The organism is Secundilactobacillus kimchicus JCM 15530, from assembly GCF_001433995.1.
In the GTDB taxonomy this organism is placed as follows: domain Bacteria; phylum Bacillota; class Bacilli; order Lactobacillales; family Lactobacillaceae; genus Secundilactobacillus; species Secundilactobacillus kimchicus.
Genome location: NZ_AZCX01000001.1, coordinates 1 through 114,498 on the forward strand (window position 1 = coordinate 1; position 114,498 = coordinate 114,498).

Here is a 114,498-nt window from a genome sequence, read left to right on the forward strand (position 1 = left end):
ACGCGTGGGTTCGAGTCCCACATACCGCCCTTGATGATTGGGTTATAGCCAAGTGGTAAGGCAATGGACTTTGACTCCATCATGCGCTGGTTCGAATCCAGCTAACCCAGTTGGAGCGATCCCATCTCAGTTTATTATGGCGGTATAGCCAAGTGGTAAGGCAGAGGTCTGCAAAACCTTCATCGTCGGTTCGAATCCGATTACCGCCTTTCCCGTTTCGGGATGGACTTCCAACAAATCATCTGTTACTAATTGAATTATGCCGGAGTGGCGGAACTGGCAGACGCGCTGGACTCAAAATCCAGTGTCCGTTGAGGACGTGTGGGTTCGAACCCCACCTCCGGTATCGATTGAAATCTCTCAAGTATTGAGAGATTTTTTTTGCATTAAATACTTGTCTAGACCAATGAAGCGTGGTATACTGCTCGGAGTTGACTGATACTGTTGGCACCCCCATTGGAGGCAAGCATGCAATACCACGACCCAACGATTGATCTGTTAGTAGACTGCTTCATGAAAATTCCAGTCAAAGCAGACCCGTATTTGAAGCCCAAGGGCTACGTTGATATAAGTTTAACGATCCAAAATGCCACTATGCAAGATTCATTAACATTGGTTAATCAAGATATTTCGAAGGCCAAAGGTTACTTGGTTAGAGAGGGCACTTGCGCTTTTAAAGTTGTTTATCACGGCATCGGATTGCAGGCAATCCACGGTTTTAAGATTAACAACGGTCGGTACACCTCGAAGTACACTTACGGGTACGACCATGGCGTCAGGTTAGCGAGTCGTGACGAATTTTTGAGCCATCTCGAATCAGCAATTAAACACACGTTCCCAGTCAGACAGGGTGCATTTGTCTTTCCGGAATTGTTATTTTAAACGGTTTAACTTTTGTTAAACCATCTGAAAAGCGCTTAATCGGTTAGCTAGCGATTAAGCGCTTTTTTAGTCGTTATGAATTTTTCTCGACTGGGTTATCCTATCAGTAGGGTGATTTTCCAAAAAGTCACGAACCTGTTGCAGCACACTGGTGGAATCACCATGAAGCAAATCGGAATGCGGAATCAATAATGTGACTGCGCTCAGTTCAGACGCGAGATTGAGCTGTGGCACTATCTCTTCGTCAATTAAGAGCAATGATCTTGGTTCCAAGGCGGTAGGTCGGAAATGGCGCTCTAAAACGACATCAGCATCGAAATCATTAACTTGCAACCAATTCGTTAACTGTTGGGTGAATCGCTGTAGTAATGCATTATCAACAATTGGATTGCCCGTTAAAGTTGGTTGTAGTTGGCCGCTCTGAATGTCACCGACGACTTTAATTTTTATCACACTTGAGGCCCCCACGAGTTGTTTTGAGTGCCATCTTAAGCTATTCGAAACCCCTGCGGGACAAAAGTCGGCGATGTTTTAAACTTTTTTAACCTTAACGGCTAATGATTAAAACGATGACTGTTAAAACGGTTGATAGTAGCGCTAACTGACTAGGGCGCCGCGCTTGTTTTAGCATGATAAATAACCAACCACCAATAATCAGCAATGTAACACTAGTTGCAATTAATGATCTGTGAGTGCTAATGAGCGTTATCAGACAACCAATTGTGCCGCCGATTTCAAGTTGAATCAGATAAGTGGCTGTAAAAAAGGGGGCCAGAAAGATAAAATACAAGCAGATGGGTAAGGCTAATGACACTAAAAAAATGACCGATACATATTGATGATCAATTAAGAAAAAGTTAGTCGCATTCAGCCCAAGTAAAACGGCAGTTGTTAGCAGGCCCCACTCATTGAAAAACCGACTTTTTAACCAGAACAGAAGAGCTAGATCAAGTAAGGTCAGACCCGTGAGCAGCGTCACGCTCAACGGCATTATAAGTAGCCCAACCAACCAACTAACGCTAGTGGTGAGTAACCAAAGTTGACTAAGGCGGGATTGGGCTAGGACCGGTATTATTAATTGGTATAGTGTTCCGAAAATTAAAAAGTTACAAACAATCAACCACGTTATCTGGCTGATTCGGGGCGAATTGTAGGCGCTAAATTGAGTGCTGCTTGCATACAGTATTAGGCCAAATACCTGAAGGCCAGCAAATAAAGTGGTTTGCCAGGTTCTAACACTGTGAAACAGACGAGATAAAGTCGCTTTAAGCATAGTTTTCCTCACAATTTTTAGATAGTATAATCGTAAACTTAAAACCGAAACTGGTCAACGAAAACAAAATTTGCGTGTGAAAAAAAGCGCCAGTTATGTTAAGCTAGTTAGGTTATAAGTCTATTCCCGATAGGATTCACATTTTTGTGAAGCTGCCTTGTAACCGTCTAATATCAGAATTGGGGGAATTTATTCATGCAAGAAAAACACTTATTCACTTCAGAGTCAGTTTCTGAAGGGCATCCAGATAAGATTGCTGACCAAATCAGTGATGCGATTCTTGATGCCATGCTCGAGCAGGATCCAGATGCTCGGGTGGCCTGTGAAACATCTGTGACCACGGGACTGGTTTTAGTATTTGGCGAAATCTCGACGAGCGCTTATGTCGATATTCAACACGTCGTTCGTGAAACCATCAAAGAAATCGGTTATACCGATGGTAAGTACGGCTTTGATGGTGATAATTGTGCGGTGATGGTTGCGATTGACGAACAATCACCTGATATCGCTCAAGGGGTCGATGACTCACTTGAGACGCGCGAAGGCGACGCCGACCCGTTGGATCAAATTGGGGCCGGCGACCAAGGGTTAATGTTTGGCTATGCAATCGATGAAACGCCAGAGTTGATGCCACTCGCTATTTCCTTGTCTCATCGTTTGATGCGGCGAATTGCGGCGCTTCGAAAAGACCACGTCCTTGATTATTTAGGGCCCGATGCCAAGGCGGAAGTCACGGTTGAATATGATGATGCCGGACATCCAAGTCGAATTGATACGGTTGTTCTCAGTACCCAACACGATGCTGAGGTTTCACTTGAGACGATTCGAAAAGACGTGATTGAGCAAGTCATTAAGGCTGTTATTCCGGCTGAGTTGCTCGATGATGCGACGCGGTATTTGATTAACCCAACCGGCCGTTTCGTCATTGGCGGTCCGCAAGGAGATGCCGGTTTGACCGGCCGTAAGGTCATCGTCGATACTTACGGTGGTTATGCCCACCACGGCGGCGGGGCCTTTTCCGGAAAGGACGCCACAAAGGTGGACCGATCTGCTAGTTATGCGGCCCGGTATATTGCAAAAAACATTGTTGCTGCCGGTTTAGCTCACCAAGTTGAGGTCCAGTTAGCTTATGCTATTGGCGTCGCCGAACCTGTTTCGATTTCGATCAACACTTTCCAGACGAGCACTGTTTCCGAGAGTGATCTTATTAGCGCGGTTCGCAAAATCTTTGATTTGCGGCCTGCCGGGATTATCAAAATGTTGGATCTTAAACGACCAATTTACAAACAGACGGCTGCGTACGGTCACTTTGGTCGGACCGATATTGACTTACCGTGGGAACACACGGATAAGGTTGGTGCGTTAAATGCAGCGTTGAATGTTGCCTCAAAACAAAACTAATTAATAAATGACGGTCGCCTTGGTGATCGTCATTTTTTCGGGCGAGAGTCGTTGTTGTACTCTTAATCCCACTGGGGGGACGGGCCAGTGGACTTATCAGGAGAAAACTCATGTCCAATCGACAAACAAATGTATTACTTGTCACAGTTGCTATCTTTATTGCGACCTTTATGTCGGCAATTGAAGGCACTATCGTTTCAACTGCAATGCCAACAATTGTTGGCGATCTGCAAGGCGTGTCATTAATGAATTGGGTCTTTTCAATCTTTTTGCTGACCAATGCAATTGCGACGCCACTTTACGGCAAGGTTGCAGATATGCTCGGTCGAAAGCGGGTCTTCTTGTTTGGCCTCACCGTTTTTGTCGCTGGGTCAGTTTTGTCTGGGCTCTCCACGAGCATGGCGAGTTTGATACTGTGGCGAGCGGTTCAGGGAATTGGTGCCGGTTCCATTATGCCAATTTCATTTACCATCATTGCGGATATTTACCCGGTTGAAAAGCGGGCAAAAGTAATGGGGTTTAACGGTTCAGCTTGGGGTATTGCCTCCATTGTCGCACCGTTACTTGGCGGTTTCATTGTCGATCACCTCACGTGGCACTGGATTTTTTTCATCAATCTGCCGGTAGGACTGTTAGCCTTTGCGATGATTGCAATCTTTCTGAAGGAGACGCGTGTCCCTGGAAAGTTGGTGATTGACTGGCTGGGGAGCATTTTGCTGACCATTGGACTATTAGCGTTAATGTACGGGTTTCAAGTGTTAGGCGAGGCGACCCCAAATTGGGCTATTTTCGCGCTTTGTTTGATCGTCGCCGTTTTAGCAATGACGGTGTTTATTTGGCATGAAAAACGCACAGCTAACCCGATTATTCCGCTTTTTCTATTTAGCAATCGAACGTTTGTGACGCAGAATTTAGTAGCTGCTGTTGTCAGTGGCTATCTGATGGGATTCGAAGTTTATCTGCCCACTTGGATGCAAGGATTACTCGGTTTACCCGCGTCAATGGCTGGGTTTGTCGTGACACCGAGTTCTATTTTATGGATTTTTGGGTCCTTTTTAGCTGGGCGGCTCATTGCAGAATGGTCGCCCAGGAAAATTATCAATTTTAGCCTGTTATTTATTCTAATTGGGAGCCTGGCGATGGCACTGGTACCAGGCAATACCGCCTATTGGTGGTTCTATCCAATTGCCGCCATTAGCGGGGTCGGATTTGGGATTACCATTACGACGACAACGGTGACAGCGCAAAGCGAAGCGACGCCAGAGACAATCGGCGTCGCCACTTCTATCAACACTCTCGGTCGGACCCTTGGCCAAACGCTCATGATTTCTGTTTTTGGAATTGTGATGAACCAGTCAATGGCCCGCGGCGTTGCTCAAAACGGGCATGTCTCGATGGAAATGATGAATCAGCTCATTAATCCTAAAACGGCCGTTAACTTACCAAATTCTCTTGTACCGCAACTTCGCGATATTTTGTATTCAGGCCTCCACAGTATTTTTATTGGCGGTCTAGCGCTTATTTTAATCGCTTACATGGTCAATGCTTTTGATCGGCGGCACAAGCTAGAAGACTGACGAATGTAACGTCTTGCGGTATACTTAGAAGTAGGAATTTTGAAAGTGGGGCGGTTAAAATATTTGATCAAAATCGGCAGCGTTATGCAAGTTATGGTGTGGTTAATTCACTTCCCGGCGAAATGATTGATCAGGTTTGGTTCATTATTGATAACGATCTGCAAGGCGTTTTTCCTTTAGCCAAAACCCTCACGTTTAAGTTAGTCAATGACAACAACCGGGTACGGTATAACTATTACGAAAACGAGTCGTTAGTGGCTAGTTTCGACACACCGTTTCCGTATTCTTCAGAAATTCCCGAAGATGTGTGGGCCTATGACGACGGTGAATCTCAGCTGATTTTATTACCAGCAGAGTCAATGCAATAAAAAACAATCAGTCTGTGAACGTTTGTCCGCAGGCTGATTGTTTTTTATTTCCGCTCAACTGCTAAGAGAAAAGGCGGCTCGTGAATTTGATTGATAAAAGCATACTGCAAGACGTTGTAGGTTTGCTGATCCAAGGCTTTCACCGCGGTAAGTAGGGCATCTTGCTCTAAGCGACCAGCAGGATGACCCGGGTAAACGACTACGACGACGAGACCGCCCCGGCGAAGTAGGTTGATCGCTTGCTTAACGGCCTCAAGCGTCGTTTTGGATTGAGTTGTGAGTTGTTTGTCTCCGCCTGGTAGGTAGCCTAAATTAAAGATGGCGCCACCAATTTGCTGGTCGGCTGTTAAGTGGTTTTTGAGGTGCTCATGGCCGTCGTTTATAAGAGTGACCTGCCGCGTTTGGCCAGTTAGGACAAGTTGTGTTTCGGTGGCTTTGAGGGCTTCTTTTTGAATATCAAACCCTAAAACCCGGCCAGATGGGCCAACTAGGGTCGCTAAAAAGATTGTATCATGGCCGTTACCGACCGTTGCGTCAACGACGGTTTCACCTGGGCCGACTGCTTGTTTCAATAAGGCGTGTGCGTAGGTTAGTACTGAATTTAAAGCCATTAAATCCCTCCTTCAGTTCTTTCTATTAGTATAACAAATTATAGCAAAGGCATTGGTATCTTGCATTTTGCTGCGAGCTTTGGTAGCATAGAGACACTTGAATCTATTAAAGACTGATGAGGACTATTAGAAGCGATTCTTTGATGCAGAAAGCGAGTGGTTGCTGGAAACTCGCCAAAGGATGATTCGAACTCGTCTCGGAGTTTTCCTAGCCGAATTTGAGTAAGTTAGGGCGTGTGTTTCGCGTTACGAAATAATTGAGGGCCCAGTTAATTGGGAACAATAGGTGGTACCGCGGAATTTCCGTCCTATAAAAAACCAGTGGTTTTTTATAGGTTTTTTTAGTTTTCAGGCAGTTTTTTATTTGAAAGGGAGCGTTTTGTTTGGCCTACAACCACGACGTCATTGAGCGAAAATGGCAACATTATTGGAAAGAAAATAAGACTTTTAAGACCTACGATGATTCATCCAAGCCGAAGTATTATGCCTTGGACATGTTTCCATATCCTTCAGGTCAAGGCTTACACGTAGGTCATCCGGAAGGCTACACAGCCACCGATATTGTTTCCCGGATGAAACGGATGCAGGGCTACAATGTTTTACACCCAATGGGTTGGGACGCTTTCGGCTTGCCGGCCGAACAGTACGCGCTTAAAACCGGCCATAACCCACGGGACTTTACTGCCCAAAACATCAAAAACTTTAAGCGCCAAATTCGGTCGCTTGGATTTTCATACGACTGGGACCGGGAAGTGAATACGACCGACCCAATGTATTACAAGTGGACACAATGGATTTTTGAAAAACTTTACGAAAAAGGGTTGGCCTATGAAGACGAAATTATGGTTAATTGGGCGCCTGATTTCATGGGTGGGACCGTTGTGGCGAACGAAGAAGTCATTGACGGCAAAACCGAACGGGGCGGCTATCCCGTCTACCGGGTTCCAATGCGGCAATGGGTTTTAAAGATCACCGCTTACGCTGACCGTTTGATTGATGACTTAGATGATTTGGATTGGCCGGAAAGTATTAAGGAACAACAACGAAACTGGATTGGCCGGTCTGAAGGCGCTAGCGTCTTCTTCAAGGTTGCGGGGCACGATGACAAACAAATCGAAGTGTTCACGACCCGACCAGATACTTTATTTGGGGCTTCTTACATGGTTTTGGCGCCAGAACATGAGTTGGTTGATGAAATCACAACGCCAGCCCAAAAAGCGGCAATTGACGCTTACAAGAAGGAAATTGAAAGTCGCTCTGACCTTGAACGAACCGACTTAAATAAAGATAAAAGTGGGGTCTTCACGGGCGCTTATGGGATTAACCCAATTAATGGCGAACAAATTCCCATTTGGATTGGTGACTATGTTCTGGCTTCTTACGGGACGGGGGCCATCATGGCCGTTCCAGCCCATGATGATCGAGATTACGAGTTTGCTAAGAAGTTTGAACTGCCAATCAAGCCTGTAATTGAAGGTGGCGATACAACTCAAGAAGCCTACACGGGCGATGGGGTCCACATTAATTCCGACTTTCTGAACGGCATGGACAAGAAGACAGCGATTAAAGCGGCCATTGATTGGTTGGAAGCTCATCACGCCGGCCAAAAGAAGGTTAATTACCGGTTGAGAGACTGGATTTTCTCACGGCAACGGTACTGGGGCGAACCAATTCCTGTTATTCACTGGGAAGACGGAGAAACAACCTTGGTTCCCGAATCAGAATTGCCGCTTCGACTACCAGCTGCTAAGCAACTTGAACCTTCTGGTACCGGTGAAAGCCCATTAGCCAACCTTGATGATTGGGTCAACGTGGTTGATGAAAATGGTCGGAAAGGGAAGCGTGAAACGAACACAATGCCGCAGTGGGCCGGGAGTTCGTGGTACTTCTTACGCTACATCGACCCGCACAACGAAAATGTAGTGGCTGATCCCGAAAAGTTAAAATACTGGATGCCAGTTGACCTTTATATTGGTGGGGCCGAGCATGCCGTATTGCACTTGCTGTACGCCCGTTTCTGGCACAAATTCTTGTATGATATCGGTGTCGTGCCAACGAAGGAACCCTTCCAAAAATTGGTCAACCAAGGGATGATTCTAGGGACTAACCACGAGAAGATGTCGAAGTCGAAGGGCAACGTTATTAACCCGGATGAAATTGTAGAGGCCTACGGGGCGGATACTTTGCGGGTTTACGAAATGTTTATGGGCCCGTTAGATGCTTCAAAACCTTGGAGTACCGAGGGAATTGCCGGTGCCCATCGCTGGTTAGACCGCGTTTGGCGGTTAATGATCGATGATAATAATCACCTACGTGACCGGGTCACGACCTTTAACGATGGTCAGCTCGATTTGATTTATAATCAAACCGTTAAAACCGTGACTGAAGATTTGACAGCTTTGCGGTTTAACGTGGCCATTTCGCAAATGATGGTCTTTGTCAACGAAGCATTTAAAGCAGATAGTTTGCCACTTGTGTACATGGAAGGGCTCGTGAAGATGCTAGCCCCTATCGCGCCGCACATTACTGAAGAACTCTGGTCATTGTTAGGGCATGATTCAACAATTGCTTACGCTCAATGGCCAACCTTTGACGAATCTAAGCTCGTAGTGGACTCAGTTGAATTGGCTGTGCAAGTTAACGGTAAGGTTCGCGCTCACATTAAGGTGGCGACGGACGCCGAAGAGGATGCTATTAAAGAACAAGCCTTGGCTGACGAGGTCATTAAGAGTTATGTTGAGGGTCATGACATTAAAAAAGTGATCGTGGTACCAAAGAAAATTGTTAATATCGTGGCCAAATAACCCACGACAGAGTTTCGAGTACCAGGTAGGAGTCGACTTTAAGTCGGCTCTTTTTTTTATATTATTAAATACGAACATTGATTAGTTGATATAACCAAATAGTTCTGTTTTAAGTTGACAATTGACGCTTAGCTTGGTACCCTCAAGGTAATCTAATGGATGGGAGATAGTCCTTCATGCAAGTAGCAGTTGTCATGGGTTCAAAGTCTGATTGGCCAATAATGCAGGAAACATCAGCGCTGTTAGACCAGCTTGGTGTGACCTACACAGTTCAAGTTATTTCGGCCCACCGAATGCCGCGGGAGTTACAACAGTTCGGCGAAACGGCAAAAGACGAACATTACCAGGTTGTGATTGCTGGTGCTGGCGGTGCCGCTCACTTACCAGGCATGATTGCCGCTAATACGACGTTACCGGTGATTGGCGTGCCAATCCAAACAAAGGCCTTAAACGGCCTAGACTCGCTGTTATCCATTGTTCAAATGCCAGCAGGAGTGCCGGTTGCAACTGTCGCGATTGGCAACGCCGGCGCAAAGAATGCAGCCATTCTAGCTACTGAAATTGTTGCGCTTCGGGATTCAAAAGTGAGTCAACGGTTGGCTGAGTATCGGTCAGCTCAAACGAAGGAGGCCATCGCTAGTAATGCAACCCTCGAATGATGTGATTTTGCCACCAGCCACAATTGGAATTATTGGGGGCGGTCAATTGGGTCAGATGATGGCACTTGTTGCCAAGTCAATGGGTTATAAGGTCGGGGTATTAGATCCAACCCCAGAGGCGCCGGCAGCGCAAGTAGCTGACTTTCAAATTATCGCCGATTATACCGATGTTAAAAGTTTAACCCAATTGGCGCGCGCCTCAGCTGTCTTGACTTATGAATTTGAAAATGTTGATCAACAGGCGCTTCAGCAAGTGACGGCAATCGCGGCAGTCCCTCAGGGAATTGACCTATTAACGATAACCGGTAATCGGTTGAATGAAAAACGATTTTGCGTGGCTCACGGCCTACCAGTCACGCCATTTTCGGAAATTCACACCATCGGTGATTTAGAACGCGCCCGGCAAGAAATTGGGTGCCCAGGGATTTTGAAAACGGTGACCGGTGGCTATGACGGCCATGGTCAAGTGGACATCAATGAAACCACCGATTTGGAAGCCATCGCCCCACAACTCTCCCAGACAACTTGGATTTATGAGCGCCGGCAAACGTTTGACCGTGAGCTGTCGATCATGGTGACCCAAGACGGCCGCGGCCAAACGGTGACCTTTCCGGTTAGCGAGAATCAACACCGCCACCATATTTTAAAAACGAGTATTGTGGCCGACCAACTTTCACAACCAGTGGTTGACCAAGCACAAAAAATTGCTGGTGAAGTTGCGCAAGCCTTGGCATTGAGAGGGGTGTTGGGAATTGAGTTTTTTGAACGTCCCGATGGGCAGTTGATGATTAATGAGTTAGCCCCGCGACCCCATAATTCGGGTCATTACAGTATTGAGGCTTGTAATGTTTCTCAATTTGAGGCTCATATTCGTAGTATTTGTGGTCTCCCGATACCGCCGATTCAGCAAACTCAAAAAGCGGTGATGGTTAATTTGCTGGGAGATGATCTCGTCATTGCTCGCCAGAAATTAGTCCAGCACCCTGAATGGCATTTTCATGATTACGGGAAACAAACCATTCGAACGGGTCGGAAAATGGGGCACATTACGGTAACCGGCTCAGATCTTGACCCCTTATTGGTATCAACTCAGGATTTTCGATAGGAAGGATGACTTTTCTAGTGGCCACGTTAATAACAGAGGGTAAGGCAAAACAACTATATACAACTGAAAATGAGGAAGTCGTCCGTGTCCATTATTTGAACCAGGCAACCGCATTGAATGGTAAACGCAAGGAATCGGTTGCGGAAAAGGGACTAGTCAATAACGAAATTGATAGTCTTATTTTTAATTATTTAAACGAATCTGGAATTAAGACGCATTTCATTGAAAAAATCTCAGCAAGTGATCAACTGGTTTATAAAATGCAGATGGTGCCGTTAGAAGTGGTGATTCGTAATTTTGCGTCCGGTAGTTTTCAAAAAAAGTTTCAAGTGGCCTATCTCAAACCGTTTGATCGACCGGTCCACGAATATTACTTAAAAAGCGACGCCTTAGATGATCCGTTTATCAACGAGTCCCAAATTCAAGCATTAGCTTTGGCAACCCCAGCTGATTTAGCCGTGATTAGTCGGCTGGCAGAGCAAGTCAATATGGCACTGCGACAATTGTTTGCAAAAATTGATATTGATCTAGTCGATTTTAAGTTGGAATTCGGTAAAACCCCGGATGGTGAAATTCGGGTAGCCGATGAGATTTCGCCAGATTCGTGCCGATTAGTCGACCAAGAAACTCACCAGTCACTGGACAAAGACGTTTTTCGGCATCGGAGCGGCGACGTCATGAGCGGTTACCGAACGGTGTTGGATCGATTGTTAGCGGTTTTGAACTAAGGAGGCTAAGTCATGTATCTCGCATCAATTATGATCACTATCAAACCATCTATTTTAGACCCTGAAGCTGTAGCCATAAAAAAAGCGCTGAATCAGTTAAACGTCGCGACAGTTGCACAGGTTAAACGGGGTCAGCACTTCGAATTAACCCTGGCGGCTGATTCATTGACGGAGGCTGAGACAATTGCGCGTCAGTTGTGTGATCAATTATTAGTCAATCCCACAATGGAGACCTACGTCCTTGAAGTCAAAGAGATGGCGGTGAACTCATGAAAGTGGCAGTCGTGACTTTTCCTGGTTCCAACTGTGATCAAGATTTAATCTCAGCTGTCCGCGACGGCCTCGGTGAAGCGGCCGTTTTGGTGCCCCATACTGCGACGTCTCTAGCCGGTGCGGATGCCGTCTTTTTGCCTGGCGGCTTTTCTTACGGGGACTACTTAAGATGTGGGGCAATTGCGAGTCGGACCCCAATTATGGCCGCTGTCAAGGCGTTTGCTCAGGCAGGCGGTCCTGTTCTAGGTATTTGTAATGGTTTTCAGATTCTGACGGAAGCTGGGTTACTACCTGGGACGTTACAACGGAACGCCAAAGGTCAATTTGTTTGCGACTGGACCACACTCGAAGTCCTGAATACGGCCACGCCATTTACCAATCAACTGTCGCAAAATACAACTATTCGACTTCCGATTGCCCACGGCGATGGCAACTTTTACTGTGATGCGACCACGTTTGACCAACTTCAGCAACATCACCAGATTGTTTTCAAATATACTGACAACCCTAATGGTAGTGTCCACAATATCGCAGGAATCACAAATCAAGCCGGGAATGTGCTTGGGATGATGCCGCATCCGGAGCGGGCGATGGATGAGTTACTTGGTGGTGCCGACGGCCGATTATTGCTTCAGTCTCTTCAGACAACCTTACTAAGGATGGTGTAGCATGCAAGCCACGTCAACGACGATTTCACCAGAGGAAATTAAAGCCCAAAAGCCGTATCTCGAGTGGGGATTAAGCGAAGCGGAATACGATTATATTTGTACCAAATTACTGCACCGTTTACCGAATTATACCGAAACTGGCCTGTTTGCGGTGATGTGGAGTGAACATTGTTCATATAAAACATCTAAGCCTGCGTTGAGAAAGTTTTGGAATGCTGGCAGCCGTGTTATTCAAGGGCCTGGCGAGGGGGCCGGAGTACTGGATATTGGTGACAATCAGGCGGTTGTATTCAAGGCTGAAAGCCACAATCATCCAAGTTATGTCGAACCCTTTCAGGGCGCAGCCACGGGGGTTGGCGGCATTATCCGTGATATTTTTTCAATGGGTGCTAAGCCGATTGCCAGTCTAGACAGTTTACGATTTGGCGAGTTAACTGATGTTTCGAATCAACGGTTGCTCAAATCCGTCGTTGAAGGAATTGCCTTCTATGGAAACTGCATCGGTATTCCAACAGTCGGTGGCGAAATTGCATTTGACCAGGTTTATCGGCATAATCCGTTGGTTAACGTTATGAATGTGGGGCTGATGGACCAGTCTGATTTAAAGTTTGGCCGAGCAGTGGGTGCTGGTAACGCCATTATTTATGTCGGGGCTAAAACGGGGCGAGATGGGATTCACGGCGCGACTTTTGCCTCCAGTGACTTTAGCACGGAAAAAGACTCGGATCGATCCGCGGTTCAAGTTGGCGATCCGTTTATGGAAAAATTGCTGACGGATGCCTGTTTAAAGATTATTCACGATCACGCTGACAAACTGCTAGGAATCCAAGATATGGGCGCAGCTGGGTTAGTTTCATCATCAGCTGAGATGGCCGCTAAGGCAGGTAGTGGTGTGACGTTGGACTTAGATCAGGTACCTCAACGGGAAACGGCGATGACACCGTACGAAATCATGCTTTCAGAATCTCAAGAAAGGATGCTACTGTGTGTTAAAAAAGGGGCTGAGGCCACCATTTTAGCTATTTTTAAGTCCTTTGGATTGGATGCCGTTGTGATTGGTCAGGTGACAACGGACAACCAGTACCAGTTACACCATCAAGGCGAACTGGTATGTGATATCCCGGTGGCCGCACTGGTTGACGATGTTGTCGAGGTCCATTCGGAAAAACGGGCACCATTCAGCGCCACCCGAGAGGCGGTGGTGCCTGTTGTTGATAATCCCGGGACCACGCTGCTGACGCTTTTACAACAACCTACAATTGGCTCTAAACGATCGGTTTACCGTCAATATGACACTCAGGTGCAGGCTAACACAATTATTACTCCTGGTAGCGATGCCGCGGTTGTCCGGGTGCCGCATACCCAAAAAGCGCTGGCCATGACCATGGACTGTAACGGGCGGTATTTGGCCGTAGACCCGTATAAAGGCGGGCAAATTGCCGTCAGTGAAGCGGCACGAAACGTTGTAGCGAGCGGCGCAATTCCAATTGGCGTGACCAATTGCTTAAACTTTGGCAACCCGGAAGACCCCGAAGTTTTTTGGGCGCTAGATCAGGCAGTTATGGGAATTAGTGAAGCTTGTCGGCGGTTTGATGCACCGGTTATTTCGGGTAATGTGTCACTATATAACGAAACGGACGGTCGACCCATATACCCAACTCCGGTTATCGGAATGGTCGGACTAATGACGTCAGTAGACTGGTTAACCACGCAGACCGCCAAAAACGTCGGCGATATCGTTTACGTGATTGGCGAAACTCGGGATGATTTTGCCGGTAGTGAGCTGCAAAAATACCAGTCAGGGACACCGCAGGGTCAGCTTCACTTTGATTTAGATCAGGAGGTTGCCAATCAGCAGCTTGTCACTACGGCTATTCACCAGGGCTTACTACAAAGTGCGCATGACCTAAGTGAGGGCGGTCTAGCTGTTGGTCTCGCCGAACTTATCATGGGAACGCAGCTCGGGTTGAAAGTGGCTTTAAAGCTGTCAGCGGCCCAGTTATTCTCAGAAACCCAGTCTCGATTTGTGGTGACGGTAACGGCTGAAAACCAAAAACGATTCGACGCATTGGCCGGTGATCAGGCAACTATAATTGGCCATGTGACGGCTACTCAAGAACTTGAAGTTCAAGTTCAAGACGGTCAGATTTCAGAGGATGTGGCTAAATTAGAGGCAGCATACGGAGGCGCGTTAGCATGGCTTACGAAATAAAAGGGTTGAACGAAGAGTGTGGCCTATTTGGGGTTTGGCATCATTCCAATGCGGCGGCAACCACTTTTGATGGGTTACACAGTCTGCAACACCGGGGGCAAGAAGGGGCCGGCATTTTGACCCATGAAGGTGCGAATTTGCACCGGGTGCGGGGGTTAGGTTTATTGGCGGAAGTTTTTTCCGACCCTGAAAAGATTAAATCATTGCCTGGAAATGGGGCGATTGGTCATGTTCGGTATGCGACTGCTGGTAATCACGGACTCGAAAATATTCAACCAATGCTGTTTAACGATTCCCGGTTTGGTGCGTTTGGATTGGCGCATAACGGCAACCTAACAAATGCGGTGGCCCTTCGCCGATTGTTAGCCACGAAAGGGGTGGCCTTTCAAGCGAGCTCAGATAGTGAACTCTTGGGCGATCTAATTACGAAAGAGCCCACTGATAATTTTATTGAGGCGGTGAAAGCGGCGTTGACCGTTGTTCGTGGCGGATTCGCCTACCTTGTAATGACGCCGAACTGCCTAGTGGCGGCTTTAGATCCAAATGGGTTTCGACCTTTAGTGATGGGGACATTACCCGATGGCGGGACGGTTATTTGCAGTGAAACGTGTGCTCTAGATCAGGTGGGCGCAACCTATCTGAGAGATATTGAACCGGGAGAAATGGTCATTGTTTCTGATGCGGGAATTCGTTTCGAACGCTACACTCAAGCGACCAACCTCACAGTGTGCGCGATGGAATACATCTATTTTGCCCGGCCGGATTCCGTGATTCGCGGGGTGAGCGTGCACGAAGCCCGTCAGCGGATGGGGGCGACGTTAGCGCGTGAACAACCCGTTGAGGCCGACGTTGTTTTGGGGGTGCCCAACTCGTCGCTATCAGCCGCAACCGGTTATGCGAAAGCCAGTGGCCTGCCGTATGATCTGGGGATGATAAAAAATCAGTACGTTGCCCGGACCTTTATTGAGCCGACTCAGGCTAGGCGGGATCGAGGCGTTGCGATGAAGTTAGCGGTTGTTCGCTCAGTAGTTGCTAACAAACGCGTTGTGCTTGTTGATGACTCTATGGTGCGAGGCACCACATGTCGGCACATTGTTCGGCTTCTCAAGCAAGCGGGTGCCAAGGAAGTTCATGTTCGAATCGCCTCGCCCGTGTTAAAGTTTCCTTGCTTTTACGGTATTGATATTCAAACAACGGCTGAGCTCATTGGTGCTAACCATTCTGTCGCCGAAATGACAACGATTATTGGGGCTGATTCTCTGGAGTTTTTAAGTGTGAAGGGGCTAGTTGACGCCATTGGGTTACCTGCCACCAATCAATATCATGGTCTGTGTACCGCCTACTTTGACGGGCACTATCCAACCCCGCTATATGACTATCAGGAGACGTTCGACGCTGAGGCGGAGAAACTCGGCCTATACAAGGGAGTGTGAGCGAGTTTGAAACATGGTTACGAAGAAGCTGGCGTCAACATTGCGGCTGGTGAACAGGCTGTTTCAGAAATTAAAGAAATGGTCAAAACGACCCATGATCATAACGTTTTAGCAGGCATCGGCGGTTTTGGAGCAGAGTATGCGCTCACCGACGTTTTAGCCGGGGTACCAGAGCCAGTATTGGTGTCGGGGACCGACGGCGTTGGAACAAAATTACGGATTGCCATTGAGATGCAAAAACACGACACGATTGGCATCGATTTAGTGGCCATGTGTGCTAATGATATTTTAACGCAGGGCGCTCGGCCACTGTTTTTCCTCGACTACCTTGGCGTTGGTCAACTCAAACCAGCGACGGTTAAACAGATTGTGGCTGGAATTGCGGACGGTTGCCGCCAATCGCATTTATCGTTGATTGGGGGCGAAATGGCGGAAATGCCTGGTATTTATCAGGGAGCGGACTATGACTTGAGTGGGTTTGCTGTTGGTTTAGTGAGTCGGCGTCGCCGGTTAACGGCCGAACGTGTGCAAGCTGACGATGTGGTGGTTGGCTTACCCTCTAATGGCGTTCATTCCAATGGTTTTTCGTTAGTCCGCCACATTGTTGAAACCGCACAGTTAGACCTTCATCAAACCTACCCGGGATTTGACCAACCACTGGGGCTGGAATTACTAACCCCTACGAAGCTCTACTACCAAGCCGTTTACCCACTAATTGAAGCCGGAATTGTCCAGGCCGCCGCGCACATCACTGGTGGGGGATTGGCCGGCAATTTAGCCCGGAGTATTCCGGCGGGGTTAACTGCAGTTATTGACCGTCAGGCTTGGCAGGTGCCTACTATTTTTTCTCTTCTGCAAAGGGCGGGAAAAATTGATGATGATGAGATGCGCCAGGTCTTTAACCTAGGCATTGGTATGGCTTTGATTGTTCGACCGGAAGCGGTGCAGACGGTCCTGAATCGGGTGCCGAACGCCGTTGTCATTGGGAAAATCAAAAAAAGAGGTGAAACCGCCGTTGAACTCAGGTAAACAACCAGTTATTGCTATTTTTGCTTCAGGTAATGGGAGTAATTTTGACGCTCTAATTGCTGCCAAGCTCCCCATGCGAGTCGGTTGCCTGATTTGCGACCAGGCTGATGCGCCCGTAATTCAACGAGCGCAAGGCCACCACATTCCCGTCCAGCTGGTTAACCCGCGCGACTACGACACGAAGGCTGAGATGGAAAAGGCGATTTTAGCCGGACTAAGTGCCCGCCACGTGACGGCTATTTTATTAGCTGGTTATATGCGAATCATTGGTCCCACTTTGCTCGCAGCTTTTCCACGGCGGATTGTTAATATTCATCCTGCGTTGTTGCCTAGTTTCCCAGGGCGGCACGGGATTGAAGATGCCTATCGGGCGGGTGTTACTAAAACTGGTGTCACCATTCACTTTATCGATGCGGGGGTTGATACTGGTCCCGTGATTGCCCAACAGGCGGTGGCCGTATTACCCACGGATACCGTCGAACAGTTGGCCAACAGAATTCATAGCGTTGAACATACATTATATCCTCAAACTATCAGACAACTTATTGAAGAAGGAGTGCTCTAATTGGCTAAAATTGCAGTGTTGAGTGTTTCAGATAAAACAGGAATCGTTGACTTTGCCCGCGACCTCTTAACGTTAGGTTACACCGTTGTTTCAACGGGTGGTACGATGAAAACACTGGTGGCAGCTGGACTTGAAGTAACTGCCGTTGATCAGGTGACCGGGTTTCCAGAAATGTTGGACGGCCGAGTTAAAACATTGCATCCCAGAGTTCACGCTGGAATTTTAGCAAAACGGGAGGTGCCAGCGCACATGACACAATTGGCTGACCATGACATCTCGCCCATTGATCTCGTGTGTGTTAACTTATACCCGTTCAAAGACACGATTGCACGCCCCGACGTTTCAGAACCCGAGGCGATCGAACAAATTGATATTGGCGGCCCATCGATGTTGCGCTCAGCAGCTAAAAATTACCAGAGTGTGCTGGCTGTTTCGATGCCAACTGATTATGATCAGGTGATGACGCGTCTTCAAAATGGGACTGTTGATTTGTCTTTCCGGCGGGAGTTAGCCGCAAAGGTTTTCCGTCAAACGGCGGCCTATGACGCGCTCATTGCTGATTATCTGACTGATGAGCCGTTCCCTGAAAAAGTCACGAAAACCTTCGAAAAAGTTACTGATTTACGATACGGTGAAAATAGTCATCAAACTGCGGCGTACTATAAAGACCCGATTGCGGAACCTTTTTCACTAGCAGGTGCCCATCAGCGCCATGGTAAAAAATTATCGTTTAATAACCTTAGAGATGCAGATGCTGCATTACGGATTATTGCCGAGTTTTCAGCACCTACAGTTGTGGCTCTTAAGCACATGAACCCATGTGGAATTGGAGTTGCCGATACATTATTGGACGCATGGCAACTTGCTTATGATGCAGATCCAATTTCAATTTTTGGTGGGATCATTGTTGTCAACCGTCAAGTCGATTTGGCCACAGCTAAAAAAATGCATGAACTGTTCCTTGAAATTATTATTGCCCCAGGTTTCGATGACGACGCCTACGAAGTTCTGGCCCAGAAAAAAAACTTGCGTTTGCTTCAGCTTGATAGTCTAGCTCTGAAATCGGGTCAAGACTTCGTTTCCGTCCTTGGTGGCGTCTTAATTCAGGATCGAGATACGCAAACGGAACGGGCGGCAGATTTCGAAGTCGTTTCTAAGACCCAACCCACATCCGCTCAGTTGGCCGCTTTACAATTTGGTCAAACCGTGGTTAAGCACGTTAAGAGCAACGCAATTGTTGTGACAACGGCCAATCAAACGCTGGGGGTCGGCGCTGGTCAGATGAATCGGATTGACGCTGTGGAAATTGCGATTGATAAGGCGCAGGATAAACCTGGCTACGAGACCGCGATCCTCGCATCAGATGCGTTCTTCCCGATGGATGATTGCGTGGCCTATGCAGCTGAACACGGGATTAAAGCCATCGTTGAACCAGGTGGCAGTATCAAGGATCAAGCCTCCATTGATAAAGCGGACGAATACGGAATCGCGTTGGTCTTTACCGGCGTTCGGCACTTTAAACATTAGAGGATGGGGGCCATAAAGATGAACCGATGGTTGTTAATTGGAAATGGTGGTCGCGAGTATGTGATTGCCCAAACCCTCGCAAAAAATCCTGAAGTGGAAGTGTTCGTAGCGCCAGGTAATCCGGCAATGGCAGATTTAGAGCGGGTGTCGACCGTCGCTATTTTCCCGGAGGAGGTGCAGCGATTGTTGGCGTTTGCGGTGGACAAACAGGTCCGCTGTACGGTTGTGGGCCCGGAAAAGCCGTTAGCTGATGGACTAGTCGATGCTTTCAGGGCTGCAGGGCTCACCATTTTTGGGCCAACCCGTCAAGCAGCTCAGCTGGAGGCTTCCAAGGTTTTTGCTAAAAAAGTTATGGCAGCGGCGGATGTTAAAACGGCGGATTATCAACAATTTACGGACTTAGAAAAAGCAAAAAGTTACCTTAACCAAATAAAATACCCCCAAGTTCTAAAAGCCAACGGCTTAGCTGGAGGCAAAGGGGTTGTGATCGCACAGTCGTTCAAGGAGGCAGAGACTGCCCTTGAGGAAATTTCACAACTGGCTGGCCCATTTGAATTGCTAGTTGAGACGTTTTTGGAAGGCCAAGAATTTTCGGCTTTTGCGTTGGTCAACGGTCGTCAAGCAGTTTTGATGCCGTTAGCTCAAGATCATAAACGGCTTCGAGATGGGGATGAGGGTCCCAACACCGGTGGTATGGGAGCTTACAGCCCACTACCACAATTCCCATCAGAAACCGCCTCACAGGTCATGACGACAGTGATTCAACCGGTGATTGACCAACTGGCTGCGATGGGGGCGCCGTTTGTGGGTTTCTTGTATGCTGGGTTAATTGCAACAAGTGAGGGTTTGAAAGTCATTGAGTTTAATGTGCGAATGGGGGACCCGGAAACTCAGGTTGTCCTGCCCCAACTGCAAACTGACCTGGGTGCGGCGATTCTAACGCTTTTGGGTGGGCAAAAGCCCCGCCTTGATTGGCAATCTGACAGCATCTATCTGGGAACGGTGATTGCGAGTGCCGGTTATCCCAGAAACGGGAAAGATGGCGTTGCATTACCGGGGATTACGGCTGCGGATGCCATGGTTAGTTATGCCGGGGTAACCACCAAAAATTCAAAATGGGTGAGTCATGGCGGTCGGGTTATGATGGTGACGGTGAAAGCCCCGTCCGTATTAGCCGCCCAGAAACGAGTGAATCAAATTTTGGACCATAATGTCGATCAGCAAGCCTACACTTGGCGTCATGATATCGGACACAGCGCCATTTCATAGATCCTCAAAAAAAGCCTCTGACAAGAAAGTTCGTCAGAGGCTTTTAACTAACGCTGCCAAATCCAATTCAACAGTGCTTTATTGACTTCTAGATTGTGAGCGTGCAACCGACTATGTTGCGCATCTGGTCCGGTAATTTTTTGCGTTTTGTAAGCGGCAACCCGGTTTTCAAGAAGGTAACCGAGCGACAGCGCCGACACATTTGTCACAACGCCATCGGAGTCAGAACCATCGTCTAGATCGCCATAAATATTTAGGACTTTTGCTTGCTTGGGGAACCGGTGAGCTAAGCGCATGAGCAAGCGATATTCTGGATGTAAAATGGCTGGTCGGCCATCGTCATTTAACCGATTTTCGTTGGGATAATCGTCCCATAGGCGACTCAAAGGCGGATATAATGGCTGATTGGACTTGTGATTGTCGATAATACCGTCGTATGGCCCCGCAATTAGGACCGCTCTGTTCAATCTGGGATAGCTAATGTTGTTTCCAACCAGCATATTGTAGTAGGTCCAAGCATACGCGCCCATCGAGTGACCAACAGCGTTATATTGCGTGACGCCGTAACTATCATGAAGCGTTCGCATGACGGTTTTTAACCATTGGGCGTTTCGAAATTCACCGGCCCGGTTATTATCGAAGATGACTTGAATAATTGGGTTGCGCATTCTTGCGTTCAGTCGGCCGCGAATTTTTAACGTCCCATTGTTTCGCACGTGGATGACCATTGTTCGTTTCGCCACGTGAATTTGTTCTGCCGAATCAATTAGTGGAAGTTCAGCTAGTCCGCTACTAGACCAACCATGGACAAAAATGGTCGGGGTGTTTGAGGAGACGAAGTGTTTTTTGACGTAGTCTGCTTGCCGATGCTGGGCAAACAACGTGCCAAGCACCAAACCAATCATCAGACTGATGATAATGGCAATCAGTAGTTTTCGACTTTTCAAGCGTGACTTCCTCCTCTTTTACAACAATAGGCTTATTATAACAGAGAATCAGCGGGAGGTTTTAAAAGGAAAGGTAAAAACTGGTCAGAGACTGATTGATTCGCGTCCGGTTGTTTGACCTGATATACTATTAGTAGAACCACCAAAAAACCGAATGGAGGAATCATTATGACAATTGGGATCATTATTGCGGTTGTTGTCGTCTTATTGGTGATTGTTTATATTAGCCTTTACAACGGCCTGATTAAAGCCCGGACGTACGTACAAGAATCGTGGAGCCAGATTGACGTTCAATTAAAACGGCGTAACGATTTAATCCCTAACTTGATTGAAACAGTTAAGGGATACAGCCACTATGAGCAAAGTACCTTACAAAAGGTGACCGAATTACGAAATCAACTGATTAACACGCCGAGCGGTGATCATCAGCAGGCGATGGCTGTTTCGGATCAATTATCGAATACCTTGAAAAGTATTTTTGCGGTTGGTGAAGCCTATCCAGACTTGAAGGCTGACCAAGAGTACAGTCGCTTGATGGAAGAATTGACCAACACCGAAAATAAAATTGCTTACTCGCGTCAACTTTATAATTCAAGTGTGGCTAGTTTGAACATGAAACTACAATCGTTCCCAAGCAATATCGTGGGTTCGATGCACCATTTCCAACAAGCCGATTACCTTGAAGTACCGGAAGAAGAAAAGACAGCACCAAAAGTTTCCTTCGACAAGTAAGGGGGCGACTTAATTGCTGTTCGATCAAATTGCGCAAAACAAGCGTCGTACCATTTACGTTTTAATTGGTTTTTGTTTGCTCGTGATGGCAGTTGGTGCCGCCGTTGGTTATACGTTTTATAATAGTGCGCCTGGCGGGTTAATCGCCGCCGTTATTTTAGCTGTTGGCTATAGTGCAGTGATGATTGGTAACTCGACCAATGTTGTGATGAAAATGAATCATGCTCACGAAATTTCTGGTACCAATCAATATCTCGATTTACAACATATTGTTGAAGATATGGCTTTGGTGGCTAGGGTGCCAGTACCAAAAGTGTATGTGATTGACGACGAGAGTCCCAACGCCTTTGCGACAGGAAACAACCCTCAGCATGCAGCTGTGGCAGCTACCACAGGCTTGCTGTCGAAACTAAACCGAGAAGAGTTAGAGGGCGTTATGGCTCATGAAATGACGCACGTGCGAAATTACGATATTCGGTTGCAAACGATAGCACTCGCGTTGGCAGCGGTTATTGGGATTTTGGTGAATTTTGCAACGCACTTCTTTTGGTTTGGTAACCGTAAATCCGATTCAAAAAGTGGCCCCTTTGAGGCCATCATGATGGTCGTTTCTTTGATTTTGGTCATTTTAGGACCAATTGCGGCAACAATTGCTCAGCTGGCGCTTTCTCGTAACCGGGAGTACTTGGCAGACGCCGGCGCCGTTGAACTAACTCGGAATCCACAGGGACTCATTGATGCGCTAAACGTTATTTCAGATAGTGCCCCAATGAAAGCAGCTGATGCTAGCAGCGCGGCCTTGTATATTGCTGATCCGTTTAAAAAGAAGCGATCGTGGCAACATTTATTCGATACTCATCCGGCAACGGCTGACCGTATTGCCCGTCTTCAAAAAATGTGAGCGATGGCTTCATGAGTCGGTCAGTAAAAACGACCTGCAATTTTTTGCAGGTCGTTTTTTACATTAAATGGTTATAGTGGCGCTGATTGTGGAAGGCGAATTGGCTGGGTAAAATGCCCCAATTTTCGTCGCAACCAGGATAGGCCAATTGGAATGATTAGGCCAATGATGATTTGCAACGGTAACGCATTGAGGTTGAGTTGGGAACATAGGTCAAATAAGGCTTTGTGAAAAAGCATGATGCTTAGACTGTGGCGGCCCATGATGGTTAAGAGTGGCTTTAACGCCGTCATAGAGCACCATTTAGCTACCCAAAATACAATCAAACAGCTGGTTAATGGCACGGTTAACAGAATTAACGCCGATGGCCAACCACCGGTTTCAATCAAGTGGGATTTCAATGACAGGCTAAAGGGTAATTGGCCGCTTAATTTGAGAATGACCGCGCCGGTTGTTACGCCGGCGGCTCCCAACAGTGGCAAAACGTTGGTCAGCGGTTTAATGTGCGGATGGTGAAACCATTCGTAACCGATTAACGTAAAAAACGTGGTGAGAAGCACGATATCGGCATCCCAGGGCAAGGTTTGTGTGCCTTGAAACCAAACGGAAACTTTATCATAAGTGCAGCCCAAGAGCAGGCCGGCGACCGCGATAATGAGGCGCCATCGTCGCTTTTGAATCGTTGAAATGATAGTGACCACCATCAGTAAAGTGAGCACATAGACGTTGATGAACCACATCGTTGTCGTATAGCCAGTGAGCGTCCGGCCACCAATCAGCAGACTGGCTAGTTGCTGGATTGTGGCCGGACCAGTCGGTTTGATGAACAGCCCGACTCAAAAGGACTAATAAAAGGCCCACTGCAAAGTAGGTCGCCAGCTGCGGTTGGATTCGTCGCTTTATGAAATGACCGATTTGCCGGCGATTGATCGGTTTTAAAAAGAAGCCGCCAATGATGAAAAACATTGGCATGTGCCACCAATAAATCAATTGTGTTGTCAATCCACTAGGCAGAATATGACCAACGACGACCGCAATAATCCCCAGTGCTTTTGCGACGTCGATCCATTCGATTCGTTCGTGCATGAGCATCACCTCGTTTTTATTAAGGTGGCATAGCATTATCGTACGAAAAAAATGTCGCGATTCTGTGAATTTTTTTTAAGAGGTTTATAAAGTTTATCAAGTTTTTCTAAACGAACGGCTTAAGCTTTCATAAATTCAATTGCGTCTTGTGAACTTTCATATTAAAATTGTTTAGGAATTTAAAAAGTAGGAACGAAAGCAGGGGTATCAAACATGACGCGCATGTCGAAAAGTGGCGGCACCATCAGTGATCCAATCAGTGCTCAGGATCAAATGGTGAAAGGGTCAGCCTGGATGACGGCCGGGAGTATTTTGTCTCGAATCTTAGGTGCCATCTACATCATTCCTTGGGGAATTTGGTTTGGTCAATTCTTTCTTCAAGGAAACGCCCTCTATGGAAAGGGTTACAATATTTACAGCTTCTTTTTAATCGTCGCGATTGCAGGGATTCCGTCCGCCATTGCGAAGCAAGTTGCCCATTATAATGCGATGAACGAGTATGGAGTTGGCTTTCGAATTTATAAACACGGCTTCGTTTTAGCTTTTTTAACCGGCGTTATTTGTGCCAGTTTATTATACTTTGGTGCGCCGCTGTTAGATGGGGGCGACGCTCGGGTGATTCCGGTCCTTCATTCTTTAGCTTGGGCCGTCTTGATTATTCCAACGATGAGTTTAACCCGGGGGTTCTTCCAAGGGTATCAACAAATGGCCCCGTCTGCCATTTCTCAATTTGTTGAACAGTTAGCCCGAGTGGCTTACATGCTGATTACGGCGTTTATTATCATGCGAGTGCTCCATGGCAGTTGGATTACAGCGGTCTCACAATCAACGTTTGCAGCGTTTATCGGGGCCGTCGCAGGATTACTGACGCTAGTTTGGTATTATTACCGCAACCGAGCGACCTTTAATACCTTAAGAGCCAATAGTAATAATCAGATTGTGGTTCCTGCTAAGCAGTTGTATCAAGAAATTTTGCAGCAAGCGCTGCCCTTTGTCGTTTTAGGGGCCGGGATCACCATCTTTCAATTAATTGACCAATATACATTTTTTGACATTATGCGCGGCGTTGGTGTGACGTCACAGGTCATCTTAAACGATATGTTTGCGTTATTTAGTGTTAACGCAAACAAGCTAATTATGATTACGGTGTCCCTTGCCTCAGCGCTGGCCATTACGGCGGTACCGCTATTGTCTGAGGCGTTTACCAAAGGCGACTTACGAGATGTTAGCAAGCAAATCACGAATGCTATTTTATTGTTTGAATTTGTCATGATTCCAAGTGCGTTAGGGATGGCTGCCATTGCCCATCCGCTAAATATTTTGTTTTACGGGACGGCTCATAAAGAGCTCGCGGCTGCGGTTTTGGCTTTTTCATCTTTCATGTCAATTGTCTTGGGGCTATTTACGGTCACATCGGCGATCATGCAAGGTATTTCGCAAAATAAGCGCGCCGTTCGATATTTTCTGATTGGAACGGTGGTTAAATTGGTCTTCCAGTGGCCATGTGTGCACTACTTGGGGATCTTTGGCCCATTGGTTGCGACAGCGTTCGGCTTTATTGTCGCTAATGCCTTAATTTTAGGCTGGCTGAACCAAGAATTTGGCGTGAACTACAGCGAGATTGCCAAGAAGACGAATGGTATCTTGGTTTTTTCAATTGGGATGTTTATTGTAACCACGATTCTGGTTAAGTTGTTCAGCTGGGGCCTAGGGTTATTTATGGTCGTAGACTCTCGCGGCGGTAGTGTTCCGGTAGTGGCGCTATCGGTTGCAATTGGTGGTTTCTTGTACGTTTACCTTGTTTTGAAGACCCGGTTGGCTGATACTGTTTTAGGTAGTCGGACCAGTCGGCTGCGAACCATGTTGCATATTCGTTAAATCAGCGACCTCAAAAAGGATGCCTTGAGTTTGAGGTGGGCCGTCATAGTTGGACAAAAGTCTCACTATTTTGGCGCACTTCGTATTCTCTAGGCATCCTTTTTTGTCGCAATAGCAGTTGGACTGATTATCGCTTGCTTTGGTGGTCGTGCATGTACGTCGGCAATTGGTGCATGATTTGGGTGGGGAGGACAACATATTGATGATCAGCTAGGTTGTCAGCAATGTCACTATGGGCATAAACAGCCGCCAAAACGGCATTTTCCCGGTGAGTAAACTGAGCCGTAAACCCGCCAATCATGCCGGCCAGAGTGTCGCCCATGCCACCGGTTGCTTGTGCTGGCGTCCCGGTGGGGTTCATAAAGCTCCCCTCGGAGGTATAAATTCGGGTTCGGTGAGATTTGAGCACGACGATTGCGTCTAACTCTTCGCGGACTTTTTCATTAGCTTCGTTTTCTTGGTTATTGATGGGGATACCAGAGAGCCGTTGCCACTCCATTTGGTGGGGGGTAAAAATCAAGTGAGCGGTAGGCAATGGCAGATCGTTTTCAGCAATCATGGTAATAGCAGAGCCGTCAATGAGGAGCGTTTGACTGGGCCGAATTGCGTCAAAAACGCCCTTTAGAACGGTCAGGCTATCTGATTCGACCCCTAATCCAGGACCAACCACGACCGTATCTGCTGCACTCACCAATTGAGTCAAGGCTTTCTGATTGGTAAATTCAGTTACCATGGCTTCGGGCAAGCGGGCGTGCAGCGGGCCAAAGTTGACCACGTCAGTGAGGGTCGTATTTAGGCCCGCACCACTGTACACGCTAGCTTCTGTCGCCATGATAATTGCGCCGCCAAATTGATAGTTACCGCCAACTAAACAAACGCGACCAAAAGTACCTTTATGACTGTTAGCTGGACGCAGTCGAATCGTATCAGTGAGAATCTTTTCTGTTAGGGTTTTCATTGCCACCACACTCCATTTCCAATTCAGTTGTCCACCTCAGTATAGCACCAACAAAAAAACGAGGAAATGTTGTGAATTGCAGGCAAACTATCCCGCATATGATAAACTGGGACTAGAAAGAATTCAGGAGGGACAAGTATGAGCATTGATTGGAAGAAAGTTGCTGCGGACTATCGCGATGACTACCTTGAAGATTTAAAGCATTTAATTGCGATTCAAAGCGTCCGTGATGACGCTAATAAAACGGAAGATGCGCCGTTAGGACCAGGCCCCGCTAAAGCATTACAGGCCTTTTTGAAGATGGCTGAGCGTGACGGCTTTGAAACGACCAACCTAGATAACTTAGCCGGGTTTGTTGAATACGGCGAAGGGGCTGAAACAATTGCGATTTTAGCGCACGTCGATGTGATGCCGGCTGGCGAAGGATGGGCTACAGATCCCTTCACGTTAACTATCAAAGATGGTAACGCCTACGGTCGGGGTACGTCAGACGACAAGGGACCAGCGTTAGCGGCTTACTATGGATTGAAAATTTTGAAGGACCAAGGCGTTAAGTTAAATAAGAAAGTCCGGTTCATTTTAGGGACTGATGAAGAAAGTAACTGGACGGGAATGAACCATTACTTTGAAACCCAACCTGAACCGACAATGGGTTTCTCACCAGATGCAGAATTCCCGTTAATTAATGGTGAAAAAGGTAACGTCAGTTTTACGCTAGGTGTGAAGGGTGAAAACGCGGGTGACGATTCTTTGAAAGGCTTTGATGCTGGGTTGCGCGAGAACATGGTACCACGTGATGCAACGGCCATTGTCGAAACCGCAGACAACGAAGCATTAGTCGCCGCTTTCACCGAATTTCTCGACCAAATGCCCGTTGTGGGAGATGTCAAAACTGATGGCGACGGCGTTCATTTGCACGTTATTGGAAAAGCGGCTCATGGCATGGAACCTAAAAATGGGATCAACGCCGGCACGTACTTGGCTAAATTTTTAAGTCAATTTAACTTTGGCGGTGATGCTGGCCACTTCCTGGCATTGCTAGGTGGTGCCTTGCACGACGATTCACGGGTCACTAAGCTGGGACTAGCCTTTACTGACGATATCATGGGGGATCTTACCATGAACGTTGGGGTCATGGATTTTCAAGCTGGCCAAGGTGGCAAGATTGTATTGAACTTCCGTTACCCTAAGGGGATTGGGTCAGATGACCTCCAAGGCGCTTTGACAAAAGTTGCCGAGGAAAACCAGTTTGACTTACAAAAGGGTCGTGAAATGGTGCCACACTATGTAGCACCGGATGATCCTATCGTAACGACGTTGATGGCCACTTATCGCGAATTAACGGGTGAACAGGCGGCTGAACCCGAAGTTGTTGGTGGTGGGACGTATGGTCGGCTTATGAAGCGTGGCGTTGCTTTTGGTGCGCTATTCCCACACACCGAAGATACGATGCACCAGGTTGATGAATTCCAGCCGGTCAATGATTTGTTGTTGGCAATGGCGATTTATGGTCGTTCCATTCAGGCTCTTTCAAATGACTTGGCTGACTAAGATGTAGCAGAATTGGTTAAAAGGAGGGGTGGTTATGGCTGATCTCAGTGAATACCATCGAATTCTCGTCGGTGTCGACGGCTCAAGACAGGCGAAAAAAGCCTACGATAAAGCAGTGGCCGTTGCCAAGCGCAACCAGTCGGTTCTAATCATTGTGAGCGTCTTAAGTATCAGTAAACTTGTCGGCTTAGGGGCAACTCAAGCCGGATTTGGCGCTGTTGATCAGACTGTTCTGGATGAAGTAAAAGAAAAGATGGACCGGTTAGTTGCGGACTATCAAAAGCAAGCGATTCAGTCGGGGGTCAGCCAGGTTGAAACCTCGGTAAGCTATGGTAACCCTAAAACTGAGCTGGCCCAAGTACTCCCCGAAACTTTTAATGCGGACCTTATTATCTTGGGAGCCACAGGTCTTAACGCCGTTCAACGAATGGTCATGGGCTCAAATGCCAGTTACGTTGTTGCTAACGCTCAGAGTGATGTTTTGATTGTCCGGACGGCTGTTGCCGGGGATGATTAATAGGGGTAAAAAAGCCAATTGGCTGACAGTTTTCAGATTAATCTCAGACTAAAAAAGGTGGCGGCCGCTTGATGGATTTTCAAGTGGCCGCCACCTTTTTATGTCACTAGAGCTCAAGCACTAGCTTCAACTAAAACGCTAGCATCAGCGGTGTCGTCACTAATCTAAATGAGTGGGCACCGTCGATTCTTAGGGCGTTTTTTGAGGGTTAAATTACTTTAGAAGCTTTTTCATTTGGGTGAATTTCTGCAACTGCGTCGTCAATCATACCTAGCACAGCGTCGACGTTCTTAGGGTCTTCAAGATTGTACTTTTGAAGGTCAATTTTAATTTTGGGACTAACATCATATTCGTCAAACCACTTTTTATAAGCTGACCACATCTTGTAATAGTAAGATTCCAAGTCAGGGTGGGTATCAATCTGCTCGTAATCACGACCCCGCTTTTTAATCCGGTGAAGAATTGTGTCAAAGTCGCTATCGGCATAAACTAATAGGTCAGGGGCCTTCTTGGGTAGCGAATCCAGTTCACTCATCATGTTATCAAGCAACTTCAAGTAGACGGATAATTCGGTATCAGTAATGTTACCTTCCGCATTATTTTCACGAGTAAACAGGGCATCTTCATAGATTGAGCGGTCTAAAACGTTGTTATCATCGGCTAACGCTTTTTTGATCATTGCAAACCGCTTGTTCAAAAAGTAGATTTGTAGCAAAAAACCATATTGTTTTTGGTCTGAGTAATACAATGGCAGTACTGGATTATCACCAACTGGTTCAAAGAATGCTTTCGTTCCTAAGTGGTCCGCGAGCATTCCTGTGAGTGTGGTTTTTCCAACGCCAATCATTCCGGCAGTAATTATCACCATAATAGCCCCTCTTTATCTAAAATATACAAGATATAGTGTAGCACAAAAACTGTTCCTACTACATCTATTTTCTGATTTTTCTAACTGGTAATCACGAAACTTAAGTATAGCAGACTTTTGATGTATAATGAAATTACTAAATAAAGAGTGGGGGACGCTGAAATGTACGAAGCTGTTGTATTTTTTGATCTGGATGGGACGCTTTTTGATGATGATAAGCATGTACCGGCTCAAAGTATCGCCGCAATTAAGGAAATGAGCGCAAACAACATTTTGTCAGTTATTTCTACCGGCCGAAACGTGTTCGAAGTGCAAAATGTTTTGGATGAAACCAATATTACATCCATTGTGAGCGCCAATGGGAGCTATGTGCAATACGAAGGCAAGAAACTCCACCAAGAAGTGATTGACACGGACTTGATCCAAGCGTTTACGGCGTTTGCCAATCAGTTAAATAATCCGGTCGCCTACTACAACAACCGGGCCTTTAGATTAACTGAGGAAAATGCGGATACTATCGAAAATTATAAGTTGCTTCACCTTGAACCGCATGTTGACCCTACTTTTTATCAAAAAGAACCGATTAATTTTATGAACGTTTTTAATCGGGATCAAGAAGATCTATTTTCAAAGAAATTCAATGGTGAATTATCGCTGGTTCGAAATAATCCCCGTTGTTTAGATACCATGAAAGCTGGCGTTTCAAAGCGAACTGGGATTGAAATTTTATTGAGTGCCGCTCACCTAGAAGGTATTCACACTTTTGCGTTTGGCGATCAATTAAACGATCTTCAGATGTTTGACATGGTGGATACTCCCGTTGCGATGGGGAATGGCGTACCGGAGGCTAAGCAAAAAGCGGCCTTTGTGACCACGACGAACATGGATAACGGGATTGTCAATGGGTTGCGACACTTTGATTTAATTAAGTAATGACAGTTGGCGGGAGCAGATCCCGCTATTTTGTTGTCTCAAAGGATGGTTGAATCACCAATGTTGAGTCAAAATAAGCAGCCACAGTGGCACCGTAATATGATGGCATTGTGGGTTGGTAATTTTGCAACGGGGGCGGGGGCTAGCATGAGTCTACCGTTTTTACCGTTGTTTATTAGCACCATGGGTCATTTTCCAAAATGGGAGTTGTCGCTCTATGCAGGAATGGCGTTTGCGGCAACGTTCCTCAGTCAAGCAATTGTGAGTCCGCTTTGGGGAAAGCTGGCTGATCGGACCGGCCGAAAGCCTATGTTGCTTCGTGCAGCTATTGGGATGACGGTGACCAGCTTGATCACGGGGTTATCAACGAATGTTTGGATGTTGATTACTTTAAGATTAATTCAAGGTGGTTTTTCGGGGTATATCAATAACGCTTATGCGTTAGTGGCTAGCGAAGTGCCACGTGAAAAAAGTGGTCAGACGATGGGAACGCTGACGACCGGGGCGGTAGGTGGCCAGCTGGTTGGCCCGATTTTCGGTGGCTTCATTGCGGGTTTTCTGGGGTATCGCGTCCCGTTTTTTATCTTTTCAGCGTTGATGTTGATGGCTGCATTGGTTACCTTTTTCGGTGTGAAGGAAACTTTCACGCCGTTGCCTAAACAAAGTAAGGCGGCACAACAAAGTGCCTTTGCCGGCGTTAAGCACCTCCGCGTCGTTTGGGCCATGATTATTTCTTCGATGCTCATTCAAGCGGCGACCAACTCAGTCAATCCAATTATCAGTTTATTTGTTCGAGAGTTGATGCATAACGAAGGCAACGTCGCGTTTGCCAGTGGCGTGGTCGCGGCGATGCCAGGAATTGCGACTTTGTTAGCGGCGTCGCGACTTGGCGCATTGGGCGATCATATTGGGCCCCGGCGGGTTTTAATTGGTGGCCTGATCCTATCTGGCGGCTTATTTGCCCCGATGACGTTTGTGACAAGCGTTGTGGTTTTGGGTGGTCTGCGGTTTTTCGTTGGCATTGCCGACGCTGCATTGTTACCGGTGACCCAAACGGTCATGACATTGGATACTCCGCCAAGCGCAATCAGTCGGATTTTCAGTTATAACCAGTCCTTCCAGGCGATTGGCTCCGTATTGGGACCAATGCTGGCCTCAGCCGTCGCAGGGTTATGGGACTATCGATTTGTCTTTTTAATGACAGCTTTGCTGGTTGTGATTAACCTGATTGTTGTCATTTGGGCCTACCACACGGATGGCGGAGACGCGACCCACAAACCGACAATTACATCAGCAAAATGAGTGAAATAAGTTGCTCTTATTCAAAGCTTTGGAAATTCATTCCCGTAAAAAAAGATGTCGTAAACTTGAAAATTTTCAGGTTTACGACATCTTTTTTAGGTTAAAAGTGAGTTCGTTTCAAATAAATTAAAGGGCTTGTTTGATAGCATCCAGCGTCATCTCGGCAGTTTCTTTGAAGTTAATATCAGCTTCACTCAAAATCGTCGGATCACCGATTCCAATGGAAGTTTCGTTAGCGGCGTTAATCGCTTGAACGCCAGCAGCGGCGTCTTCAACTCCGATACATTCCTCTGGTTTAAGGTTCAGCAATTCAGCCCCTTTAACATAAATTTCAGGGTCTGGCTTTCCCTTACTTAAAGTTGCTGGATCAACAATCTCTGGAAAGTAGTCGGTAAGAGCTAGTTTATCGAGAACGGTCGGACCATTTTTAGAAGCTGATGCGAGTGAAATTAAGTAACCGTTTGACCGCAGCTCGTCCAAAAAAGGTTTGATACCAGGTAAAATGTTAGCAGGTGTCATTTTCATAATTTCGTTAACATAATTATCATTTTTTTCCGTGGCCAGAGCGACTTTTTCTTCTTGAGTATAATCGTTTTCTTTATTGCCGGCTTTTAAAATCATTTCTAGAGAATCCATTCGAGAAATGCCCTTGAGCCCATCTTCAAGTGTTTTAGTCCAAGTGACCCCCAGTTTATCAGCAAGTTGGTGCCATGCAATGGAGTGGTAAACTGATGTATCCGTAATCACACCGTCTAAATCAAAAACGAATCCTTTAATTTGGTCAAATTTTGCTTTTGCCATCATTTTCAGCTCCTTTAGAATTTAGTAGTCAAGGGTTTGCGTCTTGTTGGCCTTTAACTGGACTGGCTTATCGAAGACGTTCACTGTGACGTCGGCATCGGCTTGAACTTTAATCTGGTGCCGGGTAATCGTGAAGTCGTACCAGTGACCGCGAATGAGTTGTTTGAAGTGAAGACGCCGCCATTCAGTTGGTAGGTGAGGGTGAATTGCAATCGTATTGCCGAGACTATCGACACCACCATAGTTCCGAGTTTCAATCATTAGCGTGGCGCCCATGACACCGAGATGAATCCCCTCGGCCGTGGTGCCTCCTTGAATATCATAGTAGTCCGAAAACAGGGCGGTACTGAACAACGACCACGACTGGTCCATGTTGTCGTCCATTTCATTGAGCACTGAGTAAACAATTCGCGAAAGGGTTGAACCGTGGGTCGTCCGAGCGAGATAATACTGGATGTTTTTAGAGAGGTAGCCCTTTGGTAGGTCGTAGCCCAACTGGTGAAGCAGGTGGTCGATTTCAGGAATGTTCAAGACATAGTACGCCATCAGCGTATCAGCCTGCTTAGCAACTTGATAAGCATCAGGCGTTTTACCCTCAGCTTTTAAGATTCGATCCATTCTTGAGATGTCACCATATTTTTTCCGATAGTTTTCGAAGTTTAATGATGGCAGTTTGAAGTAACCCTCGAACTGGGCAAGAATACCATTTTCGTTAATATCGAGCTTTAGCTTGTGGGAGATGTCCGTCATCTTTTGAAGAAGAGCAGGGTCGAACGCACTTTTTTCATTCACGGTTTTGATTGTTTGACGCGATAACTTTGGCTGAAGTTCGACCAAGTAGTTGAACAGCCAAGCCACCATCAGGTTAGTGTAGGTATTGTTAGTTAATCCGGGTTCTGATGCATTGGGATAATTTTCATGGAATTCATCAGGCCCCATGACATGAGCGATACTATAGCGGTCTTCTTGTTTATCGTAAGTGGTGGTGCTGATCCAAAACTTGGCAATTGAAAGCAGCATTTCTAGCCCGTATTCATCCATAAATGCGTGGTCGCCAGTGACTTGAACGTAATTGATGATATTGTAGGCAATTGCAAGTGAGACGTGACGCTGAAGTCGGCTATTGTCGGGATCCCACTGATGGGTGATAGGGTTCAAATGGGTAAATTGCGATTGTTCATCCCCGTACATCCCAGATTGCCATGGATACATGGCCCCGTCGTAATTTTCGCTTGCTGCATAGTCGCGGGCGGCCTTTAACCGCCGGTAGCGGTAGAGTAGCAATTGCTTGGTCAGTTCTGGATAGTGGAGCGTGTAGAACGGCAAGATGAACATTTCATCCCAGAACACATGACCTCTATACGCTTCACCGTGAAGACCACGCGCACCAACTGAGGCGTCGAGCTCTCCAGACTCGTTGGCCGCTGCTGAAACCATCGTGTGAAATAAGTTGACCCGAGTTAGTTTTTGACTGGTCATATCACGGTCAATTTGAATGTCAAAATTGTTCCAAGTTGTGGCCCAGTATTTAGTGCTCTCTTTAGCTGTTGCCTCAAACGTGGCGTTGGTGACTGCTTCATCGGCGGTGGCATCCAGAGGCTCCTTGGTTTCGAGCGAGGTGTAAATTGCGACGTTTTTTTCAAAGGTATACGTCTGTCCGGCAGTGACCTCGATGGAAGCGACTTGTTGGAGGACCTTATCGTGGTTGGTGACAGTCACGGCTGACGCACCTGTTAAGGCCGGACCCGAAAGCGTTGCACCGATTGCAAATTGAACCTTAGACGTTTTGGTTTCACCGGCCATTATCATGCTGTTTTGCTGGGAGCTCATACCGGTAATGTTGAGATGGTGTTGGTCAAAGTCTTGATAACGGGCCACGTTACCATTGATAACACTACCGTCAATTTCAGAATAAACTTGAATGTTACCCGAGAAATTCGTTGGCGTGATCTTATATTGGATTGCATATTGATGCCAATCGACCATGTTGGCGATTTTGGTCGTCTCAACGGTTAACGCGTGACCTGTCGCAAGTTGAATCCGCATGGTGGTTGTTAAAGCACCGTGTTTTAAGTCCAAGCTTCGGTAGATGTCTTGGATATCGGTTTGATTAATGCTAAAGGGTGCTTCATGATCAACCCCGAAGGTTAAAAATTGGGCGTTTGGCAGGTTGACTAAATCTTCATTCACAACGTCTTTATCGTTGATCTTCGTGGTGAGTTGGTTAAAAAGGCCGGCCACGTAAGTTCCCGGATAGTTATCAGCATCCGCATGAGCTTCAACGTAGGCGCCTCGGAGGCCAAAGTAGCCGTTACCAATGGTTAGCATTGCTTCTTGACCATAATTGCGTTTATCGCTGTATTGACCGTAATAGTCTAGGTGCCATTCGTTATAGTCGCGTTTTTCATCCGATGCTGCTTTCAAACCCATTTCTTCGACTTTTCGTGAGCAAACGACAGGAATGTTTAACATGTTTGTAATGGCCAATCCAATATCAATCCGCTGATGATTGATTCCGATGATCGTGTCTGAAAATTCATATTCCAAAGAATTGAGTAAAATGGCCACGTCAATCGGCAAACCTGCTAGAACGACTTTTATCTTTTCTAGGTTATCTCCGATTGATTGGTCTGGATTATAAGTGATGACAAAACGACGGAACGGCGGTTTGTTATCGGCCGTAGAGTAGGCGATTTCGATTGATTCTTGCATCACTTTTAGTGCGATTGTCTTCATGATCGAACCCCTTTCTATAAGAACCCTTTACAATTTAATCATAATGCGAGAGACGTTAAACCGCAAACTATGTGGTTTCGATTAACGAAATGACGAGTGGCTGGTTGAGCGTCAACCGTTGTGGTTGATGCCTAAAAAAGACGGATAAGTCAGTTCCTGACAATAACGTCAACGTCAGGCTGGTCTGGGTGACCCTCACGGCCAAGAAGCGGTGTTTAAACTTTAACTTAAACGTTAAATTCGTCCATTGATCGGGCAGTTTAGGGTCAAAATTCAGCGTCCCGCGTTCCTGTTCTAAGCCACCGAAGCCGTAGATTAAACTAAGCCACGTCCCGCCCATATTGGCAGCGTGAACGCCCGCGTCAGTGTTACCCTGCGAATTGGTCAAGTCCATCAGGGCTGTGTCCATAAAATACCCATAGGCTTTCCCTGCCAAATGAAGACGGTGAGCCAAAACACCAAAAATGGCCCGAGAGAGGGATGAATCGTGGACGGTGATGGCCTCGTAGTAGTTAAAATCGCGTTTAAGTTGGTCCGTCGACTGGTCGGCCGGAAACAAGAAGTCACTCATCACTGTATCGGCTTGTTTGTTGACTTGATAGTGATACAGGATCATGGGATGAAAATGTAAGAGAAGTGGAAACTGATTATTGGGCGTTTTATCAATGGGCCAGAAGGGCTTGGCCATTGATGAATCATCTTGCATTTTGACCCGTCGATCACGATCGAAAGGCAGGACCATTTGATCAGCTGCGTACTCGAAATCGTTGATCTCAGCGTTATCAACGCCAAGACGTTCCAATAAGTCTTGATGTTGTTGTTTGAGTAATTTTGCGTATTTGGCCGCCATTATCAGGTTGTTTTTGGCCATCCGGTTGGTGTAATAGTTATTGTTCACCATGGTGGTGTATTCGTCGGGGCCCGTGACGTCGTCAATGACAAAGTGCCCCCGGTGTGGTCCGGACTGGGCAAAGTGGCCGTACGATAGCCAAAAGCGGGCGGTTTCCAGAATAATATTAAAGCCCGTTTTGACCAAAAAGTCTTCATCTGCGGTGACCCGAACGTAGGTGTCAACGGCATACGCAATATCAGCGTTGATGTGAACCTGGGCCGTTCCAGCGGGGTAGTAGGCGCTCGATTCTTCACCATTAATGGTCCGCCACGGGAAGAGGACCCCGTTTTGCACATTCAGCTCACGAGCGCGCTGTTGGGCCTGCGGTAGGGTGGCAGCTCGAAATGTTAAGAGTTGCTTGGCGATTTCGGGCTGGGTGTAAGTAAAGAATGGCAGCATAAACATCTCAGCGTCCCAGAAATAATGGCCACCGTACCCAGCACCTGTCAGCCCCTTGGCGGGAATACTCGTGAGTCCATCGCGCCCAGCTGACTGGTAAAGATTAAATAGGTTAAACCGAATGCCGCGAGCGAGAGTTGCATCCCCGCCAACTTCAACGTCGCTGGTTTCCCAAAATGCGTCAAGTTGTCGACATGATGCGTCGTAGAGTGCTCTGAACGTTTGGGACGTCGTTCGATCGAGGGCTTCTTTAGCGTATCGGTCACGGTTGAGCGACATGTCCATTAACGGGTGGGGATCACCCACTGAATAAACGAATCCGAATTGGACGTTTAACCCCGCTGTCAGATCAAACGTACGTCCGTAGCTTGGCAGCTCATCCATGATGCTAAATTTCAACTGGTCTAAGCCATCTAAGGGTTGAAAGGCGATTAGTAGCGATAGCTGACTTTTTCGGGTTGTTAACAACATGGCCGTCGTTTGGTTATCAATAAATGTTCGTTCCAACTGGCCGGTTTGCTGATCCGCACGGACGTCGTTTGAATTGTCGATTTGGCGGTTAGTGTAGCGATGCTGTTTGATAATCGTTACCGCACCATCGAAGTTTGTGGCCGAAACGGAATAGGTCACCACAAACAAGTTGGGTTGGTCGTGGGAGACAAAGGATTGCATGGTCAATCGGATGGTTTTATTTGATGGACTGATCACTTCAAATATTTCCAGCAGACGGCCGGTTTTCATGTCCAAATTTTTATCGACTGATTTGACATCAAACGCGACTTCATCTGACCGTTCTCCGTCGATTTCAAAAATTAAGTAACGCGGATCAGGTAATTCAGCGATTGCCTGCGCGTTTTGGGGGAAGCCGGGATAATTTTCACCGTAAGTAATCTCAGAAAGGTCGAAAAATCCGTTAACGAACATACCGGGTTGCCCATCTTGATTCGATTGGCTACCCTGCAGAGGATTGGAAGCTCGAATACCCATGTGACCGTTTCCTAGACCATAGAGCGTCTCCAAGACTGAACTATCCTTAACGGGTAATTTTTGCATGTGAAGCTGAAAAGAATCGTCAGCTGGCAAATGATCACCTCCTGTTGTTGATAGGTTCATTATAACTTATCTATTTGAAAACGCTTCTTTAACGAATCCAAAAAAACGTTTTGACGGGTTGTCAAAACGTTTAAAATTACCGGTCACGCGCTTTTAAAAGGTCGCGGATTTCGGCGAGGTACTGTTCTGTTGGTGTGGGTCCAGATGTCTCGGTCGGTTTTTTGGGCATTAACTTGTTGATTCCTTTGACCAATACGAAGACAACGAAGGCCACAATAATAAAGTTAATAATGGCGTTCAAAAATGCGCCATATCGAAAGTGGGCAGCGCCGACCGAGAAGACGAGGTTTGAAAGGTCGATTTTCCCCAGAAATAAGCCAATGAACGGATTAAGTAAGTTGGTCGTTAACGACGTCACAATGGCGGTAAAAGCGGAACCAATGATAACCCCAACGGCTAAGTCAATCACGTTACCACGGGCAATGAAGGCCTTGAATTCTTTTAACATGAGTTCACCTCAATTCTGTCTGCTTTCCCTTAGTTTACAAAAGTGATGGGGTAACATCAAGATTTTCGCTAACTGTTAACGGTCAATGGTTGAAATTATGTAAGTTTATTGCTATTTTTAGTGATGGAACCATTTGGATGTAAGGTTAAAGGACAATTAATGGCGTCGACACATGAGGTGCATTGACGGAGGTCAAATGGATGGAAACAATTGAACAACAACTACAACGAGCACAAAAAACAGGGCATTTAGTTGAACTTTATCGGTACGGCGATTCGAAGCATTTTTCAGTTGGTTATGTCGTTGTGAGCGATTCAAAATTTATGTTGTTTAAACAAGTGAGTACGGATGGCGCACTTGATGGTGCAGCTGTCATTCGATTGAACACAATTAGTCAGGTAAAAGACGCTTCAGATTATTTAACCGCATTAACAGCGTTGATTGCCCTGGCGCGTCAGAAAAATTTTTACGATATTTGGCATATTGACGATGTATTGAACCAGTTTGATTTTGATCAACATTCTATTCTCAAAACCGTGTTGAAATGGGCATTTAAGAATGACCGTGTCATTTCACTGGGCATCCATCCAGGAAAGCGAGAAGAGAAGTACACCGGCTTTGTTGGGGCTTTAAAGTCCAAGAAAGTGCATTTTAACTACATCGACCGAAGCGACTTGTCAGCACGTTGGGCAGTTAAATTAGCTTATGCGGATATCAACTACTTAGAATTTGCGAGCTTTGAAACGTATGGCGCAACGGCCATTATGGAACGGTTTATGGCAGCTGATTTTCATTAATTTATTGGAGGGTAACTGTTGAAAATACTCTACGGTGGTTTAGTCACACTTTTAGCTGCCCTGATTATGGGCGGTGCATTGTGGGTGACCAGGGCTGCTAACTTCCATGTCATGGTGTTGGTTTTAATCGGTGCCTGGGTTATAACAACCCTCTCTGTGACAGCCCTATATCTCGTTTTTGCGCCCCATTTTAAGCGGCGACGTCAAAACGATAGCGGCGATGATTCGACCGAATCTGAGACCAAATTATAAATTGGAGGGTGCGTATGGAACCTGAAATCAAGTCATCCCGCTCGCTATTAACCCGTTTGACTTTTTTCGTCGCGGGATTTGTTTTAATTCAGTGTGTTCAATTATGGTTACTAGCCATGCGGGCCATTAAGGCTAATCAAATCGGATTACAACTTACGGTGTCGATTGCCTATCTCGCTAGTTTTGGGTTGTTGATTTGGTTACTGGTCCGGGTTGTCAGCCAAGAACGAAAAGCGGCCATCTGGCACCGAATATCGGGCTTGGATGTGAAACTAGCAGTTGGCGGCTTCGTGGCTTTTTACGTGATTGAAATGGGATTGGGCACGTTAAACCAGCTCTTGTTTAACCAGCAACAAACCCAAAATACGCAGACGATTAATACGCTAATGGGTAGTAGTCCGTGGACGTTTTATCTCCTCGCGTTTTCGGCCACTTTTTTATCCCCGGTGATTGAAGAACTTCTGTTTCGGGGATATCTATTTAACGCCTTCTTCAAAAAAGACCAATTGTGGCTGCCGGTTGTTGTGAGTGGGGTCGTCTTTTCATTAGCCCATGCAAGCAGTAACCCCGTAAGTTTTTTAATTTACGCGTTGTTGGGGGCCATTTTAATGTGGGTTTATCGACAAACCGATAACTTAGCGACATCAATTAGCCTTCATTTTTTAAACAATTTTATTGCGATGGGTTTGACGATCCTGAACCTTAACCATTAAAAAAACGACCTCAGATGTCAAAATCTGAGGTCGCTTTTTTAGTGGTTTTGGATTAGGTGGTTATTTTTAACTCGGTCTAATTCTGTTTGGAGGCGCTCAAGTTGGTCATTCATCGCGTCGTATTCGGATTGTTTCATGCCAATTAAATCAATACAGTTGTTGACGCGACTGTAAACGGCGTCCCGTTGTTCGAGCGCGTAGTCGGTTAAGGTAATATCAACTTGACGCTCATCTTCTTGATTGCGGTTTCGGTTGACCCAACCTAACTTTTCCAGCCGTTTAAGTAGCGGCGTTAGGGTCCCACTGTCGAGATTGAGGCGTTTGCCCAAGTCTCGAACGGTCATGGGAGACTTTTCCCATAGAATTAACATGGTGATGTATTGGGGATAGGTCAGCTTAAATTCGGCCAGCGCGTCCTGGTAAAAGTGGGTGAACTTCTTACTAGCTGAGTAAAGGGCGAAGCAGAGTTGTTCGTCAAGTAAGCGGGGAGTTGGTTCGTTCGCCATTCAGGGGCCTTCTTTCTTTGATTGGGGGTTCGAAATAGATATGTCTATGGTACACAACTGAATTGCATCTGGCAACCTTGCTTTGGGTATTGTATGAAAAAAGCGGGATCTTGTCGACTAATCTGCTCTGGTTTTCAACGCCAAACAAAAAAGCCCGCAGCAGCGGACTCACCCAGGTTGAATCGGTTACTTATAAACGTCACCGTTTGTTGGGTCGTAAGTTAGACCAAGTGCGTTAACAACGTGGACGAAAATGGTGTGTTTCGTTGAGTAGATGGTGTCAATCACCGTTTTGATTGTGTTCATTCTGATTCACCCCCAATAAATCAATCCAACAAATAATCTAACATTCTATTGGTCATCGTGTCAAGAAGTTGATTGTACGTCACGCGTTCATTTCCCATAACGGGCTAAAATACGGTATGATGGGTTTACCCTTTTTAGGGGGGAGAAATAGAAATGTCAATTTTTGCTTTAATCATGGCGGTTATTGTGGCCGTTGAGCACTTGTTTATTTTGTGGTTAGAGATGTTTAATAGTAACAGTGAAATGGCCTCAAGGGCGTTTGCAGTGCCCCGCAAGCTATTGCAAGTCACCGAGGTCCAAACACTGTTTAAAAATCAAGGGCTCTATAACGGTTTCCTAGCAGTGGGCATTATTTTTGCTTGTTTTTTAAGTGATCCAATTCGGAAGGTCATGGTTTTATACCTAGTGGGCTGTGTTGTGATTGCAGCTATCTATGGTGCGATGACAGCTAGCAAACGGATTATTCTGATTCAAGGCTTACCTGCAGTTATCGCTTTTTGTCTTGTTGCCGTCGCTTGGTAGTCAAGACCTTTAATCAAAATAGGACAGCCGGTCGCGGTTTGAGACACTCAAATCGATGACTGGCTGTTCTTATTTTTTGAGGGTTAATCATCAAACGCATCATCTTCAACCCAGTAGCGGGTAGCGCTTCCAGATTTAACAAAGCGAATTCGGTAGTACGTCTCGTGCTCCAAATCACCATCACGTTCGCGCGTTGTGACCCTTGCTTTCCGATCGACATAGACCCGTTTTGAGCGATTTAAGCGGATTTTTTTCCAACTGGTCATTTTCAGCCGATAACCGGATTCAGGCACGTGGTTGAACAGTCGCGATTCACGGTATTCGTCACCAAGTGGCCAAGCAGCAGTGATGCGGCTGTAGTGAACGCTGGTTTTCTGGGCTGCGGTGACGGCCGGATCGATTCCCGAGGCGGCCATAATTCCTAGGGAGGTGCTGGTCATTAAGCCAAGACCAAGTACCACTTTAAGGCCAGTGAGCGTTGTTTTTTTCATTTTAGGGCACCTCCAATGACTGACAGTCTTCTCAACACCTGCATTCTACCAATCCCTCACGCTAGAAGATAGAAAAAAGCACCTTATTTTACGGGAGCTCATCCTTTTGCAATGATTCGTTGAGCCTTTGTTACACCTTTGTAAACCGTTATTAACATCGGCCGAGTAACCTATAACGTAATCAAAGGAGGGAATACAATGAAAACAATCGCTCATTTTATGAGTTTTGCGGCTTTCATGGTCTTAAGCGGTTGCTTGTATTTAACAGCCTTACCACAACAGGCGCAAGCGGCAAGCGATACCTCATCGTTCCAAAAAGGCCGAACCTCACAGTCAACGCGCCGGATTACGGTCAAGAAAGGCGATCGACTACACGTCGTGATTAACGCCAATACATCGGACTTAACACCTAGTCATCGCACGTTTAAATATCGGATTTTTAAAAATGGTGACGCCGTTAAAGCTGCCTACGCAAAAAATGGTCACGTGACAAAAACATTCAGTGTCAAACCAGGTCAATACTCGGTTCGAGCTTACGACGCGCAAAATAAGCTCCTATTTTCCGGGGGCGTTTCCGCTTCGGATCATCCGCATTTTCTATAAACTAAATCACTGGTACTAATAACGGTCTGGCTCGCGCTAGGCTGTTTTTTTCGGTATAATGAAATTCATGATCAAAAGGGGGGCCTGCTGATGTTTATGTCTACGGGGAGTTACAGCCAGTCACACATTGTTAAAGGCGTGGTCACAGCCACGAGCCATACCATGTTGACGTCTGAAAAACCAGATGACTTTGACCGGTTTGACGACTTATTCGAGGAAACCAAGCAAAAGCTTTTCCAAAAAGCGGCCGCAATGGATGGGGATGGTGTCATTGACGTATCATTCAATACAGAAGTAGTTCGGATGAACGTTGCACCCAAGTTCTTAGTTGTCCATGGTTTTGGAACGGTCATCACCATGATTAATGAGTAGGGGCCGTGATTAAATTAGTCAAGACCACACATTACTTGAATTTGGGGCTTTACAAATTAATTCGTCATAGTGTATGATTATTGATGTTGTCAACTGCCCCGATGGCGGAACTGGCAGACGCGCAGCGTTCAGGTCGCTGTTTGGGAAACCAAGTACAGGTTCGAATCCTGCTCGGGGCATATTTAAATTAAATAGGGTGACATGACAAAAATAGGAACGCCGCTAGAGCAATGTCTAGCGGCGTTCCTATTTTTTAATTTCAGGGAGATTCAGGTAGTTTTACAAGCTTATGGGTCCTCTCAGAAACTATGAGCATATCTTATTAACCCTTAATTGAACTTTCCGCGAAGTCTTTAACCCAATTCCGAAAGTAATTAGTAATTACATAGTCTATTATTTTGATTGATAGATAATCCACACAAGTTTAGTGACGAAATTGGCAGTCAGAAATTGTGACCCTTTTTTTAAAGCTCTCAGGCTCAACCGAACTTGCCGGGTTCTCGGCCTAGTAAAATTGCACGTGAAAGCAACCTCTTTAAGAGGGGGTAAGTACATTCCAAACGTTGACAGGTATAAGGTGTTTTTTCCGTCCCTACTTAATCGTTTAAGTGTTGAATGGCGTAATTCGCCTGTTCTTCGGTAAATTGGTCACCGGCTTTCGCAGTGAGTTGCATCTTGAGTCGTGATTCGGAAAGATTTTGTATTTGTTGATAGTCTTTGGCTTTTGCTAAAGCATTTTGATTCCAGTCCACTTTTATATGATTGACTGCGTACTGCGCAAGCTTCGAGTCAATAGCGTCTCCGTAGCTTGTTTTTAATGTCAGCATGTGGTAGATTCTTTTTTTCGAGGCTTTCATGACATCTGAGTAAGATTGTGCCTTTTTTAAAGCCAACCGATATTCAAGCGGTAGTTTTTTTCGACTGCTAGAAGTGGCTGCTTTGTTCTCATTTTTTTGCGTCCCTGATTCAAGGGTAGTAGTTTTCTGAGGACTGGTAGATGCCTGACTTACTTTGCTGGTATTGTCAGACTGCGTAGCTGAGGTGCTACCGCACGCTGTCAGAGTTAGTGTTGCTAAGACTAAGAGCGTCCCTGCAAGCGTTATAGTTTTTCGCATCTTGAAACCTCCAAAAGAGTTTTTTTAATCTGTTTTTTTATAATTTTACATTAAGTGTTCGATAATTAAAATAGTATTTTTTGTAAATTGGTCTATAACCGAGTAAAATATAAAAAAAGAGTCTAAAACTCTAAAAAAGAGTCTAAAACTCTGAAGTGCCATATAAAAGTTAGACAAGTTTAAGTTTAGTTACGCCATGATGGCCTGATTCCTGTATTCAACAGGGGTTAGGCCATTTTTGTTCATTGAGACCCGTTCGTTATTAAACTAATAGACGTGTCGGTTACTGCTGTGACGAGTTCACTAAGGTTTTCAATACGAATCCGATTTAAACACTCTCGCTTCAGGAGATTAAAGAAACTTTCGATTAGCGCATTGTCATGACAGTTGCCTTTGCGCGATATTCATTTCTTCAAGCGCCTTGCGGTAAGCCTTTTGGCGATACTGCCACCCTTGGTCAAAGTGTAATATTATTTCTAAATCTGGTCTTATACGCACTTTAAGCTCTGCCAGGGTATCGTCAATTAGCTGCATGTTTGGCGAGCCACTCACTTTGGCCGTAATGACTTCACAGCTCGCTTCATCGGTCACACAGAACAGATAACCCCAGCTACCATCAATGAGTTTAACTTTCGTCACGTTCGTGTGAAACACGGTTAGGGGCGTTGTGGCGTTAAACTTCGGTTTGATGATATTGGGTGCCGTTTGCCCACGGGCCCCTTGCATGATGAATACTTAGCGCTGTTCCTGTTTTTTGGTTCCGTCTTGCACAGAAAATATCTTTAGAGTGTTCCATCTTGACACTGGATTTGACTTCCCTTTGTTAATTTAACCACGCAACACCGACATTCAAGTAGGTAGCAAACAGGATCCAGAAAAGGTAGGGAACCAGCAACCAAGCTGCAAGGTGGGAAGTTCGATTGAACTTTGCGATGGCCATGATGACGAGGCCATCTAATAGGACGATGATAACGAAACTTATCCAGTAAGCTGCAGCCCCGAAAAAGATGATGCTCCAAAAGAAGTTAACGGTTAATTGACCAAAAAATAAGGTGATATTAAGTGGTCGTTCATGGTTGGTAGATTGGCTGACGGCCAGGTATCCTGCGACCCCGATTAGGGCGTATAGAATTGACCAAACAGGTCCAAAGATGAAATCAGGGGGTGACAGCGGCGGTAGCAGCAAACTGTTATAAATTTGTTTGACGTTGCCCGAAAATAGCGACGATACGATGCCAACCGCTTCAGTCATTATGACAAACAGCAGCAAGTACAACCAGTTAATGTTGCTTTTTTGACTAGTAGTCATCATTATCACTCCTTTAAATTAAGGGTAACATGATGAAAACAAATACTGAAATTTATTAATGAGCTTTTTATTCTGAACCGTTTTGGTGGTGCGTTAAGCCAAACAATTTTGGTTACTTTTCATTGATTGGTTCGACCTGAGGTTTTTCTATCAGCTTCTCAGTCACCATTTCAGGAAACCAGATGGCGATTTCATTAGCTGCGTTTTCACGGCTGTCGGAGGTGTGCACGATGTTGCGTAGAATGCCGTCGGGGTACTGGTGGGCGAAGTCACCGCGGATTGTACCGGGTGCGGATTCAATTGGTCGGGTGTTGCCGGCCATGTTATGAACAGCCTTAACAACGTTGGTACCGGTCACCACAATTGCGACAATTGGGCCTTCTTGCATATAGGTTTCAATTTCATGGAAGAAAGGTTTGGCGACTTGTTCCACATAATGGCGTTTTAACTGATCAGTTGTGGCGTTAACAACCTTAAGAGCAGCAATTCCGTATCGTTTCCGTTCAAAGCGGGTAATGATTTCGCCGATGTGACCTTCTGCCACACCGTCGGGTTTAACGAGGACTAATGTTTTTTCAGTATCGACCATTCGACCCATCTCCTTTTTAGTTCTTACCATCATTATACCTGTTTCTTATTTTGAAATTACGACGAAATTTTGCTTTTTTTGTGATTTTTCCTCATCAAAATCCAACCCCCTAAGTGGCGTGGAATATCGTATAATAATTTTAAAACGACGGAGGTCAGACATGCGACTCACAATTGAGGATTTTACGTATATTAATCATCAGGTGCAACAAATCAAAGCGACGCCAACAGCTGAATTAACGGATGAGGTGGGATTAAGTCACCTGTTAACTAAAATTCAAGAAACGCCAGCCACCGAAGCTGACGTGGTGCAGCAGGCGGCAACGGTGTTAACACAACTCCTTGATCACCCGGTATTTGCGGCTGGCAACCTTGCGACGGCTGTCGTGGCCACCATTGCCTTTTTGCGCGCCAGCGGGTATGAAATTACGGAACACGTCCCTGGCTTTTTCATTGCGTTAACGGATCAGCCCTTGGACGCGACTAACGTTTCATCTGCTTTAGCACCGGCTCTTCGTGAAATTGAGGCGCCTAATGACGCGATCCATTCGGTTTTCACCGATGAGTGGGTATTGGCAACCGTCAAGGCATTAGCAGATTAGCCATTCAAGCGTGAGCATTTCAATTCGTAACTAAATAAAGCTTGGCGGATGAAGTTTCCCGTCAAGCTTTATTTGTTAGTCAGCACGAGTCAAACTGACCGTTAAAACATTGTCAGATGTTGTGTCATAACTGGCCAGAATCCCGTTGACAACGTCGGAAGCAGGACCGTGAGTCGAGGTGGAGCGGTGGTAGGTATTGATCCAAGTTCCAAGAGCCTCAAAGCCGAACTCAAACCCCTCAAAAACCTGCATGTACTCAGTGGACTGAGGTTTTGTTGTTTGGATGGTGATTTTGGTCACGCGCTGGTCGCTAATGACCATCGATAATTTGATGGGCGCAGTAGCAACGAGCGTTTGAGTGCCATCAGCCGTCTGGGTCGGGAGTTTATAAGGCGCCAACCGCATGTTGTCGTTATAAATGGTTGAGACGTAGTCATACGTCCCTAAGTCGTGTTCACCAAGGTGTTGGGTCATTTTTATGCCTCCTAAGGTCAATTGTAGTCACTATAAATTTGAGCTTAGTGTACCGCAACGACCTCAAAGCGCAAGCAAAGTGTTTCAAGCACTTCTGGTTTGGTTTTTACCAGCTTTATGCTATTCTCAAATTAAAATATGAGAAACGAGGCGAACAAAATGGAATTAACGCAAACGGATTTTGATATTTTGGATGCCATTCAAACGGGACGGGTGGCGGCAGGGACAAGTCCTAGTCACTTTGTGGATTACTGTGATAACGAAATTGGTGGCGACCCGCGACCACTAATCCAAGCGGGATATATTGATGCAGAACCGTATATCAATGGGCTAACCGACAAGGGCAAGGCTGCTTGGGAGGCTTTTAAAAACGTTCAAAAATAGCCAAACAATTGAATTTGACAACGTGGCGGCAGCCAAGGCCCAGATTTTACGCCAATTTGATTGGTGGCAGATGATGATTGGCTATACAGAACGTCAAATTCGCGATTACCAGTCTTTCAATACGGGGCTATCCTTTTCCCGTGATCTTCGGCGGGATGTGACTCGGACTTATCAGCAAGCGAAGGGGAACGTTCCGCACACTCGTGCTGGCAAACGGTTGAAAAGGTTGTTTCTGGAAATTTTGCAGGTTTTATCAAATCAGATCCTATCGGTGCCAAAACGGGATCTGGTTTACGACGATCTCGTCCGGTTTAAAGATCAGTTAGTTGAAGCAAAACGCCTGATTACGACAAACTAGCGAGAATCAAATAGCGCGTCAGTCCGAATGCTTCAGGCTGACGCGCTATTTGTTGACCACGGCAAGGTGGTGATGGCCGGTTAAACTTCCTTGGAGACGTGATAAGCTTGGCCGGCGTCTTTTTCATTGTTATGAGTGACTTCGTTATCAGCCAAGAAAATATCGAAATCATGGTTGTCAACGCCCTTTACCACGAGCACATGGCCTTCTTGAACCTGGTTTTTATCGCGATAAATCTGGGCTGTCCGGACTGCTTCGTCGTAGTCGTGAAAGTTCCCGATAGAATCGCCTGGGTTGAAGAAAATTAGATTGTCCATAGTATCCCCACCATTTCTTTTTTTATTCGTTTGGCTTAACTAATATTATACCGCAAAAACGCTTTCAGTGGCGAAAACGCGATTGTTAGTGGCCCGATTTTAAAGAAAAGATTATGGCCCGTCATGTTTAGTAGTATTGTGCGCTATTTTTTGCTAAAATGTAGTCTGGTTTAGCGGCAGAATGTCGCTTTTATTTATGTAAATAAAAAATGAGAGAATAAGAGGTAAACAATATGTGTGGTTTTGTTGGTTATGTTAATCAATCAGACGTCGCTAGCGACACGATTGTTAAGATGGCGAATCGCATCCGTCACCGGGGTCCGGATGACGAAGCATATTTTGAAGGAAAAGGTGCAACAATGGGGTTCCGGCGGTTGTCCATCATTGACTTAGCTCATGGGAAGCAACCAATGTACAACAAGGACCAGACAAAGGTGTTGACCTTTAACGGTGAAATTTATAACTACCAAGAAGTTCGTGAAGAGTTAAAGGCTTTGGGGTACGAATTTAAAACGGACGTTGACTCAGAAGTCTTGATTCACGGTTATGATGCTTGGGGGCCAGACCTGTTACAAAAGCTCCGTGGCATGTTTGCCTTTGCCATCTATGATGAAGCAAAGGATGAAGTTTTCGGTGCCCGGGACCATTTTGGGATTAAACCTTTGTACTACTATGACGATGGTCAGAGCTTTCTCTGGGCGTCTGAAATTAAAGCGTTCCTAGATCACCCAAAGTTTGTGAAAGAATTTAACAAAGATCTGTTGGCCATCCACCTGAGTTTTGAATTTATTCCGTCCAAGGAAACCATGTTCAAAAACGTGTACAAGGTGTTACCAGGCCACTACTTCATTCACAAGAACGGGCAGACCGAAACGCATGAATATTACCACTTTAACTATGATCATATTGACGATACGCAAACAATCGATGATGATGCGGCAAAAATTCGCAAAATCGTCGATGATTCGGTTGATGCGCATATGATCGCCGACGTTGAAGTTGGTAGCTTCTTATCAAGTGGGATCGATTCAAGTTATGTCTTGAATGAAGCCGCTAAGTTGAAGCCAATTCAGTCGTTTTCACTTGGATTTAACGATTCAAAGTACAGTGAATTGAGTTGGTCAACGGAATTCGCAAAGGAAATCCACCAAGCCAACACGCCACTGACGATGACTGGCGACGACTATTTCGACATCCTACCAACCATTATGTACTATATGGACGAACCACTTTCTAACCCTTCAGCAATGCAACTTTACTATCTGTCGAAGGGCACCCGGGAGCACGTGAAGGTTGCCCTTTCAGGGGAAGGGGCTGATGAGTTCTTTGGGGGATACAATACCTACCTTGAAGCCAAGCCATTTGAAACTTACCAAAAATGGGTACCAAAGCCGATTCGAAAGGGTCTCGCTAAAGCAGTCGTTAACTTGCCACGGTTCCACGGGCGCCGGTTCCTCGTTCGGGGGGCGCAACCGTTAAGTGAACGTTATTACCGGGTGAACTACGTTTTTGATTATCATGATCGTGACGTTATTTTGAAGGATTCATCCCTAAACCGTGATGCGGGTGCGTACACCCAACACATCTTTGACGACGTTGCCGGTAAGGATGAGATGACGCAGATGCAGTATTTTGACATCAACACCTGGTTGCCGTATGACATCTTGCATAAAGCGGATCGGATGAGTATGTGCAACTCGCTTGAAGTCCGGACACCGTTGGTCGACAAAGAAGTGGCCAAGTTTGCGGCCACGATGCCGATTAAGACGCGAATTCGCGGGACTGAAACAAAGGTCTCACTGCGAACTGCCGCAGCTTCAGAGTTACCAGAACGGGTGGCTAACAAAGAAAAACTCGGGTTCCCATCACCAATTGCGACCTGGATTAAAGAAGACAAGTATCGTCAGCGCATCGAAGAAGCCTTTACTTCTGATGTGGCTGAGAAGTTCTTCAATACGGATGCCTTGATGAATATTTTGCAAGAACACGTGAATGGTAAGTCAAGCATGCAAAAGATCTTTACGATTTACACCTTTATCTTATGGTACCAAGTGTACTTCCCGGAAGAGACTTCTGCTGACACCATCAGCAAGGTTCACCGGACAGATATCGATAAAATTAAAAAAGTAAGTTAATGAATGAAACCGACCTTTAAAACGCGGCACCAGTAGTGGGCCGGTTTTGAAAGTCGGTTTCTTTTTTGCGTGAAACGTGAAATAATGGTGGTTAGACAATTATTGAACGAGCTGGAGATGAAAAAGCCATGTCGCTTGCGATGACCCAAGTGTTGACTTTATTAAAGGAACATCATTTATTAAAAACTGTGACTGGCACGGCGCCAAATGAGGCGTTTGCAGCAGTGACGTACGATTCACGGCAGGTAAAGCCCAAAACGTTGTTTTTCTGTAAAGGGAATTTTAAGCCGAGCTATTTGACGAGTGCTAAGAAAGCGGGCGCAACCGCCTACGTCTCCGAAACCGCGTATCCAGAAGGGACGGGCCTGACAGCAATCATTGTATCAGACGTCCAAAAGGCTATGGCGTTACTTGGTGCAGCCTTTTACGATTATCCCCAAAACGAACTGTTTATCGTTGCTTTCACGGGGACGAAGGGAAAAACGACGTCAGCTTACTTTACCCATGCCATTTTGCAACATGCAACAAACGGTAAAACGGGTCTGTTTTCTACCATTGATCGGGTATTGGGACCACGGCCAGGTGACCGTTTTAAGTCACATTTAACTACGCCAGAATCGCTCGACCTATTCCGCGATATGCGGACCGCTGTCACAAACGGTATGACGCACTTAGTGATGGAAGTGTCCTCACAAGCCTACAAGAAAAATCGAGTTTACGGGCTGACTTTTGACGTAGGAATCTTTTTGAACATCAGTCCCGACCACGTTGGTCCAAATGAACACCCAACATTTGCCGACTACCTTCACTGCAAGGAACAGTTACTGGTGAACAGTCGGAAGTGCATCATTAACGCTGAGACGGACCATTTCCAGGATGTCTATTATGCGGCTAAGACCTCAACACAACCCGAAAACGTATATTTGTATGGTCGCCAGGGTTCAGTAAAAGATATCGTTGTCGACGTGACATTTAACAATCAGGAAGAGACCCTCCACGAGAGTGACTTCGTTGTGACCGGCGCAAGTGAAAAGGGGACTGCTCTTGGGATGGCTGGCGCCTACACGTTACACTTGCCAGGTGATTATAATGAGAGTAACGCCGTTAGTGCTGCCATGGCCGCCACTTTGGCGGGTGCGAAACCAGCGGAGATTAAGCAAGCGCTGGTGGATGTTCACGTGCCTGGACGGATGGAAATGATTGATACGCCGAACCATGGGACAATCTATATTGATTACGCCCACAATTACGCTAGCATGAAAGCATTGCTGAGCTTCTTACGCCAGCAAACTGATGCTGGTCGGGTGATTGTCGTCGTCGGCAGTACCGGAGACAAGGGCGTCTCTCGTCGCAAAGGGTTTGGCCAAGCATTGAGCGAAGAAGCAAACGTGGCCATCTTGACCACCGATGATCCGGGCTTTGAAGACCCCCGCAAAATCGCGCAAGAAATTGACGCCCATATTGACCATGACCGGGTGAGCGTTCAATACGTCATGGACCGCAGTCAGGCGATTCGGACGGCTATTGAGATGAGCCGCGCTGATGACATCGTGGTATTAGCTGGGAAGGGCGAAGACGCCTACCAAAAAATCAACGGGGTCGATACTCCATATGCAACTGATGTCACAGTTGCGAAAAACGTTGTGAAGGAGCTTTCATGATTATGAAGAACCAACCAAATTTTACGCCAATTTTACTTGGGAGTGACTTTAACGTCTACGGAATGGCCCGCTCCTTTTATGAGTTATATGGTCAGCCGGTTAAGGCAATCGCCTCGATTCAATTAGCACCGACACGATTCACGAAAATTGTGGATTTAGAACTAATTGACGGTTTTGATGAAGATCCGGTTTGGATTGAATCCATGCGCAAAATCAAGACCCGCTATCAAGATCACGACGAACCCGTTATCCTGATTGGTTGTGGTGACGGTTACGCGGAGCTTATTGCTAAGCACAAAGACGAGCTAGCTGACACGTTTGTGTGTCCATACATTGACTACGATTTGTTGAAACGGTTGAACAACAAGGAACGGTTTTATGAAATCTGTGATCAGTATGGGTTACCATATCCGGCAACCCGGACAATTTCAAAAGCTGATCATGATAGTGACCAGTCGATTGAGCAACCGTTTGACTACCCAGTTGCGTTAAAACCGGCCAATAGTGTGGAATGGTTAGACGTCCATTTTGAAGGCCGGAAAAAAGCGTTCCGGATTCAAAGTCGTGAAGAATTTGATCGCGTCATTAACTTGGCTTATGAAACCGGGTATACATCTGATTTTATTTTACAGGATTTCATTCCAGGCGATGATAGTCATATGCGGGTCCTGAACGCTTACGTGGATCAAAACCACCATGTCAAAATGATGTGTCTGGGCCATCCATTGTTGGAAGATCCAGCGCCATCAGCCATCGGTAATTACGTTGCCATTTTGCCAGAATATAATCAAGCCGTCTACGATCAGATTCAAACGTTCTTGGAGGCCATTAACTTTACTGGTTATGCTAACTTTGATATGAAGTACGACGCGCGCGATAAGACCTTTAAGTTGTTCGAAATTAACCTACGGCAAGGCCGGAGCAGTTTCTTTGTGACCTTAAACGGATACAACCTTGCCGATTGGGTGGTTCAGGATTATGTCACTCAGACATTAGCTGATCAACCAACGGTTTATGGGAACCAGGATCCAAACAAGCACGCCCTGTGGTTGGGTGTTCCGGTTAAGACGTTTAAAAAGTATGCCCGCGAAAATGCGGACAAAGACCACGCGATGGCGTTAATTAAGAATAAGCGCTATGGGACAACGTTTGCTTATTCAAAGGATATGAATTTAAAACGGTGGGCGCTCATCAAATGGATGAACCATAACTACGTTAAAAACTTTGACCGCTTCTTTGCTGAAAATAAGGGGTGAGACGATGAACCATTTCTTTACAATTATTGGTGGTATGGGGACCATGGCGACTGAGAGTTATATTCATCAACTTAATTTGCGGACCCCAGCACACCAAGATCAAGATTATTTGGATTATATTTTGGTTAATCATGCGACCGTTCCTGACCGCACCACGTATATTTTGGATAATAATGCCGCGAGTCCTGTGCCACCGCTAGTCACTGATTTTAAGCGGTTGTCGGCCCTGAAACCAGATTTTTTCACGTTACCGTGCAACACGGCCCACTTTTTCTTTGATCAGTTTCAAGCAGCGACTGACATTCCGATTTTACACATGCCGCGCGAGGCGGTTGCTGATATTAAACTGAAGTATCCGGCAGCTAAGAAGGTTGGCCTCGTTGCGACGCGTGGGACCATCACGGATGGTATTTACGATCGTGAGATTCTAGCGGCCGGATATGATCTTGCAAAACCGACTGAAGCGATTCAAAAAAAGACGGACCAATTAATCTATGACAACATCAAAGACAATAACGTCGTCGATCGAGCGCTATTCCATGGCCTGGTCCAAGATATGTTTACTCAATTTGACTGCGACGTCGTTATTTTGGGATGTACGGAACTCTCCCTGGCTCAGGAAAGAGAACCAATCACTGAGTTGCCAATTATTGATAGCCAGTCAGTGCTGGTTGATCAAACGTTAAAGTTAGCCTTGAAACAACAAAAAAATATCTCGTATCAACCTTAAGCCTTCACAAAAAGGGACCAGTTTCAGTTCGCATCAAGCATTACGCGAACTGAAACTGGTCCTTTTTTACCTTAATGACCCCATCCGAGCCATAGGCCGAACCCGGCGGTTAGAATTAAAACGATTGCGAGTGTCCAAACAAGGCCGCTAGCCAAGCTGCGTTCTTGTTTGCGACCGAATGCAATCTCAATCAGAGCAATAACGGCTAAGCCGAGGAGGGCTTTGACTGAAATCAACACGGGACTGTACTGAAATGTTCGAATGACTAAGATAACGCCACTAATTAAAATTAACAGATACAAAAATCGGTCGAGAATCAACCACTGCGCAATTCGTTTTTCTTCTTTGCGAGTTAGGCCAATTATTGTAATTGGCACAAGCAAAATAAAACTAACAAGATGGATAAGTAACCACATACTAAACGCCTCCAACGTTTTGCATTAAACGAGTTGTTCCAAAGAATAGTATAACCGACTTGAGAAAAGTTTCCTAGTCACGCTGAGGTAACCAACCATACCAATTTTCAAGGCCTCAGAATGTCTGAAAAATGGCTTGAAATTCCGAATTTAGTTTGGTAATATTTTCACATCACGAAGTAGGGGGAGACCATTATGGCAGAATTAAAAGTAGGTAATTATGTAAGGGGGAAGCGGTTCGGCAAGTTCGAACATGATTTCAAAGGTGAAATTGAAAAAATCTATGAAAACTCAGTTTTGATTCATATCTTAGAATGCGACGCAGCTGATCAGTTATTGGTAACCGAATTCAATGACCGGGCAATTGTTCGCAAAGCGGACGCTGAACTACAAGAAGCTTCCGCGTAGGAAGTTTATTCATTTTAGCGGGCCGGTCTCGTGGTTCCTAGCGACTTTATGCAAAAAGTTCCAATAAACTACTGACAACAATGAATGAATATGATACTATAGTATTTGTTCTTGCGGGTGTAGTTTAGTGGTAAAATCCAAGCTTCCCAAGCTTGTGTCGCGGGTCCGATTCCCGTCACCCGCTTAATAATTCAGGAACTATTGAGGCGCCATTCGTGGATGGATGGCGCTTTTTTGTTTGCAACGTATTTGTGATTACAGAAAAATATAATTTAATTAAACTTAACCTACCCCTATTATAACGAATTATGACACAGAAAAAATTTAACTCTTCTGGAATAAGCAAAAATAGGAAGGGACGTTTTTCATGTCGAATAACGGGAAGAGATACTCAGAAGAAACCAAATCCATGATTATTAAGATGTTCCGCAAAGATCATAAATCGGTTAATTCATTGGCGAATGATTTGAAAAGCCAGCTTAACCGGCACGTAAGCCACAAATGCTTCCCACTTCTAAAACAATAAAATCTAGGACTAAAATGACGCCTAATGATGAAAATGATCGAGTACAAAACGAATAATCAAGACGAGTAAACCTGAAATTCCAGAAAAATAGCCTAATCCGACTAGATAGAACGGTTCGTGAAGATAACCGTTGGCGTCTATTGTCGTTGGACTCATCACCCTAATTGCAAAAAGAACGATAGCTAATAGTATTAGCCCGATGCTAAGGATTAGTAATTTATGGTAACGTCGGTTTAACATATTGAATTCCTCCTTCTGAAGAAATTTTGACAGGATAAAGCCTTAATGCCAATTGATTTGTTTCTAAGCTAAAAGGAAAACCATTTCAAAAAAATTTTGTGACGAGAATGGTGTAAATTATGAAGAATAATCTCCAGCAAAAGCAACTGAATGATTAGATTAAAAATATTTCGTTTGCGTTATTTTACTTTTCGACGGAGTTATCAGTTAACACTGATAAAAAGACCAAATCAACTCAGTTTAAGCATGCCGTTTTCTACTATATAGACCGTTTTGGTGAGGGCATCGGCCTCTTGCTGATGGTGGGTAATGAGTAAGAGTTGGATGTTTTTATCCGCAACGATTTTGTTAACCAGCTCTAGACAGGCCTGTCGGGTTGCTTCATCTAATCCGTTAAAGGGTTCATCAAACAATAGTAGTGCTGGATTGACAATCAAGGCGCGGCCCATGGCCACCCGCTGCTTTTCGCCACCCGATAAAGCGCTGATTTGCCGGTTCAAAAGGTGTTCGATATTGAGATAATTAGCGATTTCCGTCACTTTTTGACTGATCGTTAATCGATCAACGTGGCTAACGGATAGTCCAAATCCTAAATTTCCGGCGACCGTTAAATTAGGAAACAGGGCTAAGTCTTGGGGAAGATAGCCGATTCGCCGTTGTTCGGTTGGAACATTTTCCCAGTTTACGCCATTAAAGACGATGGTTCCGTTATCAACGGGCAAGAGACCACAAATACACTTAAACAGTGTGGTTTTTCCGGCGCCACTTGGGCCCATGATCGCCGTAATGGGTTGGTCAAAGGTAGCGGATAACGTCCATTTTTGAACACCAAGTACTTTGGAGAAATCAATGGTTAGCGTCATTTGTTGATCACGTCCTTTTTACCCAATAATTGAATGACGAGTAGCGCCACGAGTCCGATAAATAAGTTCACGACAGCTAAGTAGACGGCCATCTGCGTTCGACCGTCTTGAATGAGAAAGTAGATGCTGGTTGAGATGGTATCCGTTTTGTTCTGAATATAGCCGGCGACCATCAGGGTTGCACCAAATTCGCCTAAAGCCCGGCAAAAGCTGAGAAGGATGCCAGACAGCATTACTGGCCAGCAGTTAGGAAGGATGATTCGAAAAAAGCGTTGTAGGGGCGTCGCCGATAGCGTCTTGGCTACGTCTATCAAACTTTGATCAATGGTTAGAAAAGCCGACTTGACTCCTTGATACATGATGGGCAGAACCACAATGGTTGTGGCGATGACTGCGCCGGTTAAAGTAAAGATCACGCTAAAGTTAAACCGGTCCCATAGAAACGCCCCTAAGCCTGAGTTGCGGCCTAACGTATTCAGTAAAACAAGACCAATGACGGTTGGTGGTAGGACCATCGGGAGGGTTATAACAATTTCAACAATCGTTTTATATATTCCGCGTTTATTTGATAACGAAAAACTGATTGGAAGCGCTATAAAAAATGCTATAATGGTGGCGCAAGTGGCAATCGTCATTGAATGGATGATTGGCATAAAAAGCTCCTTAGGAGGATATATGATGAAAAAGACAACGATGCTGAAGGTTTTACCCATTGCCATCGGTGCCATCCTGTTAACCGGCTGTGGAAAGTCTGCCGCAGATAAGTCTGAAAAGACCACTATTCATGTTTCGGCAGCAGCGAGTCTAAAAGATTCAATGACCGATATTAAGGCCAAATTCGAAAAGAAAAACGCTAATATTAAGGTTGATATTGATTATGCCGGTTCTGGTCAAATTGTGCAACGGGTAAAATCTGGAGCACCAGTTGATGGCGTGCTGCTGGCTAGTGAAGCGGATAGTAGCGCGTTAACAAAGGCTAAACTAGCCAGTGACCAAACCAAGTTTGCGGGCAATGAACTGGTTATTGTCGCCAACAAAAAAGCCAAAGTGGATACATTGACGGCTAGTCAGGTAAAAAGTTACCTCAAAGGAACGGATAAAATTGCCATTGGAAACGTGGATTCGGTTCCCGCTGGCGAATACGCGAAGCAATCCCTCACAAATTTAAACTTATACACGGCTTTGAAGAATCAGTACGTCGGAGCCCAAGACGTCCGCCAAGTACTGTCATACGTTGAATCAGGCAATGCGCAGGCTGGATTTGTCTACCAGACGGATGCAAAAATCTCGAAAAAAGTCAAAGTTATCTATAAAGTGCCAGCTAAGCTCCACGATGCCATTGGTTACTACAGCGACGTTGTGAACGATAGTAAAGTTAAGGATGAAACCAACAAGTTCCTGGCGTATCTGCAAACGGATACGGCCGAAAAGATCTTGGCGGGTTATGGTTTTAAGATTTAAAACCTGCTTTTAATGACAATTAGAATCGTCAGCAAGCAGTACTACTTTTATATAGTACTGTTTTTTGTTATCTGACAACGTTATCAATCGGTCTCTGCGATACTTAGCCAGTAATGGGCGGATATGCCAATTGACAGTTGAGGGGTGAATAATTGTATAATGTCACGGAAATAGGTTTAAAATAAAACGGTATATTTTCTGAAAGAAGGCCAAATCTTGGGTACCATCATTTTCCTGTTTTTAGCCGGTGTCGCAGCCGGCCTATTAGCCTCAACTGCTGGCCTGGCTTCCGTTGCCTCTTATCCTGCGTTGTTAGCAGTCGGACTACCACCAGTCTTGGCCAATGTCACGAATACGGCGGCCTTAATTTTTTCTGGTTTGGGGGCGATTACGTCTTCAATCAAAGAATTGCGGGGTCATTGGCGGCAAGTTAGTCTGTTTGTTGCCCTATCATTGTTTGGCAGTGTCGGTGGCAGCTGGCTATTGTTGGCGGCACCAGCTGAGTCTTTTGAGAAGGTCGTGCCCTTTTTTATTTTAATTGCGGCGTTGATGTTACTCATATCAGGGCGTGAGACGGGTTCATCCTCATCCAAGGATGCGTTAAAGGCGGCGCGTCAGCATCCACTTAAACGGTTCTTAATACTTCTGGCAAGTTATTTGGGGATTGTTCTTGTTGGTGCGTATACTGGTTACTTCGGTGCAGCAGGCGGGGTATTATTCTTAGCGTTTCTGTCGGTGATTTTGGATGATGACTTTGCAGTGGTTAATGCGATTAAAAACGTCATTGCGTTTGCTGGTAATTTCGTGGCCACCGTTATTTTCATTTTTCGCTCGCATATTGTGTGGCATTTTGTGTTGGTGATGGGGATCGGCTTATTTATTGGCGGCTACTTGGGACCGGTAATTGTCCGTCATGTGAATATTAAATTATTGCGATCATTGATTGCGCTTGCGGCGATTGTGCTGGCTATTGATTTGTTCGTAAAAGCTTATTTTAAATAAGTTGTTGACATCATGCCCAATTTCGGGCATACTACAATAACGGTAATGATTACGATTTAAATCCAGGAGATGACTAGAATGGCAGTACCCGCAAGACGAACTTCCAAAACAAAGAAGAACAAGCGCCGCGCTCATCAGAAGTTAAGTGCCCCAGCGATTCACTGGGATCCCAAGCAGGGTGAATATACCCTCAGTCACCATGTCTCGCCAACCGGGTTTTACAATGGTAAGAAAGTCTTAGACCGGTAAATTCCATTTGATACCGGTTTCATGCCCGCTAACGCTAACGTTGGCGGGCTTTTTTTGATTTCGTCTTGGTTGCAGATTTTACGTATTCACCGTATGATAAATATCGTATGAATCTGAGACGACCCAAACGGGCCAGAGAATTGGTTGGGTGACAAATGGATAAATCAGAAAAGGTATCACCACAGGGAACATATCATCTTTCGAACAATCACCACATGACAATTCAGTGGGGGAAGTTTGTCCGGGGAGAGGACGTCCCAGCCACTGAGGCGAGCGTCAAGGATAAGTCTTCTATTGTCGGCCGAATTGGCATTCAAATGCTGGCGTGTGGCACTGGGGCGTGGCGGGTGCGTGACGCCATGAACCGAATCGCTCGAATATTGGGCGTCACTTGCTCGGCTGATATGGGACTAACGGCCATTGAATATACTTGCTTTGACCCAGATCACAGTTATTCACAAACATTGGCGCTGCCTAACACCGGGGTGAACACAGACCGGCTGAATACATTGGAGCATTTTGTGAATGACTTTGAAACCAAGTACGCCCATCTGACAATTCAACAAATTCACCATCTGATGGATAACATTCAAAAGACCCCGGGAAACTATTCACCACTGATGGCTGGTCTTGCAGCAGCGTTGGCGTGTGCCGCCTTTATTTTTTTACTTGGTGGGGGTCCTGCCGAAATGGTGGGCTGTTTCTTTGGCGCCGGGGTTGGCAATTATACCCGGCGAAAAATGATTGATCGTCACGTGACGACGGTTGCGAATACGGCAGTCGGCGTTGCGTTAGCTTGTCTGGTTTACCTGGTGATTTTTAAAGTCCTACAATATAACTTTCAAATCAGTGGCCATCATGAAGCAGGCTATATTGGAGCCATGTTGTTTGTGATTCCGGGTTTTCCGTTCATTACGAGCATGCTGGATATTTCAAAGTTAGACATGCGTTCGGGACTAGAGCGCTTGGCTTATGCCATTATGATCACTTTAATTGCGACATTGGTTGGCTGGTTGGTAGCCTTAATCGTTCATTTTAAGCCAGAGGACTTTGCCTCATTAGGTCTCGGCGTTGTGCCACTAATGTTGTTGCGAATTCCGGCTAGTTTTTTCGGGGTCTATGGGTTCTCCATGATGTTTAACAGCACCCAGAAGATGGCTATTACAACAGGGTTAATCGGAGCTGTAGCGAATACGTTAAGACTGGAGCTGGTCGACTTAACCTCAATGCCAGCCAGCGCCGCCGCTTTCATTGGCGCATTGGTTGCCGGGTTACTCGCTTCGGCGATCAACCGCTATAACGGCTATCCACGGATTTCGTTAACCGTTCCAGCCATCGTGATCATGGTGCCAGGCTTATACATTTATCGTGGTGTTTATTACATTGGATTAAATGCGATCGGCATTGGGGCCCTTTGGCTGACCAGAGCTATTTTAATTATTATGTTTTTACCTTTCGGATTATTTGTTGCCAGATTCTTATTTGATCGGGATTGGCGTCATTTCGATTAGATCAAAAGTGGGACAGGTGGCTTGAATGACCAAGATGTGGGCGTTTTAGCCATCGAAACTGGTTTTTAGGTAGAATGGACTTATTCAAGGGACGATTGTCTCATTAGGATAAGTCCATTTTTTATGGTCATTGTGCTATGGTTAGACTAAAACTTGTAGGGGGTATATGGTGACACGAGAAGAGATTGTTCAAGCAATTCAAACAGACCCACAAAATAAGCGATTTACCGAACAGGGGGTTAAGCCCTTGTTTCATGTCGACCCGTCAGCCGAACTCTTAATTATTAGTCAGGCTCCGAGTCGCCGAGCACAGGAGTCCATGGTCTTTTGGGATGATAAAAGTGGTGACCGGTTGCGTGATTGGATGGGGGTGACAAAAGATCAGTTTTATAACAGCGGTAAAGTTGCAGTCTTACCGTTAGACTTTTATTATCCGGGGAAGGGTCCTCATGGGGATTTACCACCGCGCAAGGGATTTGCTGAAAAATGGCACGAGCCGTTGCTGACGCTCATGCCTAATATTGCATTAACACTTTTAATTGGTCAGTATGCCCAACGGTATTATTTAGGTCAATCCCGAGAGCCAACCTTAACGGCAACTGTCGAACACTTTGACCAGTATCTGCCAAAATACTTTCCCCTGGTACATCCGTCACCCTTAAACCGGGGGTGGCTAAAGCAACATCCTTGGTTTGAGACGTCGGTTGTGCCGACTTTACAATGGCACGTTTTGCCTATCTTTTCTGTTTGATTGATCCATAAGCTAATTCGTTGACGAATTTTAAAATTCAGGCATAATGAGGCCAACAGTACAAAGGAAGGGCAAAAATATGACCAAACTTAGCATTGTGGTGCCGACTTATAATCTTGGATCGTATCTCGACAAAACGTTACAAACCTTAAAGCAACAAACTGTTGATTTTGAGCTCTGGCTTGTAGATGATCACTCTACCGATAAAACAGCACAAGTTGCCCAAAAATTTACAGCGGGAATTCCGAACTTCCATACAGTGGTTTTTGATCACCATCAAGGCGTCTCCGTGGCTCGCAATTATGGAATTGCCCACAGCACGGCAGATGCGATTGCCTTTGTTGACGGTGATGATTTAGTGACGCCGGATTATGCCCAAACATTGATTACGGGTTTTACAGCGGGCGTGCCTGCAGTCGCGGTTGGTTACGAGTGGTGGCGGCCATCGGATCGCGAATCTGATCGATATGAGACACTGAATCAACGGCAGATGTTTGATCAGGTGAGTCGGCGCGGTACGGCCGTTGGCGGATACATCTGGAATAAAGCTTATGATCGGCAGGCCATTGAAAAGATCGGACTTCGTTTTGATGAGCACCTCACCATTGCAGAAGACTATTTGTTTACGGCAACGTTTGTGGCCAAAACACCAGGCCAATATCGATTTGACCCAGCTGTGAAGTACAAAAAAGTGAATCGAGCGACGAGTACCATTCATACTCGTTCGTTTAAAGACCGATCAGTGGAAAACCAAATATTCAACCAGATTGATGAGATGGGGCGCTATTTTTGAAGTAATTGTATAGCGAAATTTGTATTATTGTGCTATGCAAAAAGCGTTTTAACAGTAGTATCTTGGATCAGCTTTTAGCTGGTCTTTTTTATATCCATGAGTTGTCGATGAGTCGTAATCAAACGATTGTGCAAAACCGTTTCGTTACAGACAGAACTGTCGGAATGTGCCGACTTTGGCTGGTCAGCGTGTCTTTTGTTGAAACCGCTTTCTGTTTCAGTCTATAATGCCACTACTTTAAATCAACGGAGGAGATGTCATGAAACGGGTATCGAAACGGGTTCGCCGAGGATTAGGGGTGGCGGCCATTGTGGCGGCAGGGTTAGGAAGTTCAACGATTGTCGCGCATGCGCTTGTTACATCGCCAACCGAAACAACGCTTGAACGGAGTAATGGTGAATTGTCGACGCAGATCGCAACCTCAGGGATGGTTCTTTTGCAAAACAAGCACCAAGCCTTACCAGTCTCGAATGGGCAATCGATTGCTCTTTTTGGCAGTGGCGCGTATGGCACCTACAAAGGTGGAACGGGATCTGGTGACGTTAACCCACGTCAGGTGATTAACATCTGGACAGGTCTCAAACAAGGGGGGTATCAAATTAGTTCGACAGATTGGCTGACTAAGATGGCGAGTCAGTATGACGGGCAAAAAAAATTGTATGAAAGTACACTCGGTAAAATACCGTTTGCCGGAGCATTTCAATATCAGGATCCTCAGCTAACTCAAGCCGATTTTGATGGCGCGGAAGCCACGACTGGGGTGTACGTCATTTCGCGGTCTTCGGGGGAAGGTAATGACCGCAAGAATTCGGGTGGCGATTACCAACTGACTAATACTGAAAAACGAAATATTAAGCTGATGTCTGAACACTATGATAAAAGTGTGGTCCTATTGAACGTAGGCGGACCAATCGATACGAGTTTTGTAACTGAAGATCCTGATCTGGATAGTGTTTTACTTGTTTCTCAAGGTGGTCAGAATATGGGAACTGCAGTTGCTGAAATCATGTCTGGTCAAGTTAATCCCTCAGGGAAGTTAACGGCAACTTGGGCCAAACAGTACCAGGATTATCCAGCAGCCGGAACGTTTTCAAATGACGATAATTATACGGGGACTGAGAAGTACACAGAAGGCATTTTTGTTGGTTACCGTTATTTTGATTCATATAACGTGACCCCGCAGTACGCGTTTGGCTACGGTCAGTCGTACACAACCTTCAAGCTAGCGCCGCAAAAGGCAACGGTTAAAAACGGTCAATATACGACTTCAGTGAAAGTGACGAATACGGGGACCCGGTACTCGGGGCAAGATGTGGTTCAACTCTATTACTCTGCACCGAAGGGTGACGTTTCTAAAGCATTTCAAAACTTGGGAGCCTATGCCAAAACTAAATCCTTGGCGCCAGGAGAGTCTCAGATAGTTCGCTTGGGGATGAAAGTTACTGATATGGCGAGTTATGAATCCCAATCTCACACATTTGCAATGGGTGCTGGCAAGTATCTAATGCGGGTGGGTGATAGCTCTCGGAATACTCGAGTGGCCACCGTTTTGAACTTGCCCCAAAAAGTTCAGACTCAACAGTTGTCGAATGCTGCCGCTCCCGCAGAGGATCCGACCACTTTAACAGGCGACCGCAAATCGTATGAACCTGCTGGGCAAGCTGGTCAGATTGCAAAGGCGCAACAAATTAAGCTTGAGCCATTAGCACTTAGAGCAAAAGCGGAGACAAAGCAGGTGGTGGCACCTTCAATCACCGGCACCGGTTCTACAATCAAAAATGCAACATTAAAAGACGTCTATGATGGACGATTGACGATGGCTCAGTTTGTTGCTGGTCTTTCCACGAAGCAGCTTGCTAACATTGTGGAGGGCAACGTTGACCCATTAACAGAGGCTGGCCGAGAAGGGATTAAGAATCAACTTGGCGGTCCTGGCGGGGTGATTGGTGGCGCGGCGACCGCTTTACCATATGCCGCCGGACAAACGACTGACAACTATGCTGATAGTTTGGGAATCCCGGTCACAGTTAACGCTGATGGTCCTGCTGGTATTCGGTTGCCACAGACGTACGTCAAAAACGGTCAAACCTACTACAATTACGCAACGGCGTGGCCAATTGGGACATTAATTGCGCAGGCTTGGGACCCGGCTCTGATTGAAAAAATGGGTCGGGCGACGGCTAACGAAATGAAGGCGCTGGGGGTGACCACTTGGCTTGCGCCAGGAATGAACATCCAGCGTGATCCATTAGGTGGTCGAAACTTCGAGTATTACTCGGAAGACCCACTTGTTTCGGGTATTTCGGCCACCGCTGAAACCCGTGGCGTTCAATCAGAAACGGGACTAGGAGTGGCAATCAAGCACTTTGCGGTTAATAGCCAAGAAAACAGCCGGATGACTTCAGACAGTGTGGTCGGCGAACAAGCACTCCGGGAAATATACCTACGGGGCTTCGAGATTGCGGTTAAGGACGCCCAACCGCAGTTCGTGATGTCATCCTATAATAAACTGAATGGTACGTATACAGCTGCCAACAAGGATCTGTTGACCACGATTTTACGTGATCAATGGGGCTTTAAGGGTGCGGTCATGACGGATTGGTTTAGTCTACCCGGGCTGTTTTCAGCCGCCCAAGTGATGGCTGCAGGAAATGATCTGATTATGCCAGGGGGTTCCCAAGTCTTTCTCGCAAATGCCGCAGATGCCAAAACGCGGGCTGATATGGCGCGCTCAGCAAGTCGCATTTTATCGATGGTAATGAATAGTGACCAATTCGCTGACAAGTATCACGTGTCGGTTCCTAGCGCAACGCCAGCAACGGTGAACACGACTATGGTATCGAATGGTCAGCCGTATTAGGATATGTTGGCCAATAAAAAAAGTCGAGCACTCAAGTGTTCGACTTTTTACGTGGCTTACATGGCCTGTTTTTTGGCCTGTTCCATCATTTTCTTAGCTTCACAATCGTAGTCACAAGCGGCACACTTGCCTTTTTTGGACCGCTGAACTGCCCGGACAATTTGATAACCGGCCAACGCGAGAATTGCGGCAATAATGACACCATTGATGATCAAATTCATTGTAGAATCCCCCTTACTAAATAAACAAAATCCCGATCTGGTAGATAATAAACGATAAGGCATAAGCAATAATAAAGCTAGAAACAACCGAATAGAGCGCCCATTTACCTGATCCGGTCTCCGATTTTATGGTCCCAATCGTAGCAAAGCAGGGCACGTAAAACAGGATAAAGACTAGCAGGGAGTACGCTGAAAGTGGGGTGAAGTATTGGCCGATTAAGGCAATTAAGCCCGCTTGACTCCCAGTGTGAAACAGCACCATCATGCTGGAGGTAATAACCTCTTTCGCAAGAATTCCGGTAAAGAGTGCGCTAATGGCTTGCCAGGAGAAAATCCCAATTGGCGCGAATAGTGGTTGAATCAATTTTCCTAACTGTGCGGAAAAACTGTGATCAATTGACGTCACTAGACCGGTTGGGCCCAGATTAGATAATAGCCAAATGAGAACAGTGCCAGCAAAGATGATAGTGCCAGCTTTTTTGATGAACCCCTTTCCCTTATCCCAGGTCCCGTGCCAGATAACGTCGAGGCGGGGGATGTGGTATTGAGGAAGTTCAACGATAAAGACGGTATTTTCCTTGACCTTAAATAAGATCTGGTAAACCTTTGCCATGAGTAAAGCGACAATAATTCCTAAGAAGTAAATTGATAGGACAATCAAGGCTTGATTGTGTGGAAAGAACGCAGCGACGAATAAACTGTAAATGGGTAATCGAGCAGAGCAACTCATGAATGGCGAAATAAGGGTTGTGATAAGGCGCTCGTTTGGTTGCTCAATGGTTCGCGCTGCCATGATGCCAGTGACGTTGCATCCAAAGCCGATAATCAATGGAATAAAGGCCTTACCATTTAATCCAATCAGTTGCATGATTCGGTCGGTCACTAGCGCGGCCCGCGCCATGTATCCAGAGTCCTCAAGAATTGAAATACAGGCGAACAGGACAAAAATCTGAGGGATAAATACTAATACGCCGCCGACCCCGGCTATCAGGCCATTAACAATCAGTGATCGTAGTAACGGGATTGCCCCAATGCTTGTCAGCCAATGGGCTGCGCCGGTTGAAAGCGGGCCGGATAAGAAGGCGTCTAACGTGTCTGACAGCGGCGTACCGACCCAGTCGAACGATAATTTGAACATTAAGTAAAAGATGCCGATAAAGACGGGTAATCCGAGAAGTGGGTGGGTAATCCACTGGTCAATTTTGGCTGTTAATTCAACGTGCGTTGTCGTACTGAGTGTTTGTCTGGCGGCCTTCAGGGTGTCTTCGATAAAGGCGAGGCGGGTTTGAAAAATATCATCCTCAAAATCTTGGGCATCGTAATAACGCTGTTGATTAAGAAGTGGGGTTAGTTGATGGTGGGTCGCGTAATCGCGAACCACCTTATTTTTGTTCATAAATTGAATGACGAGCCAGCGCGCGAACTTCTGAGGGTAGCCATAGTCAGCGATTAGCGCTTGACTGGCCTGACGGATGGCTTGGTTAATCATAAAGGGATAATTCAGTTGCAGCGGCTGGTTAATGGTTGGTGAATCCGACCTCACAAGTTCTTCGCGGAGTTGTTGAAGGCCCTCCTTACTTCTGGCGTTCGTCGCCCGAATGCCGCAGCCGAGATTTTCAGAAAGGGTTTCAAAGTTATAGTAGTGCCCCGACCGTTTTAGGTCATCAATCATGTTCAGTGCAATGATGACGGGGGTGCCAAACTCCAACAATTCGATGGATAATAGCAGGTTTCGCTTCAATTGGTTGGCGTTTGTGACGTTTAAAATTAAATCTGGGTGGTTATGTAAGAGGTATTGGGTGACGACCGTTTCATCTTTTGTAATGGGATTGAGTGAATAGACGCCCGGTAAGTCCACGACATCAACTTGAGAGTGCTTAATGGTGCCTAATTTTTTTTCGACGGTCACGCCCGTCCAGTTACCAACGGTGGCGTACTTATCCGTCAGTTCGTTAAACAGGGTGCTCTTACCAGTATTGGGATTACCAAGAAGTGCAACCGTTGTCATATTAGTACCCTCCAGTCAATCGTTTGAAGACGGCATAACGGATGCCAATTTGTTGGTTGTCAGCTTCAATGATAACGGGGCCGTGAAAGGGGTATTGGCGGACGAGTCTCACCACACTACCTAATTGCAGTCCGAGGCTATGTAAACGTTGGCAGGTTGCCTGGTCGATGCCTTGAAAACCGGTGATGGTGTATCCAGATGAATTAGTCTTAGAGAAAGTGAGTTGCATATGAAGTGCCCCTTTCAAAAATATTCCAATCCTTAATAGATAAAAGCTGTTGTTATTCCTATTATAGCTACATTGTGCCACTTCTCCGAAAAAGTGCATATGGGGGAATTGCCTAATTTAATTTGGACAATCGCGTGGTTATAATGATACTATGCTAACACAGAGACAAAAATGATTGGTTTTCTAATATTCACACCATTATCTCATTTTTAAAGGCTACATACCAGTGGAATATTAAAACACCCGACTATTTTGAATCGCATCGCTGAATATAAAGATGATGGAGGATGATATCATATGGCAACGCTTGAAGTGAAAGATTTACACGTTGAAGTCGAAGATGAAGAACAACAAACGAAACGTGAGATTTTAAAAGGGGTTAATTTAACCATGAATACGGGCGAGATTCACGCCATCATGGGCCCCAACGGAACTGGGAAATCCACTCTTTCGCAGACAATTATGGGTCAGCCGGCCTACCACGTGACTCAGGGGGATATTTTATTAAATGGCGAAAGTATCTTAGAGATGCCGGTAGACGAACGAGCACGGAAAGGGCTATTTTTAGCGATGCAGTACCCAGCCGAAATTCAAGGCGTGACCAACGCCGAATTTTTGCGAGCAGCCATTAATGCTCGGCGGCCTGACGATGATCAAATCTCGGTGATGGCCTTCCTAAAGGAACTCGACAAAAATCTGGCCTTGCTTGATATGAACGAGTCCATGACGGAACGCTACCTCAATGAAGGTTTCTCGGGTGGTGAGAAAAAACGGAATGAAATTTTGCAATTGCTGATGATCAAACCGGCTTTTGCACTCTTGGATGAAATTGACTCTGGGCTGGATATCGATGCTCTCCAGGTGGTCTCGAAGGGCGTTAACTCGATGCGCGGCGAGAATTTTGGTTCGCTGATTATTACTCACTATCAACGGCTATTGAACTACATCGTACCTGACGTCGTACACGTCATGATGGGTGGCAAGATCGTGAAGTCTGGTGGTGCTGAACTCGCCCAAAAACTTGAGTCAGAAGGCTATGCTGGGTTACGTGATGAGTTAGGGTTAGATGTTGCCCTAGTTGATGAAAACTGAGGAGGGACTAAGTATGGAAGCTGTTCAAGATTACGAAGCCTTGAAGGCCAGCCTATTAGAGGCAGCTAACGAGCATGGCGAGCCGCACTGGTTGGCTGATCGGCGGACGGCGGCAGTTGATGCAATGGTCGACTTGCCACTTCCCGAAGTTCGGCGTTTCGATTACCATCGCTGGCCCTTAACGCCAATTGACCCGTTGCAGTGGCAGCGATCCGATAAAGCCTTGGCAGCCGGGATTGAGTTTGATGACACCCACATTCAGTTTGTCCAGATTGGTCAAACAACGGTGGCGGTTAATTTACCAGATGAATTAGACGAAGCTGGCGTCATTTTAACCGATATTTTTAGCGCTTTCCGGGAGCATCCGCGGCTGACGGAAAAGCACTTTATGGATAAGATCATCAACGCGGGTGAGGATCGGCTCACAGCGCACCACGTGGCTTTCTTAAACAGTGGTTTGTTCCTCTACGTGCCCAAAAACGTGGTGATCGATAAGCCGATTGAAGCGTACTTTGTCCAAGATAGTACCCGGAAAAGTCCGATGGTTTCGCACGTTTTGATTATTGCTGAAGAGGGTGCTGAGTTCTCTTTCACCCAACATCTCACCACGGCCGGTGATGAATCAAATGCGGCTAGCTGTGTTGCGGAAATTTTGGCGCGGCCGAATAGCCACGTGCGGTTCTCGTCGTTAGATGAGCTCGGTGAACAGACGACGGCCTATCTTAATCGACGAGCGCGAATTGGCAAGAATGCGACTATTGATTGGGCCGTTGGTGTCTTAAATGGTGGTAACACGGTTGCTGACTTTGATTCTGACCTTCAAGGTGAAGGATCGCATGCCGATGCGAAAGTGATTACAGTGACGACGGGTAAGCAGAAAAATGGGATTAACACCCGGGTCACTAACCGTGGGAAACACTCAGTTGGTCACATTCTTCAACGGGGTGTTTTACTGGAAAAGTCTGAATTGGTTTTCAACGGGATCGGCGATATTATTCACGGTGCTTCTGGGGCCAACGCTGAGCAGGAGAATCGAGTGCTGATGTTGTCTGATAAGGCCCACGGTGACGCTAATCCGATTCTTTTAATTGATGAAAACGACGTTGTTGCTGGACATGCAGCTAGTGTCGGGCAAATTGATCAAAATCAGATGTACTACCTAATGAGTCGTGGCATTGACAAAGCAAAGGCTCAGCGGTTAGTGATTCGTGGTTTTCTTGGCGCCGTGTTAAGCGCGGTACCATCAAAAACGGTTCGTCAAGAATTAACGGATGTTATCGAAAGGAAGCTTGAGGATGGTCAAAAATTTAAATAACCTTCGCGCTGATTTTCCGGTGTTGGATCAGACCGTCAATGATGAAGCGCTCGTCTACCTAGATAACGCCGCGACTGCCCAGCGTCCTAACCAGGTGATTGCGGCGCTGACCCACTTTTATCAAACGGATAATGCGAACGTCCACCGGGGCGTGCATAGTTTAGCAGAACGGGCGACCGCTGATTATGAGCAAGCGCGCCGAAAAGTCCAGACCTTCATTAACGCTGCCGAACCAGAAACGGTCATCTTTACCAAGGGTACAACGGATGGTCTAAATTTGGTGGCTAGCACTTATGGGGAACAAAATGTGGCTGCTGGCGATGAGATTGTCATCTCAATTATGGAACACCATAGTAACCTGATTCCTTGGCAACAGCTGGCGCATCGCAAAAACGCGACCCTAAAATACATCAACTTAACAGCTGATGGGCAATTGGATTTGGATGATGCCCAGGCCAAAATTACCGATCGCACTAAAATTGTGGCGGTTGCCCACGCCAGCAATGTGATGGGGACCATTAATCCCATTAAAGAGCTGGCTCGGATAGCGCACAATCACGGTGCCATCTTTGTCGGGGACGGGGCGCAAGCGGTGCCTCATATGGCAGTTGACGTTCAGGATCTGGATGTCGACTTTTACGCTTTTTCTGGTCACAAAATGATGGGGCCTACCGGAATTGGGGTGCTCTACGGAAAGCGCGCCCTACTGGAAGCAATGCCACCCTACCAATTTGGGGGCGAAATGATTGGCTTTGTGCATCAGTTTGACAGCACGTGGGCTGAATTACCTTACAAGTTTGAAGCTGGCACCCAAAATATCGCGGGAGCCGTTGGGCTGGGAGCTGCAGTTGATTACTTAACAGCGGTGGGCATGCCAACCGTTCAGGCCCACGAACACGAGATTGTTAACTACTTATTGCCAAAACTGACGGAAATGCCAGGAGTAACGGTTTATGGGCCTCAGGATCCGGCCAATCACACCGGGGTCATTGCGTTTAACTTAGATGGCCTCCATCCGCATGACGTTGCAACAGCCTTAGACATGGAGGGCGTCGCCGTTCGAGCGGGTCACCACTGTGCGCAACCTTTGATGACCTATCTAGGATTAACAGCAACGGCGCGGGCGAGTTTTTACCTGTATAATTCTGTAGCTGATGCTGATCAATTGTTGGTTGCGTTAACTGAGACAAAGGAGTTCTTCAATCATGGGACTGTCGAAACTAAGTAGTTTATACCGCGAAGTGATTCTAGATCATTCTGATCACCCGCATCACAAGCATGCTCTGGATGCCGCGACCCACACGATCACGCTTAAAAATCCGACTTGCGGGGATGTGATTAATCTGGAAATCAAGCTGTCAGCTGACGAGCATATTGAAGACATCGGTTTTACCGGTGAAGGGTGTACCATTAGTCAATCAAGTGCCAGTATGATGACGGATGCGGTGTTGGGGAAGAGTAAAGAAGAGGCCTTACATATGGCCAAAACGTTTTCGGACATGGTGATGGGCAAGACGCATGACCAGGCCGACTTGGATCAACTTGAAGATGCGGCTATTTTGTCGAGTATTATGAGTTTTCCTGCGCGTATCAAGTGTGCCACCTTATCATGGTGGGCCCTTCAGCGCGCCTTATTGAACGACAAGCCGTCAGAAGAGGAGGAATAGCTATGTCAGAAGTACCTGATATCGTGGCAAAAGACGAAGACTATGAATTTGGGTTCCACGATGACGTGAAACCGGCCTATTCTACTGGTCGTGGTCTCACAGAAGCGACCGTTCGCGAAATTTCGGCGGCCAAGAACGAACCAGAATGGATGTTGGCGTATCGGTTAAAGGCCTATGAAGCCTATCAAAAAATGCCTTTCCCGGATTATGGACCAGACCTCAGTGAACTGGATCTTAAAAATATGTTGTACTACCAGAAAATGACTGATAAGAAGTATCGGGATTGGGAAGAGGTGCCAGATGACTTGAAAAAGACGTTCGACCGGTTAGGTGTGCCAGAGGCCGAACGCAAGTATTTGGCGGGTTCTAGTGCCCAGTACGAATCAGAAGTGGTTTACCATAACATGCGAGAAGACTTTGAAAAACTTGGCATTATTTTTACAGACACGGACACGGCTTTGCGCGATTATCCGGAATTGTTCAAAAAGTGGTTTGGTAAACTGGTCAAACCCACAGATAATAAGTTTGCGGCCTTAAACGCTGCCGTTTGGTCTGGTGGTTCATTTATCTACGTGCCTAAAGGAGTCCAAACAAAAACGCCAATCCAGTCGTACTTCCGATTGAACGCTGAAAACTCCGGTCAATTTGAACGGACTTTGATCATTGTCGATGAGGGCGCACGTGTCGACTACGTGGAAGGGTGTACTGCACCTAATTATTCTTCTGATAGTTTACATGCAGCGGTGGTTGAAGTTAACGTTGAAAAAGATGCGTATTGTCGGTATACGACCATTCAAAACTGGTCGAACAACGTTTATAGTTTGGAAACCAAGCGGGCAGCTGCTGAAGAAAACGCGACGATGGAGTGGGTTGATGGTAACCTAGGCTCGAAAGTCACGATGAAGTATCCAAGCGTGTACATGAACGGTGAAGGCGCGCGTGGAACCATGTTGTCCATTGCTGTTGCCAGCAACGGTATTCACCAAGATTCGGGTGCACGCATGATTCATAACGCGCCAAATACCTCAAGCTCAATTGTGTCCAAATCGATTGCCAAAACAGGCGGGGCAACTGACTACCGGGGCACAGTTCGATTTGGTCGGCATTCTGATGGTTCTAAAGCACATGTGGAATGCGATACGATTATCATGGATGATCAGTCAAGTTCAAACACGATTCCGTATAACGAAATTTCTAACGCAAATGTGTCAATGGAACACGAAGCAAAAGTATCGAAGATTTCTGAAGAACAGCTCTACTACCTGATGAGTCGGGGCATTTCTGAGGCAAAGGCCACTGAAATGATCATCATGGGCTTTGTTGAGCCGTTTACAAAAGAACTTCCGATGGAATATGCGGTCGAGTTAAACCGACTGATAAGTTTTGAAATGGAAGGCTCTATCGGCTAACAAGATAGTTTTTTTTACGGGGGAACCGTCAATCGCCAACTGCGATTGGGGGTTCCTTTTTGCTGGCCTTAACTAACGAAACGTTAGCTAAATATTCCAAAAATAGATAATAACCCAATATATAGTGTGCCTCAATATAAATTGGGTACAATATATGGTTGAATCAAAAACAGAATGTTGCTATGATTAACGCACTGAAACAAATAAAGGGGCGGTAACCATGTTAGAAATTCGAAACCAAAAACTGACCACTTTAACGGTAACTAAACGTGACGGGTCACACGAACCATTTGCATTTAACCATATTCAAACCAGCTTAAAGCAGGTTACTGAAGCTAGTGACGCCCTTGACCAGGTTCAAACGGAAATTGGTCAGATCATTAGTGATCGCTTTGACGCAGTGGTCGCCACTGACGAGATTGCAGCTGTCATCACCGAGGTGCTCAATGAGCATGCGATGGCGGCCATTGCCGATCGATATCAGGAACACTTAGAACGGCAACGACTGGCTAAAAGCGGCGCTACTGATATTAATCACACGATTGACCGGTTGTTGAATCGCGACGAATCAGTTGTTAACGAAAATGCGAACAAAGATAGTAAAGTTTTTAACACTCAGCGGGATTTAACGGCTGGAACTGTAGCAAAAGCCATTGGGCTCAAGATGCTACCACCACGGGTCGCTAATGCGCACTTAAACGGCGATATTCATTGGCATGATTTGGACTATCAGCCTTATAGTCCGATGACAAACTGTTGCTTAATTGATTTCAAAGAGATGCTGACAAACGGCTTTAAAATTGGTAATGCTGAGGTTGAAACGCCGCATTCCATTCAAACGGCCACCGCTCAGATGTCTCAAATTATTGCTAATGTGGCATCCAGCCAGTATGGCGGTTGTTCTGCTGACCGGGTGGATCAACTACTTGCGCCGTTTGCTGAAAAAAACTATCAAAAACACTTAGCCGATGCGCAACAGTGGGTTGACGGAGCCGATAAGCAGGCTGCTTACGCCAAGCAAAAAACGCAAAAGGACATCTACGATGCCATGCAAGGCCTAGAGTATGAGATTAATACGTTGTATTCCTCACAGGGGCAAACCCCCTTTACCACCCTTGGCTTTGGCCTAGGGACTTCATGGATTGAACGCGAGATTCAAAAGGCCATTTTAACGGTTCGAATTAAAGGCCTCGGTCGTGAACACCGGACGGCCATCTTTCCTAAGCTAGTTTTTGCTATTAAGCGGGGGCTCAACTTAACTCCGGCAGATCCAAATTACGACATTAAGCAGTTGGCTGTGGATTGTGCAACGAAGCGGATGTACCCAGATGTCTTAATGTATGACAAATTAGTCGAGCTCACCGGTTCGTTTAAAACGCCAATGGGTTGTCGCAGTTTTCTTCAAGGCTGGCACGATGAGGCTGGCAACGAAGTCAATGCAGGTCGAATGAATCTGGGTGTTGTGACAATGAATTTGCCACGATTAGCACTTGAATCTAAAGGGGACAAAGGGGCCTTTTGGGACTTGCTAGAGGACCGTTTGCAACTTTGCAAGGAAGCTTTGGTGTTCAAAGTCAATCGAGTAAAGGATGCTAATCCGGAAAACGCACCAATTCTGTATGAATATGGCGCTTTTGGCAAACGATTAAACTCGGAAGACTCGGTGGATGATCTCTTTAAGAATGGCCGTGCAACGGTGTCGTTGGGCTATATCGGGCTTTATGAGGTTGGCACAGTTTTCTTCGGGCCAGATTGGGAAACCAATCCAAAAGCTAAGCAGTTTACGGTTGATATTGTGAAGGATTTATATCAGCATTGTAAGGACTGGGAGTCTGAATATGGGTATCATTTCAGCGTTTATGCGACGCCTGCCGAAAGTTTAACTGACACGTTCTGCAAGGCTGACTTGAAAAAATTTGGGGCTGTGAAAGATGTCACTGACAAAGAATATTACACGAACAGTTTCCACTATGATGTTCGTAAAACGCCGACGCCCTTTGAGAAGATTGAATTTGAAAAAGATTATCCGCCATACAGTGCGGGTGGGTTTATTCACTACTGTGAGTACCCTAATTTGAAACAGAATCCTAAGGCGCTTGAAGCCGTCTGGGATTTTGCATACGACAAAATTGGCTACTTAGGCACCAATACCCCAATCGATCAATGTTTCGAATGCGGTTTTAAGGGTGAATTTAAGCCAACCGCACGTGGTTTTGAGTGTCCACAATGCGGCAATCATGATCCGGCAACCTGTGATGTCGTTAAACGGACCTGTGGCTATCTAGGTAATCCTAACCAACGCCCGATGGTTCATGGCCGTCACACGGAAATTGCGAGTCGAAAGAAGCACATGACGTTGGGTAACGATCAAAATGATATTGCCAGACAGTAGAAAGAAGGCCGCTTTATGAAAAAAACGGCACAACGGTTGCCGAAGAACCCAGCCCCCCAAGAATGGTTAGCGGCTGATTTAAGTCAACAGTATATTGCCAGCTACAAGCCATTTAACTTCGTTGATGGTGAGGGGGTGCGGTGTAGCCTTTATGTCAGTGGGTGCAAGTTTAACTGTCCCGGTTGCTACAATAAAGTGGCTCAAAACTTTCACTTTGGGACACCTTACACTGAAGAGCTTGAAGATCAAATTATTAACGATCTCAGTCAGTCTTATGTTCAGGGGCTCACCTTACTTGGTGGTGAACCATTCTTAAATACGCAGGTTTGCATTCGCTTAGCCAAACGGATTCGTCAAGAATTTGGTCACACAAAAGATATTTGGAGTTGGACGGGCTACACTTGGGACGAACTAATGTTGGAATCTGCCGACAAACTAGAACTATTATCGCTAATCGATATTTTGGTGGATGGGCGCTTCTTAGAGGCCCAAAAGGACCTAACCCTTCAATTTCGGGGGAGTGCCAACCAACGGATTATTGATGTCCCAAAATCATTGGCCACTGGCCAGGTTGAAATTTGGGCGAACTTGGTGAAATAACCTTGATGGTCATAACGACGTAACAAAACAGCTTCAGTTGGCAATGATTCAATGCCGGCTGAAGCTGTTTTGTTGTAACGGCTTAATTGGGTGATACCAAGCGATGAGGCATTTCACAAATGGTTCGACCCAGTTCAGGGACATAAACGAGTTTTAAGTCGGCCTGATAAGTTTGGCTAAGGGCGGTTGCCGTTAAAAGGGTCTGAGTGGCACCTACGGTAAAGTGTCCATCCGGGGCAAACAAGCCAACCTGGTGATCGAGCAAGAAGGCGTGGTTGGGGTTATGGCTGGTTAAGATAATGGCGTAACCGTCGGCCGCTAATCGCTCAATTAATTCGAGGATAAGTTGTTGGCGACCAAAATCTAACGCTGAGGTTGGCTCATCCAAGATAATGAGTGGGGCGGCTTGAACAAGGGCCTTGGCAATGGTCACAAGCTGTTGTTGGCCACCACTTAACGTATTGAGTGGCTGATCTTTTAATGCAATAATTCCGAGTTTTTCGAGTGCATCTTCGCCCCGTTCATAGTCTTCAACGCCGGGGACTTGACCAAACGACAAGTAGGGTGTGCGACCGGTCACGACGTAATCCTGGACTAATAAAGCCGTCTGATTGGCGGTTTGCTGGGCAACATAGGCAATCATTTTAGCGCGGTCACGAACGGTGAGCTGGTCAATGGGTTGGTTATTCATTAACAGCTGCCCCGCTGTGGGCGTCAACCCGCCCACAATACAATTGAGCAGTGTCGACTTTCCGATGCCGTTTGGGCCAAGGATTGTCAGAATATCACCACGGTTCAGCTGAAAGGATAGTTGATTAAAAACGACTGGTCGCCGCGGGTAATGAAAGGCTAAATTGATGGTCGATAAAAGGGCAGTCATAAGCGCACCTTCCTTGTAAGTAAAATGTAAATAAAAATGGGCGTGCCAATGAAGCCGGTCAGAATACTTAACGGAATTTCTCCGGCTGATAACGTTCTGGCGAGGGTGTCGACTAACAGTAAAAAGATGGCGCCCACAAGGCCGGATAACGGTAGGGCATAGCGGGTATTTGGTCCAATCAATAAGCGCGCCATGTGTGGCACAATGAGCCCAATCCAACCGATGGTGCCACTCAAACAAACGGCGCCGGCCGTTAGAAACGTTGCGCAAACAACCACAATTCGGCGTTCCAGAACCACATTGACCCCCTGAGCTTGGGCTTGCCGATCGCCCAATGAAAGGACCGTTAACCGCCAGCGCATCACCCAGAGGACCAGACCGCCGACAAACAGCATTGGCAGGACTGACAAAAGGTTGGTTGGAGTGATTTTTGAAAGACTCCCAAGCTGCCAGTAGACAATAGTTTGGAGTTGTGAATCGGGATCTGCCAGGTACTTCAAAAGACCTAAGATGGCTTGCATTAAGCCACTCACAACGATTCCAGCGAGCACCAATGACAGGGTTGTAGATTGGCCCATTGCGCGTGGAATGGCAATACTGAGGCAAACCGCTAATAAACCGGCCCCGAAGGCAAGAACCTGGGTTCCAAAAGGATGGAGTCCTAGCAAAATAGCAGTTGCGGCCCCCACGGCTGCACCGTTAGAGACCCCAAGAAGGTCGGGAGACACCAGTGGATTTTGAAAAATACTTTGATAAGCGGTTCCAGAAATAGCAAGGGCTGCCCCGATGATGATGGCCCCCAAGATACGGGGTAACCGCAAATTAAATAAAATGTTGGTGATAATGGGGGAAGTTTGCTGCGACCGGATCAGGGCCGTCAGTAAATCGTCGAACGAGAGCTGATAGCGGCCCATTGTCAGGGCCAAAAAGGCGAGTAAGATCAGAACCATCAGGGTTAATCCGAGTATGAGATTAGTTGAAATGTGGTGCTTTCTCACCCGTGTCAGCCTCCTTTAATGTTTGAATCAAGTCTGCGACAAATCCTTTAAGAGCCACACAGTCCTGGTGTTCGATTCTTAAATCAATGCAAACTGGTCGGCTCCCTTGGATGGCGCCGGTTGAAGCTAAGCGCGCATTGAAGCGGTTGACAGCCTGACAAAAGGTAGCCCCGTAACAAGTATCACCAGAACCTGCGACGCCAAATATGAGATGGGGTAGCTTGATGGCTTCGAGGTCGTTAAATAAGTCGATGCCTTCCTCTGGTAGATCCCCTTCGCCATAGGTATAGGGGACGATAATGGCCAAGTCAAGTGCTGCCAAATCATCAACAGTGACCGACTCAAGATTGGTAAGCGGGGCTTTAAGGCCGTATCGCGCGAATTCGGTTGCGAGAAACTCTGCAACCTCCTCATTATTACCGGTTAGTGAGGCATAATAGATTGCAATTTTTGTCATCTGAAGCCCTCCATAACAGGTTTTTGACGCGTCCATGCTTCATAGAGAAGTATAGCATGACGCTCATGAAGTTATTATTAGGGTTTTGACTAATTCAATTTGGAATATTTCTCTGACATAATTAGCATGTAATCCAATCCAGATAGGTGGTCAAACATGTATTATCTGAAAATTTCAGAATCGCCAATCGACGTGCAGTCGCTTTATGAACGGCTTAAGGATGCCCAATATGGTGGCATTGTCACGTTTGTCGGAACGGTTCGCCAGTGGACCGGCGACGTGGAAACACAATTTATAGAATACAGTGCTTACCAACCCATGGCTGAGCGACAGTTAGAAAAACTAGCGGCTCCGATTGAGGCGAAGGGGGCTCGTGTGGTGATCGCCCATCGTCTGGGCCGATTAGAACTAACAGACGAGGCTGTATTTGTGGGGGTGGCAGCCGGCCATCGCGCAGAAGCGTTCAAGTGGTGTCAATATTTGATTGATACGTTGAAACAAGACGTTCCAATCTGGAAAAAAGAAACCGATACGGATGCGGTTCGGTGGGGGGAATGACAATGCAACTTAAAGTAAAGCTGTTTGCGATGCTACGCGAACAGCTTGGCGAGACGGTCACCCTTAATTTGGGTGACAAAGCGACGGCCGAAGCGGTTAAGCCGGCATTAATCGAACGCTTTCCAGCTGCAAAGCCCATTTTAGAAACAGCTCGGCTTGCGATTAACCAGGATTTTGTATCAGATGAAGCGATGACATTGGCACCGGGTGATGAAGTGGCCCTAATCCCGCCGGTCAGTGGCGGATAGGAGGAAGTTTAATGGATAAATTGTATGATCAATACGATCGATTACACGATTATATACGCTTATCAATTACCGATCGGTGTAATTTACGTTGCGTGTATTGTATGCCCAAAGAGGGCCTGCCGTTTTTTCCAACCGACCGTGTTTTGTCTCAAGATGAAATTGTTTTGATGATTCAAAACTTCGCAGATATGGGGATCTCAAAGGTACGCATCACTGGTGGGGAACCGCTGTTACGAACAGACGTTGTTGAAATTGTGCGGCGCATCAAAGCTATCGACGGGATCGAAGATGTTTCAATCACGACCAACGGGTTATTTTTAGGGAAATTGGCGGCCGATTTGAAAGCCGCTGGTCTTGATCGCCTCAACATTAGCTTGGATACTTTTAAACCAGATCGATATAAGAAAATTACCCGCGGCGGTAATATTAAGCAGGTTTTGGACGGCATTGCCGTGGCTAGTCAATTGCATTTTAAAAAAATTAAACTCAATATTGTGTTGATCAAGGGGCAAAATGACGATGAGGTCTTAGATTTCTTGCGTTATACAAAGGACCATGATGTCAACGTTCGGTTCATCGAGTTTATGCCAATTGGCAACTCCTTGAAGGCCTGGCAGAAGGAATATGTGGGCTTGAAAAACGTGTTTGAGACAGCTGCTGAAAACGGGTTACATTACCAACCAATTGAGCTGCGAGGGAATGGACCATCGGATAACTATCAAATTGAGGGTTACAAAGGTAGTTTCGGATTAATTCATCCAATTAGTTCCAAGTTCTGCGAAACGTGTAACCGCCTCCGGATTACGGCGGATGGCTACGTCAAAGCCTGTTTATATTGGAATGAAGAAATCGATATCCGAAAGGCAATTCCTGATAAAGTAGCCTTTCGACAATTGATTCAAAAAGCGCTCGATAATAAGCCGTTGAACCATGAAATGGCAATGGCCGAAACGGATCGGATTATTGATAAAGCACCGACCTGGCGGCATATGAGTCAAATAGGAGGTTAGAACAATGTCAAATGCATCTGCAAAACCAACAAGCCGGTTTAACGCTTATATGGCACTGACCATGGCAACAATTGCTATGATTGTTTGTTTTATGGCTTGGTCCAACTTTGCACCACTCGCAGGTCAAGTTGCGACTATGTTTCATCTAAGCGTGTCTGAACGGACACTGCTGCTGGCAACCCCTGTCTTGCTTGGTTCTATTTTACGAATTCCCATGGGCATTTTTAGTGATAAATACGGTGGCAAAAAGGTCTATATCTTATTAATGATTTTTATTTTAATTCCCTTATTTATGATTACTAAGGTCCATACTTTTGGCATGTTGCTGGTGGCCGCCTTGTTTGTTGGAATGGCCGGAACGTCCTTTGCTGTTGGTGTTTCATACGCTAGTGCCTGGTTCCCAGCAGAAAAGCAAGGATTAGCCCTTGGAATCGTGGCTATGGGAAACATGGGGAATGCTGTCGCAGCCTTAACTTTACCGTGGATTTCCAAAAGCCAAGGGTTTAACATGGTGTACTATACGTTAATGATTCTCACGGTCATCATGATTGTTCTATTTGCGATTTTCTGCCGAGAAATGCCGGTCGATAAGAGCAAGACGATGCTTGGCGCGCTATCAGTAGTCAAGGAAAGTAGTACTTGGTACTTGTCGTTATTCTATTTCTTAACTTTCGGCTTATTCGTCTCATTCAGTAACTTAACGCCGACCTTCTTAACGACGTTATTCGGTGTTGAGCAGATTCAGGCGGGATTGTACGCTGCTTTGTTTGGTTTCATCTGTACCATTATTCGTCCGGTAGGTGGGGCATTAGCCGATCGCTATCGGCCGATGAGTATGCTACAGTGGGTTTTCATTGGCATTGCAGCCTTTGGCCTTCTGATTACTGTGACATTTCATAACCAACCGCTCTTTATTGTTGGGATTGTTGGCGTTGGTCTTGTTGCTGGATTTGGTAACGGGGTTATTTTTAAGATGGTGCCGTACGTTTCAAAAGGAAACACTGGTGCGGTCACTGGGTTTGTTGGGGCAGTCGGTGGCCTAGGTGGCTTTTTCCCACCATTGGTCATCGGGTGGATCCAATCAGCAACGGGCAGCTACCAATTGGGGATTATTTTACTGGTGGTGACGGCTATAATTTGCTGGTATGCCCTTTGGCGTCACTTTATTCATGGCGACGTTCACATTGTTCAATAATGAGTTGACAGCGGAGGTTTATTATGGAAATATTGACAACAAATCCCGAAGTGACTTCGGGACCAGATCCAATGTTATCGCGGCGCCATCTGAACATTACCCACCTTGTGGTGCCACAGGGCAGTGAAATCAAGCGTCATCGATCGCTGATGACGGTCACGGTCGTGGCAATTAAGGGTGAAATTGAATTTCATACGGATGATGACGTGACTGTCTTGACCCCGGGGAAGGCAGTCGTGATGGCACCAGGCGAGTTTCATTGGCTACTCGCGCCGAACGACAATGGTGAAGTCATTGTCGTTCATGGTGTGCTAGCCGAATAAGTGATAGATGAATTGGAGGGTCGGTAGATGGCAGAACAACTTGGCGAACGTTTTTCGCCCATTGAAGATAAGGTGATGACGTCCTTAGAAGACGTCATTGATCCAGAACTTGGGATTGATATGGTGAACTTAGGCTTAATCTACGACATCAACGTTGATGATGATGGGAACTGTATTGTGACCATGACCCTGACAACCATGGGTTGCCCGCTTGGGAACCTATTATCTGATCAGATTACCAAGTCGGTATTAGCTGTTGAGGGCGTCACGAGTTGCGATATTAATTTAGTCTGGGAACCGGCGTGGGATATGAGTATGATGAGTCGGTTTGCGAAAGTGGCTCTCGGAATTCACGGTTAATCGGAATTGAAGGAATGGACTGATTGGAATGGACATCAAAAAATTTGTCGATCGACGCAAAGCCCTACGACTTTCACAGGTTAAGTTGAGTGACGGGATTTGTACCCAAGCGACGCTCAGTAAATTTGAACGTAACGGTCACGTCCCGTCCTTGACGATCCTAGACCAACTGTGCAGTCGCTTAGGGTTGACCGTTGACGAGTTGAACCAAGTGGCCACGACGAGTGTGACTCACATTCGGGAACAGCTAGATGCGATCGAAAGGGAACTGATGATGGAAAACTATCAGCAGGTCTTAGCGGCGTTAAATAAAATTGAGGCCACCGAAATTGATGCAATTCCATTGCAAATGCAGTTCTATTACTTGCGTGGTATTTTGAGGTCACTCATCAATCGAGAGCCAGATGAGGTTTTATTTGATTTTTCCCGAATTTTAAATGAATTGGATGAAAATCATGAGACTATCTTTACCCAGCTCGCATATGTTGGATCTGGTGTGATGTACAGTCGCCGCAATCAGCTCGACCGAGCTGAATTTTACTTTAAAAAAACCCGAAAGTTTGTTAGGGCGACGCTGGCTGCGAACGCCTCACCTCAAAAGGGAAATACTTATTTGCGGTTGCTGACCATTCTTTTTTACACGGCGCAATATGACGCCGCAAAAAAAGATTATTCCAGTAGCAACCAACTCATCACCGATGGCATTGCCCTCTGTTCTGAGAAACACGTGACTTACTACTTACCGCGGCTTAAACTCCTGGCAGCTCAAAATGCCATTGAGTCTGGCGCGCAGGCCGAGCGAGTGACTCAATTGATGAACGAAGCACTTGCTTTTGCCCGCATTAACCAAAATGAAGTCGTGGAATTGCAGGTGGCTGCGTTGAGAAAACGTTTCGCGGCGATGATGAAGCAACAAAACGATTAACTGACAGGGATGGTCTTAGCCTAGTCAGTAAAAAAACGCTTGAAAAATCCTCGATATAGGGTTTTTCAAGCGTTTTTTGGTTTATTCACCTTTGACCTCGGCCATTATAGCGGTCAATAAGCCGGTTAATTGCGATTTGACCAGGTCATCTGACAATCCAAGACCGTCCAACTCAGCCTGGTTAATCAACTCAGCCGCTATTTCTAACGCTGGTTTTTCCCCTGACTGGAGGACGAGGGCTTGAGTAGTGATGAGTTGTTCGTTTGTTGGTTTGCTTGATTGATTAAACAGGCGGTGAAAATAGTCTGGCTCGGCTTCGACTGCGAAGAGGAGGGGGAGTGTGTAGTTACCGGTGAGTAGCTGCTGTTGAAACGACGCAACCTGGTTTGTCGCCTGCACATCATCGAGAATGGCTTGCGCAACGCCTAAGCTTTCGCCAATTGCCATTGTCAAATCGGTGACAGTAGCTGGTGTTTGATGCGTCCTAGTCGTTAGGAAACATGTCAGCGCAGCTAATTGGCCAAATCGAGATTTACTGTCATTCAGATAATCGGCGACCCGCATTCGTTGATTAAAGTTTAACGTGAGTCGGTCAAGGTTTCCCAGCCAAATTTTTTCGATATCGGCTTCGGCAGTCCGGCAGGCTGCTGGTGCCAACTGCGACTGATTTAATAGCTGATGAGCACGGCCAGTGACCATTTGAGCGGCGTACGCATTGGCATGAGCCATTGCAACCTCGCTGACGGTTAAAGGCTTGGGACGAAACGTCGGTGGGTTGAGCGCTATCGCGAGATCAATGAGTTCAGGAACCACCCCAAGACGGGCGTCAGTTGTTGCCGGATAAAGGTTAAACAGCCGCTGTCTTAATAAGCGCGCCGACGTTGCCGGAACCAGTCCGATGACCGCCTGCACGCGTTGCGGTAATTGGTTAATTTGGGTGGTTAGTTCAGCCATGAATGGCGATGTGTCAGTCATGGCTGACGCTTCCTGACACGTTAAATTTATCGATCTCAGCGGAGAATTGCTCAGCAACTGGAATAAAAATATCTGAGAAATAACGGGTCATATCCACTTTTTGCTTGGGATCTTCGAGCACGTTTTGAGATCGCTGGAAGGCGTCATTTCGCATATTAATAATCATCAATTTCTTTTGATGCCGGAGGTGTTTGACCATTTTATCGCCCGCTGGATTTGCCTGGTATTTCTCAATAAAGTAGTACATGATTTCGTAGAAGGTGTTGTCAAGGACCCAAAACAGGGTGTTTCGTAAGACGCGATCGTTCATGACCTGAGCAAATAATTGATCACCTATAATCTCATGGGTGCTAAAACCAGCAGCAGACATCACGATGTTTTGCACTTCATGCATGTCGGCCATAAAATGACTAAAGTGCTTTAAATCAGCATCTTTTAATTCGTAGCCCAACTGTGCTTTCCGGTGGGCAGAATCCATTGCCGAAAAATTGTTAAAATACTCTTGCTGAACATCTTGGCTATCCGTGATGAGATCGCGTTCCAAATTTTGTAAAATAGCCAGGTTTTCGGCTAGGTAACTTTTGACGACCATCCAGATCGCCGTAAAATGATTGTTAAATTGGTCAAACAACTCATCGGTTGTCCCTACAATTTCTTTTTTGACCGCTGCATCGTCAGTATGAGCTGAAAATTGAACCACCATTGGGATACCAGTCGCCTGTGATGTGAGACCCGTGGTTTTACGACGCTCATTTTCATAGGCCTTTAGCTCATCAAGACTTAATAACCCCAATGGCATGACATTAATTTCGCCATTAGTGGTCATGATTTGCAGCGAAAAGGGCGTGTCAGCATGCTGATTCATGACAAATGATTTTAACGTTTCTAGTAATTTTGATCGGGTGCCTAAGTCATCCTCAGGATCCGCATAGAAACCGGACGTATATATAGCGACGTTATCATATTTAGTCGCTAATTGCTGTTTAATATCCATGATTTCCTCCTGATGTTTCAGTTGATGGACCACCGGCCAGCTCTCGCAGCTTCGCTTCTCCCAAGTCAGTCAACTTTGCTTGAGTGAGGTCGAGGCTCGCTAGCCGATTGGAATAATTGGCATCGAGGACCGCGTTTTCGAGATAGCCGCTAGTTGTTGCCAGTTCAGCCGTCTGGTAAAGCATTGAACCGGGATTAATCTGGCGGCCTTGGTGGAACCGGTGGGTCGCGACATCACGCAAAATCCCCAATAATTCTTCGTCTTGGCTAACATTATGTGCCATGGTGATGCTCCTCTCTAAAACTGGATTATCACCAGTTTAACAGGGGGGCCAACAAAGAACTATTGGGGATTTTACTATATTCAACTGATTACTTGTTATAAATCAATCAGGTTGTGGTGAATCGCATACCGAACCAGATCAGCTCGGGTCGTCAGGGTGAGTTTTCGCATAATGTTGGCTTTATGAGCCTCGACCGTTTTTGTTGAAATAAACAGTTGACTCGCAATTTCCTTGTTAGAATACCCGAGCGCAATGAGCGGGAAAACTTCACGCTCTCGCTTCGATAGGCCGTTATACCCCTTCAGGTTAACGTCAACACCATCGGAGTTAATTTCTTGTACGTCCGTTTTAGTTAACATGATATTGTCGTCAATGTAGTTTTCGCCGTTGGAAAGGGCCTGTAGTCCTTTGATAAGTTCCACATCGGAGGAGGATTTTAAGATGTACGACATTGCACCATTATGAATTGATTTATTGATGTATTCCTGTTCCTCATGCATGGATAGAATGAGAATGCGGACATCGGGGTACTTTTCGTGAATCCGCTGGGTGGTGATGAGACCACTCTCACCGGGTGGCATACTGAGATCCATGATTAAAATGTCAATGCCACCTTGCTCAACTCGTAGGTAAGTATCTGTTCCGTTAGCCTCCTCATCGACCACGGTAAAGTTAGGTTGCTGATTCACAAGATAAGACAGACCTGACCGTACGACGGCATGGTCGTCTGCGATAAGTACGTTATACATATTTGCGACTCCCTCTATGAAGTAGTAACCGGAAACTTTGCGGTTACTGTGGTCCCGTTCCCTGGATGGGACCGGATTGAAAATGCCCCGTTGAGCGCTTTAACGCGTTCGTTCATATTCATTAAGCCAAGCGAGCGACCATTGAATTGCTGGTGACTGGGAACGTCGAAGCCACTTCCGTCGTCCATCACTTCTAAATTAATGAAGTGTTCATGGGCAACTAATAAGACGTCAATTTCCGTCGCTTTTGCGTGCTTTAGTGCATTGTTGATTGACTCTTGCGCAATTCGGTACAGGACGCTTTGGACATCAGTTGATAGGTTATCGGTGTTGGCGTTTCCCGTGACTAAGATTGCAGTCCCAGAATTTTCCTCAAGGCGTTTTGCTAGCACACGAAGGGCGGGTAGGAGACCAAAGTTATCTAATACAGAAGGTCGAATATCCAGAGCCATTCCCTTTACTTCGGCTAACGTATCAGTGAGTTGGCCCTCAATGACTTGGGTGATATGACGAATATCGTGGTCTGCGAGCTCACCCTCAGCTAATCGGCGAATCCCCATAATCGCCGAGTAAACCCCCTGAGCAATACTGTCATGAAGGTCTTCGGAGATATGCTTTCGCTCCTCTTCGTGGGCCCGATTCACGTATTGATTAAGTTGTCGTTGCTGTGCAAGTTGGTCTAACCGCTCGATGGTCCCCCGGTTTTTAAGGGTCAGTGAAAAAACGTGATCAGTAGCGTCAATCACGTGATAAACCAGAAAATAGTTGAGCGGGTGGGGCATGTCAGAAGCCAGCGTTATCGGAATTGAAATTTCCTGCATTGAGTTTCGAATTGAACAGCTAAAACAGTTGTCCGTTGGCGTGAATTTTTGTTTGACAGACGCGTCGGCCACCTCAATGAGATAGGCCGGATCTAGGTTTAATTCAGTTTGCAGGTCCTGGGCAATCTGGTTGGCAACCACTAATTCGTCATCTTTAAAAATCATCACAGCATCAGTGGCTTCATCAAAATAGCGCTTAATCCAGTCTTTTGTTTCTAACAAAAAGTCGGCCTCCCTTCACCAGACTATTGTCTGAGGTATTGGGAGAGCCGACGGGTGGTCTGTTCTGAGACTTTCTCGTCATGCCGATAACCGGCTAGAAGAACGCCGTTGACCTGTCGAGTCACTGAATCAACGAGGGGAACGGCAGCAGCACTTGTGAGCGATTCAACTCGCGCGATTGGCGTGTACATCGCATCTGCAAATGAATAACACTGCAATTGATTCTTCCAAAACGGTTTACCAGTTCGCACAACCAGCCCGGCAATTCCAATACCGCTTCTAAGGACAATTTTTCTGAATTGCTCGGATTGATTTCCGGCCACAAAGTACCATTTGATGTTGCGGGAAAAATCGTCAGACTTTAGTGCTAGCCCCACAAAATCAAAGGTGTTGGTCTGGTATATATGGTTCACCAGTTCCTGATAGTTTAATTGGCCATCGTGATCTGCCAGAGTCAATTCTGTTTCCTCCCTAATAGTACCATTATTCAATAAGTTTGAAACCGTTTTTTTATATAAAAAGGGGACTTTTTATATTGATTTGGAATATTTTGGCTATTCGTTATAAGGGGCCGTCACATCCATTTTAAATTCTGGATCTAAAAACTGCCGGTAGTGATCATAATCCGATTGAATTGCCCGAATTTGAGCGTCCAGCCGGTCTAGTTTATCATCTTTTTCCAGTGAACGCATCTCTTCATTAACATCGGCCATGTCATTTTCCGCTACAGTACGGCGGATAGCTAGGTCGGTTAAGGCGATTTGAACGAGGCGTTGAAAGTCAGGTTCACTCATTTGGTCTTTGGTTTGCATTCCTGTTTTCCTCCGGATAATTAAGGTTTTGAAATTCTGCAGTTGCCGGAAACGTGACCGGTCGGCAACCACAGGCTGTTTTTAAAAACTGCCCAAGTCGGTTATCAGCCAACAGTAGATAATCTCTAAGTTGCTGAAAAGAGATGGTGAAATGGGCAATCGTGTAGTGGACGGCCCCAGGCGTGGCGGCATAGCAATTAGGCTGACTGGCAACTTGGGCAAGGGTGGCAGGCCGCAGATTGGGATAATCTACCGCTAATAACAAGTACTCGCTAGCTCTTTGACGGTAAAAAGCGGCAGCGTAGAGGCCACTCAACGGTCCCTGAGCGGCATAGGCTGGTTGATCGGTTAGAACCGTCACCGTGTGTTGATCCTGAAACTGCCGGGTAAGTACGGCTTGGTTTTGCGAATTAGCAGCGATAAGGACGACATCACATAGCATGGTCAGTTTACTAACGGCTAAAGCTGCATTATTGACGGTTTTACCCGGCTGATAGTAGCAAGCCTTATCTTGGCCGAATCGTTTAGATTGGCCGCCGGCTAGTACTAATCCAATCATGAAAACTCCCTCCTAGGATGGTTCTTGATACGTAAAATGGCCACTTTTACCACCATCTTTTTCGACTAGGTGGACGTTTGAAATCAACATCCCGCGATCAATCGCCTTACACATGTCATAAATGGTGAGTAAGGTGGTTTGGACAGCAAGGAGTGCTTCAATTTCAACGCCGGTGACATGCTTTGTTTTAACTTTTGCAGAAACCGTGATCGTTGTCGCGTGATCATCGCTGAAATGGATATCGACACCGGTAAGGGGAATTAAATGGCACATGGGAATCAAAGTGCTAGTCTGTTTTGCAGCCATGATCCCAGCAACCTGGGCGACAGCGAGGACGTCGCCCTTTTTAATTTGACCATCATGAATGCGTGTCAAAGTTTCCGGGCGCATTGTAATTTGACCGGTTGCGATCGCTGTTCGAGCAGTGACAGCCTTATCCGAAACATCAACCATCTTAGCTCGATTTTGGTCGTTAAAGTGAGTCAGTTGATCAGTCATCATTTTCTCCCTTCGTTAACGTATTGATTAACCAGTCAACAATGGCCGTTTGACCGACCAAGTCAGCCTCAGGGTGATCTTGGAGACTGGCGAATCGCACGATATTTGAAACAGTCATAAAGTCGCTTCGGTGATCCGAAGGTCTGAGAAGCACAAGTTTCTTAAATGATGCCATTTTGTATCCTTCAACTAAAACCAGGTCGGCTTCGCGGCCTAACCACTGGATTATCTGTGTTAAGTCAAGAGGAGAGGAGGCCGTCCGATGCAAGAATAGACCGCTATCGGATTGCAAAATGACGTTTTCAGCCCCGGCATTGGTAAACCGGTCCGTGTCCGTGCCGGCTTTATCCATAGTGGCTCGATGCCGATCATGCTTGAAAACACTGACATTAAAGCCCCGTTGCGTCAGAATTTGAGTCACTTCCTCTGTGACAGCGGTCTTACCGCTTTTTTTAAACCCAATTATTTGAAAGGAAGTAGCCATGCGGTCACCTTTGCGTTAAGCGCAATGGGGTTGGTACTATGTGGAATTTCCACCAAGCACGTCGTCGTCTGCAAATTACCAAGGGCCCCGGATTGGTCAGATCCGTTGGGAAAAACGGCAATTTCCTGATTGGATTCTTGATAAGTGCTCCGTAAAATCCGGTCGTACCCGTTGGTTTTATGGTAGGGGGCCGCTAAGGTGGCGGTTACCCGTTTTACTTTCGAAGAATGGTGCATGAATCGCTGTAATAGCGGCTCTACGAAAAGGTAAAAGGCTGTGAAGCACGCCCCAGGATTGCCGGACAGGGCCATGACGAGCGTTTTATCCTGAACAAAAGCGGTCGTGACACTGCCAGGTCGCATTTTAAGTTTGTTGAACAGCAGTGTGTCCGCGGTGCGAGCGGTGTCGCCGATAAAGTCAAAATCGCCAACTGAAACCCCGCCATCGGTAATGACGAGGTCGTTTTCTGCCATAGCTTTCTGGAGCGTCGAGGCTAAAAGATCCGCGTCGTCAACAAGCTGAGATTCCTGAGTAACAATGCCGCCGTTTTCGCGCACGAGATTCGCGATCAAAAGGCCGTTACTGTTATAAATTTTGCCCGCCTGAAGCGGTTCGTCCGGGGCCATTAACTCCGTGCCAGTCGTGATGACGGCAACCCGGGGCTGCCGATAAACGGTGACTTCTTGGATCCCAAATGCCGTGAGAATCGCAAGGCCACCGGGTGTTAGTTCTGTATTTTTAAGGATTAAGTCATCGCCTTCCTGAAATTCTGACCCAATTTCAGTGATGTTACTGTGTTTTTCGGTGACGACCATTTTAACCTGGTTGGGCTTGTTTTCTACCGAGCGAGTCTGTTCCAGCATGATGACCTTACCGGCATTTGTTGGGACAAAGGCACCCGTCATAATGCGGACAGTTTCGTTTTCACCTAATTCCCTCTCAAACGTTGCTCCGGCAGGAATGTCGCCGACGACTTTAAACGTTTTGGGGAAGTCGTGATCGTCCGAGCTCCGAATCGCATAACCATCATAACCGGACCGTCGAAAATGAGGGTAGGCAAACGGCGCCACAATCGTATCTGCGAGAACTCGATGATTGGCCGTTTGAACGGGGATTGTTTCAACTTTGGATGGTAGCGAGACCTCGGCTAGTTTTTGTTGCGCTTCTTGAATTGAAATTGGAAACCGTCTGGTTAACATTAAACCACTCCTTTTATTTGTGACGCTCAGTGAGTAAATGTTCATATTCCGGTAAGATTAGTTTTGTCATGGCTGTTTGGCAGGCATTGGTTGAGCCTGGTAAGCAGTAGCACAGCTGATTTTTAACGTTAAATCCGGCCATTGCCCGAGAGGCTAGGGCACGGGTGCCTACCTCACGATAGGAAATCTCACGGAAAGTCTCGCCAAACCCGTTAATCACCGTGGTCAGCAGTGGTTGAATTGCGGGAATGGTCACGTCTCGTTGAGCAATGCCGGTGCCCCCATTTGTGATAATGAGATCGGGTAGCCGTTGTTCAAAGGCTAAAAACTGATACTGAATTGCGACGATATCATCAATGGCCACCTGACGGTCAAGAACGGCAATTCCAGCCGCTGTCAATTGCTCCGAGATTACCAAACCGGTTTTGTCGGTCGTTAAATTACGGGTGTCACTGATGGTGAGGATCATAGCAGTTGTCATGGTTGAATGACCTCCTGATTAAAGGCTGTCTTGATAGTCTGATACAGCCGGGTGGCCGCCTCAAGGTCGCTGACGCCGTAAAGTAGTAGCTTTTGGTTTTTAAATAGGCTGATAGTGTACCCGTCCCAGTTAAAGGACAGAAAGGTCTTGAACCGTTTGTACGGTACTTTTTGATTTTCCAAATGTTGCTCGATCAGCGGCAGACTCGGTAATAAAGCATGGGTCACTTGGTAGGTCTGGGTCCCACAAAGGACCTGAAGCGTATCGCTTGTGTCGGTTGGAACTGGCCAAGTCAAACGGTGACACATGGCACATTGGTCAGCTTTTTGCACCCGAAATGTTTGCTGAGTCATTGTCCAGTTATCAAAGGTATAGAGCCGATCAAATTGAACGCTGGCGCGATCAACCAGGTAGTGCAACGCAAGTGACACTTGAAGCGCTGAGACGAGCGGCACCAATGCCGTGTTGACGCCGATTAGGTCGCAGTCGGTTTGTTTTAGTTCAGCTAAGTTTGGGTAGAGGCAATTTAGACAAGCGTGATGAGTTGGTGAAACGGGCATGACACTACCGAAGGTACCTGCACAACTGGCAAAAATGTAATCAAAATGGCCAGCCAATGCGGCCTGGTTAATGGTGTCACGAGCCGTGTAATTATCCAAACAATCAAGAACTAAAGTGGCCGGATGGTCTTCAAAAAACGACCGGTCAATTGATTCAGGGACGACCTGGATGTGCGCACTATGATTAATTTCTAATAGGTGACGCTTAGCGGCTGTGACTTTGAGTTCGCCGACGTCAGCCTCGGTAAAGAGGGCTTGACGTTGCAAGTTAGTCAGCGTGACCACGTCAGGGTCAACGAGAATCAAGCCTGCCACGCCAGCTCGAATGAGTTGGGCGGCTGCGTAGGTTCCAAGGGCCCCGACACCCGCAATGATGACCGTTGCTTGTTCAATGCGCCGTTGACCCGGTTCGCCAATCACCTTAACCCGCTTTTGGCGGTCAAATCGATCGGGCATTTTCCGATTCCTCCTCTAAAAAATATAGGTAATTCCCTAGTCGAAGTATAGCAAACGCCATGCTAACGTAGTATTAGGGAAATGGCTTACTTTTATTGAGATACCAGTTCTCGGCGAAAGTGACACACCATTGTAAGCGAATAAGGAGGTCTTAGAAAGTGAAAAAATCCCGCTTTTTCAAGAGCGTTGAAAAGTTCAACGGTACCTTTACCCAGCTGGAAGAAAACAGTCGGCGTTGGGAAAAGCTTTACAAACAACGTTGGGCTCATGATAAAGTTGTGCGGACAACTCACGGGGTCAATTGTACCGGTTCTTGTAGTTGGAACGTCTACGTGAAACAAGGCATCATTACGTGGGAACACCAAGCGACTGACTATCCGGAATGTGGCGCAAATATGCCTGGCTACGAACCGCGGGGATGTCCCAGAGGGGCAAGTTTTTCGTGGTATGAATACAGTCCAGTGCGCATCAAGTACCCTTATATCCGTGGCAAGTTGTGGCAACTTTGGGATGCCGCCAAAAAACAGTATGAAAGTCCCGTTGAAGCATGGGCCAGCATTGTTGAGGATCCCGAAAAGGCTGCTATTTACAAGTCGGCTCGGGGTCATGGGGGAATGGTGCGCGTTCATCGCGCGGAGGCCCTGGAACTGATTTCGGCCATGCTGTTGTACACCATTAAGACGTACGGTCCTGACCGGTTGGCCGGATTTACCCCGATTCCAGCGATGTCCATGATGAGTTATGCGTCCGGGGCCCGCTTCATTTCGTTACTCGGGGGTGAAATGCTCTCGTTTTACGACTGGTACGCGGATCTGCCACCGGCCTCACCGCAAATTTGGGGTGAGCAAACAGATGTGCCGGAATCGGCTGATTGGTACAACAGTCAATACATTATGATGTGGGGGTCAAACGTGCCGCTGACACGAACGCCAGATGCCCATTTCATGACTGAAGCGCGGTATCACGGCGCTAAAATTGTCGCAGTTAGTCCCGATTATGCGGAAAATGTGAAGTTTGCTGATAATTGGTTAGCTCCCAAGCCGGGGACTGACGCCGCATTAGCTCAGGGTATGACCCACGTGATCTTGAACGAATTTTACCAAGAGCGCCACGAGCAGCAGTTCATCGATTACGTCAAGCAATATACGGATTTACCGTTTTTAATCACGTTGCAACCAAGTGATGCCAATCCAGAAGATTTCGCATCCGGCCGATTTGTTCGAATTACCGATATTGCGGCGGATGCTGTTGAAAATGGCGAATGGAAACCGGTTTTATTTGATGGCAATCAAGGAAAGTTTGTCGTTCCAAACGGGACTATCGGTCAACGTTGGGAAGACGGCCAACCGTGGAATTTGGAAATGAAGGATCAAAACGGGGCTGAGATTGACCCTGATCTGTCGATTGATGCTGACGTCGATGTCACCATTGATTTTCCAACCTTTGATAATCAGGGGAATGGGGTTTTAAAGCGCCATGTACCAGCTAAAAAGATGACGTTCATGGATGGCAGTGAACACTATGTCACCACTGTTTTTGACCTCATGATGAGTCAGTATGGCATCAAGCGTGAGGCGGATGATTCGTTGGCAGCAACCGGTTATGATGATGTTCAAAGTTGTTACACACCGGCCTGGCAGGAAACGGTTACCGGGGTTAAAGCAAGCTTGGTTGTTCAGGTTGCCCGGGAATTTGCTCAAAATGCGCTGGACACTGGTGGGAAGACCATGGTGATCATGGGGGCCGGCATCAACCACTGGTTTAATAGTGATATGACCTATCGTTCAATTATCAACAACCTAATGTTGTGCGGTTGTGAAGGCGTTTCAGGTGGCGGTTGGGCGCACTATGTCGGTCAGGAAAAACTGCGGCCTCAAGAGGGGTGGAGTACGATTGCGTTTGCAAACGACTGGCAAAAAGGTGGCGCCCGGCAACAAAACGGGACTTCCTTCTTCTACTTTGCGTCGGACCAATGGAAGTATGACGAATTGGACAACAAGGCCCTTAAGTCACCCGTCACAAAAACGAAGCACGTTTACGATCACGCCGCCGATTACAACCAATTAGCCATTCGATTAGGATGGTTGCCAAGTTATCCACAATTTGACCGGAGTTCGTTGTCCTTTACTGACAAGTATCACACAACGGATCTTGGCGAAATTTCAAAGCACGTCGTGGCAGAATTAAAAGCCGGTGACTTGCACTTTGCTGCGGAAAACCCGGATGCAAATCAAAACCAACCAAAAGGGCTATTCATTTGGCGGTCCAACCTCTTTACGAGTTCTGGCAAGGGTCAAGAGTACTTCATGAAGCACTTGTTAGGTGCTGAAAACGGGTTGTTGGCTAAAACGAACGACCGGCAAAAGCCTGAGGAAATGATTTGGAATGATGAAACCATTACCGGAAAGTTAGACCTTGTCATTGATATGGACTTTCGGATGGTGGCAACCCCGATGTATTCCGACGTGATTTTGCCGGCAGCGACTTGGTACGAAAAGGAAGACCTCTCTTCAACGGATATGCATCCGTACATTCATCCGTTTAATGCAGCGGTTTCGCCAATGTGGGAATCGAAGAGTGATTGGCAGCAGTTCAAAGCCTTAGCCAAAACGGTATCTAATATGGCAAAGAAATACTACGCTGAACCTCAATACGATCTGAAAACGCAACCATTAGGTCATGACTCAAAGGCTGAAATTGCCCAACCAATGGGGGTTATCAAGGACTGGAAGAAGGGCGAAATTGACTGTACTCCTGGTCAGACGATGCCGTCGCTATCCTTGATTAAACGCGACTATACACAAGTCTATGACAAGTTTATTGCGCTTGGACCAAACGCCCGGGGTAAAGTGGGTGGCGAAGGTTACACTTACGATGTGTCGACTGAATATGACGAACTCAAGGATATTTTGGGCACCTTTGACCGCGGTCTTAACGAAGGCTGTCCAAAACTTGATGTGGACAAAAACGTTTGTGACGCCATCCTACATTTGTCGAGCACGTCTAACGGGCATGTGGCCGCAAAGGCTTGGCAAAACGCTGAAACGATAACCGGCCAGAAACTGCAAGACATCAGTGCCGGACGGCGAGAAGATCAAATGAGTTTTAAGAGCATTACGGTTCAACCGGCCGAAGCGATTCCAACGCCAATCTTTACATCGGCGAAGCATGATGGCGACCGGTATTCGCCATTTACCGTGAACATCGAGCGCAAAGTGCCATTCCGCACCTTAACGGGGCGGCAACAATTCTACTTGGATCACGAAATCTTTCAAGAGTATGGCGAAACGCTGGCCAACTACAAGCCAACGTTGCCGCCACAAGTCATGGGGCCCGCTGATGTTGCCATTACACCGGACAGCAACGAATTAACGCTTCGCTACATGACACCTCACGGAAAGTGGAATATTCATACGATGTACTACGATAACCTTGAAATGCTGACGTTATTTAGAGGGGGACCAAACGTTTGGCTCAGCCCGGTCGATGCTGATAAGGCAGGGATTAAAGACAACGATTGGTTGGAAATATACAACCGAAACGGGGTTGTCACAGCGCGGGCGGTTGTTTCTCACCGGATGCCTGAAGGCTCAATGTACATGTATCATGCCCAGGATATGCAGATTCAAGAACCACTGTCGACCATCACTGGGAACCGTGGAGGCTCGCACAACGCACCGACTCAGATTCACGTGAAGCCGACTCAGATGGTTGGCGGGTACGGTCAACTAAGTTACGCATTTAACTACTACGGTCCGATTGGTAATCAACGGGACCTTTATGTCAACGTTCGGAAGTTAAAGAAGGTGAACTGGAATGAAGATTAAAGCTCAGATTGGGATGGTGTTAAACCTCGACAAGTGCATCGGCTGTCATACCTGTTCCGTGACGTGCAAAAATACGTGGACAAATCGGCCGGGTGCCGAATACATGTGGTTTAACAACGTTGAAACAAAACCGGGGGTTGGGTATCCTAAGCGCTGGGAAGACGAAGGCCACTACAAGGGCGGCTGGGAACTCAATAGCAAGGGGAAACTTCAATTACGGGCTGGTAACAAATTAAATAAGGTTGGTTTGGGTAAGATTTTCTATAATCCAGACATGCCTGAATTAGACGATTATTATGAGCCATGGACGTATGATTACCAAACGTTATTTGGCCCCGAAAAAAAGCACCAGCCGGTTGCTCGGGCAAAGTCTCAAATCACCGGTCAGACAATGGACCTCAAAACGGGGCCTAACTGGGATGATGATTTGGCTGGGTCGCCTGAATATTTCAAGCAAGACCCTAATATGGCTAAAATTGAAACCGACATTAAAGCAAACTTTGAGCAGGCCTTTATGATGTATTTACCGCGGTTGTGTGAGCATTGCTTGAACGCCCCGTGTGTGGCCTCGTGTCCGTCTGGTGCCATGTACAAGCGGGACGAAGATGGCATTGTGTTGGTTGATCAAGAACGCTGCCGCGGGTGGCGGTTCTGTATGACGGGTTGCCCTTATAAGAAGGTCTACTTTAACTGGAAGACCAATAAGGCGGAAAAATGTACGTTCTGTTATCCGAGAATTGAAGAAGGGGAACCGACTGTTTGTTCTGAAACGTGTGTTGGCCGAATTCGCTACATTGGTGCGATGCTTTACGATGCCGATCGGGTGGAAGCGGCCGCTGAAACACCGGAAGAAGATAAGCTTTATGAAGCCCAACTAGATTTATTCTTGGACCCTAACGATCCTGAAGTGATTGAACAAGCACTTGCGGATGGCGTCAATGAAGAAATGATTGAAGCTGCCCAACGTTCGCCAATTTACCGGATGGCCGTGGAGGAGAAAATTGCCTTTCCACTCCATCCAGAATACCGGACAATGCCGATGGTTTGGTACATTCCACCACTGTCACCAATCATGAACTACTTTGAAGGTCGTGATTCAATCAAGGATCCGGAAATGATTTTCCCAGGGATTGATGAAATGCGGATTCCAGTAGACTATTTGGCCAGTTTATTGACGGGTGGCAACCTGGAGGCCATTAAGAATGCTTTGTACAAATTAGCGATGATGCGGTTGTACATGCGGGCCCAGACAAGCGGGAAAGACTTTGACGTTGAAAAGCTTGATCGCGTCAATTTGACCGAGGGAACAGCCACTTCATTGTACCGGTTATTGGCCATCGCCAAGTATGAAGATCGGTTTGTCATTCCTAAGAGCCATAAAGAACAGGTTGAAGATGCTCAGAGTGAACAGGGTGGTCTAGGCTATGACGAGTGTGAAGGATGTTCATTAGCGCCGCAACACGGTAGCATGTTTAAAAAAGCTGAAGCCGGCGAAAGTACTAACCAAATTTACGCTGAGAGCTTCTATGGGGGGATTTGGCGTGATTAATTTTAAGCGGTTAGACCAGCTCACTGACGCCTTTGTGACCCTTTCTCGGCTAATTGATTATCCCGATGCGGAAACGTTCAGTCGGGCGACCTACGATGAGTTAGTGGCCCATTACCCACAAACCACTCAAAAGGACCGTTTGCTGGCGTTGGTGAAACAACTGGGCGACGCTGATCCGTTGGCCCAGCAAACGCATTATGCATCGTTGTTTGAAATGAATAAACGCTACACGCTCTATATGAGTTACTACAAAATGGCTGATTCGCGAGAACGAGGGACGATCTTGGCGAAGTTGAAAATGCTCTACGAAATGTTTGGCGTGTCGATCGAGGGCAATGAATTAGCTGATTTTTTGCCGATGGTTCTGGAATTCTTGGCCTATGGCAACTTTACCGACGATCCACGGCAACAAGACCTTAAACTGGCGTTTCAAGTGATCGAAGATGGGACCTATACACTACTCGAACACGCCAAAGCGGAACTGGATGATCCGTACTTCCAACTCATTCAAGTCATTCGTGCGGAGCTCAGAACATGCGTGGAATCGGAGGTGAAAGTGTCATGAGTCATTTTGGGTCCATTTTATTGTGGGTGATTTACCCCTATGCGATGATGCTCTCGTTTGTCTTTGGGACAATTGTTCGATTTGGCTGGTTTCGTGCCGGAATCACTGCGGTTTCTAGCGAAATGCTTGAAAAACGTAAGTTAATGATTGGTAGTTTGTTATTCCATGTTGGGATTATCTTAGCGTTTTTTGGCCACGTCCTTGGAATTTTGATTCCGAAAACGTGGACCGAACTATTTGGAATTTCAAACGAACTGTATCACTTGGTCGGCTCCCTAATGATGGGATCAGCTGCCGGATTGATGGCGTTAGCCGGGATGTTTATTCTCACTTATCGTCGCTTTACCAACGCGCGCGTATTTCTAACGAGCTCATGGAGCGATTTGGTGATTGACGTTGCCTTGCTCATTACGATTATTTTGGGGTTGGCTTCGACGTTATCAAGTCCCTTTCAGGGGAATTTTGATTATCGTGAAACGTTATCAGTGTGGGCGCGATCATTGTTCTATCTCCATCCACAATGGCAATTGATGGCCAATGTTCCATGGATTTACAAGATTCATGTGATCTGTGGGTTTGCGATTTTTGGGTTCTTCCCATACACCCGATTAGTGCACGCTTTAACACTGCCGTGGCAGTATATTTTCCGGCGGTTCATCGTCTATCGTCGGCGCCCCCGAGTCTAAGGGTTGAAGAAATGGTATCAAACTAAAATGAGGCGCCGGTTGAGTAGTCAACCGGCGCCTCATTTTGAGTTGTGATGAAATTGACCGTTTTTGATTACGGTAGATTTTTCAGTCCTTTCCCCAATACTAATTTGGCGAGAGGATGGTTAGACTAGAGAAAAGAAACGAATGGAGGTTGACTCTTGACGCAATTTAACCTGAATCTAAACGCAGCTAAGCCGGATGACCAAGGGCATTATGAGTTTCAAAATGTTTTTGAATTTCCGGACTTTATTGAGATGCGGCCGCTCCTGCGAGCTGCAGTTCGAACGGTGGCTCAAGAGGCGTTTGACCAACCGGTTTTGCCTGTGAAAGTGGAACGGATGACAACATCTCTTGAAGCCAAAATGGAACGTGAAACCCGAAAGTATGCGCGGCAGCTAGGCATTTACGATAACCAAAAGGGCGAACGAAACGAGTTGGTGCGCTTATTTACCCATGTTTTACAGATTATCAGCCGAACGGATGACATTACTGAAGAACTCGAGGATATTATTTATGCCGTCAATCAAACCCGATTAAGCTTGATTGGCTTGCCGGCGTTAGTTGGAACCGGCGATCTCTATGATGAGGAGGCCGACCAAGAGTTAATCGTCGGGACATATTACCACTATGTGACTGAACAGCTAGTTAAACCGTACTTGAAGGAGCCGACCGGAGCGATGGTTCCAACAAACGTCAACGGGGGAGGTCGCCATCTAGTGGTTAAGATGACAACGTATGCTTACCGCGACTGGGACGCGTATTTGATGCATGAATACGACGAACAGCACGTTGTCAAAAACGAAAAGGGGTTGGGAGATAGTGAGTACTATGATCGCCTAGAAGCCATCGAGTTGAAGTATGCTGATCATTGTTATGCCGAGGTTTTAGCTGATACTTACCAAGATTTCGTCAAGGTATTGGTGCCCAATTTCGTTGCCCAGTTTGAGATCATGTCAACTGACCTGCGACCAATTATTGCTCAGTTCCCAGGAGTCGCAATCCAGTTGAAGGCAATCATTAGTCGCCGATTCTGTCTAGATGAGGCCGGCTATGAGCACGTGATGGACGCGCCACTTGCGGCCATTAAAAAGAAGTACGACTTTTACCGTCAAAACTTCGCTTAGGAGGAAACTTTGAATACTGAATTAAAATTAGGCACTCGCGAATTTGAAAACACATTATTTATATTGGACGTGGTGCCAACCCAAGAAAATATTTCCGAGTTTGCATTACAGGGAAATTTAAATCCTGAATCTATCGATGGCACCGCTTGGGCGCTACCAGGTTATTTATCAGACGATTACAACATCTTTTTAGTTTTTGCGCCCAATGTTTTGGATTACTGGACGATTACCTGTGCCCAAGTGACGATTGAAAATGGGAATGAAATCACCTCAATGAGTCAGGTTGTCCCGACCGGAACCGGTCTCAATGCCATTTCTCAAATTAGCAAAAGTGGGGCAATCGAGTTATTAGCCTACTTTAAGACGCTTGAAGCTAACAAACTTGGTCATTTTGATGATAAAATTTGGCAATCAGCTTAACAATCAAAAACGGGGGAAAACCCACTAGATCTTAAAATTTAACAAAAGGGGCGGCCAATTGAGTTTTTAAGCGGCTGCCCCTTTACTTGATGATCACTCGGCTTTTCGGCGGACGCAATAAGGCCGTGAATAATGCGTTATTTTGGCTGGGCCATAAGCGTGACGGTGCTAAAACTGGTTACCGAGTCAGCGACAGCGGTTGTCACTTCCCATACTTGAAGTCGCCGGCCAATTTTGACTGGGGTTGCAGTCGCAACAATGGTGCCTTCAGCAACTGCGGCTAAATGGTGGATGGCAATATCAACACCGACAGCAGCGTGAGCCTCATCTAGATTGGCATTTGCGCCGAGAGAAGCAGCTGTTTCGGCTAGAATCGCGTTAATGCCACCGTGCACAATTCCGTACGGTTGTTTAATCGAATCGGTCACGGGAAGTGATATAATAACGTTGCTTTTTGTAACAGTTTGAGATGTGATTCCAAGAGTCTCAAGTAAGTTGGACATGGTCAAAACCTCGATTTCGAAAGGATGCATAATTTTATGACAGCAGTAACGTGGGAAACGGTTAAAAACTACAACGAAATTTTTTTTGAACGGGCCGGTAAAATCGCCAAAATTACGATGAATCAACCGGAAAAACTAAACGCTTTTACGCCTGGAATGGTTCAGGAGATGATTGAGGCGTTTACACGCTGTCGTGATGATACCACAATTGGGGTCATTATTTTAACTGGGGCGGGTGATAAAGCCTTTTCATCTGGTGGTGATCAGTCGGTTCGCGGCAATGGTGGCTACGTTGGCTCGGACCATATTGCCCGGTTAAACGTTTTGGACCTCCAGCGCCTTATTCGAATCATTCCTAAGCCCGTTATTGCCATGGTCAAGGGATGGTCTGTTGGTGGTGGTAATATTTTACAATTAGTTTGTGATTTGACTATTGCAGCCGATAACGCTAAATTTGGCCAGACAGGTCCAAAGGTCGGAAGCTTTGATGCCGGCTATGGTTCGGGTTATTTGGCTCGGGTAATTGGCCATAAGCGGGCTAAGGAAGTGTGGTTCTTAAACCACTTTTACAGTGCCGAGGAAGCCTATCAGATGAACTGGATCAATAAGGTGGTTCCGCTTGCTGACGTTGAATCGGAAACGCTTGACTGGTGCCAAGAAATCCTAACTAAGTCACCAACGGCCTTGCGGTTTATCAAGGCTGCAATGAATGCTGACACTGATGGATTAGCCGGCTTGCAACAATTTGGGGGCGATGCCACCATGCTATTTTACACGACTGATGAAGGCAAGGAAGGTCGCGATGCGTTTAATGAAAAACGCGATCCAGACTTTGATCAATTTCCAAAATTTCCGTAAAACGGGGGTCGTAACATGCAAAACTGGGTAGAAAAACAGGCACTGATTGCGCCCGACCACCTGGCCGTGACGGATGGCTCACAGCGGCTAACCTTCAGTCAACTGTTAACTGACACCCAACAGATTAACGGCCAACTGACTCAAGCAGGTTTTGCGCCCCAAAAGGCGGTGGCGCTACTGGCTAACAATTCGTTTGAGGCCTACCGCATTGCAATGGCGCTTTTGGCTTCTGGTCGGCCAATTGTGTGGCTCAATAAACGGTTGCAATCAACGGAACTTCTTCGACAGATTCAAAACAGCCAAAGTGGGGGGGTAATCGTTGAAGATGCGCTTTGGCGTGACGATCTCGCTAACCAGGCAGTCTCGTTCTCAGATCTCCTGAATCTGCCGGCACAGTCGTTAGCCCTTCAATCAGAATTTGACCCGAATGGAACCGCTAGTATTATGTTTACGTCGGGGACGACGGGTCGGCCCAAAGGTGTCGTTCAGACCTTTAATAATCATTTTAGTTCGGCCGTTTCTTCTATGCTAAACCTTGGTATGACGCCAACGGATGAGTGGTTATGTGCTGTTCCAATTTTCCATATCAGTGGCTTTTCAATCCTGATGCGGGGTTTAATTTACGGAATGACCGTTCGCTTGGTGCCCCGGTTTGAGGCGAAAATGGTTCATACTATCTTGGTCAATGAGCCGATAACGACGCTGTCAGTTGTGCCATTTATGCTTAAGAAATTACTGGCGCAACAGGTGACGACTGGAGAGCCCTATAATTCGAAGTTTCGGGTGATGCTTCTGGGCGGTGGACCAATTGATCTGGCGACGCTCAACCAGTCCCAGAAAGCTGGCATTGCGGTTGTCCAATCCTATGGGATGACAGAGACCGCGTCGCAGGTTGTCGCCTTGAGTAACCAGGACGCACCCGCGCACATTGGTTCGGTAGGGAAACCGTTGTTTTTAACGCAGATTCGCTTGACTGATGATCAGGGTGAAATTTTGTTAAAAACCCCGGCACTGTCACCGGCTACGATTGGCCAACGAACCACCACCACCGCCCGCGTCATGACCCCGGATGGATGGTATCAAACTGGCGACATTGGTCATTTTGACGCGGCGGGCTTTTTATATGTTGATGGCCGGGTTGATGACATGATTATTTCGGGTGGTGAAAATATTTTTCCTGATGAAGTTGAAGCTGCCTACCAAGCTTTCGCAGGGCTTCAAGAAATCAGTGTTGTCGGCGAAAAAAGTCCAGACTGGGGGATGGTACCGGTTGCCTTTATTGTAGCGGACTCATCAGTCACAGCAGAAGCCTTAACGATGTACGGTCGCCGCAAATTGGCGCACTATAAAGTACCCAAACGGTTTATCAAGGTGACTGAACTTCCTAAAAATGCCAGTGGTAAGGTTCAGCGCGCTAAGTTGCGAGCACAATTAGCGATAAACCCCTAATATTTACTTGCACGCAAGCTGGGTTTACGTTAGACTGTTTTGAGTAGACCGCAGTGCGGTTTGGTTCGATGATAAAAGAGGAATTTTCAAGGACAGTTCATAGCGACTCCGGGGCGGTGAAAGCCGGAGAACTGACTTGAAAACAGCGCGCTTTTTAGAACGACCAGTTAAATAGCCATATGAGTGGATTAAACAATCAATTAGAGTGGTACCGCGGGGTGTCTCGTCTCTGACAAGCTAGACTTGTTGGGGACTTTTTTTATGCGCGTCGATCGCTATTTGACCGCCGAATGTGCTATTGTGGCTTTAGATAAAAATGGACAAAGATGGGAGTTTTGTGATTATGGATTACAAACAACTTGTAGCAGATGCCTTAGCACCTACTATGGCCGACACACTGTCAGCTGACGATATTTACAAAAAGATTGAACGGCCCAAAGATTCGTCAATGGGCGATTATGCCTTTCCAACATTTACCTTGGCCAAGACGTTTAGAAAAGCGCCGCAACAGATTGCGACCGATTTAGTTGAACAACTCGATCAGAGCAAGTTTGAGAAGGTTCAAGTGGCGGGTCCTTATATCAACTTCTTCTTGGACAAAGCAGCGTTTAGTGCTGATATTTTGGCCCAAGTTTCGGCCCAGGGCGCGGACTTTGGTCAAAATGAAAACGGGAAGGGCGGCAACGTTCCGATCGACATGTCGTCACCGAACATTGCCAAGCCAATTTCGATGGGGCATTTGCGGTCAACCGTGATTGGAAACTCAATTGCTGAAATTCTGAAGAAAAACGGGTACAACCCGATTAAAGATAATCATTTGGGTGACTGGGGCACTCAGTTTGGGAAGTTGATCGTGGCTTATCTCAAATGGGGGAACGAGGACGACGTTAAAAAAGACCCAATCACTAATTTGGTCAAGTACTACGTGAAGTTCCACCAAGAAGATAAGGAACACCCTGAATTAGATGACGAAGCGCGCGAATGGTTTAAAAAGCTCGAAGACGGCGACGCAGAAGCTCACCGCCTCTGGTCATGGTTCCGCGATGAATCATTAAAGGCGTTCAACCAAATCTATGATAAGTTGGGCGTCACCTTTGACACGTATAATGGCGAAGCGTTTTACAATGATAAGATGCAAGCAGTTATCGATGAACTAAAGGAAAAGGGCCTCCTAAAAGAATCCCAGGGTGCCCAGGTCGTGGATCTGAGTAAGTACGACTTGAACCCGGCACTGATTTTAAAGAGTGATGGGGCATCGCTTTACATTACTAGAGACATCGCCACTGCCGTTTACCGGGACAAGACGTACCATCCAGCCATGAACCTGTATGTAGTTGGTTCCGAGCAGATGTATTACTTCCAACAATTAAAGGCCGTTCTGACCGAGATGGGCTTAGCCTCCGCGAAGGACCTACACCATATTCCGTTTGGTCTGATCACGGTTGATGGTAAAAAGCTTTCAACGCGTTCTGGGCGCATCATTTTACTGGACGAAGTGTTAGATGACTCGATTGCAATGGCGAAAAAGCAAATTGCTGAGAAGAACCCCGATTTGCCAAATAAAGATGAAGTAGCCAAACAAGTGGGTGTTGGGGCTATCATCTTCGGTGACTTGAAGAATGAACGAATGAACAGTATCGACTTTAACTTGGCCGATCAGCTGAAGTTTGAAGGGGAAACGGGTCCTTACGTTCAGTATGCCCGGGCTCGGGCCGAAAGCATTTTGCGGAAAGCAGCCGATGTGACGCCTGCTGGCGAAAATGCGACAATCAATGATCCAGAGGCTTGGGAAACGGTCAAAACGTTGGCGGACTTCCCAGCCATTGTTGAAGAAGCCTTGGCGGACTTTGAACCGTCTGACATCGCGAAGTATTCAATTCGGTTAGCAAAGGCCTTTAACAAGTATTACGCGCACTCTAAGATTTTAGCTGACGATGCTGAAAAGCCAGCTCGGTTGGCATTGGTTAAGAGCGTTTCAACGATTTTAAAGGAATCTCTTCGGTTGCTTGGTGTTCAAGCACCAGATGAAATGTAATATGATTAAGCGGTCCGTCACCAGTCTTTTCGCTGGTATGGCGGACCGTTTTTTGTCTTTAAATAAATATTCAATTAAAAGTGGTCATATTCATCTTACTTTGTTATAATAATTCTGATGTTACTTTCATAAGGGGAGGCTGCATTGGGATGAAAAAAAGTTTACGTCAATCGCGAATTGAACAATTAATTAACCAATATCCGATTGGGACTCAGGAAGACCTGATGCGTCATTTGGAGGAAATTGGGATCAAGGCGACGCAGGCGACCATTTCGCGAGATATTCGGGAGATGCAAGTCGTTAAAGCTCAGGATGGGAACGGCAATTTACGTTATACTATTTTTAAGCCGGGAAACAAATCTGAAGAGGAACACTTGCATGAAACGATTAATGAAGTTGTCATTGGGCTAACCCGCGTTCAATTTATGAATGTGATTAAGACGCTGCCAAGCAATGGCAACCTTTTAGCGGCCATTTTAGATGATTTAAACATGCCCGAAGTTGTGGGGACTTTGGCCGGCCATGATACGATTATTGTTGTGAGTCCAAATGAAAAAGTGGCGCAGCAGTTAAACGAAGAAATCGCGCAAAATATGAATCCAGATATTGTCCATTAACCGCTGTACTTGGTTTAAAACCGCCTATTTGTGGGATGCATTAGCATCCTGTGAATGGGCGACTTTTTATTATCTGATCATCGAACTGATGTTTAAGCCTTATTAAAAGTTGGGTGCGAATTCGTGGCAGCTAAAGGACTATGATAAAATGAAAGCTGCAAATCTTTTAAAAGTAGATGAGGGAGTCTATGAGAAACAATCACGGTAACGGTTTTTTTAGTCGCATTCGCGCGTTTTTCGCTACGCGAGCTGAAAATAGTAACCACTGGTTTAAACGTTTTTGGCATCGTTATCAATTAACGCGTTGGCTCATTGTGACGTTTTTAGCCGTTGTTTTCGTTTTAAGTGCTGTCTTAACGTTTCAAGCCAAAACGGCCAATGTCAGGGACTTAAAAGCTCAATTAGAGAAAACAACGTACATTTATGATGCTAGTAACCAAAAGGCGGGGTCGCTTTACGCTCAAAAGGGGACGTATGTGCCCCTATCACGGATCTCGCCAAATATTAGTAAAGCGGTTATTTCAACCGAAGATCGTAATTTTTACCACGAATACGGCTTTTCGTTGAAAGGAATCGCTCGGGCCGGCTTATTATTCATCAAAAACAAGTTACTTCATCGCAACTATATTAGCGGCGGGGGAAGTACCTTAACGCAACAACTGGTTAAAAACGCCTTTTTATCTCAGGAGCAAACATTGACCCGGAAGTTGAAGGAATTATTCCTATCAATCGAGGTAGAAAACGTTTATACCAAAAACGATATTTTATCGATGTACTTGAATAATGCGTATTTTGGGAATGGCGTCTGGGGGGTTCAAGATGCTTCCCAGAAGTATTTTGGTAAGTCAGCTTCACAGTTGACAGTGCCTGAATCAGCCGTGATTGCGGGTATGTTGACTAATCCAAGCGGGTTTAATCCCATTGACCACCCGATTCGGGCTAAGGCCCGGCGTAACGTGGTGTTAGGATTAATGGCCGAAACGGGCGTCATTTCAAAGAATCAGTTGAAGGCGTATCAGCAAACCCCAATTGTTGTTAACGACACGTACCAAACCAAGGATTCCTACAAATACCCGTATTATTTTGACGCGGTGATTAACGAGGCCATCTCAAAGTATGGGTTAACAGAGTCCGAAATTTTAAATCACGGCTATAAAATCTATACGTATCTAGATCAAAATGATCAGTCTCAGATGCAGGCCAACTTCAAGAATCCGTATCTCTTTCCAAGCGATGCGGCGGATGGCACCAAGGTTCAGGCGGCTTCTGTCGCTGTGAACCCCAATAATGGTGGCGTTATGGGTGTTGTTGGTGGTCGGGGACAACATGTTTTTCGCGGTTATAACCGGGCAACTCAAATTACGCGGCAACCGGGTTCAACAATCAAGCCGTTAGCCGTCTACACACCCGCCCTTGAGAACGGCTACTTCTATGATTCAATGTTGCAGGATAAAAAGACGTCGTATGGTTCCAACCACTACACGCCGAAAAACTACAACAATGTGTATCAGGGGAAAATTCCGATGTATCAGGCGTTGGCTCAAAGTGTTAATGCGCCTGCAGTTTGGTTGCTAAATAAAATTGGCATTAACAAGGGATTTGACTCAGTCAAGAAATTCGGTCTTCCGGTGACCAAAAAAGATGATAATCTGGCTTTGGCGCTTGGGGGAATGAACAATGGTGTATCGCCGCAGCAATTGGCCGGGGCTTACACGGCCTTCGCGAATAACGGTGTTCGGACCCAGCCACATTACATCCGTAAAATTGTCGATGCAACCGGTAAGGTCATCGTAGCGAACCCGGATGTGACGACCACCAAGGTGATGTCACCGAAGGTAGCCAAACAGATGACCAGTATGATGATGGATGTCTTTAATTACGGGACTGGCGCAACGGCCAAACCGGCAGGCTACACCATTGCGGGTAAAACAGGGAGCACTGAAGCGGACGCAACGAGCGACGGTGATTCCACCCGCGATAAGTGGATCGTGGGCTATACCCCCGATGTTGTCGTGGCGACTTGGGAAGGATTTGACAGCACCAATCAAAACCACCACTTGGAAAATTTGAGTGGGACGGGAGTTGGGCCGTTGTTTAAGACTCAGATGGAACAAATTTTACCGTACACCAAGCAGACGCCATTTGAGACGAAGGACGCGACAAGTCTAGCAAAGGCTGCCAATTCTAGTTCAAGTGTCTGGGACGACATTCAAAACGGGGCCGCGGATATTGGTAACCAAATTGAACGGGGCGCAAGTAGTGCCGCAAATACTGTTAAACGTTGGTGGGACAACGCGACTTCCGGGATTTTTGGTCATTAAGCTATTGGTTCGCCCCGCTAAAAATGTTACAATATTTAGGATATTTAAAGGAGGTCCATTCATGGCCGATATTATGAACACCGCAGCGCAATTGCGCGAAGATTTAGAACAATCCGACGAATTTGTGGCGCTGAAAACGGCTTACGCTAACATGCAAGCCGATGCCGCCGTTTTCCAGACGTTTAAGGACTTCCAAGGTCTTCAAATTAAGCTTCAAGAAGCTCAGGTGAAGGGACAACAACCTTCTGAAGATGACATGCAGCAAGCTCAGGATCTGGCTCAAAAAGTGAGTCAATCGGATTTGGTACGTCAATTGATGGATAACGAAAAAGCGGTTAACGAGTTGTTAAATAAGATTAACGGCGAAATTACGAAACCCATTCAATCGTTATATCAACTTTAATTTCTAAATGATTGAAAAACGTCGAAGTGAGTTGCTTCGACGTTTTTTTGAGAAGGAGAACCTCGTGAAATTTATTCATTCGGCAGATTTACACTTAGATAGCCCGTTTGAGGGCCTTAAACAGCTGCCAGATGAGGTCTGGCAACGGGTGTATCGGTCACCGTTTTTAGCCTTAACGAAGCTCGTGGACATTGCGATTGAAAACCAAGTCGACTTTGTCTTACTGGCCGGGGATTTATATGATCAGGATACTCAAAGCGTTGCCGCCCAACTATCGTTAAAAGATCAGTTACAGCGGTTACTTGATCATCAGATTGCAGTGTATTTAAGTTATGGTAATCATGATTACCATCCTGCGGAAAGCGCTAGCATTGGGATTCCGGCGGACGTTGTGCAATTTGGCCCAGCGGTGACAACGCAGACCCTGATCACACGTGATCAAAAACGAGTTGCTATTAGCGGCTTTAGTTATGATCAACGCTGGCTAGAAGACGATCAGGTGCCAAAATTTCCTGAGCGGCAAAATGAGGATTACCACATTGGCATGCTTCATGGTAGCGTTAAGCAAGGAAAAGACAGCGATCACTACGCGCCATTTGAACTGAGTGAACTCGTTGCTAAGCATTATGATTATTGGGCGCTTGGCCACATCCATAAGCCTCAGCTGCTGGCTGAAACGCCACCGATTGTTTACGCTGGGACCATTCAGGGACGGCATAAAAATGAGGCGGGGCCTCACGGCTTTGACATGGTGAGCGACGAAACCGGGCGCTTGCAACCCACATTTATACCAGTTAGCCCAATTGACTGGGTCACATTGACAGTTTCGGCTGAGTCAACCGATGACGATGCCAGTTTAATTGACCGGATAATGAGCCAAATGAGTCAGCAGCAAAGTGACCGGTTCCAGTTAAGTTCGCTGATCATTGACAATGTTGAAGTGTTGTCGCCGGACTTGCTACAGCGCTTACTTGATGGAACGTGGCAGGGGCAGCTTGACCATGAACAACAACGGCAAGTGGCGACAGGTAATGCCTGGATTTACGAAGTAACTCCGAAACCAACGGCTCCCAAAATCGAGTATAGTGAACTAGACGAACGATTTTGGCAAGCCGCGAGCCAAAATGTTTTCACCGCAAGTAATCTTCAATTAACCGCTGGAAAACTGATGCAGACCCCGTTTTTAGCCGCCCATTTTGCGGCCTCAGAGGTTCAAGAGCAGATTACCAATCGCGCTGAAAGTTTATTAGTTCAAGAATCAAGACAGGAGGCCGCCGAGCGTGAAGATTAAACGCTTAACGATTTATGGATTTGGCAAGTTTCACGATGTCAGTCTCGATTTGGACCAGCACTTTCAGCTCATTTATGGGCCTAACGAAGCCGGTAAGTCCACGTTAGTTGAATTTATCACCAGCTTGTTATTTGGTTTTTTAACGGCCAAACATCGCTACCAGATGTATAAGCCAAAGGATGGTGCCACGTATGGTGGCGAAATGACTTTTACTCATGCCGGTGACATGTTTTGGTTAAAGCGGGTGAGTGGCAAGGGTGGCGGCGACGTGACGTTTAAAAATGTGACGCAGGATTTGGATCTGACAAAAGCAGATCTAACGGCCCTATTAAGACCCGTCAATCGGGATTTGTTCCGTGAAATTTTTTGCTTCGATGAAACTGATCTGGGTGAGGTTTTCAGTTTGGATCGCTTTGAACTGACGAACCGAATTCAGCGCATCGGAGCTGTGGGTAGCGACAACTGGATTAAGCTGAACAAAAAACTCCATAAGGATGCTGACGATATTTTCAAACCTCGCGGGCGAGTGCAGCCCCTTGCAAAAGCGTTAGCCGAACACGATGATTTGGAGAAGAAAATCATCGCTGCCAAGCAAGACTATCCTCGTTATCAAGAATTGACGGCAAAAAGTCAACAGCTTGAAGCGGCGCTGACGAAAGTAAATGAGGAAGCGGCAACTAAGCTGGCGGCCGTCGCGACGGATACCAGGTTAGAACAGGTTTACGATGGTTATCAAGCCTATCGCGACTATCAAAATAGTGCCGATAAGTCGGCGGTTGTGTTACCACCGGCTGATTGGCAAACATATACAACATTAACGACGACTCAGCAACAATTAACCGACCAGCTAGCACAATCCAAGACGGATTTGGCCGGTCTTAGGGCGCACAATGAGCCCTCTAGTTTGCAACGGTTTTATCTCGATCACCAGCAAACCATCGATGACCTTACCCAGCGATTAGACGATCTCAGTCAGGATTTGGCGGCTAAGCAGGCGATTGATCGCCAGCTTCAAACCGATCAGGCTAGATTGGCAGAATTAACGGACCGGTACGGCCAAGCTGAGGCGTTTAACCGCGACGATGCTGACCAAGTCAAAAATCTGCTCACAGAGACGCAAACTGTGCGCCTACAATTAGAGGAAAATGCACGCCAGTTAGCGGCCATTGACTCGGAACTCTCGACAGCCGATGAGCCAAGTAACGCCCAAGGTGTTTCGTTGAAGTGGTTAGCTGCTGGTATTGTGATTGTTGTGATTGCATTATTTGCACTTGATGGTGCGTTGAAGACGATTGGTGGGCTAATTGGGGTGATTGCAGCAGCTTACGGGATTTTCCGCCCCATGCTGACGAGCCAACGGTCGTCTGGGACAAATGAGGACTACTTAAGAGAGCGGCAAGCTGATTTGACGCACCAAGCAAGTGAACTTTCCGCTTCGTTAGCCACCTTTAATGATCAGGTGGCCACGTTGCAGCAGACGTATCAGTTAGGGGAATTACCGCCAACGGAATGGTTGGCCAGCCAACCAGAGCTTCGACAAAAGGCGCAGCTGGCGACGGCCGTCAAGCTGGCCACTGAAAAATCGAATGCGTTGGCGCAAAAACTGACCCAGGGCGCTCAACAGTGGGACTTTGCGGTTGATCAGCTTGGGTTATCAACAGATTTGTCTGACCGAATCAATCAGGTGAAGCAGTTTGTGACCGCCCGCCACGATGAGTCACAGCGGTTGCGGTTAGCTACGGATGCTATTCAAAAAGCGGATCAGCAGGTAGCAGGATTAACGCAGCAATTAGCGGATAATGGGCGCAAGATAAAGGACTTTTTGGCGGCGAGAAACCTGCCGGATGAAACCAGTTTTGAAAAAGCATATGCCACCGGTCAAAAAATTCAGCAGCAGCGCAATCAGGTGCAGGCAATTGCGGATCAACTGTCAGCGGATGACTTAGCTGCGTTGGAACAATTTTCGGACAAGCTGGCTATCGTGGCTGCCCGAAAAGCGGCCCAAGCGGCTTATGACTCGGCCCATACTCACCAGCAAGCGCTGGTACAAGAAAAAACGGCTGCAGATTACGAAATGGCTCAGATTAAAAAGAGCGGTGATTATCAACAGTTACTGCAGGATCAGGCCGTATTAGAGACTGAGATTGAAGCGATGGCGGATGAGTGGTTGGCTAATGAGATGCTCATTCAATGGATTGATCAGACACTCGTTAATGCCTCCAAGGGCCGTCAGCCGCAGATTTTGGCCAGTGCCACGACCTTTTTTGGAATCTTGACTGACGGGCGGTACACAAAGCTGGCCTTCACGGATGACACCATTGAAGTGACGAGAAGTGACAGTTTAGAGTTTGACGTTGGTGAATTATCTCGGGGGACGGCTGAACAATTGTACGTCGCCTTACGATTTGCATTTACTCAGGTCATGGCAGCCGAGATTCAAATGCCGGTCATCATTGACGATAGCTTTGTTAACTTCGACCGTGACCGCATTCAAAACGCCTTTAAGTTATTACACGACCTTGAAGATACCACTCAAATACTGTACTTTACGGCCGATCGGACGAATACACAATTAGTGGCGGATGATCATTGTTTGACATTAACGCGAGAAGTACAATGAGTTGACAGTAAGAATCGGAGGGGAAGGCTATGGCAGAAAAGTTGCTTAATAAGTATGAAAACGGTGAAGAAATGGACTTGATGGCGTTATTAAAAAACGTTGATATTCGAGTCGCCAAAAACGGCAAAAAATACTTAAATTTGACGTTTGAAGATTCTTCTGGCGAAATTACTGGTAAGTTTTGGGATGCAAGTGACGAAGATGCGGAGCGCTTTCAGGCAGGACGGGTAGTTCGCTTGGCTGGGAAACGTGAGTTGTATCAGGGCAACCCCCAAGTTAAGATTACGGGGTTGCGTTTAGCAAATGCCGAAGAACCGCATGACCCCGGTGACTTTACGATGCATGCGCCCATGAAAGCGGCAGCGATGGAAGAGGAAATCAGTCAGGTCATTTTTGAAATTACCAACCAAGTTTGGAACCGGATCGTTCGCCAATTGCTGGCAAAGCACCGAACGGCGTTTTTCTCTTACCCGGCTGCTAAACGCAACCACCATGCGTTTGAGGGCGGACTAGCGTATCATACTGTATCCATTCTAAGATTAGCGCATAGTGTCGTGGCGCAGTATCCCACACTTAATGCGCCTTTGTTGTACGCTGGCGCTATTTTGCATGATTTGGGCAAGGTGACCGAGTTGTCTGGACCAGTGTCGACGCAGTATACGGTTGAAGGTAACTTGCTGGGGCACATTAGCATTGTTGATGGCGAAATCGTGACCGCCGCTAATGACCTAAAGTTTGATCTGGGTGACGAAGACGTGGTCCTTTTGCGGCATATGATTTTAGCTCACCATGGGTTGCTTGAATATGGATCACCGGTGCGGCCCAGAGTTTTAGAGGCTGAAGTGTTACACCAACTCGATGAAATGGACGCTTCCATTATGATGATGACGGATGCATTGGATAAAACCACGCCAGGGGCGTTTGGAGAACGGCTTTTTGCAATGGATGGTCGCTCATTTTATCGGCCAACATTTGAAACGGACGATGAGGATGATGACCAGCACCCTGAGGACGGGGCAAACCAAACGACGTTAAATTTGTAGTGCAACTTGGATACCGACTAGTGTAAGTTCGCTGGTCCAGAACCATCAAAAAAGCCGAGTAACTTGATTTTTTCAAGTTACTCGGCTTTTTTATGATTGTTTGGATTACTTTGAGCTTGAGCTCTTTGAACTGCTTGTCGTCAAGTAGTCAGCCAAAACGTTTTGGAGTTGGCTATCCTTGATTGAAACGTTCCCTTTTTTGAGCACTTTTGAAACGACGCTCTTCAACGTATCAGCATCGTTCATGCGGCTGTCAACAATCTGGTCTTCAAGGTCGGTCTTGTGTTGCTTAACCGTTCCTTTACCAGGATTGTTATCCATTTTGATGATGTGGTAACCGTATTGCGTCTTCACTGGGTCCTTGGTGTATTCGCCAGTCTTAAGCTTAAATGCGGCACTCTTGAAATCATCGTCCAACGTGGTATCGGTGTTATCAAAGGCGTCCAACTTACCACCCTTGTTCTTAGTAGCCGTATCAGTTGAGTACTTCTTAGCAAGTGAGGCAAAGCTCTTGCCAGCTTTCAATTGCTTGATAACATCTTGTGCCGTTGACTTCTTAGCAACAAGAATGTGAGAAACTGTTACCTTAGGTTCAAAGCTCTTGAATTGCTTGTCAAGATCCTTTTGTGTGATGGTCGTGTACTTCTTAACAGCTTGCTTCAAAAGCAAGTTGCTCTTGATTTGCTCCTTAAGTTGCGAAGCAGTCATCCCACTCTGCTGAAGGACAGAGTTAAATGATGACCCATATTGTTTCTTGTAAGAACTGAATTCCTTGTTAACGTCAGAATCAGACACTTTATCACCAAATTGCTTGTCCAAAACTTTGTTAAGAATCATTTGTTGCAAGACTTGCTTACCACTAGAGGTATTCTTCAAACTGTCATAAAAGGCACTTTCAGTAATTTTTCCTCCTGAGGTTGTTGCAACCGTTTTGCTACCACAGGCTGCCAGCGTGAAACTAAGTAAAATACCGGCAAGCGCTACGAGCCACTTTTTCATCCTGATAACACATCCATTTCTATAAGATTATCTACCCCATAACGAGGCGTTCCCAATAACTATACCATAACTGAATCACAAAATTCAGAGGTTGAATGAACTTAATAAAAAATGAAATTTGTTATTCTTTTTGTTCACTTTTATTCAAGGTCGTCTCCATGTGCTGT

120 protein-coding genes, 5 tRNA genes, 1 pseudogene, 1 riboswitch and 1 other annotated feature (1 of these 128 only partly in view) are annotated in these 114,498 nt (G+C 46.4%); of the genes and pseudogenes, 78 read left to right on the forward strand and 48 right to left on the reverse strand.

Features of this window, described 5'->3' with window-relative positions; genetic code table 11:
• Positions 1-38: 38 nt before the first annotated feature.
• From FC96_RS00005 to FC96_RS00020, 4 genes are all read left to right on the forward strand, one after another.
• A tRNA-Gln gene (locus FC96_RS00005) sits at positions 39-110 on the forward strand.
• A 28-nt stretch (positions 111-138) separates the two neighbouring features.
• A tRNA-Cys gene (locus FC96_RS00010) sits at positions 139-209 on the forward strand.
• A gap of 52 nt (positions 210-261) precedes the next feature.
• Positions 262-346, forward strand: a tRNA-Leu gene (locus tag FC96_RS00015).
• Between the two features lie 122 nt (positions 347-468).
• Positions 469-882, forward strand: coding sequence for a hypothetical protein (locus FC96_RS00020; protein WP_054660303.1), 414 nt, complete (start codon positions 469-471; stop codon positions 880-882).
• 66 nt (positions 883-948) lie between these two features.
• On the opposite strand, the gene FC96_RS00025 is transcribed toward FC96_RS00020, so the two are convergent.
• Positions 949-1,335: a hypothetical protein gene (locus FC96_RS00025; protein ID WP_054660305.1), complete on the reverse strand. Its 387-nt coding sequence runs from the start codon at positions 1,333-1,335 to the stop codon at positions 949-951.
• Between the two features lie 94 nt (positions 1,336-1,429).
• Complete coding sequence (locus FC96_RS12985) at positions 1,430-1,873, reverse strand: hypothetical protein (RefSeq protein ID WP_056941554.1); 444 nt, start codon at positions 1,871-1,873, stop codon at positions 1,430-1,432.
• Between the two features lie 389 nt (positions 1,874-2,262).
• Positions 2,263-2,353, forward strand: a riboswitch (SMK box riboswitch).
• On the opposite strand from FC96_RS12985, the gene metK reads away from it, so the two are divergent.
• From metK to FC96_RS00045, 3 genes are all read left to right on the forward strand, one after another.
• On the forward strand, positions 2,351-3,556 hold the full coding sequence (gene metK, locus FC96_RS00035) for a methionine adenosyltransferase (protein ID WP_056941555.1): 1,206 nt from the start codon (positions 2,351-2,353) through the stop codon (positions 3,554-3,556). Its footprint overlaps the riboswitch before it by 3 nt.
• A 110-nt stretch (positions 3,557-3,666) precedes the next feature.
• Complete coding sequence (locus FC96_RS00040; RefSeq protein ID WP_056941556.1) at positions 3,667-5,133, forward strand: MDR family MFS transporter; 1,467 nt, start codon at positions 3,667-3,669, stop codon at positions 5,131-5,133.
• A gap of 122 nt (positions 5,134-5,255) precedes the next feature.
• A complete protein-coding gene (locus tag FC96_RS00045) occupies positions 5,256-5,501 on the forward strand; it encodes a DUF960 family protein (protein ID WP_082593161.1) in 246 nt (81 codons plus the stop codon).
• Positions 5,502-5,545: 44 nt separating this feature from the next.
• Here FC96_RS00045 and mnmM read toward each other — a convergent pair whose 3' ends face one another.
• Positions 5,546-6,112 carry a tRNA 5-(aminomethyl)-2-thiouridylate-methyltransferase MnmM gene (gene mnmM / locus FC96_RS00050; protein WP_056941557.1) on the reverse strand — a complete coding sequence of 189 codons (567 nt, stop codon included), beginning with the start codon at positions 6,110-6,112 and terminating at the stop codon, positions 5,546-5,548.
• Between the two features lie 106 nt (positions 6,113-6,218).
• Positions 6,219-6,426: a binding site (T-box leader), on the forward strand.
• Positions 6,427-6,495: 69 nt separating this feature from the next.
• On the opposite strand from mnmM, the gene leuS reads away from it, so the two are divergent.
• The 12 genes from leuS to purD all read left to right on the forward strand — a co-directional run bounded on the left by leuS (position 6,496) and on the right by purD (position 20,384).
• Positions 6,496-8,916 (forward strand): leucine--tRNA ligase, encoded by a 2,421-nt coding sequence (gene leuS / locus FC96_RS00055; RefSeq protein WP_056941558.1) that lies wholly within the window; start codon positions 6,496-6,498, stop codon positions 8,914-8,916.
• A 176-nt stretch (positions 8,917-9,092) separates the two neighbouring features.
• A complete protein-coding gene (gene purE, locus FC96_RS00060; RefSeq protein ID WP_054660311.1) occupies positions 9,093-9,575 on the forward strand; it encodes a 5-(carboxyamino)imidazole ribonucleotide mutase in 483 nt (160 codons plus the stop codon).
• Entirely contained in the window at positions 9,559-10,680 is a 1,122-nt protein-coding gene (gene purK, locus FC96_RS00065) for a 5-(carboxyamino)imidazole ribonucleotide synthase (protein ID WP_056941559.1), read from the forward strand. The genes purE and purK overlap by 17 nt, the downstream gene beginning before the upstream one ends.
• Before the next feature lie 17 nt (positions 10,681-10,697).
• Positions 10,698-11,408 (forward strand): phosphoribosylaminoimidazolesuccinocarboxamide synthase, encoded by a 711-nt coding sequence (locus FC96_RS00070; protein WP_370866761.1) that lies wholly within the window; start codon positions 10,698-10,700, stop codon positions 11,406-11,408.
• A 12-nt stretch (positions 11,409-11,420) separates the two neighbouring features.
• Complete coding sequence (gene purS, locus FC96_RS00075; protein ID WP_056941561.1) at positions 11,421-11,681, forward strand: phosphoribosylformylglycinamidine synthase subunit PurS; 261 nt, start codon at positions 11,421-11,423, stop codon at positions 11,679-11,681.
• Positions 11,678-12,349 (forward strand): phosphoribosylformylglycinamidine synthase subunit PurQ, encoded by a 672-nt coding sequence (gene purQ, locus FC96_RS00080; protein ID WP_056941562.1) that lies wholly within the window; start codon positions 11,678-11,680, stop codon positions 12,347-12,349. Before purS ends, purQ begins: the two co-directional genes overlap by 4 nt.
• 1 nt (position 12,350) lies before the next feature.
• The gene (gene purL / locus FC96_RS00085) at positions 12,351-14,561 is read left to right on the forward strand and encodes a phosphoribosylformylglycinamidine synthase subunit PurL (protein ID WP_056941563.1); all 2,211 of its coding nucleotides are present in this window, start codon (positions 12,351-12,353) and stop codon (positions 14,559-14,561) included.
• Complete coding sequence (gene purF, locus FC96_RS00090; RefSeq protein WP_056941564.1) at positions 14,546-15,994, forward strand: amidophosphoribosyltransferase; 1,449 nt, start codon at positions 14,546-14,548, stop codon at positions 15,992-15,994. Before purL ends, purF begins: the two co-directional genes overlap by 16 nt.
• A gap of 6 nt (positions 15,995-16,000) precedes the next feature.
• Positions 16,001-17,023: a phosphoribosylformylglycinamidine cyclo-ligase gene (gene purM / locus FC96_RS00095; protein ID WP_056941565.1), complete on the forward strand. Its 1,023-nt coding sequence runs from the start codon at positions 16,001-16,003 to the stop codon at positions 17,021-17,023.
• Complete coding sequence (purN, locus tag FC96_RS00100; protein WP_054660313.1) at positions 17,010-17,588, forward strand: phosphoribosylglycinamide formyltransferase; 579 nt, start codon at positions 17,010-17,012, stop codon at positions 17,586-17,588. The genes purM and purN overlap by 14 nt, the downstream gene beginning before the upstream one ends.
• The gene (purH, locus tag FC96_RS00105) at positions 17,589-19,115 is read left to right on the forward strand and encodes a bifunctional phosphoribosylaminoimidazolecarboxamide formyltransferase/IMP cyclohydrolase (protein WP_056941566.1); all 1,527 of its coding nucleotides are present in this window, start codon (positions 17,589-17,591) and stop codon (positions 19,113-19,115) included.
• 18 nt (positions 19,116-19,133) lie between these two features.
• Positions 19,134-20,384 (forward strand): phosphoribosylamine--glycine ligase, encoded by a 1,251-nt coding sequence (gene purD, locus FC96_RS00110; RefSeq protein ID WP_056941567.1) that lies wholly within the window; start codon positions 19,134-19,136, stop codon positions 20,382-20,384.
• Positions 20,385-20,431: 47 nt separating this feature from the next.
• Here purD and FC96_RS00115 read toward each other — a convergent pair whose 3' ends face one another.
• Positions 20,432-21,331: an alpha/beta hydrolase gene (locus tag FC96_RS00115; protein ID WP_235804690.1), complete on the reverse strand. Its 900-nt coding sequence runs from the start codon at positions 21,329-21,331 to the stop codon at positions 20,432-20,434.
• Between the two features lie 168 nt (positions 21,332-21,499).
• Here FC96_RS00115 and FC96_RS00120 point away from each other — a divergent pair, with 168 nt between their 5' ends.
• Together FC96_RS00120 and htpX are read left to right on the forward strand one after the other, a co-directional pair.
• Entirely contained in the window at positions 21,500-22,063 is a 564-nt protein-coding gene (locus tag FC96_RS00120; protein ID WP_056941568.1) for a LemA family protein, read from the forward strand.
• A 13-nt stretch (positions 22,064-22,076) separates the two neighbouring features.
• Positions 22,077-22,964, forward strand: coding sequence for a zinc metalloprotease HtpX (gene htpX / locus FC96_RS00125; protein WP_056941569.1), 888 nt, complete (start codon positions 22,077-22,079; stop codon positions 22,962-22,964).
• A gap of 71 nt (positions 22,965-23,035) precedes the next feature.
• On the opposite strand, the gene FC96_RS00130 is transcribed toward htpX, so the two are convergent.
• Both FC96_RS00130 and FC96_RS00135 read right to left on the reverse strand, forming a co-directional pair.
• Complete coding sequence (locus FC96_RS00130) at positions 23,036-23,524, reverse strand: hypothetical protein (RefSeq protein WP_056941570.1); 489 nt, start codon at positions 23,522-23,524, stop codon at positions 23,036-23,038.
• A gap of 55 nt (positions 23,525-23,579) precedes the next feature.
• A complete protein-coding gene (locus FC96_RS00135; RefSeq protein WP_054660317.1) occupies positions 23,580-24,050 on the reverse strand; it encodes an acyltransferase family protein in 471 nt (156 codons plus the stop codon).
• Between the two features lie 213 nt (positions 24,051-24,263).
• On the opposite strand from FC96_RS00135, the gene FC96_RS00140 reads away from it, so the two are divergent.
• Entirely contained in the window at positions 24,264-25,928 is a 1,665-nt protein-coding gene (locus tag FC96_RS00140; RefSeq protein WP_235804691.1) for a putative polysaccharide biosynthesis protein, read from the forward strand.
• Between the two features lie 127 nt (positions 25,929-26,055).
• Here the strand turns inward: FC96_RS00140 and FC96_RS00145 are convergent, their stop codons facing one another.
• Positions 26,056-26,886 (reverse strand): NAD(P)H-hydrate dehydratase, encoded by an 831-nt coding sequence (locus FC96_RS00145; protein ID WP_056941571.1) that lies wholly within the window; start codon positions 26,884-26,886, stop codon positions 26,056-26,058.
• Positions 26,887-27,024: 138 nt separating this feature from the next.
• Between FC96_RS00145 and pepV the strand changes: the two genes are divergently transcribed.
• Complete coding sequence (pepV, locus tag FC96_RS00150; protein ID WP_054660319.1) at positions 27,025-28,437, forward strand: dipeptidase PepV; 1,413 nt, start codon at positions 27,025-27,027, stop codon at positions 28,435-28,437.
• A 34-nt stretch (positions 28,438-28,471) separates the two neighbouring features.
• The gene (locus FC96_RS00155; RefSeq protein ID WP_056941572.1) at positions 28,472-28,954 is read left to right on the forward strand and encodes a universal stress protein; all 483 of its coding nucleotides are present in this window, start codon (positions 28,472-28,474) and stop codon (positions 28,952-28,954) included.
• A 208-nt stretch (positions 28,955-29,162) separates the two neighbouring features.
• On the opposite strand, the gene FC96_RS00160 is transcribed toward FC96_RS00155, so the two are convergent.
• Positions 29,163-29,822, reverse strand: coding sequence for a deoxynucleoside kinase (locus FC96_RS00160; protein WP_056941573.1), 660 nt, complete (start codon positions 29,820-29,822; stop codon positions 29,163-29,165).
• Positions 29,823-29,984: 162 nt separating this feature from the next.
• Here FC96_RS00160 and FC96_RS00165 point away from each other — a divergent pair, with 162 nt between their 5' ends.
• The gene (locus tag FC96_RS00165) at positions 29,985-30,755 is read left to right on the forward strand and encodes a Cof-type HAD-IIB family hydrolase (RefSeq protein WP_056941574.1); all 771 of its coding nucleotides are present in this window, start codon (positions 29,985-29,987) and stop codon (positions 30,753-30,755) included.
• Positions 30,756-30,818: 63 nt separating this feature from the next.
• Positions 30,819-32,057 (forward strand): MFS transporter, encoded by a 1,239-nt coding sequence (locus FC96_RS00170; protein ID WP_056941875.1) that lies wholly within the window; start codon positions 30,819-30,821, stop codon positions 32,055-32,057.
• A gap of 126 nt (positions 32,058-32,183) precedes the next feature.
• On the opposite strand, the gene pgmB is transcribed toward FC96_RS00170, so the two are convergent.
• The 4 genes from pgmB to mscL all read right to left on the reverse strand — a co-directional run bounded on the left by pgmB (position 32,184) and on the right by mscL (position 38,446).
• A complete protein-coding gene (gene pgmB, locus FC96_RS00175) occupies positions 32,184-32,861 on the reverse strand; it encodes a beta-phosphoglucomutase (protein WP_056941575.1) in 678 nt (225 codons plus the stop codon).
• An 18-nt stretch (positions 32,862-32,879) separates the two neighbouring features.
• Positions 32,880-35,594 (reverse strand): glycoside hydrolase family 65 protein, encoded by a 2,715-nt coding sequence (locus FC96_RS00180; RefSeq protein WP_056941576.1) that lies wholly within the window; start codon positions 35,592-35,594, stop codon positions 32,880-32,882.
• Between the two features lie 67 nt (positions 35,595-35,661).
• Positions 35,662-37,968, reverse strand: coding sequence for a glycoside hydrolase family 65 protein (locus FC96_RS00185; protein WP_056941577.1), 2,307 nt, complete (start codon positions 37,966-37,968; stop codon positions 35,662-35,664).
• Between the two features lie 106 nt (positions 37,969-38,074).
• Positions 38,075-38,446 (reverse strand): large-conductance mechanosensitive channel protein MscL, encoded by a 372-nt coding sequence (gene mscL / locus FC96_RS00190; RefSeq protein WP_056941578.1) that lies wholly within the window; start codon positions 38,444-38,446, stop codon positions 38,075-38,077.
• A 200-nt stretch (positions 38,447-38,646) separates the two neighbouring features.
• Between mscL and FC96_RS00195 the strand changes: the two genes are divergently transcribed.
• From FC96_RS00195 to FC96_RS00205, 3 genes are read left to right on the forward strand one after another with little or no spacing between them, the layout of a single operon-like run.
• A complete protein-coding gene (locus tag FC96_RS00195) occupies positions 38,647-39,243 on the forward strand; it encodes a hypothetical protein (protein WP_056941579.1) in 597 nt (198 codons plus the stop codon).
• 18 nt (positions 39,244-39,261) lie between these two features.
• Positions 39,262-39,495 carry a hypothetical protein gene (locus tag FC96_RS00200; protein ID WP_054660329.1) on the forward strand — a complete coding sequence of 78 codons (234 nt, stop codon included), beginning with the start codon at positions 39,262-39,264 and terminating at the stop codon, positions 39,493-39,495.
• Between the two features lie 14 nt (positions 39,496-39,509).
• Positions 39,510-40,208, forward strand: a complete 699-nt coding sequence (locus FC96_RS00205) for a CPBP family intramembrane glutamic endopeptidase (protein WP_056941580.1) — start codon at positions 39,510-39,512, stop codon at positions 40,206-40,208.
• A 38-nt stretch (positions 40,209-40,246) separates the two neighbouring features.
• On the opposite strand, the gene FC96_RS00210 is transcribed toward FC96_RS00205, so the two are convergent.
• Entirely contained in the window at positions 40,247-40,714 is a 468-nt protein-coding gene (locus FC96_RS00210) for a MarR family winged helix-turn-helix transcriptional regulator (protein WP_054660333.1), read from the reverse strand.
• A 459-nt stretch (positions 40,715-41,173) separates the two neighbouring features.
• On the opposite strand from FC96_RS00210, the gene FC96_RS00215 reads away from it, so the two are divergent.
• Entirely contained in the window at positions 41,174-41,542 is a 369-nt protein-coding gene (locus FC96_RS00215) for a DUF1304 domain-containing protein (RefSeq protein ID WP_056941581.1), read from the forward strand.
• 83 nt (positions 41,543-41,625) lie between these two features.
• Here FC96_RS00215 and FC96_RS00220 read toward each other — a convergent pair whose 3' ends face one another.
• Positions 41,626-42,033: a hypothetical protein gene (locus tag FC96_RS00220; RefSeq protein ID WP_056941582.1), complete on the reverse strand. Its 408-nt coding sequence runs from the start codon at positions 42,031-42,033 to the stop codon at positions 41,626-41,628.
• 198 nt (positions 42,034-42,231) lie between these two features.
• On the opposite strand from FC96_RS00220, the gene FC96_RS00225 reads away from it, so the two are divergent.
• The 3 genes from FC96_RS00225 to FC96_RS00235 all read left to right on the forward strand — a co-directional run bounded on the left by FC96_RS00225 (position 42,232) and on the right by FC96_RS00235 (position 43,187).
• Positions 42,232-42,636 carry a hypothetical protein gene (locus FC96_RS00225; RefSeq protein WP_054660337.1) on the forward strand — a complete coding sequence of 135 codons (405 nt, stop codon included), beginning with the start codon at positions 42,232-42,234 and terminating at the stop codon, positions 42,634-42,636.
• A 90-nt stretch (positions 42,637-42,726) separates the two neighbouring features.
• Complete coding sequence (locus FC96_RS00230; RefSeq protein ID WP_054660339.1) at positions 42,727-43,008, forward strand: hypothetical protein; 282 nt, start codon at positions 42,727-42,729, stop codon at positions 43,006-43,008.
• 95 nt (positions 43,009-43,103) lie between these two features.
• A tRNA-Leu gene (locus tag FC96_RS00235) sits at positions 43,104-43,187 on the forward strand.
• Positions 43,188-43,604: 417 nt separating this feature from the next.
• Here FC96_RS00235 and FC96_RS00240 read toward each other — a convergent pair.
• From FC96_RS00240 to ndk, 6 genes and pseudogenes are all read right to left on the reverse strand, one after another.
• Complete coding sequence (locus tag FC96_RS00240; RefSeq protein WP_056941583.1) at positions 43,605-44,123, reverse strand: Ltp family lipoprotein; 519 nt, start codon at positions 44,121-44,123, stop codon at positions 43,605-43,607.
• Positions 44,124-44,312: 189 nt separating this feature from the next.
• Positions 44,313-44,390 (reverse strand): annotated as a pseudogene (locus FC96_RS13255) (IS3 family transposase); the annotation flags it as partial.
• A complete protein-coding gene (locus FC96_RS13260; protein WP_156403131.1) occupies positions 44,366-44,527 on the reverse strand; it encodes an integrase core domain-containing protein in 162 nt (53 codons plus the stop codon). The pseudogene FC96_RS13255 and the gene FC96_RS13260, both read right to left, overlap by 25 nt.
• Entirely contained in the window at positions 44,502-44,849 is a 348-nt protein-coding gene (locus FC96_RS00245; RefSeq protein WP_056941584.1) for a DDE-type integrase/transposase/recombinase, read from the reverse strand. Before FC96_RS00245 ends, FC96_RS13260 begins: the two co-directional genes overlap by 26 nt.
• A 97-nt stretch (positions 44,850-44,946) precedes the next feature.
• Positions 44,947-45,435, reverse strand: a complete 489-nt coding sequence (locus tag FC96_RS00250) for a TspO/MBR family protein (RefSeq protein ID WP_082593107.1) — start codon at positions 45,433-45,435, stop codon at positions 44,947-44,949.
• Positions 45,436-45,544: 109 nt separating this feature from the next.
• Positions 45,545-46,021, reverse strand: coding sequence for a nucleoside-diphosphate kinase (gene ndk / locus FC96_RS00255; protein ID WP_056941586.1), 477 nt, complete (start codon positions 46,019-46,021; stop codon positions 45,545-45,547).
• 160 nt (positions 46,022-46,181) lie between these two features.
• Here ndk and FC96_RS00260 point away from each other — a divergent pair, with 160 nt between their 5' ends.
• Positions 46,182-46,622 carry a hypothetical protein gene (locus FC96_RS00260; protein ID WP_054660345.1) on the forward strand — a complete coding sequence of 147 codons (441 nt, stop codon included), beginning with the start codon at positions 46,182-46,184 and terminating at the stop codon, positions 46,620-46,622.
• 75 nt (positions 46,623-46,697) lie between these two features.
• Here the strand turns inward: FC96_RS00260 and FC96_RS00265 are convergent, their stop codons facing one another.
• Positions 46,698-47,096 (reverse strand): hypothetical protein, encoded by a 399-nt coding sequence (locus FC96_RS00265; RefSeq protein ID WP_054660347.1) that lies wholly within the window; start codon positions 47,094-47,096, stop codon positions 46,698-46,700.
• 159 nt (positions 47,097-47,255) lie between these two features.
• On the opposite strand from FC96_RS00265, the gene FC96_RS00270 reads away from it, so the two are divergent.
• Positions 47,256-47,480: a hypothetical protein gene (locus tag FC96_RS00270; protein WP_054660348.1), complete on the forward strand. Its 225-nt coding sequence runs from the start codon at positions 47,256-47,258 to the stop codon at positions 47,478-47,480.
• Between the two features lie 22 nt (positions 47,481-47,502).
• On the forward strand, positions 47,503-47,838 hold the full coding sequence (locus FC96_RS00275) for a hypothetical protein (protein WP_054660350.1): 336 nt from the start codon (positions 47,503-47,505) through the stop codon (positions 47,836-47,838).
• Positions 47,839-47,918: 80 nt separating this feature from the next.
• Here FC96_RS00275 and FC96_RS00280 read toward each other — a convergent pair whose 3' ends face one another.
• The gene (locus tag FC96_RS00280; protein ID WP_056941587.1) at positions 47,919-48,155 is read right to left on the reverse strand and encodes a hypothetical protein; all 237 of its coding nucleotides are present in this window, start codon (positions 48,153-48,155) and stop codon (positions 47,919-47,921) included.
• Positions 48,156-48,388: 233 nt separating this feature from the next.
• On the opposite strand from FC96_RS00280, the gene asnB reads away from it, so the two are divergent.
• From asnB to FC96_RS00300, 4 genes are all read left to right on the forward strand, one after another.
• Positions 48,389-50,290: an asparagine synthase (glutamine-hydrolyzing) gene (gene asnB, locus FC96_RS00285; protein WP_056941588.1), complete on the forward strand. Its 1,902-nt coding sequence runs from the start codon at positions 48,389-48,391 to the stop codon at positions 50,288-50,290.
• A 128-nt stretch (positions 50,291-50,418) separates the two neighbouring features.
• On the forward strand, positions 50,419-51,951 hold the full coding sequence (locus FC96_RS00290; protein ID WP_056941589.1) for a UDP-N-acetylmuramoyl-L-alanyl-D-glutamate--2,6-diaminopimelate ligase: 1,533 nt from the start codon (positions 50,419-50,421) through the stop codon (positions 51,949-51,951).
• 2 nt (positions 51,952-51,953) lie between these two features.
• Positions 51,954-53,207, forward strand: a complete 1,254-nt coding sequence (locus FC96_RS00295; RefSeq protein WP_054660527.1) for a carboxylate--amine ligase — start codon at positions 51,954-51,956, stop codon at positions 53,205-53,207.
• A 4-nt stretch (positions 53,208-53,211) separates the two neighbouring features.
• Positions 53,212-53,937 carry an aspartate/glutamate racemase family protein gene (locus FC96_RS00300; protein ID WP_056941590.1) on the forward strand — a complete coding sequence of 242 codons (726 nt, stop codon included), beginning with the start codon at positions 53,212-53,214 and terminating at the stop codon, positions 53,935-53,937.
• Positions 53,938-54,008: 71 nt separating this feature from the next.
• Here FC96_RS00300 and FC96_RS00305 read toward each other — a convergent pair whose 3' ends face one another.
• Positions 54,009-54,353, reverse strand: a complete 345-nt coding sequence (locus FC96_RS00305) for a YisL family protein (RefSeq protein WP_054660352.1) — start codon at positions 54,351-54,353, stop codon at positions 54,009-54,011.
• 195 nt (positions 54,354-54,548) lie between these two features.
• Here FC96_RS00305 and FC96_RS00310 point away from each other — a divergent pair, with 195 nt between their 5' ends.
• Complete coding sequence (locus FC96_RS00310; RefSeq protein ID WP_054660354.1) at positions 54,549-54,761, forward strand: hypothetical protein; 213 nt, start codon at positions 54,549-54,551, stop codon at positions 54,759-54,761.
• A gap of 113 nt (positions 54,762-54,874) precedes the next feature.
• Positions 54,875-54,945 (forward strand) — tRNA-Gly (locus tag FC96_RS00315).
• Positions 54,946-55,308: 363 nt separating this feature from the next.
• Here the strand turns inward: FC96_RS00315 and FC96_RS13225 are convergent.
• The 3 genes from FC96_RS13225 to modB form a co-directional block, all read right to left on the reverse strand.
• Complete coding sequence (locus FC96_RS13225; protein ID WP_054660355.1) at positions 55,309-55,527, reverse strand: DUF3955 domain-containing protein; 219 nt, start codon at positions 55,525-55,527, stop codon at positions 55,309-55,311.
• Positions 55,528-55,757: 230 nt separating this feature from the next.
• Positions 55,758-56,390: an ATP-binding cassette domain-containing protein gene (locus tag FC96_RS00325; RefSeq protein WP_056941591.1), complete on the reverse strand. Its 633-nt coding sequence runs from the start codon at positions 56,388-56,390 to the stop codon at positions 55,758-55,760.
• Positions 56,387-57,043, reverse strand: coding sequence for a molybdate ABC transporter permease subunit (gene modB, locus FC96_RS00330; RefSeq protein ID WP_215660860.1), 657 nt, complete (start codon positions 57,041-57,043; stop codon positions 56,387-56,389). The genes FC96_RS00325 and modB overlap by 4 nt, the downstream gene beginning before the upstream one ends.
• A 25-nt stretch (positions 57,044-57,068) precedes the next feature.
• On the opposite strand from modB, the gene modA reads away from it, so the two are divergent.
• The 7 genes from modA to FC96_RS00365 all read left to right on the forward strand — a co-directional run bounded on the left by modA (position 57,069) and on the right by FC96_RS00365 (position 65,017).
• Positions 57,069-57,851, forward strand: coding sequence for a molybdate ABC transporter substrate-binding protein (gene modA / locus FC96_RS00335; protein WP_082593169.1), 783 nt, complete (start codon positions 57,069-57,071; stop codon positions 57,849-57,851).
• Between the two features lie 213 nt (positions 57,852-58,064).
• A complete protein-coding gene (locus FC96_RS00340; protein ID WP_056941593.1) occupies positions 58,065-58,853 on the forward strand; it encodes a sulfite exporter TauE/SafE family protein in 789 nt (262 codons plus the stop codon).
• A 78-nt stretch (positions 58,854-58,931) separates the two neighbouring features.
• Positions 58,932-59,102, forward strand: a complete 171-nt coding sequence (gene rpmF, locus FC96_RS00345; protein WP_056941594.1) for a 50S ribosomal protein L32 — start codon at positions 58,932-58,934, stop codon at positions 59,100-59,102.
• Positions 59,103-59,257: 155 nt separating this feature from the next.
• On the forward strand, positions 59,258-60,613 hold the full coding sequence (locus FC96_RS00350) for a threonine/serine exporter family protein (protein WP_056941595.1): 1,356 nt from the start codon (positions 59,258-59,260) through the stop codon (positions 60,611-60,613).
• A 166-nt stretch (positions 60,614-60,779) separates the two neighbouring features.
• Complete coding sequence (locus FC96_RS00355; RefSeq protein WP_054660359.1) at positions 60,780-61,364, forward strand: uracil-DNA glycosylase family protein; 585 nt, start codon at positions 60,780-60,782, stop codon at positions 61,362-61,364.
• 79 nt (positions 61,365-61,443) lie between these two features.
• Entirely contained in the window at positions 61,444-62,157 is a 714-nt protein-coding gene (locus tag FC96_RS00360) for a glycosyltransferase family 2 protein (RefSeq protein ID WP_056941596.1), read from the forward strand.
• Positions 62,158-62,416: 259 nt separating this feature from the next.
• Positions 62,417-65,017, forward strand: a complete 2,601-nt coding sequence (locus FC96_RS00365) for a glycoside hydrolase family 3 protein (protein ID WP_056941597.1) — start codon at positions 62,417-62,419, stop codon at positions 65,015-65,017.
• 56 nt (positions 65,018-65,073) lie between these two features.
• Here the strand turns inward: FC96_RS00365 and FC96_RS12805 are convergent, their stop codons facing one another.
• From FC96_RS12805 to FC96_RS00375, 3 genes are read right to left on the reverse strand one after another with little or no spacing between them, the layout of a single operon-like run.
• Positions 65,074-65,238 carry a FeoB-associated Cys-rich membrane protein gene (locus tag FC96_RS12805; protein WP_156403121.1) on the reverse strand — a complete coding sequence of 55 codons (165 nt, stop codon included), beginning with the start codon at positions 65,236-65,238 and terminating at the stop codon, positions 65,074-65,076.
• A gap of 16 nt (positions 65,239-65,254) precedes the next feature.
• Positions 65,255-67,246, reverse strand: a complete 1,992-nt coding sequence (gene feoB, locus FC96_RS00370) for a ferrous iron transport protein B (RefSeq protein ID WP_056941598.1) — start codon at positions 67,244-67,246, stop codon at positions 65,255-65,257.
• A 1-nt stretch (position 67,247) separates the two neighbouring features.
• The gene (locus tag FC96_RS00375) at positions 67,248-67,475 is read right to left on the reverse strand and encodes a FeoA family protein (protein ID WP_054660369.1); all 228 of its coding nucleotides are present in this window, start codon (positions 67,473-67,475) and stop codon (positions 67,248-67,250) included.
• A 297-nt stretch (positions 67,476-67,772) separates the two neighbouring features.
• Here FC96_RS00375 and sufC point away from each other — a divergent pair, with 297 nt between their 5' ends.
• From sufC to nrdG, 7 genes are all read left to right on the forward strand, one after another.
• Complete coding sequence (gene sufC / locus FC96_RS00380) at positions 67,773-68,567, forward strand: Fe-S cluster assembly ATPase SufC (protein WP_056941599.1); 795 nt, start codon at positions 67,773-67,775, stop codon at positions 68,565-68,567.
• Between the two features lie 13 nt (positions 68,568-68,580).
• Positions 68,581-69,882 carry a Fe-S cluster assembly protein SufD gene (gene sufD, locus FC96_RS00385; RefSeq protein ID WP_056941600.1) on the forward strand — a complete coding sequence of 434 codons (1,302 nt, stop codon included), beginning with the start codon at positions 68,581-68,583 and terminating at the stop codon, positions 69,880-69,882.
• Complete coding sequence (locus tag FC96_RS00390) at positions 69,863-71,110, forward strand: cysteine desulfurase (protein WP_056941601.1); 1,248 nt, start codon at positions 69,863-69,865, stop codon at positions 71,108-71,110. Before sufD ends, FC96_RS00390 begins: the two co-directional genes overlap by 20 nt.
• Positions 71,088-71,549 (forward strand): Fe-S cluster assembly sulfur transfer protein SufU, encoded by a 462-nt coding sequence (gene sufU / locus FC96_RS00395; protein ID WP_054660371.1) that lies wholly within the window; start codon positions 71,088-71,090, stop codon positions 71,547-71,549. Before FC96_RS00390 ends, sufU begins: the two co-directional genes overlap by 23 nt.
• 2 nt (positions 71,550-71,551) lie before the next feature.
• Positions 71,552-72,958, forward strand: a complete 1,407-nt coding sequence (gene sufB / locus FC96_RS00400) for a Fe-S cluster assembly protein SufB (RefSeq protein WP_054660373.1) — start codon at positions 71,552-71,554, stop codon at positions 72,956-72,958.
• 220 nt (positions 72,959-73,178) lie between these two features.
• Positions 73,179-75,350, forward strand: coding sequence for an anaerobic ribonucleoside-triphosphate reductase (gene nrdD, locus FC96_RS00405; protein WP_056941602.1), 2,172 nt, complete (start codon positions 73,179-73,181; stop codon positions 75,348-75,350).
• Between the two features lie 15 nt (positions 75,351-75,365).
• On the forward strand, positions 75,366-75,950 hold the full coding sequence (nrdG, locus tag FC96_RS00410) for an anaerobic ribonucleoside-triphosphate reductase activating protein (RefSeq protein WP_056941603.1): 585 nt from the start codon (positions 75,366-75,368) through the stop codon (positions 75,948-75,950).
• An 82-nt stretch (positions 75,951-76,032) separates the two neighbouring features.
• On the opposite strand, the gene FC96_RS00415 is transcribed toward nrdG, so the two are convergent.
• Genes FC96_RS00415 through FC96_RS00425 form a run of 3 tightly spaced genes read right to left on the reverse strand, consistent with a single transcriptional unit; the run spans position 76,033 to position 78,285 of the window.
• Positions 76,033-76,830 (reverse strand): ABC transporter ATP-binding protein, encoded by a 798-nt coding sequence (locus FC96_RS00415; protein WP_056941604.1) that lies wholly within the window; start codon positions 76,828-76,830, stop codon positions 76,033-76,035.
• Positions 76,827-77,780: a FecCD family ABC transporter permease gene (locus tag FC96_RS00420; protein ID WP_054660529.1), complete on the reverse strand. Its 954-nt coding sequence runs from the start codon at positions 77,778-77,780 to the stop codon at positions 76,827-76,829. The genes FC96_RS00415 and FC96_RS00420 overlap by 4 nt, the downstream gene beginning before the upstream one ends.
• 22 nt (positions 77,781-77,802) lie before the next feature.
• Positions 77,803-78,285: a flavodoxin domain-containing protein gene (locus tag FC96_RS00425; protein WP_054660377.1), complete on the reverse strand. Its 483-nt coding sequence runs from the start codon at positions 78,283-78,285 to the stop codon at positions 77,803-77,805.
• A 156-nt stretch (positions 78,286-78,441) separates the two neighbouring features.
• Between FC96_RS00425 and FC96_RS00430 the strand changes: the two genes are divergently transcribed.
• Genes FC96_RS00430 through FC96_RS00460 form a run of 7 tightly spaced genes read left to right on the forward strand, consistent with a single transcriptional unit; the run spans position 78,442 to position 82,904 of the window.
• Complete coding sequence (locus tag FC96_RS00430; RefSeq protein ID WP_056941605.1) at positions 78,442-78,843, forward strand: molybdenum cofactor biosynthesis protein MoaE; 402 nt, start codon at positions 78,442-78,444, stop codon at positions 78,841-78,843.
• A 2-nt stretch (positions 78,844-78,845) separates the two neighbouring features.
• Positions 78,846-79,091: a MoaD/ThiS family protein gene (locus FC96_RS00435; protein ID WP_054660379.1), complete on the forward strand. Its 246-nt coding sequence runs from the start codon at positions 78,846-78,848 to the stop codon at positions 79,089-79,091.
• 11 nt (positions 79,092-79,102) lie between these two features.
• Entirely contained in the window at positions 79,103-80,101 is a 999-nt protein-coding gene (moaA, locus tag FC96_RS00440) for a GTP 3',8-cyclase MoaA (RefSeq protein ID WP_056941606.1), read from the forward strand.
• A 4-nt stretch (positions 80,102-80,105) separates the two neighbouring features.
• A complete protein-coding gene (locus tag FC96_RS00445; RefSeq protein ID WP_056941607.1) occupies positions 80,106-81,296 on the forward strand; it encodes a nitrate/nitrite transporter in 1,191 nt (396 codons plus the stop codon).
• Positions 81,297-81,319: 23 nt separating this feature from the next.
• Entirely contained in the window at positions 81,320-81,619 is a 300-nt protein-coding gene (locus FC96_RS00450) for a cupin domain-containing protein (RefSeq protein ID WP_054660381.1), read from the forward strand.
• Positions 81,620-81,646: 27 nt separating this feature from the next.
• Complete coding sequence (locus FC96_RS00455) at positions 81,647-81,979, forward strand: metal-sulfur cluster assembly factor (protein WP_054660383.1); 333 nt, start codon at positions 81,647-81,649, stop codon at positions 81,977-81,979.
• Positions 81,980-82,007: 28 nt separating this feature from the next.
• Complete coding sequence (locus tag FC96_RS00460) at positions 82,008-82,904, forward strand: helix-turn-helix domain-containing protein (protein WP_056941608.1); 897 nt, start codon at positions 82,008-82,010, stop codon at positions 82,902-82,904.
• Positions 82,905-82,985: 81 nt separating this feature from the next.
• Here the strand turns inward: FC96_RS00460 and FC96_RS00465 are convergent, their stop codons facing one another.
• The 13 genes from FC96_RS00465 to FC96_RS00525 all read right to left on the reverse strand — a co-directional run bounded on the left by FC96_RS00465 (position 82,986) and on the right by FC96_RS00525 (position 91,997).
• Entirely contained in the window at positions 82,986-83,879 is an 894-nt protein-coding gene (locus tag FC96_RS00465) for a hypothetical protein (RefSeq protein WP_056941609.1), read from the reverse strand.
• Positions 83,872-84,873 (reverse strand): hypothetical protein, encoded by a 1,002-nt coding sequence (locus FC96_RS00470; protein ID WP_056941610.1) that lies wholly within the window; start codon positions 84,871-84,873, stop codon positions 83,872-83,874. Before FC96_RS00470 ends, FC96_RS00465 begins: the two co-directional genes overlap by 8 nt.
• Positions 84,863-85,156 carry a hypothetical protein gene (locus tag FC96_RS00475; RefSeq protein WP_054660389.1) on the reverse strand — a complete coding sequence of 98 codons (294 nt, stop codon included), beginning with the start codon at positions 85,154-85,156 and terminating at the stop codon, positions 84,863-84,865. Before FC96_RS00475 ends, FC96_RS00470 begins: the two co-directional genes overlap by 11 nt.
• Before the next feature lie 95 nt (positions 85,157-85,251).
• Positions 85,252-85,905 (reverse strand): response regulator, encoded by a 654-nt coding sequence (locus tag FC96_RS00480; RefSeq protein ID WP_056941611.1) that lies wholly within the window; start codon positions 85,903-85,905, stop codon positions 85,252-85,254.
• 14 nt (positions 85,906-85,919) lie between these two features.
• Entirely contained in the window at positions 85,920-86,948 is a 1,029-nt protein-coding gene (locus FC96_RS00485; protein ID WP_054660391.1) for a sensor histidine kinase, read from the reverse strand.
• A gap of 23 nt (positions 86,949-86,971) precedes the next feature.
• On the reverse strand, positions 86,972-87,406 hold the full coding sequence (locus tag FC96_RS00490) for a GAF domain-containing protein (protein WP_054660393.1): 435 nt from the start codon (positions 87,404-87,406) through the stop codon (positions 86,972-86,974).
• A 96-nt stretch (positions 87,407-87,502) separates the two neighbouring features.
• Complete coding sequence (locus FC96_RS00495) at positions 87,503-87,760, reverse strand: hypothetical protein (RefSeq protein WP_054660395.1); 258 nt, start codon at positions 87,758-87,760, stop codon at positions 87,503-87,505.
• Positions 87,735-88,319: a molybdenum cofactor guanylyltransferase gene (locus tag FC96_RS00500; RefSeq protein WP_054660397.1), complete on the reverse strand. Its 585-nt coding sequence runs from the start codon at positions 88,317-88,319 to the stop codon at positions 87,735-87,737. The genes FC96_RS00495 and FC96_RS00500 overlap by 26 nt, the downstream gene beginning before the upstream one ends.
• Before the next feature lie 12 nt (positions 88,320-88,331).
• The gene (gene moaC / locus FC96_RS00505; RefSeq protein WP_056941612.1) at positions 88,332-88,817 is read right to left on the reverse strand and encodes a cyclic pyranopterin monophosphate synthase MoaC; all 486 of its coding nucleotides are present in this window, start codon (positions 88,815-88,817) and stop codon (positions 88,332-88,334) included.
• Positions 88,810-89,301 carry a molybdopterin-guanine dinucleotide biosynthesis protein B gene (gene mobB / locus FC96_RS00510; RefSeq protein ID WP_056941613.1) on the reverse strand — a complete coding sequence of 164 codons (492 nt, stop codon included), beginning with the start codon at positions 89,299-89,301 and terminating at the stop codon, positions 88,810-88,812. Before mobB ends, moaC begins: the two co-directional genes overlap by 8 nt.
• Positions 89,280-90,500, reverse strand: coding sequence for a molybdopterin molybdotransferase MoeA (locus FC96_RS00515; RefSeq protein ID WP_054660401.1), 1,221 nt, complete (start codon positions 90,498-90,500; stop codon positions 89,280-89,282). The genes mobB and FC96_RS00515 overlap by 22 nt, the downstream gene beginning before the upstream one ends.
• A 13-nt stretch (positions 90,501-90,513) precedes the next feature.
• A complete protein-coding gene (locus FC96_RS00520) occupies positions 90,514-90,981 on the reverse strand; it encodes a MogA/MoaB family molybdenum cofactor biosynthesis protein (RefSeq protein WP_054660403.1) in 468 nt (155 codons plus the stop codon).
• The gene (locus FC96_RS00525; RefSeq protein ID WP_056941614.1) at positions 90,978-91,997 is read right to left on the reverse strand and encodes a HesA/MoeB/ThiF family protein; all 1,020 of its coding nucleotides are present in this window, start codon (positions 91,995-91,997) and stop codon (positions 90,978-90,980) included. The genes FC96_RS00520 and FC96_RS00525 overlap by 4 nt, the downstream gene beginning before the upstream one ends.
• A gap of 158 nt (positions 91,998-92,155) precedes the next feature.
• On the opposite strand from FC96_RS00525, the gene FC96_RS00530 reads away from it, so the two are divergent.
• The 6 genes from FC96_RS00530 (at position 92,156) to FC96_RS00555 (ending at position 100,192) form a co-directional block, all read left to right on the forward strand.
• On the forward strand, positions 92,156-95,824 hold the full coding sequence (locus FC96_RS00530) for a nitrate reductase subunit alpha (protein ID WP_056941615.1): 3,669 nt from the start codon (positions 92,156-92,158) through the stop codon (positions 95,822-95,824).
• A complete protein-coding gene (narH, locus tag FC96_RS00535) occupies positions 95,814-97,373 on the forward strand; it encodes a nitrate reductase subunit beta (RefSeq protein WP_056941616.1) in 1,560 nt (519 codons plus the stop codon). The genes FC96_RS00530 and narH overlap by 11 nt, the downstream gene beginning before the upstream one ends.
• Positions 97,366-97,938 carry a nitrate reductase molybdenum cofactor assembly chaperone gene (gene narJ / locus FC96_RS00540; RefSeq protein ID WP_056941617.1) on the forward strand — a complete coding sequence of 191 codons (573 nt, stop codon included), beginning with the start codon at positions 97,366-97,368 and terminating at the stop codon, positions 97,936-97,938. Before narH ends, narJ begins: the two co-directional genes overlap by 8 nt.
• Entirely contained in the window at positions 97,935-98,624 is a 690-nt protein-coding gene (gene narI, locus FC96_RS00545; RefSeq protein ID WP_056941618.1) for a respiratory nitrate reductase subunit gamma, read from the forward strand. Before narJ ends, narI begins: the two co-directional genes overlap by 4 nt.
• 182 nt (positions 98,625-98,806) lie before the next feature.
• Positions 98,807-99,772 (forward strand): hypothetical protein, encoded by a 966-nt coding sequence (locus FC96_RS00550; protein ID WP_054660405.1) that lies wholly within the window; start codon positions 98,807-98,809, stop codon positions 99,770-99,772.
• A gap of 9 nt (positions 99,773-99,781) precedes the next feature.
• Positions 99,782-100,192 carry a hypothetical protein gene (locus tag FC96_RS00555; RefSeq protein WP_054660406.1) on the forward strand — a complete coding sequence of 137 codons (411 nt, stop codon included), beginning with the start codon at positions 99,782-99,784 and terminating at the stop codon, positions 100,190-100,192.
• 137 nt (positions 100,193-100,329) lie between these two features.
• Here FC96_RS00555 and FC96_RS00560 read toward each other — a convergent pair whose 3' ends face one another.
• On the reverse strand, positions 100,330-100,695 hold the full coding sequence (locus FC96_RS00560; protein ID WP_054660408.1) for a PaaI family thioesterase: 366 nt from the start codon (positions 100,693-100,695) through the stop codon (positions 100,330-100,332).
• Positions 100,696-100,731: 36 nt separating this feature from the next.
• Here FC96_RS00560 and menB point away from each other — a divergent pair, with 36 nt between their 5' ends.
• From menB to FC96_RS00605, 9 genes are all read left to right on the forward strand, one after another.
• A complete protein-coding gene (gene menB / locus FC96_RS00565) occupies positions 100,732-101,553 on the forward strand; it encodes a 1,4-dihydroxy-2-naphthoyl-CoA synthase (RefSeq protein ID WP_056941619.1) in 822 nt (273 codons plus the stop codon).
• 15 nt (positions 101,554-101,568) lie between these two features.
• Positions 101,569-103,002 carry an o-succinylbenzoate--CoA ligase gene (locus FC96_RS00570; RefSeq protein ID WP_056941620.1) on the forward strand — a complete coding sequence of 478 codons (1,434 nt, stop codon included), beginning with the start codon at positions 101,569-101,571 and terminating at the stop codon, positions 103,000-103,002.
• 343 nt (positions 103,003-103,345) lie between these two features.
• Entirely contained in the window at positions 103,346-105,037 is a 1,692-nt protein-coding gene (argS, locus tag FC96_RS00575) for an arginine--tRNA ligase (protein WP_056941621.1), read from the forward strand.
• 149 nt (positions 105,038-105,186) lie between these two features.
• Positions 105,187-105,654 (forward strand): arginine repressor, encoded by a 468-nt coding sequence (argR, locus tag FC96_RS00580; RefSeq protein WP_056941622.1) that lies wholly within the window; start codon positions 105,187-105,189, stop codon positions 105,652-105,654.
• Positions 105,655-105,842: 188 nt separating this feature from the next.
• Positions 105,843-107,975, forward strand: a complete 2,133-nt coding sequence (locus FC96_RS00585; RefSeq protein WP_082593113.1) for a transglycosylase domain-containing protein — start codon at positions 105,843-105,845, stop codon at positions 107,973-107,975.
• A 61-nt stretch (positions 107,976-108,036) separates the two neighbouring features.
• Positions 108,037-108,378 (forward strand): YlbF family regulator, encoded by a 342-nt coding sequence (locus tag FC96_RS00590; protein WP_054660412.1) that lies wholly within the window; start codon positions 108,037-108,039, stop codon positions 108,376-108,378.
• A 64-nt stretch (positions 108,379-108,442) separates the two neighbouring features.
• Positions 108,443-109,669, forward strand: coding sequence for a metallophosphoesterase family protein (locus FC96_RS00595; RefSeq protein ID WP_056941623.1), 1,227 nt, complete (start codon positions 108,443-108,445; stop codon positions 109,667-109,669).
• Entirely contained in the window at positions 109,659-112,289 is a 2,631-nt protein-coding gene (locus tag FC96_RS00600; RefSeq protein WP_056941624.1) for an ATP-binding protein, read from the forward strand. Before FC96_RS00595 ends, FC96_RS00600 begins: the two co-directional genes overlap by 11 nt.
• A gap of 29 nt (positions 112,290-112,318) precedes the next feature.
• Positions 112,319-113,332, forward strand: coding sequence for a 3'-5' exoribonuclease YhaM family protein (locus FC96_RS00605; RefSeq protein WP_056941625.1), 1,014 nt, complete (start codon positions 112,319-112,321; stop codon positions 113,330-113,332).
• Positions 113,333-113,437: 105 nt separating this feature from the next.
• Here FC96_RS00605 and FC96_RS00610 read toward each other — a convergent pair whose 3' ends face one another.
• On the reverse strand, positions 113,438-114,331 hold the full coding sequence (locus FC96_RS00610; protein WP_056941626.1) for a peptidylprolyl isomerase PrsA: 894 nt from the start codon (positions 114,329-114,331) through the stop codon (positions 113,438-113,440).
• A 121-nt stretch (positions 114,332-114,452) separates the two neighbouring features.
• A protein-coding gene (locus tag FC96_RS00615; protein ID WP_054660430.1) for a hypothetical protein crosses the window boundary here: on the reverse strand, positions 114,453-114,498 show its 3' end. It continues 293 nt past the right edge of the window; the window shows 46 of its 339 coding nt (coding positions 294-339); its start codon lies off the right edge, out of view; its stop codon occupies positions 114,453-114,455.

Bases quoted from the DNA above. Each gene is read 5' to 3' on its own strand.
- modA (WP_082593169.1), top strand. From the start codon at position 57,069: ATGAAAAAGACAACGATGCTGAAGGTTTTACCCATTGCCATCGGTGCC.
- FC96_RS00305 (WP_054660352.1), bottom strand. From the start codon at position 54,353: ATGTGGTTACTTATCCATCTTGTTAGTTTTATTTTGCTTGTGCCAATT.
- FC96_RS00300 (WP_056941590.1), top strand. From the start codon at position 53,212: ATGAACCATTTCTTTACAATTATTGGTGGTATGGGGACCATGGCGACT.
- FC96_RS00260 (WP_054660345.1), top strand. From the start codon at position 46,182: ATGCGACTCACAATTGAGGATTTTACGTATATTAATCATCAGGTGCAA.
- purF (WP_056941564.1), top strand. From the start codon at position 14,546: ATGGCTTACGAAATAAAAGGGTTGAACGAAGAGTGTGGCCTATTTGGG.
- FC96_RS00455 (WP_054660383.1), top strand. From the start codon at position 81,647: ATGGCAGAACAACTTGGCGAACGTTTTTCGCCCATTGAAGATAAGGTG.
- FC96_RS13225 (WP_054660355.1), bottom strand. From the start codon at position 55,527: ATGTTAAACCGACGTTACCATAAATTACTAATCCTTAGCATCGGGCTA.
- FC96_RS00445 (WP_056941607.1), top strand. From the start codon at position 80,106: ATGTCAAATGCATCTGCAAAACCAACAAGCCGGTTTAACGCTTATATG.
- FC96_RS00420 (WP_054660529.1), bottom strand. From the start codon at position 77,780: ATGGTTCTGATCTTACTCGCCTTTTTGGCCCTGACAATGGGCCGCTAT.
- FC96_RS00560 (WP_054660408.1), bottom strand. From the start codon at position 100,695: ATGTCCAACTTACTTGAGACTCTTGGAATCACATCTCAAACTGTTACA.
- mobB (WP_056941613.1), bottom strand. From the start codon at position 89,301: ATGGCTACTTCCTTTCAAATAATTGGGTTTAAAAAAAGCGGTAAGACC.
- modB (WP_215660860.1), bottom strand. From the start codon at position 57,043: ATGCCAATCATCCATTCAATGACGATTGCCACTTGCGCCACCATTATA.
- FC96_RS00350 (WP_056941595.1), top strand. From the start codon at position 59,258: ATGGATAAATCAGAAAAGGTATCACCACAGGGAACATATCATCTTTCG.
- FC96_RS00525 (WP_056941614.1), bottom strand. From the start codon at position 91,997: ATGCCCGATCGATTTGACCGCCAAAAGCGGGTTAAGGTGATTGGCGAA.
- FC96_RS00500 (WP_054660397.1), bottom strand. From the start codon at position 88,319: ATGATTGGATTAGTACTAGCCGGCGGCCAATCTAAACGATTCGGCCAA.
- FC96_RS00165 (WP_056941574.1), top strand. From the start codon at position 29,985: ATGTACGAAGCTGTTGTATTTTTTGATCTGGATGGGACGCTTTTTGAT.
- FC96_RS00265 (WP_054660347.1), bottom strand. From the start codon at position 47,096: ATGACCCAACACCTTGGTGAACACGACTTAGGGACGTATGACTACGTC.
- FC96_RS00470 (WP_056941610.1), bottom strand. From the start codon at position 84,873: ATGGATATTAAACAGCAATTAGCGACTAAATATGATAACGTCGCTATA.
- mnmM (WP_056941557.1), bottom strand. From the start codon at position 6,112: ATGGCTTTAAATTCAGTACTAACCTACGCACACGCCTTATTGAAACAA.
- FC96_RS00210 (WP_054660333.1), bottom strand. From the start codon at position 40,714: ATGGCGAACGAACCAACTCCCCGCTTACTTGACGAACAACTCTGCTTC.
- FC96_RS00460 (WP_056941608.1), top strand. From the start codon at position 82,008: ATGGACATCAAAAAATTTGTCGATCGACGCAAAGCCCTACGACTTTCA.
- FC96_RS00295 (WP_054660527.1), top strand. From the start codon at position 51,954: ATGAAGAACCAACCAAATTTTACGCCAATTTTACTTGGGAGTGACTTT.
- FC96_RS12805 (WP_156403121.1), bottom strand. From the start codon at position 65,238: ATGAATTTGATCATCAATGGTGTCATTATTGCCGCAATTCTCGCGTTG.
- FC96_RS00515 (WP_054660401.1), bottom strand. From the start codon at position 90,500: ATGTTAACCAGACGGTTTCCAATTTCAATTCAAGAAGCGCAACAAAAA.
- FC96_RS00270 (WP_054660348.1), top strand. From the start codon at position 47,256: ATGGAATTAACGCAAACGGATTTTGATATTTTGGATGCCATTCAAACG.
- FC96_RS00135 (WP_054660317.1), bottom strand. From the start codon at position 24,050: ATGCACGAACGAATCGAATGGATCGACGTCGCAAAAGCACTGGGGATT.
- FC96_RS00250 (WP_082593107.1), bottom strand. From the start codon at position 45,435: ATGATGACTACTAGTCAAAAAAGCAACATTAACTGGTTGTACTTGCTG.
- FC96_RS00205 (WP_056941580.1), top strand. From the start codon at position 39,510: ATGGAACCTGAAATCAAGTCATCCCGCTCGCTATTAACCCGTTTGACT.
- feoB (WP_056941598.1), bottom strand. From the start codon at position 67,246: ATGACAACGGTTGCACTTCTTGGTAATCCCAATACTGGTAAGAGCACC.
- mscL (WP_056941578.1), bottom strand. From the start codon at position 38,446: ATGTTAAAAGAATTCAAGGCCTTCATTGCCCGTGGTAACGTGATTGAC.
- purE (WP_054660311.1), top strand. From the start codon at position 9,093: ATGCAAGTAGCAGTTGTCATGGGTTCAAAGTCTGATTGGCCAATAATG.
- moaA (WP_056941606.1), top strand. From the start codon at position 79,103: ATGGATAAATTGTATGATCAATACGATCGATTACACGATTATATACGC.
- FC96_RS00375 (WP_054660369.1), bottom strand. From the start codon at position 67,475: ATGCAACTCACTTTCTCTAAGACTAATTCATCTGGATACACCATCACC.
- metK (WP_056941555.1), top strand. From the start codon at position 2,351: ATGCAAGAAAAACACTTATTCACTTCAGAGTCAGTTTCTGAAGGGCAT.
- FC96_RS00225 (WP_054660337.1), top strand. From the start codon at position 42,232: ATGAAAACAATCGCTCATTTTATGAGTTTTGCGGCTTTCATGGTCTTA.
- FC96_RS00240 (WP_056941583.1), bottom strand. From the start codon at position 44,123: ATGCGAAAAACTATAACGCTTGCAGGGACGCTCTTAGTCTTAGCAACA.
- FC96_RS00475 (WP_054660389.1), bottom strand. From the start codon at position 85,156: ATGGCACATAATGTTAGCCAAGACGAAGAATTATTGGGGATTTTGCGT.
- FC96_RS00355 (WP_054660359.1), top strand. From the start codon at position 60,780: ATGGTGACACGAGAAGAGATTGTTCAAGCAATTCAAACAGACCCACAA.
- FC96_RS00310 (WP_054660354.1), top strand. From the start codon at position 54,549: ATGGCAGAATTAAAAGTAGGTAATTATGTAAGGGGGAAGCGGTTCGGC.
- sufU (WP_054660371.1), top strand. From the start codon at position 71,088: ATGGGACTGTCGAAACTAAGTAGTTTATACCGCGAAGTGATTCTAGAT.
- FC96_RS00145 (WP_056941571.1), bottom strand. From the start codon at position 26,886: ATGAAAACCCTAACAGAAAAGATTCTCACTGATACGATTCGACTGCGT.
- argR (WP_056941622.1), top strand. From the start codon at position 105,187: ATGAAAAAAAGTTTACGTCAATCGCGAATTGAACAATTAATTAACCAA.
- pepV (WP_054660319.1), top strand. From the start codon at position 27,025: ATGAGCATTGATTGGAAGAAAGTTGCTGCGGACTATCGCGATGACTAC.
- FC96_RS00610 (WP_056941626.1), bottom strand. From the start codon at position 114,331: ATGAAAAAGTGGCTCGTAGCGCTTGCCGGTATTTTACTTAGTTTCACG.
- FC96_RS00365 (WP_056941597.1), top strand. From the start codon at position 62,417: ATGAAACGGGTATCGAAACGGGTTCGCCGAGGATTAGGGGTGGCGGCC.
- FC96_RS00390 (WP_056941601.1), top strand. From the start codon at position 69,863: ATGGTCAAAAATTTAAATAACCTTCGCGCTGATTTTCCGGTGTTGGAT.
- FC96_RS00435 (WP_054660379.1), top strand. From the start codon at position 78,846: ATGCAACTTAAAGTAAAGCTGTTTGCGATGCTACGCGAACAGCTTGGC.
- FC96_RS00450 (WP_054660381.1), top strand. From the start codon at position 81,320: ATGGAAATATTGACAACAAATCCCGAAGTGACTTCGGGACCAGATCCA.
- purD (WP_056941567.1), top strand. From the start codon at position 19,134: ATGAACCGATGGTTGTTAATTGGAAATGGTGGTCGCGAGTATGTGATT.
- FC96_RS00325 (WP_056941591.1), bottom strand. From the start codon at position 56,390: ATGACGCTAACCATTGATTTCTCCAAAGTACTTGGTGTTCAAAAATGG.
- FC96_RS00140 (WP_235804691.1), top strand. From the start codon at position 24,264: ATGACGCGCATGTCGAAAAGTGGCGGCACCATCAGTGATCCAATCAGT.
- FC96_RS00020 (WP_054660303.1), top strand. From the start codon at position 469: ATGCAATACCACGACCCAACGATTGATCTGTTAGTAGACTGCTTCATG.
- sufB (WP_054660373.1), top strand. From the start codon at position 71,552: ATGTCAGAAGTACCTGATATCGTGGCAAAAGACGAAGACTATGAATTT.
- FC96_RS00195 (WP_056941579.1), top strand. From the start codon at position 38,647: ATGGAAACAATTGAACAACAACTACAACGAGCACAAAAAACAGGGCAT.
- narI (WP_056941618.1), top strand. From the start codon at position 97,935: ATGAGTCATTTTGGGTCCATTTTATTGTGGGTGATTTACCCCTATGCG.
- rpmF (WP_056941594.1), top strand. From the start codon at position 58,932: ATGGCAGTACCCGCAAGACGAACTTCCAAAACAAAGAAGAACAAGCGC.
- FC96_RS00040 (WP_056941556.1), top strand. From the start codon at position 3,667: ATGTCCAATCGACAAACAAATGTATTACTTGTCACAGTTGCTATCTTT.
- FC96_RS00290 (WP_056941589.1), top strand. From the start codon at position 50,419: ATGTCGCTTGCGATGACCCAAGTGTTGACTTTATTAAAGGAACATCAT.
- FC96_RS00045 (WP_082593161.1), top strand. From the start codon at position 5,256: ATGATTGATCAGGTTTGGTTCATTATTGATAACGATCTGCAAGGCGTT.
- FC96_RS00160 (WP_056941573.1), bottom strand. From the start codon at position 29,822: ATGGTGATAATTACTGCCGGAATGATTGGCGTTGGAAAAACCACACTC.
- purS (WP_056941561.1), top strand. From the start codon at position 11,421: ATGTATCTCGCATCAATTATGATCACTATCAAACCATCTATTTTAGAC.
- FC96_RS00180 (WP_056941576.1), bottom strand. From the start codon at position 35,594: ATGAAGACAATCGCACTAAAAGTGATGCAAGAATCAATCGAAATCGCC.
- FC96_RS00280 (WP_056941587.1), bottom strand. From the start codon at position 48,155: ATGGACAATCTAATTTTCTTCAACCCAGGCGATTCTATCGGGAACTTT.
- FC96_RS00360 (WP_056941596.1), top strand. From the start codon at position 61,444: ATGACCAAACTTAGCATTGTGGTGCCGACTTATAATCTTGGATCGTAT.
- moaC (WP_056941612.1), bottom strand. From the start codon at position 88,817: ATGACTGATCAACTGACTCACTTTAACGACCAAAATCGAGCTAAGATG.
- pgmB (WP_056941575.1), bottom strand. From the start codon at position 32,861: ATGATGGCAAAAGCAAAATTTGACCAAATTAAAGGATTCGTTTTTGAT.
- FC96_RS00605 (WP_056941625.1), top strand. From the start codon at position 112,319: ATGGCAGAAAAGTTGCTTAATAAGTATGAAAACGGTGAAGAAATGGAC.
- FC96_RS00590 (WP_054660412.1), top strand. From the start codon at position 108,037: ATGGCCGATATTATGAACACCGCAGCGCAATTGCGCGAAGATTTAGAA.
- FC96_RS00585 (WP_082593113.1), top strand. From the start codon at position 105,843: ATGAGAAACAATCACGGTAACGGTTTTTTTAGTCGCATTCGCGCGTTT.
- FC96_RS00215 (WP_056941581.1), top strand. From the start codon at position 41,174: ATGTCAATTTTTGCTTTAATCATGGCGGTTATTGTGGCCGTTGAGCAC.
- sufC (WP_056941599.1), top strand. From the start codon at position 67,773: ATGGCAACGCTTGAAGTGAAAGATTTACACGTTGAAGTCGAAGATGAA.
- FC96_RS00220 (WP_056941582.1), bottom strand. From the start codon at position 42,033: ATGAAAAAAACAACGCTCACTGGCCTTAAAGTGGTACTTGGTCTTGGC.
- FC96_RS00230 (WP_054660339.1), top strand. From the start codon at position 42,727: ATGTTTATGTCTACGGGGAGTTACAGCCAGTCACACATTGTTAAAGGC.
- menB (WP_056941619.1), top strand. From the start codon at position 100,732: ATGACAGCAGTAACGTGGGAAACGGTTAAAAACTACAACGAAATTTTT.
- FC96_RS00495 (WP_054660395.1), bottom strand. From the start codon at position 87,760: ATGCAAACCAAAGACCAAATGAGTGAACCTGACTTTCAACGCCTCGTT.
- purK (WP_056941559.1), top strand. From the start codon at position 9,559: ATGCAACCCTCGAATGATGTGATTTTGCCACCAGCCACAATTGGAATT.
- FC96_RS00120 (WP_056941568.1), top strand. From the start codon at position 21,500: ATGACAATTGGGATCATTATTGCGGTTGTTGTCGTCTTATTGGTGATT.
- FC96_RS00415 (WP_056941604.1), bottom strand. From the start codon at position 76,830: ATGACTGCCCTTTTATCGACCATCAATTTAGCCTTTCATTACCCGCGG.
- asnB (WP_056941588.1), top strand. From the start codon at position 48,389: ATGTGTGGTTTTGTTGGTTATGTTAATCAATCAGACGTCGCTAGCGAC.
- FC96_RS00425 (WP_054660377.1), bottom strand. From the start codon at position 78,285: ATGACAAAAATTGCAATCTATTATGCCTCACTAACCGGTAATAATGAG.
- FC96_RS12985 (WP_056941554.1), bottom strand. From the start codon at position 1,873: ATGCCGTTGAGCGTGACGCTGCTCACGGGTCTGACCTTACTTGATCTA.
- argS (WP_056941621.1), top strand. From the start codon at position 103,346: ATGGATTACAAACAACTTGTAGCAGATGCCTTAGCACCTACTATGGCC.
- FC96_RS00570 (WP_056941620.1), top strand. From the start codon at position 101,569: ATGCAAAACTGGGTAGAAAAACAGGCACTGATTGCGCCCGACCACCTG.
- sufD (WP_056941600.1), top strand. From the start codon at position 68,581: ATGGAAGCTGTTCAAGATTACGAAGCCTTGAAGGCCAGCCTATTAGAG.
- FC96_RS00465 (WP_056941609.1), bottom strand. From the start codon at position 83,879: ATGACTGACACATCGCCATTCATGGCTGAACTAACCACCCAAATTAAC.
- narH (WP_056941616.1), top strand. From the start codon at position 95,814: ATGAAGATTAAAGCTCAGATTGGGATGGTGTTAAACCTCGACAAGTGC.
- FC96_RS00430 (WP_056941605.1), top strand. From the start codon at position 78,442: ATGTATTATCTGAAAATTTCAGAATCGCCAATCGACGTGCAGTCGCTT.
- FC96_RS00480 (WP_056941611.1), bottom strand. From the start codon at position 85,905: ATGTATAACGTACTTATCGCAGACGACCATGCCGTCGTACGGTCAGGT.
- nrdD (WP_056941602.1), top strand. From the start codon at position 73,179: ATGTTAGAAATTCGAAACCAAAAACTGACCACTTTAACGGTAACTAAA.
- FC96_RS00245 (WP_056941584.1), bottom strand. From the start codon at position 44,849: ATGCAAGGGGCCCGTGGGCAAACGGCACCCAATATCATCAAACCGAAG.
- purQ (WP_056941562.1), top strand. From the start codon at position 11,678: ATGAAAGTGGCAGTCGTGACTTTTCCTGGTTCCAACTGTGATCAAGAT.
- ndk (WP_056941586.1), bottom strand. From the start codon at position 46,021: ATGGTCGATACTGAAAAAACATTAGTCCTCGTTAAACCCGACGGTGTG.
- FC96_RS00155 (WP_056941572.1), top strand. From the start codon at position 28,472: ATGGCTGATCTCAGTGAATACCATCGAATTCTCGTCGGTGTCGACGGC.
- purL (WP_056941563.1), top strand. From the start codon at position 12,351: ATGCAAGCCACGTCAACGACGATTTCACCAGAGGAAATTAAAGCCCAA.
- nrdG (WP_056941603.1), top strand. From the start codon at position 75,366: ATGAAAAAAACGGCACAACGGTTGCCGAAGAACCCAGCCCCCCAAGAA.
- FC96_RS00520 (WP_054660403.1), bottom strand. From the start codon at position 90,981: ATGACAACTGCTATGATCCTCACCATCAGTGACACCCGTAATTTAACG.